We start from the raw sequence: 114,432 nt of genomic DNA, 5'->3' as shown, positions 1-114,432 counted from the left end.
TGCGGCACGCGGCATGACAACGGTCTGGCTGCGCGAAAGCCATGAACACGCCCATCACCATACTTTGCCGGGCATGGAAGAGGTGCCGGATTACGTCGATTGCGTGATCGACGACCTCTCGGACTGGCTTGAAAGCCTGTTTCCCGCCGTCGCGGCAAAAGCGGGCACCGCTTCCGATTGACTTGTGCCGCCGGGCATCCCATGTTGCGCTCGCTAACGGGATTTCCCCGACCCTTCCCATACCCACACGCCCGACTGAAAAGCCGCACGCCATGAGTAAACTGCAGACAATAATCAACAACGCCTGGGACAAGCGCGATCAGGTCAATGCCGATACCACCGGCGAGGTCCGTCAGGCGGTAGAGGAAGCGCTGGCCGCTCTCGATGATGGCAGTCTGCGCGTTGCCGAACCGTCTGGTTCACAGGCAGGTGGCAACTGGCAGGTCAATGAATGGGCGAAGAAGGCGGTACTGCTATCTTTCCGCCTGAACCCGACCAAAACCATCACCGGCGGCCCCGATGGCGCCAACTGGTTCGACAAGGTGCCGTCCAAGTTCATGGGCTGGGAGCAGAAGGATTTCGTACAGGCCGGTTTCCGTGCCGTTCCGGGGGCGATTGTCCGCCATGGTTCCTATATCGCCAAAGACGCAGTGCTGATGCCGAGCTTCGTCAATATCGGTGCCTATGTCGGCAGCGGCGTTATGGTTGATACATGGGCCACCGTCGGCTCCTGTGCCCAGATCGGGCGCAATGTTCACCTCTCCGGTGGTGCCGGTATTGGCGGGGTGCTCGAACCGCTGCAGGCCAATCCGGTGATTATCGAGGATGACTGCTTCATCGGTGCCCGCTCAGAGGTGGTCGAAGGCGTTATCGTCGGTCGCGGCGCGGTTATCTCCATGGGCGTCTATCTCGGTGCCTCGACCAAGATCATCAACCGCGAGACCGGCGAAGTGCATCGCGGTCGCGTGCCGCCATATTCGGTGGTTGTGTCCGGCACCCTGCCCGGTCGCACCCTGCCCGATGGCAGCCCCGGCCCCGGCCTCTACTGCGCCGTTATCGTCAAGACCGTGGATGAGCAGACCCGCTCGAAAGTCGGCATCAACGACCTGCTGCGCGGTATCGAATAATCACCCATGTCCAGCCCTGCCACGACCCATGATCCGATTGCGCTGGCGCAAGCATTGATCCGGTGTCAGTCCGTGACCCCGGTTGATGATGGTGCGCTCGATGTGGTGGCGAAGGCACTGGAACCACTCGGTTTCACCGTAACCCGGCTGACCTTCGGAGAGGGTGCGGAGGCAGTCCACAATCTCTACGCCCGCCGTGGCAGCGACGGCCCGGCCTTCTGCTTTGCCGGACATACCGATGTGGTACCGCCGGGCAATGATGCCGACTGGCAGCATGGACCATTCAGCGCAGAAATCACCGACAACGGTATTCTCTATGGTCGCGGTGCTGTTGATATGAAGGGCAATATCGCGTCCTTCCTCGCAGCCCTCACCCGCGCGGTTGAGGATGGCACGGCAGATAAAGGCTCGATCTCGCTGCTGATTACCGGCGATGAGGAAGGCCCCGGCGTCAACGGTACTGCCAAGGTTCTGGAATGGATGGCCGAACAGGGCGAAGGCTTCGATTTATGCCTCGTCGGTGAGCCGACCAGCATCGAGCATCTGGGCGATGTCATGAAGATCGGGCGACGCGGCTCCATGACCGGCACCCTTACCGTGACCGGCATTCAGGGCCATGCCGCCTATCCACACCGGGCCGATAATCCACTGCATCCACTGGTGCGCCTGCTGAATGCCCTGATTGCCGAGCCACTGGATGACGGCACCGAGCATTTCGAGCCATCAACCCTGCAACTGACCACCATCGATGTGGGCAACCCGGCCTCGAATGTGATTCCGGCCCGTGGCACCGCCGTGTTCAACAGCCGGTTCAATGACCGGCATACCGCAGACAGCCTTGAGGCAGAGTTGCGACGCCGTCTCGACAGCGTCGGGGTTGCCTATGAGTTGTCGCTGAAGGCAACGGCCCATCCGTTCCTCACCGCACCCGGCCCGGTAATCGAGGCAGCCCGCAAGGCGATTGCCGCCAAGACCGGGCGCATGCCGGAGATGACCACTGGTGGCGGTACCTCCGATGCCCGGTTTGTGACCCATTACGGTCCGGTATTCGAGTTCGGTCTGGTCGGCGATACCATGCACCAGGTTGATGAGCGCGTGCCCACTGCCGATCTGCTGCAACTGGCCGATGTGTACCATGCAATCCTGCAGGAATTTTTCGCTGTTTCCGGAGCAGACACCCGATGATTGGTATGGCTGAAAGTTTACGCGGCGCCCTGATGCTGGCCCGGTTCGACAAGCGCGGCCTCGGTGCCTTCGATGGCAGCATTGCCAGCGCGCGCGCCTCGTTCAAGGTGATCTGGCCGCTGATGATCTATTACCTGATCATGTCGATGGTGATCTTCTCCCTGATGAGCGCTACCGGCATGGAGACCGCAGCAACCGAGGGGTCTGAGGGGACAATCGACGATACCGCCGCCCTCAAGGCCGCAGCCCTGCTTGCCATCGGTCAGGTGATCTCATGGCTTGGCCTGCTCGTGCTGATGGAAGCGGTGCTGACACGGGCCGAGCTTGGCCACCGTTTCCATACCGCCCTTGCCGCCTATAACTGGACCATGTTCTGGCGCAAGGCGCTGGAACTGCTGCCACTGCTGCTGGTTGCGGGCGGTGCCGCCGCTGCCGGTGTCGGCATGCTGCAACTGCTGATCCTCGGCTACAGCCTCATCTATCTGTTCTTCACCATGAAGACCGCGCTCGACAATCACGGCTTCGAGGCGGCGCTTATCGTGATGCTCGAGGTCATACTCGCGTTGACCGTACCCCTGCTTGCAGCGCAGACTGATCCCGAGACGTTTCAGGCCCTGATGAACAACGCCCAGCGATAGCGTCGGCCCGATACAGCACCCGAACAAACCGGAAGGTCACTCTTGATGTACCGAGATGCCGAACCGCGCCTGTCCTTACTGGGTGCCCTTCGGCTGGCCGGGTTCAAGGCGGATGGGGTGCAGTTCTTCAAGGGCACGGATGCGGCGGCCCGCCGGTCGTTCCTGCAGGTTCTGCCGCTGATGCTCATGGGCTTCATCGCCCTTGCCATGCTCCGCCCGCTGACCCCGTTCGGGGCCGATCCCGATACCTTCATCATGGCCTTTACCGCGACCGAGGCCGAGCGCGGCAGCCATATGGCGCATTGGATCGGCGTCAACCTGCTGGCCCAGATCGTCAAATGGACCCTGTTCCTCGTCGTGGTACGGGAGATCATGCGGATCATGGAGCATGGCCGCTATTTCAGCCGCTTCGTGCAGGTGTTCAACTGGATGCTGGTGGTGCGGATGATGGTTGTCCTGCTGCCGCTGTTCCTCAACCTGATCGGGCTTGTCACCCTTGATGCCGCCCGGATCGCGGTGATCACCGTCAGTTGGATGCTGCTGGTCTATCAGTGGTTCGGCTATCGCACAGCGCTGCAGATCCACTGGTCGCTGGCGCTTGCCCTGATCGTGCTCGAAACCATTCTGTCGATCATGATCGGCGGCTTCGCCCTCGGCGCCCTGCGCCAGGGTGGCGGGTAACGGCCCACCTTAATCCTCGTAAAACGCCTGCATGAAGTAGAGGCCGTCGGAGGGGGCGGTTTGGCCGGCGGCGGAGCGGTCCTTTGCCTCGAGGATATCCTTCATGTCATCGGCAGTGATCGTACCCCAACCGACATCGCGGAGCGTACCGGTCATGTTGCGCACCTGATGATGCAGGAAGGATCGGGCCGCGACATCAACCCATATCTCGTCACCGACGCGGGTAATATCGAGTTTGTCGAGCGTCTTCATCGGTGACTTCGCCTGACAATGGCTGGCACGGAAGCTGGTGAAGTCATGATGCCCTAGCAGGTGTTTCGCCGCCTTTGCCATCTCTTCGACATTCAGCTCCACCGGGATATGCCAGACCCGCCCGGCATCAAGGCCCGGCCGTGCCCGGCGGTTCAGGATACGGTAGCGATAGGCGCGACCGACCGCCGACAACCGGGCATGGAAATGGTCGTCCACCGCCTCTGCCGTCACGATCGCGACCGGCCATTCTTTCATGTGGAAATTGGTGGCGTCGCGTACTTCCTTGGCGGAATAGCGGATAGGCAGGTTCACATGGGCGACCTGTGCCAACGCATGTACCCCGGCATCGGTCCGGCCACAGACATAGACCGGCGGCGGATGGCCGAGGAATTTCGCCATCGCATCCTCAATCACGCCCTGAACGCTGACGCCGTGCTCCTGTTTCTGCCAGCCGACGAACGGTCCGCCATGATATTCAACCGTCAGCTTCCAGCGCTGCATCGGTGAATTGTCAGGGTTCGGCTGATCCGGCTGATTGTGCAGGGTCATGACAGCACATCACCGACGGCGAGGGTTTTGGCACCGTTCCAGAACGCCGCACCATCAACGGCGGATTTGCCCGGACGCTGCAGCTTCTCCAGCCGCAGCGCGGTGCCCGCAGCACAGGCGATGACCGGGTCTTTTGCCAGAATGGTGCCGGGTTGTGCCGATGCCTGCCCGCCCACAATACCAGCGGCCAGAACCTTGACCACCTGCCCTTCCAGCTCCGCCGTGGTGCCGGGCCATGGACGGAAGGCGCGGATGCGTCGGGCGATCACATCCGCCGGTTGCGTCCAGTCGATACGGCTCTCGGCCTTGTCCAACTTGGCGGCATAGGTAACGCCCGCTTCCGGCTGCGGTGTCGGCGGCAACTGGCCAGCCTCAAGCTTCGTCAGCGCCTCGACAATCAGCGTGCCGCCCATATCCGACAGGCGGTCATGAAGGCTGCCGGCATCGTCGCTGTCGGCAATCGGCGTGCTGCCGATCAGCAGCATATCGCCGGTATCAAGACCGGCATCCATCGCCATGATGGTAACGCCGGTTTCCGCATCCCCGGCCTCGATCGCCCGCTGGATCGGTGCGGCCCCGCGCCAGCGCGGCAGCAGTGAAGCATGAATGTTCAGGCAGCCGTGCTTCGGCGCATCAAGAATGGCCTGCGGCAGAATCAGGCCATAAGCAACAACCACCGCCACATCGAGATCAAGCGCGGCAAACTCGGCCTGCACATCGGCATCGCGCAGGCTTTTCGGCGTGCGTACCTCAATGCCGTGGTCGAGGGCGGCCTGATGCACCGGCGATGGCCGTTCCTTATGGCCGCGTCCGGCGGCGCGTGGTGGCTGGGAATAGACGCAGGCAATCTCGTGCCCCGTCTCGATCAGCGCGGTCAGGGCAGTAACCGAAAAATCCGGTGTCCCCATGAAGGCTAGACGCATAACAGCTCCGGTCCGATCGGGTTAGCCAGCAGCAGATTGTTGTTGCTTGATATATTTCTGCGCCTTCTTGACCAGCATGTTGCGGCGCAGGCTGGAGAGGTAATCCACAAACAGCACGCCATCGAGGTGGTCAATCTCGTGCTGGATCACGGTGGCGAGGAAGCCATCGGCATCGATCTCATGGGCCTTGCCGGTCTCATCGAGATATTTCACCTTCACCGCCACCGGGCGTTCGATATCGGCATATTGCTCGGGGATCGACAGACAGCCCTCGTTATAGCTGCCCAGTTCCTCCGACGACCATGTGATCACCGGGTTGATGATCTTGTATGGCTGCGGTTTCTCGTCCTTTTCTGCCGGATCGAGCACCAGCATCCGCTCCATGATCCCGACCTGTGGGGCGGCGAGGCCAACACCCGGCGCGTCATACATGGTTTCGAGCATGTCATCGAGCTGGCGGCGATGCGCGTCGGTGACTTCCTTCACCGGATCACATTTCACGCGCAGGCGGCGGTCGGGAACGGTCACGATTGGTAGGATGGCCATGGGTTAGTCCGGCTGACAGGTTATCGATATCGGTATTTGCCCTTGGACTTAACCAATCCTGCGACAAGGTCAAGGGCTAGCCGGATTTACACGGGCTTACCCAGCCTGTTTCCCACTCGTTTTGAGGTCAGGTTTCTGGCGCGTCTTCGGTCATTTCCGGTGCGCTCAGCACGCGGCTGGTGCCCTCGACCGGGGACAGGCTGATGGTTTTGTCGCCATCGCTGTCGCTCGGTGCCTGCAGCTCCGCCATTTTGCGCGCGGCGGGCAGGACACGGCTTTCGACCGAGGCAACAAAATCGTTATAGCCACCAATGGCGCTGTTCAGCCCCTTGCCGACCTTGTTCAGATGCCCAGCCATTTTGCCGATACGGTCATAGAGTACCTTGCCCTGCTCGGCTATCTTGCGGGCATTATCGGCAATGCTCTCCTGCCGCCAGCCGAAATGTACGGCGCGGAGCAGCGCCAGCAGCGTGGTCGGTGTCGCGATAATCACATGATTGTCCATGCCTTCCTGTATAAGGTTCGGACGGTGATCGAGGGCGATTGAGAAGTAATGCTCACCGGGCATGAACAGCACGACAAATTCCGGGCTGAAATCGAGTTTTTTCCAATAGCCCTTGCTGCCCAGATCCTTCACATGCTTGGCCACCGCATCGGCATGCTCCTTGTGATAGCGCGCAGCCTCTTCCGGGTGTTCCGCCGCCTTCAGGAACGCCTCCAGCGGCACCTTGGCATCGACGGCAATACGCTGGCCACCCGGCAGTTTAACCACCATGTCCGGGCGCTGCAGGCGACCTTCATCGCTCTCCATGCTGGATTGCTCGCTGAAATCCACATGGGACAGCATACCGGCCATCTCGACCACATTGCGGAGCTGCAATTCGCCCCAGTTGCCGCGATGCTTGGTATTGCGCAGAGCGTTGTTCAGCTTGAGGGTTTCCTCGCGCAGCACCTGATGCTGCTCGCCCATGCTTTTCACCTGTTCCTTCAACTCGGAATAGGCACCGTGGCGGTCCTTTTCGAGCTGGGTCAGCTGCTCACGCATCTGGCCGAGGTTCTCCTGCATCGGCTTGACCAGTGCCGCGATAGCCTCTTGCCGTTTTTCCAGATCACCGCCGCTCACCTCGGTCAAACGCTTGAAGCGTTCCTCGGCGGTTTGCAGGAACTTCTCGGTACTCCCGGCAAGTGCCTTGCCCGCCAGAGCCTCGAAGGTATCGGTCATGTTCTTGCGGGATTCCTCATACGCCTGCTGCCGGGCCTCGGCCTGCGCACGGAGTTCGGCATTGCGGGCCTCAAGCTGGGTATTGGCCGCCTGCAGGCTGTCCACCTCACCTTCGAGACGCTGCCGCTCGGTCTCGGCATAATCCAGCCTGGCCTTGATACCGCCGCTCATCGCCTTTACCAGCGATGCCGCGATAATACTGCCCAGAAGGGCACCGATAGCGATGGAAACCGGATCGATTGCAAAGGCCAAGTTGTCGTCTCCCTGTTGCTATAGCTGTCAGTACGCCACGTGATCGCGGTGAATGATCGTACCCGCACCGCCCTTGGTGAAAATCTCAAGCAGCAGCGAATGCGCCTTGCGGCCATCTAGGATAACCGACGCCTCGACGCCATCCTCGATCGACTGGATACAGGTCTCGATCTTCGGGATCATGCCGCCGGAAATCGTCCCGTCCTTGATCCGGGCACGGGCCTCGCTGACGCTCAGCTCCTCAATCAGCGTGCCGTCGCGATCGAGGACGCCCGGCACGTCGGTCAGCAGCAACAGGCGTGACGCACCGATGGCACCGGCAACCGCACCGGCTGCTGTATCGGCATTGATGTTCAGGGTCTCGCCCTCGGGGCCGATACCGATCGGCGCAATCACCGGGATCAGGTTCGAGCGCTCGAAGATGGCGAGGATTTCAGGATCGACCTGTGCCGGTTCACCGACAAAGCCGAGGTCGAGAATCTTCTCGATATTGCTGTCGGTGTCATGGGTTGTGCGACGCAGGCGGTTGGCACGGATCATGGTGCCATCCTTGCCGCAGATGCCCACGGCCTTGCCACCAGCGGCATTGATTGAGGCGACCACCTGTTTGTTGATCGACCCGGCGAGCACCATCTCGACCACATCAACCGCGTCACGGTCGGTGACACGCAGGCCGTCGACAAACTCCGACTTGATCCGCAGCCGCTCCAGCATCTTGCCGATCTGCGGGCCGCCGCCATGCACCACCACCGGATGAATGCCGACCTGTTTCAGCAGCACGATATCACGGGCAAAGCGATCACCGAGATCGGCATCACCCATGGCGCTGCCGCCGTATTTCACGACAAAGGTGCGTTTGGCATAGCGCCGCATATAGGGCAGCGCCTCGGACAGAACGCGCGCTTTCGACAGGGCATCGAGGTCCGCCGTGGCGGCATCAAAGGGGGTGTTATCAGTCATAATCCGTACCGGCATGGGTTAAGTGCCGATACCCTAAGCATCCCGCAGCCGATACCGCAAGCGACAGCCCCTGCAACCCTGCCATTCCAGACACTTAGCATCCCGCATGGCACGGTCATTTCAGGCTCCGAGACGGGTTTTGAAGGTTTTTCACAGCCGGAGTCTTGAAAAGGGGTAGAAAGCAAAAATGTTATAATATAACAGTTATAACATAACACAATATAACAGTTATAACATAACACATACGTCCCTACCCGTCAGACAAGCGAGCGATCCCATGCCACAAAACCCGACACAGAAACTTCCCGTCACCGTCCTGTCAGGCTTTCTGGGTGCGGGCAAGACCACGCTGATGAACCATATCCTCAACAACCGCGAGGGCCGTCGGGTCGCGGTCATTGTCAATGATATGAGCGAGGTCAATATCGACGCCGAGCTGATCCGCGAGGGCGGCGCCAACCTGTCCCGTACCGAGGAAACGATGGTCGAAATGACCAATGGCTGCATCTGCTGCACCCTGCGCGATGACCTGTTGCAGGAGGTGCGCAAGCTGGCCAGCGAAGGCCGTTTCGACTATTTGCTGATCGAGAGCACGGGCATTTCCGAGCCGCTGCCGGTCGCCACCACCTTCGATTTCCGGGACGAGGACGGCAACAGCCTCGCCGATGTGGCCCGGCTCGACACCATGGTCACCGTGGTCGATGCGGTCAATCTGCTGAAGGATTACAGCTCCACCGACTTCCTCGCGGACCGTGGTGAGAGCCTCGGTGAGGAGGATGAGCGGACGCTGGTTGACCTGCTCGTCGACCAGATCGAATTCGCCGATGTGATCATCCTGAACAAGATCGACATTGCCTCACCGGAACAGCGGGATACGGCGCGCAAGATCATCACCTCGCTCAACCCCTCGGCCGACATTATCGAAACCAGCCACAGTCAGGTCGATCTCGACCGGGTGCTGAATACCGGCCGGTTTGACCTCGACAAGGCACAGGAACACCCGCTCTGGTATCAGGAACTCTACGGCCATGCCGAGCACGTGCCGGAGACCGAAGAATATGGCATCAGCAGCTTCGTCTACCGCAACAAGCGGCCATTCGATCCGCAGAAATTCTATGACTTCCTGCAACAGGACTGGTCCGGCGTGATCCGCGCCAAGGGCTTGTTCTGGCTCGCCACCCGTGCTGCCTTCGTCGGTGATCTGAGCTGGGCCGGTGCCGTGGTCCGGCATGAGCCCATGGGCTTCTGGTGGGCGGCGGTACCGCAGGAACGCTGGCCGGAGGACAAAGGCTGGCTGCAGACGATCAGGAAGTACTGGAACGACACCTATGGCGACCGCCGTCAGGAGCTGGTGTTTATCGGGCATGACATGGACAAACAGGCGATGATTGCCGCCCTTGATGCATGCCTGATCGACCATCCCGACGATGTGCTGTTCAACCCCGATGACTGGCATCACCTGAAGGACCCGTTCCCGCAATGGACGCTCGGCAGCATGGCTGCATGAGTTTTGCGCATCCCTGCCTCACCCCGAAACCCGGTTTCATGAGGGATCGATGATGTTAGCGTAATCACCTGACCTGATTGCGTGAGTATTGACCCCACATGAACCACATGAAAACCATCGGCCTGATCGGCGGCATCAGCTGGGAAAGCACGGTCACCTACTACCAGATGCTCAACCGTGCGGTACGCGCGCGGCTCGGCGGGCTGCATTCGGCCCGGGTCATTCTCAATTCGGTCGAGTTCAAAGAAGTCGCGGATTACCAGAGTGCCGGTGACTGGGACAGTGCCTGCCGGATCATGGTCGAGGCAGCACAATCGATCGAGCGGGGCGGTGCCGACTGCCTGCTGATCGGTGCCAATACCATGCATAAATGCGCCGAGGCGATTACGGCTGCGGTTGATATTCCGCTGATCCATATCGCCGATGTTACCGCTGCGGCGATCAAGGAGGCGGGCTGTAAGAAGCCGCTGTTACTCGCGACCCGCTATACCATGGAGCAGGATTTCTACCGTGGCCATCTGGCGTCCAGACACGGGGTCAATGCCGTGGTGCCGGATGATGACGCACGCACCGTGGTACATGACATCATCTATAACGAGCTGTGTCAGGGCATTGTTACCCCACTCGCAAAAGAGAAGTACCTGAACATTATCGCGGATGCGGTGCAAAACGGCTGTGACGGTGTTATCTTCGGCTGTACCGAAATCGGCCTGTTGCTGACGCCCGATGATGTCAGCATCCCGGCCTTCGACACGGCCCATCTGCACGCAGAAGCCGCCGTGGATTTCGCCCTGTCTTAAGAACAAGATCGCATCATGCAGGCATATCTGAACACGCTCGGTCGCAAGTCACTCAAGACCTTCATCACCCTGATGAAGATCATGCTGCCGGTGATGATACTGGTGCGGCTCGGCGACCAGATTGGCCTGACCGACTGGCTCGGCCAGATGCTGGTGCCGGTAATGTCACTGGTCGGTCTGCCACCGGAAGCGGGGCTGGTCTGGGGCATCTCCCTGCTGATCGGCACCTATGGCGGGCTCGGTGCCTATCTGACCCTGCTGCCGGGTATGGAGATCAGTGTTGCCCAGCACAGCATTCTCTGCGCCATGATGCTGATCGCCCATATGATCCCGGTGGAACAGGCCATCGTATCCCGCGCCGGTGCCAGCTTCTGGATCACCAGTGCCGTGCGGATTGGCGGCGCGCTGCTGTTCGGCGCGATTATCTGGCAAATCTGTCAGGCGACCGGCTGGCTGTCGGAACCGCTCAACCTCACATGGGCACCGGAAATCAGTGCCAAAACCGGCTGGGCTGACTGGGCCATCGGTACCGCAAGCTCCATGCTGTCGATCCTGATGATCATCATCATGCTGTTCATCCTGCTCGACGGGTTGGAGAAGATCGGTGTGATCCGGCACTTCACCCGCCTGCTCGAACCGCTGCTGCGGGTGATCGGCATCGACCCGCGACTGGCACCGCTCACCACCATAGGACTGCTGCTCGGCATCACCTATGGCGGCGGACTGCTGATACAGGCAACGCAGGAACAGGTATTCAGCCCCAAGGCCAAGCTGCTGGCGCTGTCACTGATCTCGCTCTGTCACGCGATTATCGAGGATACGCTGCTGTTCATCGCTTTCGGCGCTGATATCTGGATCGTGCTGGTTGCCCGGATTATCTTCACCCTCGCCTTTATCGCCATCATGGCGCGGCTGCTCAATATCTGGCCAAGCATGGATGAGGTGACGACCGATATGGCGACAGAACCGGTTGAAAATCCCGCAGGCTGATCAGCCTCAGCTGTCGGCCAGCATCGCCAGACTGGCGCGGATTTCCTCGATACCGATGCCTTTTTCCGAACTGCTGGAAATCACCTCGGGGTGCGCCGCCGGGTGTTTGACCAGCTTTTCCACGGTTTCGGCATGGCGGCGTTCGGCATCGCCCTTCTTGATCTTGTCGATCTTGGTCAGGATCACCTGATAGGGCACTGCCGACCCATCGAGCAGCTTCAGGATTTCGGTATCGTTTTCCTTGATCCCGTGGCGGCTGTCGATCAGCACGCAGACCCGGCGCAGCGGCACGCGGCCACGCAGATAGTCCTTGAGCAGACGGGTCCAGGCATCAACCACCGACTTTGACACCTTGGCATAGCCATAGCCCGGCATATCGACGAGCCGCATCTGGCCACCGAGGTCAAAGAAGTTGAGCGCCTGTGTCCGCCCCGGCGTATTGGAGGTGCGGGCGATGGTGCCACGCGCGGTCAGGGCGTTGATCAGGCTCGACTTGCCCACATTGGAGCGTCCGGCAAAGGCAATCTCCGGTACGCCCTCAACCGGCAACTGGTCGAGATTGACCACGCTCAGCATGAAGTCGCAGGGGCCGGTGAACAGCTTGCGCCCGGCCTCGATTGCCTCACCCTCAGGGCCGGTAATCAGGGATGGTGTGATATCCCCCTTCATGGATCAGTCAGCCTTTCCGGCATCGTCATCCTTGCTGAACAGGGATACCTTGACCCCCATGCTGCGCATGATGATCGTCTGCTGGATGATCGAAAGCGTGTTGTTCCATGTCCAGTAGATCACCAGACCAGCCGGGAATGATGCCAGCAGGAAGGTGAAGACGATCGGCATGAACATGAAGACCTTTTGCTGGACCGGGTCCGGCGGGGTCGGGTTCAGGCGCATCTGGATGAACATCGATAAGCCCATGATGATCGGCAGGATACCGACCGCAAGGAAGGTCGGGCCGTCATAGGGCAGCAGGCCGAACAGGTTCCAGAAGCTGGTCGGATCAGGCACCGACAGATCCTTGATCCAGCCATAGAACGGCGCATGGCGCATCTCGATACTGACGAACAGCACCTTGTAGAGCGCAAAGAACACCGGAATCTGGATCACAATGGGCAGACAGCCGGAGAGCGGGTTCACCCCCTCGTCCTTGTAGAGCTTCATCATCTCCTGCTGCAGGCGCATTTTGTCGTCGGCATATTTCTCCCGCAGCTCGGTCATGCGCGGCTGGAGTTTGCGCAGGATGCTCATCGACTTGTACGACTTGTTGGCCAGCGGGAAGAACACCAGCTTGACCACAACGGTAAAGGCGAGGATCGCGAGACCGAAATTTCCGAGGATGCCGTAGAGGAAATCGATGGCGAAGAAGAACGGCTTGGTCAGGAAATAGAACCAGCCGAAATCCACCGCCCGGTCGAAGCGCGGAATACTGTATTCCTCGCTGTAACGGTCGAGCAGCTGCACTTCCTTGGCACCGGCGAAGATATGGGATTTGACCGAGATCGTCTCACCCGCCGGAATTTCCTGCCCGGCACCGAGCATGTCGATCTGATACTGGTCCCGATTGGCGGTGTAGGTAACGCGGCCCGTGATCTTGGCATTGCCGTCAGGGATCAGGCTGACCAGCCAGTATTTGTCGGTGATGCCGATCCAGCCACCCTGGCTGTCATAACGGTTGCTGACGCGACCGCCGTTGTCCTGCGCCTCGTCCTGCAAGGCGCTATAGCCAAGTTCGGTCAGGGTGCCATTGAACACGCCGAGCGGGCCTTCATGCAGGATGAAAAACTCTTTGCCATGGGGCAGATTGCGACGGGATGCGAGCGAGTACGGGAACAGCGTTACTGCCTCATCGGTATTGTTGATGACCCGCTGGTCGACCGAGAACATGAAATCCTTGTCGACCGAAATCCGGCGCTCGAACACGAGACCGGCGCCATTATCCCAGCGCAAAGTCACAGGCGAGTTGATACCAAGTTCGGTATTCTCGCCCGCCAGCTGCCATTGGGTGTCCTTGTCCGGTACCGCAGGCCCACCATTACCGGCGATCCAGCCGACATTGGCGTAATAAGGGGTTTCCGACCCGACCGGCGAGAGCAGTGCCACTTCCTGATCGCGGTCAACGGTGACGTAGTAATCGCCAAGGGTCAGATCATCAATCCGACCACCGGTCAGACTGATCGAGCCGTGCAGGCGCGGCGTGCTGATACGTACGCGCTCACCACTATCAGCCAGCACATCCGCCCGGTCACGGGCCACGGCCAGGCCGTCATCGGCGTTGCTGACCACCGCACCATCGGGCTGCGGCAGGTCATGGCCATCGGCATCTGCTGTAGCTTCACCGGTATTGCCCGCTTCCGCCTGCTCGAGTTCGGCCTGCGCCTTCAGGGCTTCCTGACGGGGACGCTCATAGAAATAATGGAACCCCAATATCACCATGACCGACAGGATGACGGCCATGATCAGATTACGCTGATCCACTTGCTGATCGGGACGAGGGCGCATGATTTCTATCTCTCACAGCCGCATGGCGCTGCGGCATCTTTACGGTTTTTGTCTTTATCTGAATTGGCTGGCGGCACCGGGTCATAGCCATGCCCACCCCACGGGTGACAGCGGCAGATGCGGCGCAGACCGAACCAGCCGCCACGGAATACCCCATGAACCTTGAGTGCATCAATGGCATAAACCGAACAACTGGGCTCAAAGCGACAATTTTGCCCAAGAAACGGGGATATCAGCAGCCGATAGAGCTGGATCAGTGCAACCGGCAGGGCAATCAACAGCCGGTTGAGCCACTTTGCCATCGGCAAATCGCCCTTCCCGTCATCGCATGTTTGCTGATTACCCATGGTCATTGATCGCTTGCCAGCCATTGCCGGAGGTCATTGTCAGCACCGTCCCGGACCATCTTCAGACGCTTCAGCGCCTCGATAAAGTCACGGCGCAGAGCGGCAAAATCGCGGGTCGCCGTCGCATGGCGCCCGATCAGCACGAAATCATGACCCGGCCTCGCCAGCACTGGCAGCATTTCATCGGCCAAGGCGCGCAACCGGCGCTTGACCCGGTTCCGGACAACTGCCGAGCCGAGCTTCTTGGTAGCGGTGAAGCCGACCCGCATTTGGGAGTCATCGCCTTTCCGGTCAAGACCGGCAGGTATGGGATCGACCTGCACAACGAGACCAACCGCCGCAGCACGTTTGCCACGGCGGTTCAATCGAACGAAATCACCACGTTGTTTTAGACGGGGCAGCATTTCACAACCCCTTCAAGGCGCAAATCGCTGGTGTCTGCTTAGGCAGACAGCTTGGCGCGACCTTTTGCACGACGGCGGGCAAGAACCTGACGACCGGCTTTGGTGGCCATGCGCGAACGGAAACCATGACGGCGTTTGCGCACAATACGGCTTGGCTGATATGTGCGTTTCACGGCACGAGCTCCTTCAGATAGCGTATAAAAGCATGATTGGGTTAGCTCAACAGAGCGAAGTCGGGCTTATAAAAGTTTGAATGCCCCCGAGTCAACCGGGAAGCCACTTTCTTCACCGGAAAAACATTCGAGACCCCGATACTCACGAAGCTGTCACCGGATGGTTATTGGCCAGTGATGGCAGAGGGATATACATCAGAATGACGGCAATAACAGTATTTAATGCCGGATTGCACCAGTTCAGGCCCACCCAGTATGATCGATAACGGTAACCAGCCGACAGAAGCAGTGACACCGGACATGGCAGCTACCCATGCACCGAAAGCCTTCTGGCAACGGCTGCTCCCCCTCGGGCTGATCATCATTGCCATTGCCGTTGTCTATCTGACCGGCACCCATGAATATCTGTCCTTCGAGGCGCTGGCGGAAAACCGTGAGGAACTGGCCGAGTTCGTGAGCGAGAACAAGATACTCGCCGTTACCATCTATATGGCTCTCTACGCCATCGCGGTTGCCCTGTCCCTGCCCGGCGGTGCCGTGCTGACCATTACCGGTGGCTTTCTGTTCGGTCTGGTGGTGGGCACCATCAGCACGGTGATCAGCGCCACGATCGGGGCGATTGCCATTTTTCTGGCCGCCAGAACCGCCCTCGGCAACAGCCTGAAACACAAGGTCGGTCCGTGGATGGGCAAGCTGGAGGACGGGTTCAGGGACAATGCCCTGTCCTACATGCTGGTATTGCGGCTCGTGCCGATTTTTCCGTTCTGGCTGGTCAATCTCGTACCTGCCTTTCTGAATGTCCCGCTCCGCACCTATGCGCTCGGCACGTTTTTCGGGATCATTCCAGGCAGTTTCGTGTTCATTTCCATCGGCAATGGCCTCGGTGCCGTTTTTGATCGGGGCGAAGTGCCGGATATGGGCATTATCTTCAATCCGGAGATATTGCTGCCTATTCTCGGGCTGTCGGCCCTCGCGCTGATCCCGGTAATCTATAAGAAATGTCGTAAAGCACAGGAACCAGCCCCATGACCCGGACAATCGAAACAGACATACTGGTGATTGGAGCCGGATCGGGCGGCCTCTCGGTTGCTGCCGGTGCCTCGCAACTAGGCGTCGATGCCACGTTGCTGGAGGGCGGTGAAATGGGCGGCGACTGCCTGAATACCGGCTGCGTGCCGTCCAAGGCGTTCCTGCGCGCCGCCAAGGCCGCCCATGAGGTGCGCCATACCGGCAGATTTGGCGTCAACGGCCATGAACCGGCAATCGACTTCCCGGCGGTCAAGGCCCATGTGCGCAAGGTGGTCGATGGCATCGCGCCCATGGACAGCGTCGAACGGTTTGAAGGGCTCGGCGTCCGGGTGATCCGGGAATATGGCCGCTTTGTCGATGACCACACGGTCGTCGCCGGTGACTATCGCATCACGGCCAGGAAGATCGTCATCGCCACCGGTTCACGCGCCGCGATCCCGCCGATCCCCGGCCTCGATCAAGTGCCCTATCATACCAATGAGACGATCTTTGCGCAGATGGAGCGCCCGGCGCATCTGATCGTGATCGGTGCCGGTCCAATCGGCATTGAAATGGCCCAGGCCCATCGCCGCCTCGGTTCCGCCGTCACCGTGCTCGACATTGGCCGGATGATGCCACGCGACGATCAAGAACTGGTAGACATCCTGCGCAACAAGCTGCGTGCCGAGGGCGTCGATCTGCGTGAGGAGATCAACATTTCACGGGTGGAGCAGAGCGGTAACGGCATCGCGGTGGTACTGGATGACAATGGCACGGAGAACCTTATTGAGGGATCCGATCTGCTGGTTGCCGCCGGGCACAGCCCCAATCTGGAAAAACTCGACCTCGATGCCGCCGGGGTTACCCATAATCGCAAGGGCGTGGTGGTGGATGCCCGTCTGCGCAGCAACAAGCGGCATATTTATGCAGTGGGCGATGTTGCTGGTGGCCCGCAATTCACCCATATCGCCGGTTATCACGCCGGGGTGGTGATCAAGAACCTGCTGTTCAAGCTGCCATCGAAAGTGGATTACAGCGCCCTGCCATGGGTCACCTATACTGACCCGGAACTTGCACAGGTCGGACTGACCGAGGCACAGGCACTGGCAGAGTTCGGCAAAGGCAATTTCGAGATCGCCCGCTGGTCATTCCATGAAAACGACCGGGCGCAGGCCGAGGGCAAGGCCGAAGGGCTGGTCAAAATCATCATCGTCAGGGGCCGGGTGCGCGGTGCCTCGATCATAGGACCGCAGGCCGGGGAGTTGCTGCAACTCTGGTGCCTCGCAGTGCAGGAGCGGACCAAGATCAGCAAGATCGCCTCGATGATCGTACCCTATCCAACGCTGGCGGAAGTCAACAAGCGCGCCGCCGGTTCCTATTTCACACCGAAACTTTTCAGCACCCGCAGCCGAAAAATTGTACAGTTTCTGCAGAAATTCGGCTGACAGGCCGCATTCTGGGGTAATCAGGGGCTGGGGCAATCAAGGGGCAGTATTACCAATGGCATATAGATCATGTTTGTTCTGAGTTTCGTCCGCAGCCTGTCGGCCAAGCTGCTGGTACTGACCATTCTGTTCGTCCTGCTGGCTGAGGTACTGATTTTCGCGCCGTCAGTGGCACGGTTCCGCGTGGTGTACTTTCAGGAGCGTATCGACCAGTCCTATCTGGCGACGCTCGCCATGGATGCCGCCCCAGACCAGATGGTCAGCCAAATGGTACAGACCGAGCTGCTGGCCAGCGTCGGCGCGCACCAGATCAAGCGCATGGTCGAAGGCCAGCCGGATATTCGCCTCGCCAAGCTGGTCTCCGCCGAACCGGATGAGAGCTTCGATCTGCGTGATGCCAGCTTCTTCACCCTGATCGCCGATGCCCTGTCGACCCTGACCCGGACACAGGACCGGATCATTCAGGTGATCGGCACACCGACCAATGCACCGGATATCACCCTGAAAATCCAGCTCGATGAAGGCCCGCTGCACCACCGGATGCTCGATTATTCCTTCCGCATTCTCTGGCTGTCGATCTTCATCTCCACAGTTGCCGCGATCATGGTGTTCTTTGCCCTGCGTCGCTTGCTGGTCAAACCGTTGCAGGAGATGGTGCGCTCGATGATGGCGTTCCGCGATGCACCGGAGAGTGATGCCGGCACCATTGTCCAGAGTGGCCGCCGGGACGAGATGGGTGTCGCCGAACGCGAACTGGCGAACATGCAGGAGGCTGTACGTCAGGCCCTGCGCCACAAGACCCGCCTTGCCCTGCTCGGCACGGCGGTTGCCAAGATCAACCACGATCTGCGCAACATCCTGTCCACCGCTGCCCTGCTCTCCGAACGCCTCAGCCATAGTGATGACGAGCGCGTGGCCAAGGTGGCGCCGCGTCTTGAGGCCTCGATCAACCGGGCGATTGATCTCTGCAGCGAAACCCTGAAATTCTCCCGGGACGGGGCAATGCCGGTCAAGCGCGCGCCCTTCGACCTGCATGATCTTGCAACTGAAATCGGTGAGGAACTGATCGCCCACGCGCCCGAGGGACAGGACTGGTACTTCAACAACCGCATTCGTGAGGGGCTGGAGCTCAATGCGGATCGGGAGCAGCTTTATCGGGTCATTGCCAATATGGCTCGCAATGCCTTCGAGGCCGGTGCCCTGAGCGTATCGGTGACCGAAGTTCAGGCACCGAGCGACAAGGAAGTCGCCTTCGACCTCGAAGATGACGGACCCGGCATGCCGCCGCGGGCAAAAGAGAACCTGTTTGTACCCTTCGCCGGGTCGGTACGGGGCGGCGGCACCGGTCTCGGCCTGACCATCGCGCGGGAAATCGTCCGCGCCCATGGCGGCGATCTGACCCTCGACAAGACCGACAGCAACGGTACCCGCTTCCGTATCGTACTGCCCAATCCGCGCCAGACCATCAACAACCGTGCAACAGCCAGCGCCGAAGGTAGCTGAACCGGCGGGAAGCGCTGGACAGCCATGACCGCTTGCGGGGATTCTGTTCGACAGAAGAACTCTTTCCCGTTGAAGATTGATGGTGGCTGCCATGGCGATACGCCAGATGATTGTCGGAACCGCGCTTGCCGCACTGGGCGTGCTGTCCCTCACCCCGGTTCTGGTGCCCGATGCCGAAGCCGGGCAGAAATCCATGCTGCTCGACGAGCACTGGCTGGCGAGCGATCCCGACAGCAAGGTAACCATTGAGCATGACGACTGGCAGGCCTTCCTCGACACCTATCTGGAAGTGGCACCGCCCTACGATCCGTCACTGGAAGTGACCTATGCCAATGAGCGCTCCAACCGCCGGATTTTTGCCAATTACGAGATCCATGATCAGCGTGAGGTGGTCGGCAAGCATCAGGGGCGCAAGGAGAACCTCTCGCGCTTCGACTATGGTGCCGTGCGTGCGGAAGACCGGGTCCGCCTCAACAATTACCTAACCCGCATGCAGGCGGTCGAGGTCAGCAAACTGAACCGTGATGAGCAGGAAGCCTTCTGGATCAACCTGTACAACGCGCTGGTGACCAAGATTGTCCTCGATAACTATCCAATCGACAGCATTCTAGATGTAGACCTCTCCGATGATCCGCTGCGGCGCGGACCATGGACGGCGCGGCTGGTGACGGTCGAGGGGCGTGAGCTGAGCCTCGACAATATCGCGCACAATATCCTGCGCCCGATCTGGAAGGATGAGCGCCTGATCTATGCGCTGAGTTGTGGAGCCCTTGGCTGTCCAGAGCCGATCCCGACCGTCTTTGCCGCCGATACCACCGAGTTGCTGCTGGAGCAGGCCGCCACGCGCTTCGTCAATCATCCGCGCGGGGCATCGATCCGGGAGATCAACAAGCGTCGGGACAGCATCAATGGCGATGGCCGGTTGTACGTCTCATCACTCTACACCTGGTATCGTGAGGATTTCGGCGGCAAACGCGCCGACATCAATATCATCAGCCATTTGCGCGACTATGCGGATGACCACCTCCTGCCGATGCTTGAGCGGGCCGGAGAGATCGATGATGAAGGCTTTGACTGGGGCCTCAACGATATCGAGGATTAGATCATAAGGCCAAAAGGGTATTTGATACACAAAACCCGAAATGCTCCCGTGTGCGTCAAATTTTGCTTTGACAGCGATACGTCCTCGGTTACTCTTTTATACAGGGATGTATGAGGGGATTTGATTTTTATGTCTGCATTAGCTGCAGGTTCGATGCCAAAAGCTGATATGTCAGTCAGACCACCGGGTCAGGACATTGTTCGATCCGGGGATATTGCACGGTTTCGCATGAACCGCGCAGCCACACTGGAAAATCCCGGTGCCGCCAAGGCCCGCTCTCCGCTCGCCGACGATTTCAGCATTACACCGGACGCTATCGCCAAGGCCAATTCCGGCCTCGGACAGATGAGTGGTGAGAAATCCGCCGCATCCGCAGACCAGAAAATGCCATGGGAAGTACCCGGCTCGGGCGATCAGATTGTCGCCACGGGCAGCCAGAAGGCACCGACCATGAACGCCTTTGCCGCAACCATGCCCGACATGATGCCGAAGGTTGATGCCGTCAAGCCGACCGCGATCCAGCCGAGTTATGTCGGCAATGGTGCCCGCAGCGTCAGTGTTGATGCCTCGGTCGAGCAGGAATCGGCCGCCATGTCGTTCTTCAACAATTCGGGCGATACCAGCAACCGCACCGCCATAGGTACGGTCAATCGCAATGCCCAGAGCGCAAGTGCTGCGGCCAATGCCAATGCGATCAGCGATGAGCCAACCGCACTGGATCCGAAAGCGCTGATGAGCAAGGTGCAGGAGCGCCGAGAGGCAACCGCAGCCGCAGGTGTTACCGCCAAAACGCCGGATACACCGGCCATGACCCAAAAACAGGCACCACAACCGGCACGCATGGCGATGTAAGCCTGTCGGCGTCCTTGGCTGATTTCATAAAACAGGGCTTTCAGCGGGAAATCATCCCGGTGGTGATTGATGGTTGTTTGTGACACAGCGATCAATTCATTCGAGGTACCGCGCTGATTTTTTGCGCTTCGTCCCGAATTTGCCCATACTTGTCATCTTGGATTCCAGAATGGATGGATAATGGCATGTCCATGACACGATTGACGGCTGTCCGCCGACACCAGGCACAGTCTGCAGCACTCAAACCACTGGCACTTGCCCTCGGTGTCGTCATGATGGCGATTGCACCGGGTACGGCGCTGTCACAACCTGCCTCAGTGCCCGCCCCGGCACGCTGGGTACCGGCACCGGATGCCAAGTTCGACCTGCAATTCGCAACCCCGATGCAGTTGCAGCGGCAGGTCGACTTCATGGTGCTCGATCTGGCAGATGCCCTGCCGGATGAGATCACGACGGTCAAGAACAACGGCGCGGCTGCTGTCTGCTATTTCAATGGCGGCTCCATCGATGTCGAGGACGAGGATTTCGACAGCGTGGCACCGCTGGTCATCGGCCGGAAACTGGAAACCGAACCAACTGCACGCTGGCTCGACCTCCGTAACATCGACGAGATTGCGCCGATGATCCGCGGGCGGCTCGACCGCTGCCGCGACAAGGGCTTTGATGCCGCCCTGATCGGCAATCTGGAAAATTACCTGTTCCGCTCCGGCTTCCCGATCGGTGAGCGCCAGCAGATCGCCTTCAACCGCTTCATCGCCGATGAGGCGCACAAGCGCGGCCTGAGCATCGGTTTGTGGAACAGCCGCAGCCAGATTGCACCGCTGGCAGACAGCTATGATTTCATTCTGGTCAGTGGCTGTTTCGAGGATGGCTGGTGCAATGAAACCGGGGCTTTTATCGAGATGGGTAAACCGGCCTTCGTGGTTGAATTCGCCGAATCATCGCGCGGCGACGTCGAGTTTTGCTCGGCAAACCAGACTTTTGGCACAATGGGCATCATAAAACGCAGGATACTGGATGGCTGGTTACGATTGTGTCCGCCACCTGATATCAATTAAGTTGAGATATGAGCCATTGGGCAGGGATAGATAAATGGCACTAGATCCAAATAACCGTGGCGGCGGCGGCTCCGTACCGGAGCCGATGCAGGCGGAAGTACTCCGCCTGATCGAGGATGCCGTGAAGGCAATGGCCTCCGATATCCACATCGCGATCGAGGGTGGTCGGGCCATTGTCCAGTTCCGCGTGCACGGTGTCGTTATCGAGTTCAACCAACTTGAAGCGGGCATGTGTCAGGAGCTGATGCAGGCCATCTTCAACATGTCTGACACCGGTGACAGCAGCTATAACGCGCTCGGTTATTCATCGGGCCGGATCACCTCCGGCATGCTCAAACTGCCCTCGCAGGTTGAAACCATCCGTCTACAGTTCAACCCACTGGCGAATTATGGTCGTTATCTCGTCATGCGGCTGCTCTATCGCAGCCCGCCATTCGGCGCTCGCGATCTGTCCCGGTTCGGTTTCACCAAATTCCAGCAGCGCCAGATGCGCCGCTTGCGGGCCACCCCGACCGGCCTGATCATCCTCGCTGGCCCAACCGGTTCGGGCAAAAGTACCAGCACCCGGATCAATCTCGAGATGCTGTTCGCCGAACGACGCGGCGAGCACACGGTCCTGTCGGTGGAAGATCCGCCGGAAGCCCCCATTCGCGGTGTGCGACAGATCCCGGTCACCAGCGCCCGTGGTTCGGAAGATCGCCGCAGCAAGTTCGATGAGGCGATCATCTCGGCCCTGCGTTCCGACCCCGATGTCATCATGATCGGTGAGATACGGGACAAGGAATCCGGCAGCCTCGCAACTCAGGCGGCGATGACCGGTCACCAGGTCTGGTCAACCCTGCACGCCCTTGACGCCCTGTCGATTCCGAACCGCCTGCGTGACCTCGGTGTCGATCAGTACAAGATTTATGACCCGTCCATCATGACTGGCATGTGGGCGCAACGACTGGTCAAACGTCTCTGTCCACATTGCCGAATACCGTTCAAGAAAGCGGTGGCGGAGGATAAACACGACCCGGATTTCGTGCATTCGGTAACCAATATTCTCAATCCCAATGAATATGAGATGTACAGCCGCGGGCCGGGTTGCGTGAAATGTACCCGTGGTGTCACCGGCCGTATTCCGGTCGCCGAGATCATCATGCCTGACCAGCGCCTGATGAATTACCTCAAGGAAGGTGACAGCGGTACCGCCCGCGCGTACTGGACCCAGAAACTGAGCGGCTTCACCATGCATGACCATGCCCTGACCCATGTGGCCCGCGGCGTGATTGCACCGGAAGAGTATGAAGCGCTGCTCGGCCAGTTGAGACCACCGAGCAACCCTGCCTTTATTGCCAAGCTCAAGAAGTCACCGAGCACCACAACCCAGGGCAGCAAAGCCCCAGCACAGGCAACAGCAGCCGAGAGTGATGATGACGGTGACAGCGACGTGGAAGATGATGCGTCATGAGCAGTAATCGTGCCCCACGCGGTCATGTGGAAGGCCGCTATGATTTTGTTCTGGAGCCCGATGGCCGGTTGTGGCTCGCCATCATGGCGCGCGACACCGATGTCGATCGGCCAATCATGGTAATGAATGACAATGACACCCTGACCCTGAAACGGCGGGCGGGTGATCTGATCCAGCTGACCGATATCCACCCGGAAGCCCTCAAGCGTCTGCCCTCGCTCAACGAGATCGAGATCGTCGAAGTGGATGAGGATGACGGCCCGGTCCGGCAATACAAGACTCAGATACGCCGCCGCTGACCGATTTTCCCCTAGGCGCTTTCAACAAGCGGATTGATAACTTGATACACCACTTCCTTTTTGAAGTTCGTATCGGGGGATCGACATATGCGCACCATTCTGCCAAGTGGCCCACAGGGCCGTGACAACCGCACCAGCCTTGGTCCGGCAGAAGCCCTGTTCGAATTTGCCCAGCGCCATCCACGGACGACTGCCGTCATCGGTGGTGGCATGATTGGTGGCGTTGGTGCCGTGCCCGCCCTGGCCCTGACCCAGATCGCACTCTGGGGTTCCAGCGACTTCCGGATCATGAAGCAGGAAGCAAAAGCGCGTTATCAGGAGCGTAAGGCCAACCGCTTCAGTGCAGCCGGCAATACCCGCCGCGCAACCAAAGCCAACAATAAAGCCAATAACATCCGTCAGCGCATCGCTCGCATGTAAGCGGAACCTTTTAACGCGATACTCGTTAATCACTCAGACAACCAAACAAGAATACCAAGCGCCAGTGCGCTCATGTGTTGAATGAGGAGAGTATCGATGTTTAAGGGTTTGCGTCTTGCCGGGATCAGTGCCATTTGCGTGATCGGCCTCGCCGGTTGCAGCAATATGAGCGATCTTGAACAATCAACCCTGAGCGGCGGTGCAATCGGTGCCGGTGTTGGTGCCGTTGGTACCGCCCTGACCGGTGGTTGTGTATCCTGTGGTGCCGCCATTGGTGGTGCTGTTGGTGCGGGTGCCGGTTACATAAAGGAAAAATCCGAAGACTGATACGTCAGTCGTAGTCTTGGACAGTCATGCAGAAAAGGCTCCGGTGAAGAAATCACCGGAGCCTTTTTCTATGCCCATTCCGAACAGCGGTACGATCAGACAGCCTTTTCCATCACCCGGGCAAAGCGCTGCGCGAAGGCGGCAGCATCACTGACCGGCTCACCCTCGAGAATACGGGCCTGATCGAACAACAGATGGGCGGCATCATCGAGCTGATTGGCGGCATTGTCACCGGCCTCCTTCGCCTGTTCCGCCAGCTTGCGGATCAGACCGTGACCGGGATTGATTTCCAGCACCCGTGGCGCCTCATCCCGCAACTGGTTATTCGCCTTCAGCATCCGGGCAAGGTTGAGGTCAAGATCGCCCTCATCAGCCACCAGACAGACCGCGCTGTCGGTCAGGCGATTGGACGCACGCACATCCTTCACCGTGTCGCCGAGCACGACCTTGATCGTGGCGACCAGCTGGTCAATCGTCTCGTCACCGGATGATTTGTCCTCGGACTGATCCTCGGTTTCCTCGCCCTTGGCCAGCTTCTCGATATTGTCGAGTTCGGCACCGGCGCGGGTAACCGACTTGAATGCCTTGCCATCATGCTGGATGACGGTCGGAATCCAGAACTCATCGATCGGATCGGTCATCAGCAGGACCTCGACGCCACGGGCGTTGAAGCCTTCCAACTGTGGCGAGCGACGCAGAACCGCTTCATCATCGCCAGAGATGTAGAAGATATGCTCCTGCCCCGGCTTCATCGCGTCGATGTAATCCTGAATCGAGATCAGGCCATCGCGGGTCGATGAGCGGAACCGCACCACCTTCATCAGGGCATCGCGCTGCTCGGGGTCTTCATACAACCCCTCTTTCAGCACCGCGCCGAACAGGTCGTGGAATTTCGTGTATTCTTCCGGCTCGCTCTCGGCCTTCTTGGCCAGCTCACTCAGGATACGCTTGGTCAGGCCATTACGGATGCGCTTGACCATCGGGTTGGTCTGCAACATTTCGCGGCTGACATTGAGCGGCAGGTCGGCGCTGTCGACGACACCACGGGTAAAACGCAGATAGGGGGCGACCAGACCGTCGCAATCATCGGTGATGAATACCCGTTTGACGAACAGCTTGACCCGTTGCTGACGGGCCGGATCGAACAGATCATGCGGGCGGGTCGATGGAATGAAGACCAGCGCATCATATTCGATCATGCCTTCGGCATGGTAATGCAGGCGCATCCATGGCTCGTCAAAGGCGTGGGAAACATGGCGGTAGAACTCGGTATAGTCGAAATCGGTGATCTCCGACTTCGGACGGGTCCACAGGGCCGATGCCTTGTTCACCGTCTCGACCTCATCATCCTTCTCCGTGGTACCGAGGCGGATCGGCAGGGCGATATGGTCAGAATATTTCTGGATGATCTCGCGGATACGATGGCTTTCCAGATACTCCCCGGCATCGTCACGCAGGGTCAGGCTAATGCGGGTACCGCGCGGCGCATCGGCCGGGCCGTCACCGATCTGATATTCACCACGGCCATCGGATACCCAGCGGGATACGGCATCACTACCGGCACGGCGGGAGATAACCTCAACTTCGCTTGCCACCATGAAGGCGGAATAGAAGCCGACGCCGAACTGGCCGATCAGGCTGACCGCATCCTGTTTCGCATCATCACCGGACTTGCCGGCCATTTCCTTCATGAAGGCACCGGAACCGGAGCGGGCGATGGTGCCGAGATTGTCGATCAGTTCCTGACGGTCCATGCCGATACCGTTATCGGCAATGATCAGCTTTCCGCCATCCTTGTCCACAGTGACATGGATCTGCAGCTCGGTTTCCTCGCCCAGCAGGGCCGGGTCGGTAATGGCGAGATAGCGCAGGCGATCACAGGCATCGGCGCTGTTGGAGATCAGTTCGCGCAGGAACACCTCGCGCTCGCTATAGAGGGAATGGGCCACAATATCGAGCAGACGGCTGACTTCAGCCTGAAAACTGCGGGTTTCCTGTTGGTTTTTTTCAGCAGTATCGGTCGTCATGGGTCACTACCATTTAAGTTGGACTTCAAGGTCGGGTTGCGCCGGACAAAAGGCGGCAACAGGCATGGTTATGCCGTGATGGTCATATGGGAAAGCATGGGTGAAAGGCAACCACCCTGTCCTATCTGGGCGCGGCGGTCCCATCCGTGGGGCCAAGCTCACCCATGAAGGTGCTGATCAGATTGGTAAAGGACTGGCCATTGAGCGTGATCTTGCCATTGGCCTCAACCCGCAGGCTGTACTCCCGATTGCTGCGCCCACCGATCAACTCGCCCTCGGTACCAAGACTTTGCAGGGTGCGCAGGATCAGCATCGTCGCCGCATTGCCGTTATTGTTCGCCCCCGGCGCCGACAGGTCCCGCAACAGCTCATCCATCCCGATCATCCGGATATTGGCAGCAGCCACCGTTTTATAGGTCGCACCATTGTCGAACAGGGCAGAAGCGGTTACCCGGGAATCCAGCTTCTCCGAATTGATATAGCCCTTCTCAAGGGAGATCGAGGTACCGGCAACGGCCAGTACATGAAACAGCTTTTCCAGGCCGAAATTGGCACCCGGCAGGGCACCATAGAGCGACATGTCATTCGGTATCTGGGTGATGATATCCCAGAGCTGACTGTTCGGAATTCCCTCGACATCGAGCTCGAACGAGATTTCATCCGGCGTCAGGTCCGGGGCTGGCGGGGCTGGCAGCGAGACCAGTCCGGTATGGCCATACTGTGCATTGATCCGGCTGGTTTCCTCATTCATACCACGCACAAGTATGCTGTAGACAATCTCATCCACCGAATAGCCACGGCTGGTTACCGGATCATTGACCACGAGACCGTTGATCGTCACCGCACCACCGGCATCGGACATCAGGCTTGGCAGATCGAGCAATTCCCGACGCAGCTGGTCGAGGAGCAGGTCTGTCGTCTCCCGGTCGGGCAATTCGCCTTCCGGGCTCGGGATAAAAGCCTGGGCCAGTGACTGGAACCGGCGGGCAAACCGGTTCATGTTCACCATATCGAAGCTGCGCACCTCGGTTTCGGAGACCAGATTCTCGATATAGGTCAGGCGATTACCGTCCTCATCCTTGATCTCGATCCGGGCAGCAGTCAGTTTCGACGGGCCGGTCAGGTGCAAATAGTCATCAACATCGAGCGTGCTCTGGATATCAAGCTCGCCCATCGTGAACAGCGCCACCGGATCACCGTCGACGAGGCTGCTCTGGACCACAATATCACTGAACACGGCATCAAGACCGGTCAGGGTCTCGAACCGGGTGTCCCAGACACCGCGCACACGCTGACCGGCCATATCAAAGCGGCCAATCTCCGTCCCCGTATCATCAAGGATCGGAAACGGCAGCGGCAGGCGCATGGCCACCCGATAGGTTACCGGCGTCTGGGGCGTCAGTGACAGGGTAATGGTCCCGATCGGCATCACCATGCCCGAGCCGAGATTGAGAGTAATATCAGGCAGGGTTACCGCATAGCGCTCACCGAACGGCTCGACGATCACCTGTCCCTGCAGGATGACCGCCTGCCCGCCGGGGCTGTCGGGCGGAAAGAAATCGAGCAGCCAGCGTTCAACCGCCTGCCGGATGGCAACGGCACCGGCGTCATTGGGCTCCGGCGCCCGCCCCGGCTCACTCGCGGCACCACCGAGTTGCGCAACGCGGACATCGCCAGCACCGGATTCAGCGGCGGCCAAAGCGTATGGAGCAGCAGCTTGTGATGCAGCAACCAGCAGGGCACACCCGAACAACCGGGGAAACAACCAACCCGGTCGTCCCTGACCGCCATTCCACACAGTGTTCAAACGCGTTTTGCGCACAACCATCTCCATACTCAACCGGATATCCACCGGATATTCCACTGGGCCTTGCGGCCTTAATGCTGGTGCTGATAACCAATATATCGCATTAGCTATCGCATATTTCCTGCCCTACCCCATGTTTATGGCGTGTTTTCGGGTCAGGATATAGCCCTTGCCTAGCAAATTACCCCTTTCCCACCAATCGCAACCGCACCCATGTCCCAGAGTATAGGCCAGCATTTCCGGGACGATCCGCGTATCACGGCGGTTCTGGGTCCGACCAATACCGGCAAGACCCACTTTGCCATCGAGCGGCTTGTGGCCCATGACAGCGGGATGATCGGCTTTCCCCTGCGGCTTCTGGCGCGGGAAAACTACGACCGAGTCTGCGAGATGAAGGGTCGGCACCTGACCGCCCTGATCACCGGTGAGGAACGCATTGTCCCACCGGGCGCCCGGTATTTCCTGTGCACAACCGAATCAATGCCGGTGGAAAAGGCACTGGCCTTTGTCGCGCTGGACGAGGTGCAGCTCTGCGCCGATCCTGATCGCGGCCACATCTTCACCGACCGGTTGCTGCATTGCCGGGGCACGTCCGAGACCATGTTCCTCGGTGCCGCGACCATGACCAACCTGATCCGCTCGCTGGTGCCGGAAGCGGAGATTATCGGACGGCCGCGCTTCTCGACCCTGACCCATACCGGGTTCCAGAAGGTAACGCGCCTGCCGCGCCGCTCGGCAGCGGTCGCCTTCTCCGCCGCCGATGTCTATGCGCTGGCCGAACTCGTAAGGCGGCATCGCGGCGGGACGGCGGTCGTGCTGGGTGCCCTCAGCCCACGTACACGAAATGCGCAGGTCGCCATGTATCAGTCGGGCGAGGTCGATTACCTCGTCGCGACCGATGCCATCGGCATGGGCCTCAACATGGATGTGACCCATGTGGCCTTCGCCGGGCTGACCAAATTCGACGGCCATAACCGCCGCCGCCTCTATAACCACGAAATCGCCCAGATCGCCGGACGGGCCGGACGCCACATCACCGATGGCACCTTCGGCACCACTGCCAATGCCAAGCCGTTCAGCGAGGAACAGGTGGAGGCGATCGAGGAGCATCGCTTTGACCCGGTGCACAAGATTTCATGGCGCAACAACAATCTCGATTTTCGCAGCACAGCCGCCCTGTTGCGCAGCCTCGACCTGCATGCGGAGGCACCGGAACTGATCCGTATCCGCGATGCCGAGGATCATCTGGCGCTGAAATCCCTGTCACAGGACACGACCATCGCCGGGCGTGCCACCACACAGCATCAGGTCAAGCGCCTCTGGGATGTCTGCCAGATACCGGATTTCCGCAATACCCTGTCCGATGCCCATCTGCGCCTGCTGACCCAGATCTATACCCATCTGTCTCAGGGCAGTGAGCGCCTGCCCCATGACTGGGTCGCCGATCACCTGAGCAAGCTGGAACGTACCGACGGCGATATCGATACGCTGATGGCCCGCATTGCCCATGTGCGCACATGGACCTATATTGCCCATCGTGAAAACTGGCTTGATGACCCGATACACTGGCAGGAACGTAGCCGAGCGCTAGAAGATCAGCTATCAGATGCGCTTCATGATCGACTTACGCAGCGTTTTGTTGATAAACGCTCAGCATCTCTATTACGACACCTGCAATCAGGCACGCCCCTTACAGGGGCAGTAAGACAGAACGGTGAGGTTCTTGTGGAAGGTGAATTTGTCGGCGAGCTGAAAGGCTTCCGGTTTGTAGAAGACAGCGAAGCCGCAGTTGGCGACGCACCAGCGATCCAGACCGCTGCCCGCAAGGCACTGGTTGACGAGATACAGCGCCGGGTTCAGGCCTGCTGCAACGATGTGGACGGCATGTTCGACCTCGCTGCCGATGGCTATATCGCATGGCGCAAGGCCCCGGTCGCCAGACTGGCAGCCGGTGAGGACGCCCTGCGACCGAAGATCGAGATACTGCCGACCGAGCTGCTCGATGGCGGCCAGCGCGACCAGATCCAGCAACGGCTGGAAAAGTTCATCCGTGCCCATATCGAGGAAATCCTCGGCCCACTGCTCGCCTGTGAGAAGGTTGAGGCAACCGGTGCCGCCCGTGGCATTGCCTTTCAGGTCTTCGAGGGTCTCGGCAGCCAGCCGCGCTACAAGGTCGAGGACCTGATCAGCAATCTGGAAAAGGATGACCGCCGCGCCTTGCACCGGGTCGGCATCCGCCTTGGTCCGCTCCATGCCTTTATTCCGAAGCTGGGCAAGACCCATGCGGTCAATCTGCGGGCATTGCTCTGGTCTCTGCACCAGGGCCGCAATCTGCCCGCTCCCGTGCCTGCCAATGGCCGGACATCGGTGAAGCCGACCGAGGGTGTGCCGCACCTGTTCTACAACATGATCGGCTATCCTGTGGTTGGCCCGCTGGCCGTCCGCATGGAAATCCTCGATCGGGTGATTTCCAAGCTGCATGACAGCGCCACCGGCAATATTGCCGTGATGGACAATTCATGGGCTGAACTGCTCGGCTGCACGCTCGATGATCTGAAAGCCGTGCTGACCTCGCTCGGCTATCAGGAACTGCCACCGGAACCCGAAGCCGCCCCAACCGTTGTTGAAACAGGCAACGAAACAACGGCTGCAGAGGATATGGCACAACAACAGACAGCAATTACCGGCGACACCATCCCGACCGGCACCCCGCCTGAAATGCCGGTTATTCAGGCATCAGAGGTACCGGGTGGCCAGCCATCCGAGACCCCGGCTATGCCGGACCAGCCAGCGGAAACCCCGCCAGGCCAGCCGAGTGAGGTACCGCCGGAGACCCCATCCAATCCGGTTATCCCCGACCAGCCGACCGAGGCGCCACCGACCGAGCCGAGCGAAGACCCGGCCAAACCGGCCACCGACAGCACTGCGGAGGCTGCGAAGCCGCCACAGGTTCGCTTCCGGCTGACCAAGCCACGGCTTGGCGGTCCGCGCGGCAATCGCCCGCCACAGGATCGTGCACCGAAGGCCAAAAAGCAGCATGGCAGCAGTGGCGGCGGCGATGCCCCGCGTCATGACCGCAAGAAGCCCGGCAAGAAAGCTGAAGGTGGCGGGAAACACGGCCGTTCGGATCGTCGCGGCGGCAGCAAGGGCAAGCAACAGAGCTTTGCCGGTGACAGCAATCCGATGACCTACTCACCATTTGAGAAACTGCGCGCCCTGCAACAGGGCAATGCCGACAGTGACAAGAAAGACTGATCGCGTATGACCAAGGCCGCCGAAGAGCCCGGCAAGATGCGGCTTGATAAATGGCTTTGGCATACCCGGTTTTTCAAAACCCGCAGCCTTGCCGCCAAGATGTGCAATGGCGGCAAGATCAGGGTCAACAGCACCCTGATCAGCAAGGCGCATTATCAGGTCAATATCGGTGATACCCTGACCTTTCCGCAGGGGCACCATATTCGCGTGGTTCGGGTTACCGAACTGCCGGACAAGCGCGGTTCGGCACCGATCGCCCAGTCATGCTATGATGACCTCGCTCCGCCCGATGCGGCGGAGAAACTGCCGCAGGACAGGGTCAGTGCCGAGAAGCCGATCGCCACAGCCAAAACCGGCCCCGATGCCCGCCCCAACCCGCGGGATCGCAAGGCATTGGCGAAATTGCGCGGCAAAGAGTAAAATCGACAAATATTCGTCAAAAACCATGACGTACTTTCATTGTCGCTCCCCATCTCTTGGATATGAGAGATAACAATAAAATCAGGAGTAAACCCCCTATTATGACGAAGTACACGTATTTGGTTGATCGGGTGAAAAGAGCTGCCCTGACCGATGCTCGTGTCAATGATTTTGACGAAACCGAGCTGGCCGCTGCAGTGCTTCTCGTGAATGCCGCCAAGATGGATGGCAAGATGTCAGAAGCCGAGCGGCAATCCGTCCTCGGCAACCTGCGCCGCAAATTCAACCTTCAGGACGAAGGTGCCGAGAAGTTGATGGATGCGGCACAGGACCAGAACGGCAAGGATGCCAGCCTCTACACTGCCGCCCAGACGCTTGAGAACAACATGAGCCTGCGTCAGCGTCAGGAACTGCTCGGCATGGTCCGTGACGTGGTCTACAGCGATGGCCATCTCGACCCGCTGGAGCAGGCCCTGTTGTCACAGATGGCCAGCATGCTCAACGTTCCTGCCGACAACCCGGCAGCGGCACGCGCCCGCGTCGCCTCTGTCCTCGGCGTGGTCCGGGAGCGGCAGAAGCAGCACCAGAGAGAGCTCGATGAAGCTGCCGAGGCACAGAACGCCCCGGCGCCGAAGATGCAGCAGGCACCGACCACAGCAGCCTGATTGCAGGCAGGCAAACCGGTCACCCGGTCAACTTTTCGCAGCACTGGCGATTGACCGGGCCGGGCCTGATGCTTAAACACCTGCATTACATGACATGACCATCATCAGATAACCGCGCTGGCATCAGGTCAGCGCGGTTGTTTTACCAAGAGTACCGATCATGACCTATGTGGTGACCGAGAGCTGCATCCGCTGCAAATACACCGATTGTGTTGAAGTATGCCCCGTAGACTGCTTCTACGAGGGAGAGAACATGCTGGTCATCCACCCGGATGAATGTATCGACTGCGGCGTCTGTGAACCGGAATGCCCGGCGGAAGCAATTCTGCCCGATACCGACCCGGAAGCGGAGAAGTGGCTCGAACTCAATCGCGACTATTCCGAGAAATGGCCGAACATCACCGGCAAACTCGATGCCCCGGCCGATGCCGATGAGATGCAGAACGAATCCGACAAGTACAAGAAGTACTTCAGCGCTAATCCCGGCGAGGGCAATTAAGGATTTCTGCCACCTTCAGGGTAAACCGGCCTGACGAGTTATGCGCCGGTTTCATGACAGGCATGAAACTTTCATCTCGTGTTTCGACTGTATTTTGCACTTTCGCGCTTTTCTGCAATCTTAAGAGTGTGGCGAGGGCAATCAGACATTTGTTTGCGCGCCGCACCATGGATTGTCATTTTTCTGTAAAAAGCGTATATTCGTTCCTGCTTTGGGTGAATAACAGCGCGTACAGTCGATGAACATGATGTTGCATTATCCCGGATTGGCGAAGCCGATCTTACCCTGCGAGAACGCAGTTCACACCTCGGGAAGTCGATGCAAACAGGTGCGCAGCAAAAGATAACGCCCACAGCTACACACGTCAGCCCCGCATGGTGACTGAACCGATCAGATGATGATCGCGTCCAATACCGTGCGGTAAGCCGAATATCAGGATTCATTCATAACCTGACAATGCGCCGTAATGTGCCGGTCGGGTGAAGAAGGTTTTTGGGTTTAACAGCTGGTCATGCGGATGGGTCAAACCGGTGCCGCGACCGACCAACAGAGTGAGAGTGAGCAGGGAATGAGCCAGGAACAAGAATTTAACCAAGGTGATATGGTCGTTTACCCAGCCCATGGTGTCGGCACCGTGGAAGGTATTGAAACCACTGTTATCGGCGGTGAGAACCTCACCCTGTACACCATTACCTTCAAGCAAGAGCGTATGCGCCTCAAGCTGCCGGTCCAGAAAGCCAAAAATTCCGGTCTGCGTCGCCTCAGCTCCAAAGAGCGCCTGAAATCAGCGCTGTCGACCCTGCAGGGCCGTGCACGCGTTCGTCGCACCATGTGGAGCCGTCGGGCACAGGAATACGAAGCCAAGATCAATTCAGGCGACCCTGTATCCATCGCCGAAGTGCTGCGCGATCTGAAGCGTAACACCGAGCAGGGCGAGCAGTCCTACAGCGAACGTCAGATCTATCAGGCTGCCCTTGAGCGTCTGGCCCGTGAAGTTGCCGCCGTTGAGGATATCGACGAGGAAGCAGCAGCAACCAAGCTGGAAAAAGTTCTGTCGAAAGCCGCGTAATCCTGCGCTTCCCCGGTTTTCGGACCGGACAGACATAAGCCAGATCGGCAAAAATTGACCGATTGTGTGAACCTGGGGCGACACCGCCCCGGGTTTTCTTATTTCCGGCTTGCATCCTTTGGTCGCAGGAATCCCCACACGTACAATTACTGTAGGCGTGGGTTATTGAACTGGCAGGCACCGTTCGATAGCCCGATATGGCAGGCAAAACCCGCTATATTACAAACACTTACAGCGTGACGGGCAGAGCATCAATACGATGGCAGGCAGTGAAAGAATCGCACGACTCGGACAACCCGATCGCATATGGGCCATACCGGCCTGTCATGCGGAAATCGGCCCACTCCGGGAACTTCATGAGTATCTGGCAGCGGAATTCCGCGCCGGGGACCGTATCGTCTATCTCGGCAATATGATCGGCCATGGCGGGGCTACCCTGGAGACCGTCGATGAGCTGATCCGCTTCCGCCGCGAAATCATCGCCCGGCGCGAGGTTCTGCACACCGATGTCGTCTATCTGCGCGGCGCACAGGAAGAAATCTGGCATCGCCTGCTGCAACTGCAATTCGCCCCCAATCCCGGTGAAGTCCTGCAATGGATGCTGAGCAATGGCGCGGCTCCAATCGTTCGTGCCTATGGTGGTGATCCACAGGCCGGTATCTGTGCCGCCCGATCCGGCGCCAAGGCAATCACCCGCTGGACCAATGCCCTGCGTCACGGCATTCGCCTGAATGACGGCCATACCCAGTTCTTCTCGGTCATTCGCAGGGCTGCCCTGACCGATTACAGCCAGTCCAACCAGACCAACACCATGCTGGTCAGCGCCGGGGTCTGTCCGGTGACACCGCTGGAAAATCAGGGCGAAACCCTCTGGTTCGGTGGCAAGCGTTTCGACCAGTACAGCCAGCCGGTCCATGGCTGTGGCCGGGTGATCCGTGGTCGTCGTAATGAGCTGAATGCCCCTATGGAGCCATCCATCGGCGCCGTATCAGCAACCCTCGACAGCGGTTGCGGCCCCCATGGCGGCATGCTCAACCTCGCCTGCATTGATCCATCCGGCGAGGTAGAGATTGCCCGTCAGTTCCAGATCGAGCAGGAAGTCATCGATTTCCGTATCATCGCTTGAACCGGTCACGGTCAACGACCGCCCGGTTCTAGTGATCCGCGTGTCGGGTCAGGTTACCGAACAGCGGCGAGTTCCGCACCATGGCGACAAAGCGCTGGCGCAACGCAATCGGCGGTGCCGCACGTACACGCATACGCCAGAGCACGAACAGGATGAAGCCGGTGTGCAGAATGCCGGTATAGACGAAAAACGATTCCGGCCCGAACGCATCCATCATGATCGATGAGACCAGCGGCCCGACCGCGGCACTGGCGCTGTAGATCATCAGGAAACCGGCGCTCAGGCGGACAAAATCCTCCGGCTCAGCAAAATCATAAGCATGGGCAACCGAGAGCGGGTAAAGCGGCAGGGCAAAGCCGCCAAAGAAGAAGGCACCAATCACCGCAGTTTCCGGCCCGGCAAAGGTCAGACCGAAACTCGCCAGCGTCGCCCCGGCAGTTGCCAGCAGCAAGCTGTGCCGCCGATCGGCCCGATCCGAGTACCAGCCGAGCGGATACTGGAACAGCGCCCCCGCCACAACCGAGGCGGCCACGAAGGTCGCGATCCCGGCAGCCTCCAGACCGACACTCGAGGCATAGACCGGCCCAACAGTTCTGAATGCCCCATTGACCGCCGCGAGTACCGCCACCCCGACAAAGGCAACGGGCGAGATGGACCACATCCAGCGGACCGAGACCTTGACCTGTGCCGGTGGTGCGGGATTGGACAGCTTCGACAGGGTCAGCGGGATCAGCGAGGCGCAGAACAGCATCATATTGACGATAAAGATCGCCGTACCGCTGGTGCCGAATACCGGCAACAGGAACTGTACGCCCGTGACCGAACCCAGATCGGCGATCCGATAGACGCTCATCAGGCGTCCCCGGCGGGTCTTGTCGGTCGCGCCCATCATCCAGCTCTCGATGGTCATGGCGATGCCACCGAAGGCAAAGCCGCAAAGCAAGCGGGAGACAAACCAGATATAGGGCGACTGGCTCAGCGCCATGAAGCCGATGGAGATCGCGGCGGTCGAGGCCAGCCCGGCAAAGACCCGGATATGCCCGGCAGGCCGCAGAATCGCTGGCGTCGCCAGTGCTGCGGTTAATTGTCCGACATAATAGGCAGTGCCCAGCATCCCGATCATGCTGGCGTCATACCCGATATCACTGCCGCCAACCGCGGTCAGCGTCAGGGCCAACCCATTGGCACCAATGGTTAATGCAGCGGAAAGAATAATCAGAATGAGGGCGGGAATGCCGGTCATTTGAACAGGGGTACCGAGTTCTGAAAACGGAAAGGCATGGTGCAACGCACCAGTGCGGATCATCTAAAGTGTGGACCAAGCGCGAGATAATGTTAAGAAGCCTTTGCCGATTTTATCCGCCGACCATTGAATGCCTGTTATGCGCCGACCTGTTTTCCCCCGCCTTCTCGCCTCACTTGCCCTTGCAACCACCGCCCTGTTTATCGCCGCCTTGTCTATCGCCGCCCAGCCGGGGACCGCACAGGCCGATGAGCCGGTGACCCTGACACTGCATCACTTCCTGAGCCCGAAATCGGCAACCCATACGAAATTCCTCCAGCCATGGGCCGAGCGGGTCGAAGAACAATCCGGCGGTGCCCTGAAAATCCGCCTGTTCCCGTCCATGTCTCTCGGTGGCAAGCCGCCGGAGCTGTACCGGCAGGCGCGTGACGGTTCGGCGGATATTGTCTGGACCCTGATCGGTTATACCCCTGGCGTCTTCCCGCGCTCGGAAGTCTTCGAGCTGGCGACAGTGCACCGGGGCAGTGCTGCTGCTACCAATGTCGCCATTCAGGAAATGTTCGACGACATTGCCGATGACTACACCGACATTCACCCGATCCTTGTCCATGTCCATGCCGGCAACGCCCTGCATATGAGCGAGAAACTGGTGCGCCAACCGGCTGACCTTACTGGCGTCAAACTGCGCACGCCATCACGTACCGGTGCCTGGATGATCGAGGCCTTCGGTGCCGAGCCGGTCGGTATGCCGGTGCCGGAACTGCCACAGGCCCTTGCCCGCGGCACGGTTGAAGGCGCGCTGCTGCCGTTCGAGGTCATGCCGCCAATGAAACTCGATCAGTTGACAAAACACTCTATTGAGGGTGTGGATGGCCAGCGTTTCGGTACTTCCGTGTTCCTGTTCGCCATGAATAAAGACCGCTACAATGCCCTGCCCGACAATCTGAAGGCCGTCATTGATGCCAATTCCGGCATGGCAATCGCCCGCGATGTCGGCCTCGTCTGGGACGGCAATGAAGCCGATGGCAAGGCAGCACAAGAAGCCTCCGGCGGCACAATCGAAAAGCTGTCCACCGATGAAATGGCCGCCTTTACCGAATTGTCAGAAGGTGTTACTGAGCGCTGGATTGCGGAGATGAAGGATCGTGGCATTGATGGTGCCAACCTCGTCGAAAAAGCCCGCACCGCCATCGCCAAACAACAGAACCTGCATTAAGCCAATCGTGCCTGACGACGCTGTACCCGACCATCCCCCGGCGGCATTGACCGACCGGGCAGCCAACCTCTTTGCCCTTGCTGGTGGCTGTCTGCTGCTTGCCATCATTGGTGTTACTGCAACCAATACCAGCCTGTTCATCGCAGACCGTATCGCTGCGCTGTTTGACAGCAATGTACATGGGCTGAGCGGGTATGAGGATTTTACCGGGCTTGCCACCGGCACGGCGATCCTGTTGATGCTGCCTTACTGTCAGGCCCAGCGCGGGCATCTGGCGGTAGATGTGCTGGCCCAGCGCCTGCCAGCGCGGCTGAACCTGGCACTTGGCGTGTTATGGGCGGTTTTGATGGCGGTGGCCGCCGCCGGTCTCGGCATCGCGCTGGTCTATGGCATGATTGAACTCCGCAGCGACATGGCGGTCAGCCGGGTCTTGGGTTGGCCAATATGGCCATTCCTGTTACCGGGCTGCGCAAGCCTTGCGCTCTGGGCCATCATTTCGGCGCGACAGGCACTTGCCATGATTATGGTGAGGGCCGCCCGATGACCCCGGAATGGATCGGCGTTATTGGCCTTGCCGCCCTGTTCGGCCTCCTGCTGCTGCGGATGCCGGTAGCGCTCGCCATGCTGGCAATCGGTGTCGGCGGCAATTACGCCCTCAGCATCGCCGAGCCTTATCTGCGCTTTGCCCCCTATCTCGCCCAGTTCAAAAGCCTGCTCTGGGGCACGGTATCGAGCTATGAGCTTTCGGTTGTGCCGCTGTTCATCCTGATGGGCTGTGTCGCCGGGCAGGCCGGGTTGAGCCGTGATCTGTTTCGTGGTCTGCACGCACTGTTCGGGCGCATTCGCGGCGGCGTTGCCATGGCTGCCATCGGTGCCTGTGCCGGTTTCGGTGCGGTTTCCGGCTCTTCCATCGCCACCTCATCGACCATGGGACGGGTCGCCCTGCCCGCCCTCGACAGCCTCGGCTATGCCCCACGGCTGGCGACCGGCACGCTGGCGGCGGGCGGAACGCTCGGCATCCTGATCCCCCCATCGGTGGCGCTGGTCATCTATGCCATCATCGTCGAGGCATCAATTATCGAGATGTTTCAGGCTGCGGCCCTGCCCGGCATCCTCGCCGTTGTTTTCTTCCTTGCCACCATCGCCATCGCCGTGCGCCTCCGGCCCGCTGATGCACCGGCAGCCACCCCGCTCGATCCGATTGAGCGCCGCAAGGCCCTGAAACGCCTGATCCCGGTGGCCCTGCTGTTCGGCGGCATCGTCCTCGGTCTGGGCATGGGGCTGTTCACCCCGACCCCGGCGGCGGCCATCGGTGCCTTTGCCGTCATCGCCTATGGTTTCGCACTCCGGTTCATCACCGATGACGGCCTGACCCTGAGCGGCCTGACCACCGCCATCCGGGAAACCGCCGTCACCAGCGGCATGATCTATTTCATCCTGTTCGGTGCGGAAGTGCTCAAGACCTTCTTCAGCCGTGCCGGCCTGCCGCAACTGCTGGCCGACTGGGCGATGAACAGCGGCTATGAGCCGTTCATGATGCTGGCGATCATGCTGGCGCTGTTGATCCTGCTCGGCTGCTTCATGGACAGCCTGTCGATGATCCTTGTGGTGGTGCCGTTCTTCTGGCCGGTGCTGGCGACGCTCAATGGCGGCGACTTCGTACTGGCGCAGGATGCCGCCTTCGGCATGGATACCGAGAGCCTGAAACTGTGGTTCGGCATCCTCGCCCTCGTGGTGGTGGAGCTCGGGCTGATTACACCACCGGTGGGCCTCAACGTCTTCATCATCGCGCAACTGGCCCCGAGAGTGCCGATGGGCGATATATTCAGAGGCGTCTTGCCGTTTTTCTTGGTCGAACTGCTCCGGATCGCGCTATTGGTTGCCCTGCCCGTCCTGACCCTCGGCCTGCCCGGCCTGTTGCGCTGATGACCGAATAGAGTGCCCGATGCTGTTCTATACCGACTTGACCCAGAATGACCTGCCATTGCCACCGGAAACGGTCGCGATCCTGCCGCTGGCTGCGATTGAAACCCACGGGCCGCACCTGCCGCTGGGCACCGACGTCATTATCGCCGAGGCCATCGTGGACAAGGCGGCACAGGCGCTGGAACTGGTCGATCAGGAGAAAATCTCGGTCATGCTGCCGACACTGTGGCTTGGCGCTTCCGATGAGCATGCCGACCGTGCCGGAACCCTGACACAGGATGCCGAGTTGCTGATCGGCCAGATCGTTGCCATCGGCGGACAACTGGCGGCCAGCGGTATCAACAGGCTGGTGCTGCTGAATGCCCATGGCGGCAACAAGGCGGCAGCGGAAATCGCCGCCCTGCGCCTGCGCCGGGATTTCGACATGCTGGTCGCCTATCCGCACTGGGCGCAATTCGGCCTGCCGGAAGCCCTGCCCGCCGATCTGCCGACCCGCGGTGATGTGCATGGTGGCTGGCAGGAGACCGCGATCCTCATGGCCGTACGCGAGGATCTGGTTGCTGATGACGAACGTACCGATTTTGCCGCCACTGGTCCGATAGCGGGCAGCCTGTTTCCCAAGGGCAGGATCGGCTGGGGATGGATGACCAGCGATATGAACCCGGACGGTGCCATCGGTCGCGCCGATCTCGCAACCCCGATGCTGGGAGCGGCACTGCTCGATCACCTCGGCCCGGCGCTTGCCAATCTGATCCTTGAGCTGTCCGCCATGTCATGGCCACCGGGCGACTGATGCAACAGTGGGATGAGGCACAAGTCACCGCCGAGTGGGAAACATGGCAGCAGGAATCGGCTGACCCGGCATCCCTGCCCGCACTTGCCCCCTATCATCCACTGCTGAACGCGATCTGGCAGGACAAACCGCTGGTGATTGCCCAGCTTGGTCAGTCACTCGATGGCCGCATTGCCACGCCGAGCGGACATTCCCATTACATCAACGGGTCGAGCGCCCTCGACCATCTGCACCGGCTGCGCGCACTGGTTGATGCGGTGTTGGTCGGGGCCGGTACGGTTGCCGCCGACAATCCGCAACTCTCGGTCCGGCGGGTCAGCGGCAGAAGCCCGGCGCGCGTGGTGATTGACCCCAGCGGCAGAACCGCTCTTGAGGCCCGCTGGCGCGATAATCCGGCGGAACAGCGCATCCTGATCCACCGCAGCGATGTGACACCCGATACCTGCCCGAAAGACTGCAGCCATATCAGTATTGCCGCCGATGCAAATGGCGACCTGCCGATCGACGCGATCCGTGCGGCGCTGGCGGAACGCGGCCTGACACGGTTGCTGATCGAGGGCGGGGCCAGCACCGTATCCGGCTGGCTCGATGCCGGTGCCATTGACCACCTGCACCTGCTGGTCGGTCCACTGATTATCGGTGCCGGACCGAGCGGCATTACCTCATCCCGTACAATCGAGACGCTGGAACAGGCGATACGCCCGAGCGCTATCAGCCACTATACGCTACCCGGCGGCGATATGCTGATTGATTGCGCCTTTTAGCAATCAACCTGCCGATCAGCGAGCCGGATGGGCGAAGAGATCGGTATGGCCGACCGCCAGCATATCAGCAGCATCCGCATGGGCGCGCAGCCATGCCTGAATGGTATCCTCGTCCACCGCCATTTCCCGCGCGGCACCGGCCCAGCCGTCGATTACCGCCTGTCGCATCTCGGCATGATCGGACCCGAGTTCCCATGTGCTGTCACCGGAGAACAGGCGATACCCGGCATTGGCGAGTGCAGCCTCCAGCCGCAGGGTGGCATTGGGACCGGCAGCTGGGCCGAAGCCCTTGTCGGTCTGCTGATGCGCATCGAACGCCTCATGCATCACCTTGTCTTCCGGCACCTTATTGGCAAATTCCAGTCGTCCGTCATAGGTGAGCAGACCAAGCAGCGGCAACTGCCGTTCCGCCAGCCGTGCCACCAGCGTCTCGATCCATGTGGTCGAGGTCAGATCAAACAACGCCGAGGCGGTAACAAACCCGGCCTCATCATCCCACGGGGCCGGATCATCGGCCAGATCATGCACCTGATAATGGATGGTCAGGGCCTCAGTTTCCGCCACCGGCCCGAGCCGTGCTTCAGCGGCCTGCAGGTTCTCGGCTACATGGTCGATCAACCGCCATGTCTGTGGCCTTGGCAACAAGGGATGCAGTGCGCGGACGGTTGCGCCGGTCCCGGCGCCGAGATCACAGATCGAGATACTGTCCCGATCGGCAAAATAGGTTGCAACCTGCGCCTGCAACGCCTTGCAGCGCGCCTGTCTGTCCGCAGGTTCACGCAGGTCGAGCCAGTCTGGGCTGAAACCGGACATATTAGCTTTCCCGTCCTCTAGTTCGCGGCAGCATCGGTCAGACACCGGCCGATCACCGCTGCCGTGTCGAACCAGTCGGGCATGGTCTGTCCATAATCCCACGCCTTATCGGATAACGCCTGACGCTGCGATGGGTTCGACAACAGGGCGGCCATGGCGGCGCTGAGCGCATTGGCGTCACCATCGGGTACCAGAATGCCGCCCGGCCCCACCGTATCCGGCACGGCACCGGTGGCAAAACCGAGCGCCGGAATACCGCGCCGCACCGCCTCGGCGAAAGCCATGCCATAACCCTCATAATGCGATGGCAGCACAAACAGCGATGCCTGGGCATAGAGCGCGTGCAGGTCGGCCTCCCCGACACTGCCGGTAAAGCTGACCCGATTGGCCAGCGCCGGGACCGAGGCTACCGAGGTGATAAACTGGGCATATTGCGGATCACGACCGGGATCGCCACAGATCACGGCATGCCATGGAACATGAGTGAGACCGAGCAGACAGGCGAGCAGGATATCCGTGCCCTTGCGCTGGGTAATCGTGCCGACGCTGAGGATCATCGGCGGCTGACGGTTATCGGGTGTCGCCCGTTTGGCCGCCGGAATACCGGGTGTCGCCACATGGATGCGCCGGGCCGAGACATTGAAATCGCGGACCAGAACCCGTTTGGTATGCGGGCTGGTGACGATGATCGTATCGGCGACCGAGAGTGCCGCCTGTTCATTATCGATCAGCTGTTTGGCGCGAACCGGATCAAGCCCGGTTTCCAGTCCCAAAGGATGATGCACCAGTGCGATCAGCGGGTTCGGCACATCGGCGAGCAGGGTTGCGGGCAGCGCGCCATAGGCGAGCCCGTCAACCATGACCGGCATGCCCTCGGGCACCGCGTTCAACAACCGAATCGTCTCGTCCACCACCGCCGGGCTCGGATCGGGAAACCCGGCATCAAGCTGGATGATATTGGCATTCCAGCCGGAGCCGGGCAGATGGTCGATAATCTCCCGCGCATAGCCATAGCCACCGGTGCGGGTTCCCAGATCGCCGGGAATGGCGAAGGCGAATTGCCGGATTTTCGAGCGGGCTTCGGCCATATCAGGCAACCGGTGCCTCATACCAGCCACGGGCCACATGGCTTTCATTCAGCAGCACGCGGATCTTCTCGATCCCGGTGGCGGATGGGCCGAGCTTGCCGTCATGGATCGCCGCGACCAGCTTGTCGAAAATCCATTTCGCCAGCTTCTCGGTGGTCGAGCGGCGATCAGTGAAATCGGGATGCTCGTCGAGGTTCTTGTAGTTCAGCTCGCCCAGAATGGCCTTCAGCGTATCGCTCGCCAGACCGATATCGACCACGATGTCGTTCTCATCCAGCTCGGGCCGGAAGAACGCGGCATCGACGACAAAGGTGGCACCATGGGTCTTCTGGGCCGGGCCAAAGGCCTCACCGGCAAGGCTGTGGGCGATCATGATGTGATCGCGTACTTCGAGCGCGTACATGGGCAGAGCGTGTCCTGACTAAAGGCTGAAAAAGGAGAGAAGAATTTACGGATACCGGATGACGGTCATCAGACCATCGGCATCGTCGGCAAAGACGGATGGCATAGCTGCCGCCGCATCGTCAAAAGCAATTTCACCGGTGATAAGGTGATCGAAGCGATCATCGCACAAAAGCTGCATGGCGGTGGCCAGACGGCGGCGATAGGTCCAGCGCCCGCGCCGGTCTGCCGGAATGCCGCCAACCTGTGACGAGACCAGCGACAGGCGCTGGCTGTGGAATGCACCGCCGAGCGGTACCGATACCGGCCTGTCGCCATACCAACTTGCCTCCACCACACGGGCCTCGTACCCGGCAGCGTTGAGCGCGGTTTCCAGACCGGCGGGATTGCCGCTCACATGGATCACCACATCCTGCCCGTCCGGTGCCTGATCCGGGGTGCAGAAGGCCGCGCCAAACAAATCGGCCAGCGCCGCCCGCTCGGCCACAGGATCACAGAGCGTTAACCCCGCACCGGGCAACCCGGCGGCAAGAGCCGTGACCAGCAACCCCAACACCCCGCCGCCGACCACCAGTATCCGGTCCCCTGCACTGGCGTGACTATCCCAGAGGATGTTGAGGGCGGTTTCCATATTGGCGATCAGGCAGGCGCGTTTCGGCGGCAATGCCTCGGGCAGGAGATGCACATCATCGGCGGGCACCGTGAAACCGGTCTGGTGCGGGTGCAGGACGAAGCCGGGACGACCCTGCATCTCCAGCGGGCCATCAATGCATTCGGCAATCATGGCATAGCCGTATTTCACCGGTCCGCCGAACACTCCGTCCTGATGCGGACAGCGCATGCGCTGATGCTCGCTCGCCGGGACTTTGCCTGTAAAGACAAGGCGTTCGGTCCCGCGACTAATGCCGGAAAAAAGTCCGCGCATGACCACAGGATTGTCAAAATTCGCCGCATCGGCGGCCATCATGGGGCCATCTTCGATTGTGATAGTGGCATTCCCGTGATACCAGACCGCGCGAAAGTGACCGGGTTGGGGCTTGGCGAGTGTTTCAGGTAGGGCCATATCGTCTAACGGCTTGATCACTTTTGCTTTATTTTTCCGCGAAGCACTTGCTGCATATGCGAAATACCATCATTTATGGTGGTGTTCATGTTGCGGTGCGCAAGGCATAGCACTCTTACTGCGATAGGAAAATCGTGCGAACCAAGGGTATGTCAGCCGGTATTGCCACAGAAAACGGCACAACGGCAGCTTTTTCGGATATTTCAGAGAATACCGCATCGACCATTGTCAGCGCGCCGGATTACCGGCTGCGCCGTCTCGGCTTTACCCTGCTCAACCTGCTGACCATCAGCGGGTTGCTGATTACCATGGTACAGCTGCTACGCTATGGCGGCTGGCACTGGACCGACACCCTGCTGCTCGTCACCTATGCCGCAACCCCGCCCTGGCTTTCGATCGGCTTCTGGAATGCGGTGATCGGCTTCAGCCTTCATGCCTTCGCCCGTGATCCGATCCGTCAGGTGGCACCGAGCCTGCTGATCGACGAGAGCAAGCCGATCACGGCTAAGACCGCCATCATCATGACCGTGCGCAATGAAGACCCGGCACGCTCCCTGAGCCGGTTCCGCGCGGTTCAGCAGAGCATTAGCGCACTGGCCGAAGCCGACCGCTTCGATTTCCACCTGCTGTCCGATACCAGCCGCCCGGTAATCGCCGCCAATGAGGAAAAGCTTGTCGCCGAATGGCGTCAGCAGGCCGGACCGGGCGTGAATATCCATTACCGTCGCCGCGCCGACAATACCGGTTACAAGGCCGGTAATGTCATGGCGTTCTGTGCCGATCACCGCGATGATTACGACTTCTTCATCCCGCTTGATGCTGACAGCGTCATGTCCGGTGAGGGCATCCGCCGTCTGGTCCGGCGTATGGAGGCCAACCCGCAGATCGGTATCCTGCAGAGCCTCGCCGTCGGCATGCCATCGGACAGTGGCTTTGGCCGGTTGTTCCAGTTCGGTATGCGCCATGGCATGCGGGCCTTCACCCTCGGTTCCGCATGGTGGCAGGGCGATTGCGGCCCGTTCTGGGGCCATAATGCCGTCGTGCGCATGGCCGCTTTCCACGACCATTGCCAACTGCCGACCCTTGGCGGTCGCCCGCCGCTCGGTGGCCACATCCTGAGCCATGATCAGGTCGAGGCCGTGCTAATGCGCCGCGCCGGTTACGAGGTCCGGGTCTGGCCGATCGAGGATGAGAGCTTCGAGGAAAATCCACCGAGCCTGCCCGATTTCGTCAAACGCGAACTGCGCTGGTGTCAGGGCAACCTGCAGTATTTCGGTCTGCTCGGCATGCGTGACATTAAACCGGTCAGCCGGATGCAACTGGTGCTGGCCATCCTGATGTATACCGGTGCCCCGGCATGGATGCTGTTCATCCTGACCGGTACGGCACAGGTCATGCTCGGCCACTACAACCTGCTCGGCAGCGAATATGCAGCAGCCGGTGCCTATCCGGCAGAGCTTGGTCTCGGGCTGTTCATCACCATCATGACCCTCAGCCTGTCGCCGAAATTCATGGGTGTCGCCTGTGTGCTGTTTTCAGCCCGTGAGCGCCAGCGCTATGGCGGCGGCCTGATCGTTGCCATCAATGCCCTGCTCGAGTTCATTACCTCGGCCCTCATGGCCCCGGTCGTCGCCTTTACCGAAGCGATCTTCATTGCCGGACTGCCCTTCGGTCGGCAGATCAAATGGGATGTCCAGCGCCGTGACGGTCGCGCCGTCAGCTGGTACGAGGCCGCCCATGCCTATCTGCCGCATACGCTGTTCGGTGTGGCGCTCACAGCTGTGTTCTGGAATTACAACTCGGTGTTTATCCTCTGGGCCGCACCGTTGCTCGCCGGGTTCATGCTGTCGATCCCGCTGACCGTGCTGACCTCGTCGCACTGGTTCGGTGCCTTTTCGGTCCGGACCGGTCTGTTTGCCATCCCGGAAGACCGCGATATGCCACTGATCCTGCGCCAGATCGCCTGCCGCGGACAATCAACCCCGGCGGTTAGCGGCGACCTGCAAAGCACCCTGCAACCGGTCACCGAGGCCGCCTGACCGGCGATACCGGCAACACCGACCAAGCGGTCGCTTCTGATAGGCAACAGCCTCGGCGGTGTGCTAAACCTGTGGCCAATCATAAAGCCACAGGTTTTGGGAGCCACCAGCAGATGTCAGCCGTGCCAGAAAACAGCGCCGCCACCCCGGTTCAGGACAAAAACATCCGTCCGTCATTTGACTGGCAAGACCCGCTGCTGCTCGACAGCCAGTTGAGCGAGGAAGAGCGCATGGTGCGCGATACCGCCCATGGCTATTGTCAGGACCGGTTGATGCCGCGCGTGCTTGAGGCCAACCGGCACGAAGTGTTCCACCGCGAGATCATGACCGAGATGGGCGAGCTTGGCCTGCTCGGCTGTACCCTGCCGGAAGAGTATGGCGGCGCTGGTCTCAACTATGTCAGCTATGGCCTCGTTGCCCGTGAGGTAGAGCGCGTGGACAGCGGCTACCGTTCGGCAATGTCGGTGCAATCCTCACTGGTCATGTACCCGATCCATGCCTATGCCACCGAAGCGGTGAAACGCCGCCTGCTGCCAAAACTGGCGAGCGGTGAGTATGTCGGCTGCTTTGGCCTTACCGAACCGGATGCCGGTTCCGATCCCGCCTCGATGAAAACCCGCGCGCGCAAGATCGATGGCGGGTACAAACTCACTGGCAGCAAGATGTGGATCACCAATTCACCCATCGCCGATGTGTTTGTGGTCTGGGCCAAGGATGATGAGGACAATATCCGCGGCTTTGTGCTGGAGAAGGGCATGGCCGGTCTCAGCGCGCCGAAGATCGAGGGCAAGTTCTCGCTCCGCGCCTCGATCACCGGCGAGATCGTCATGGACGGCGTCGAGATACCGGAAGAGAACGCATTCCCCGAGGTACGCGGTCTGAAAGGCCCGTTCTCCTGCCTGAACAACGCCCGGTACGGCATTGCCTGGGGTGCCATGGGTGCTGCCGAATTCTGCTGGCACGCAGCCCGGCAATATGCCCTCGACCGGAGCATCTTCGGACGGCCCTTGGCACAAACTCAACTGGTGCAGAAGAAACTCGCCGATATGCAGACCGAAATCACCCTCGGCCTGCAGGGTGCGTTACAGCTCGGTCGGATGAAGGATGCCGGCACCGGCGCACCGGAAGCGATCAGCCTGATGAAGCGCAACAACTGCGGCAAGGCGCTCGAGATCGCCCGCATGGCCCGTGATATCCATGGCGGCAACGGCATCGCCGATGAGTTCCATGTGATCCGCCATGTCATGAACCTCGAGGCGGTCAATACCTATGAGGGCACCCACGACATTCACGCCCTGATCCTAGGTCGCGCCCAGACCGGGCTCCAGGCGTTCGGCTGAGCCATAGGCACAGAAGGCAATCAGGTCGGTTCCTGACCAGACAAGGCCGAATTACCACCAGCACCGGTGCGTTTGGCATCACGCTTCTGCCGTGCCTTTTTGACCTTGGTGCCCATGCCCATCTTGCGCCGTTCCCATGGACCGGGGTGCTTGGCATTCAGCCTCTCCCGGCGGCGGGATGGGTTTTCCAGCTTGTAATCATAGGCCGTGCGGGCCATGCGCTGGAGCAGCCGCACACGGTCATCAATGGTCGGATGGGTGTCGAACAGGCCGAGGAACTGCTGGCTGTTATCGAACATCATCATCCGCACCTCATCATCCACATGCGCAATATGGGACTGCACCGATACCTTGCGCAGCACGCGGATCATCGCCTCCGGGTTCTTGGTCAGTTGCACCGCCCCGGCATCGGCCATGTATTCACGCCGTTTCGACACCGCTGAACGCAGCAACAAAGCGATGAAATAACCGATCCAGAGGATCACCATGATGATCAGCAAACCGCCCAGAATCTTGCCTGAATCCCGGTTTGAACTGCCACCGTAACGAGCACCACGCCCACCAAAGCGCAGCGTGTGCATCACGCCTTCGGCCAGAATGGCCAAAATGCCGGTAAAGATCATGGCAATGACGATCAGCCGACAATCACGGTTGATGATATGGGTCAGCTCATGGGCCATCACGGCCTCAAGCTCATCATCATCCAGCTTTTCCATCACGCCTTTGGTCAGGGTAATGCGAAACGACCCCTTGGTGATACCGCTGGCAAAGGCATTGAGTTTCGGGCTGTCGATCATGCCCAGCTTCGGCATCGGCAAGCCGCGTGAAATGCACAAATTCTCCAGCATGTTGTAAACACGCGGAAATTCCTTGCGCGTCACCGGTCGTGCATTGGCGTAGTAATCGACCATCCGCTCATGAAAAAACAGGGCAATCAGATACCATAACGCAATAACAGCGGCGACGACCACGCCGATCCGTATCGCCCAGAATTCAATATTTTGTGGAATACCGTCTGTCAGTATCTGGCCGGGATGCGTGACCAGCTGCCATATCTGGTCACTGAGCTTTACATCCACCTCCAGCGCCCAGATGCCAACCACTGTCACGCAAACCAGCACGGCAAAGACCAGCACCGGGAACATCAACAGCAGAAACAGGCTTCTGATATTGTTGTTCCAGATTGCCGTGCTGAGACCGACCGCATTGACCGCCATGGGATACCCGCCCGGCCCTAGCTGAAGGACACCTCGGGCGGCTTCTCATACTCGGCCCGGCTCGCCTCAGGCAGTTCGAAGAAGGTGCGTTTGACAAAGCCGAGCGGCCCGGCAATCAGCACTGCCGGGAACTGTTCGATCGCGGTGTTGAACTCTGCGGTGGCGCTGTTGAAGAAACGGCGGGCAGCCGAAATCTTGTTCTCGAGATCGGTCAACTCGTCCTGCAGGCTCTGGAAATTCTGGTCCGCCTTCAGATCGGGATAGGCCTCGACCACAGCATTGAGGTCCATCAGCGCCTGACTGACCCGTGCCTCGGCGGCCATGGTCTTCTCGATACTGCCACCGGCCATGGCGGCGGCCCGGGCGGCAGTGACATTCTCCAGCACCTTGGCCTCATGCCCAGCATAGCCCTGAACCGTACTGACCAGATTGGGGATAAGATCGCGCCGCTGTTTCAGCTGCACATCAATATCGGCGAATGAATTCTCACAGGTCTGCCGCAATGCCACGAGGCGGTTGTAAATGCCGATGACAATAAAGGCGAGCAGCCCGACAACAATCAGTACAATGACCCAGCTTTCCATTTTCCCCCACTCGATATGTTGTGTCTGACAGGCAGCTTATGGATGCTTGTCAGGTAAACAAGATTATTTGGATATAGGGGTTTAATCGGTGTTTGCACGTTTTTTACGTGCAACGGCACTCACACCGACCGTTACGAAATATCCGATCAGCGGTTACAGAACCGGCGCGGGGCTGCTAGAAACGGTTATTGCCATATAAACCATCGCTAATTTTCAAAATCCGGCATGACTTCATCAAACAGCCTTAAAACCCGCCATACCCTGAAATTTTTCGGCATTTACCTGCGCCGGTTCGATTTGGACCCCAAGGAAAACGGGGCCGAGGCCGTGCTGCGCAAGAGCCCGTGGGTGACCCTGATCCTTGGCATCATGATGGCGGCATTCATGTCGTTTCCGGCGATCATGGCCGGGCTGGATGCGGCAGGATCGAATGGCGACAACCGCGGCGCGGAAGAAGCGGCACGGTTTCTGATGCTGCCCGGTCTGGCCATCATGGGCTGCACGATTTTGGTTTGTTTCTGGAACTGGCGCCGCTATGCTCATATCACCGTGACACCGGGCGGGTTTCATGTGGTGCGCGCCGGATTGTTCGGGAGCGAGAACTATACGCTGGACCACCGCGAGTTCCTCGGCGTGCTGCTGCGCGAATATGTGGTCAAGAGCAAGAACTCATCCACCACCTATCAGGTGGTTGAGCTGCTGCACCCGGACCCGGACAAAAGCGTGCCACTCTATATCCATGCCAGCCGCAACCCGGCGCGCGACCGGATGGAGACCCTCGCCAAGGATATGGACCTGCCGGGCCTGCGCCAGAGTGGCAACAGGATCATCGGTCGCGATACCGACGATCTGGACAAATCCATCAAGGAACGGGTTGCCGCCGGTGAGATCAGGGAAAGCTATGACGCCAAATCCACCCCGCCTGCCGGCCTCAGCCTCGAGCATCAGCGGATTGACGGTACACCGACCCTGATCGTGAACATTCTGGCCCGCCGCCTGCCCGCCTTCCTGCCATGGCTGATCGGTATTTTCTCTGCAATGCCGCTGGTGGGCATCATCTCGGATGGCGAATATGACAAGCTGTGGATCGGGGTTCTGGTCTTCTGCCTGTTCGGTGGCGTCATGTTTCTGGCCGCCCGCCATGACCGGAACACGCCGCGCCGTCTGCTGATCACGCCACAGGAAATCCGCGCAGAAGACGCTGCCGCACAGAATTATGGCCACCGCATTGGCCGCAGCAGCCTGCGACTGGATGATATTGAAGAGGTCCACACCGAAAGCAGCGGCATGATGCACCGGGTCATGATATCAAGCGACAAGGGCGAGATGCGGGTCGGCAATGGTATCAGTGCGGACGCCGCCGACTGGCTCAGCCAATTCATCATTTCCGCCATCGCCAATGCCGATACGGCACAGCCCAGGGAACCAGCATAGATGACCGAGAAAACCGGCCTGATCACCGGCGAGGATGGCAAAACCCGGTGCTGGTGGCCCGGCGAGGATGCCGAATATCTCCGCTATCATGACGAGGAATGGGGTCGCCCGGTCGGCGATGACAACCGGCTGTTCGAGAAACTGTGTCTGGAGGGCTTCCAGTCCGGCCTGAGCTGGATCACCATCCTGCGCAAGCGGGAGAATTTCCGCGCTGCCTTCGCCGGTTTCGACCCCGTGAAGGTCTCGAAATTCACCGAGGCGGATGTGGAGCGCCTGCTGCAGGATGCCGGCATCATCCGCCACCGCGGCAAGATCGAAGCGACCATCAACAACGCCAAACGCGCCCTTGAACTGCAGCAGGAGGCAGGCTCGATCGCCGCTTTCATCTGGCGGTTCGAGCCCGATGACGCCGACCGCCCGGCCAGACTGACCTATCAGGCGGCCACCAGCATGGGCAAAACCCCGGCCTCAACTGCCATGTCGAAAGAGCTGAAAAAGCGCGGCTGGAAATTTGTCGGTCCGACCACGTGCTATGCCTTCATGCAATCCATGGGACTGGTCAATGACCATATCGAGGGCTGCAGCTGCCGCGCGGCGCATGAGGCCGAGCGTTCAGCCTTCAAACGCCCGACCTAACCCGGGCCTGCTGTCTCCGCCTGCTGCTTGCGGGCGAAGCGCCATGAGAAGCGGGAGCGGTGGAAGGCCAGCAGGGCAAAGCCACCATAGACCCACCAGAAATGCGCCGCGATCATCAGCGCACCGAAATAGATTTTATAGCGCGCTGGCAAGTGGTTATAGGAAGTCATGTCGACCGCCAGGCGATAACGCTCGCCATCGCGGTGATAGGCAAACTGGTTGCCGCGCAGATCGGCATCAAGCGCACCGGTAATCAGCGCCTCCACATGGGTTGAAACCGGTCGGTCACCATCGGCAATGGCCGCCCAGTGGGTATCCTGTATCCGCTTGCGCATAGCGGGCGGTCCGACCTCCGGCAACTGTCGTATGTCGGCGACAAGACAATCGACACCGGCACGCTGGCACAGGGTCATGAAGCTCGCCTCATCCGGTACATCGATGATCCGGGCGAGATATTCCCGGTTCAGCAGCCGCTCCTGATCCAGCGTGGTGACCAGCGCGTTGTTGACGATCAACTGGTGAAACAGCGTGGTGGTGCCGAGCGTCGCGGTCATGATCAGCAGCACAAAGCTGCGCGGCACGGTCCGCCGGGACGGGATGAGCACGCTGAGCCAGACCAGCGGGTAAACAATGGCGTAACAGAGCAGGATCGCCAGTTGCACATTCACCGGCCCGTCCGGCACACCATGGCGGAAATACGCCGGATAGAGGTCAAGGCGATCCAGCAGGTTATGCAGGTGATAATCGATCAGGTCGATATTGTTGGCGAGGAATGAGGCGATGGTGATCAGCATCAGTACCCGCGCGCCCACCTGCCGCATGAACAGGGCGGCAATGCCGAGGAACAGCGGCACCTGAAACAGGAACTCTTCGGCATAGATGAAGGCCTCGCCGGTCGCGATCAGGTCGCCATTGCGCAGGGCATCGGTGATATAGAGCACATGCACGGCAAGGATATGGCCGAGGCTGGCGGCCAGAAGGGCGAGCAGCCACGGGCTGTTCCAGACCGCACGCAACCGCGCCCGCCATGCCTGACGGTCGAGGGCAGCATCAAATGCCGGGCTGGTTTCGGTGGTGCTGGTCACTGTTTCCGGGGCGTACTGTTTCTGGCGCTTTTTGCCGCAACTCCTGTCTCAACGCCCGAAACTATCATGTTTTTCAGGATTTTGCGCCTGTGACGCGACAAATGGCGATATGCCCGATGATTATTCTGGGGCTGGCGCAACCGGACCGTTTTGGCTTAAAAGACCGTCATTATGACATGGATCGTTGCCGCCCTTTATCAGTTCACCCGTTTCGACGCGCCGGAAGAGCTCCGCGCGCCGCTGCAGGTTGCATGCGTCAAAAACGGTGTACTCGGCACGCTGCTGCTCGCCACCGAGGGGATCAACGGCACCATTGCCGGTACCCGCGAGGGCATTGACGCCGCCATCGACTATATCCGCACCACCCTGCCCGGCTGTGCCGATCTGGAGTGGAAGGAGAGCATGGCCAATGAGCAGCCGTTCCACCGGATGAAGGTCAAGCTGAAGCGCGAAATCGTCACCATGGGCGTGCCCGATGTCGCCCCGGCGGCCAAGGTCGGCCATTACGTCGAGCCGGAGCAGTGGAACGACCTGATCACCCGCAATGATGTGGTGGTGATCGACACCCGCAATGACTACGAATACGCCATTGGCAGCTTCGACAAGGCAATCGACCCGCAGACCACCAATTTCCGGGAGTTTCCCGACTGGTGGCGCGACAATGCTGAGAAGTTCAAGGGCAAGAAGGTCGCCATGTTCTGCACCGGCGGCATCCGCTGTGAGAAGGCGACCTCATGGCTCGTCGATCAGGGGATGGACGATGTCTATCACCTCAAGGGCGGCATCCTGAAATACCTCGAAAATGTACCGGAAGCGGAGAGCCGCTGGCATGGCCAGTGCTTCGTCTTCGATGAGCGGGTATCGGTCGGCCATGGCCTCGAGCCGGGAGATTACGACATGTGCCGCGCCTGTCGCCGCCCGATTGATGCTGAGGACAAACTTTCACCCGCCTATGTCGAGGGTGTCAGCTGCCCCTATTGCATCGACAAGCGCAGCGATGAGGATCGCGCCCGCTTCGCCGAACGCCAGCGCCAGATTGAACTCGCCGAACAGCGCGGCGAAAAACACATCGGCGGCGCACAGGCCAAGCCTGAACCTGCAGATCAGGACTGATCAGGCAGCTCCTACCGCTCCGGCGTTGACCAGTCGGCGGGTTCGATCTTGCGACGACGAAGGCGCAGGGCGAGGCCGATAGCGACACCGACGGCAATCGCCACGGTGAGGTCGGCGAGCACGGTCAGCACCAGCGTCAGGACCAGCAGGAACAGATCCGACCGCGGCAGGGTCAGGTAATTCTTCCACTTGTGCGGTTCGCTCATATTCCAGGCAGTGAGGATCAAGAGCCCGGCCAGTGCCGGCATGGCGAGATACCCCGCCACCGGAGCCGCCACCATCATCACCAGCAGAATGGTCAGCGCATGGATGATCCCGGCAACCGGCGTACGGCCACCGGCCCGGACATTGGTTGCGGTCCGGGCAATCGCCCCGGTCGCTGGCAACCCGCCAAACAGTGAGGACCCGAGATTGGCAAAGCCCTGTGCCAGCACCTCGGCATTGGGCCGGTGATGGCCGTCGATCATCCGGTCGGCAACCATGGCCGAGAGCAGGGATTCAATCCCGGCCAGAAACGCGATGACAAAGGCCGAGGGCAGCAATTCGACAATCCGCTCCATGGTGATAACCGGCAGGGTCGGCAGCGGCGGGGTCGAGGGCAAAGCGCCGAACCGGGAAAAGATGGTATCGACCGGCAGGCTCGCCAGTACCACCAGCGCCGAGGAGACGCCAACCGCCACGATCAGCCCGGGAAATTTCGGTGCCAGACGCCGCAGTCCGACAATCAGCACCATGGTCAGAAGACCGACGCCGAGCGCCGACGGCTCAAGCGTATCCCGCGCCGCCCAGAGGCTCTCCAGCTTGGCAATGAACTCGGCCGGCACCTTCTCCATGCTCAACCCGAACAGATCACGCAGCTGGCTCGCGGCGATGATGATCGCGATGCCGATGGTGAAGCCGTTGACCACCGGTTCCGGTACATAGGAGACGAGGTTTCCGGCGCGCAAGGCACCGGCCACGATCAGGATCAGCCCGGCCATCATGGTGGCGAGCACAAGGCCGTCATAGCCATGCTCGGCGATCACCCCGAACACCACGACGATAAATGCCCCGGTCGGCCCGCCGATCTGAACCCGGCTGCCGCCGAGCAGGGAGATCAGGAACCCGGCGACAATGGCGGTGACCAGCCCCGTCTCCGGTGGTGCGCCGGAGGCGATGGCGATGGCGAGGCTCAAGGGCAGCGCCACCATGGCAACGGTAATACCGGCAAACAGATCCGCCCCGAACCCGGCAAGGGTATAGGACGGCAATGTGGTCAGAATCTTCGGCTTCATGGAACTGGGGCCTGATCGCCCGAAAAACGGAAAAGCTGGAGCGGGTGAAGGGATTCGAACCCTCGACATTCAGCTTGGGAAGCTGACGCTCTACCCCTGAGCTACACCCGCCCGCGACCGGCATTGTTAAACCTCCCGATGGTCGCCGTCAGCAAAAAATCGATTCATTGACGTGCATCAATGTCGCGCTGGCGGGATCGGGCAAGATTGCGGGCATGGAACATTGCCCTACCAGATTGGCCCTGATGTCAGCAGGCAGCGCGCCCGCCATGCCACCGGCCTCGCTCGACCATGCGGGACCGTTGCCAGAGGAATTGCGCACCTATGCCGAAGCACGGGTGCCGCGCTACACCTCCTATCCCACCGCCGTGCAGTTTCATGACGGGGTGACGGCGGCGGATTATGCTGGCTGGCTGGCCGATGTCGGACAGGACACGCCGCTGTCGCTCTATCTGCATGTGCCGTTCTGTCACCAGCTCTGCTGGTACTGCGGCTGTCATACCAACATCACGCGGGATACCTCGCGGATCAGTTCTTACGCCTCTCTACTGATCCGTGAGGTCGCACTGGTTCGGGCTGCCATGATCGGGCAGCAACATGTGGGGGCATGTAAGCCCGGACCAGTGCACCATATCCATCTCGGCGGCGGCTCCCCCAATGCGCTGGCCCCGAACGACCTGCTGGCCGTTATTGGTGCCATCCGCGAGAACTTCATGATCGCAAGCAGTGCCGAGATTGCCTGTGAGCTCGACCCGCGGCACCTGACCGATTGCTTCATGACCGCGCTGGCCGGTGCCGGTATCAACCGGGTCAGCCTCGGCGTGCAGGATCTGAACCCGATCATTCAGGCACGCATCAACCGGATTCAGCCGTTTATCGAGGTGGCACAGGCCGTCTATGGCCTCCGTCGCCGTGGCATTGAGCATATCAACCTTGATCTGATGTACGGCCTGCCCGGCCAGACGGTCGATCATGTGCTGAGCACCATCGATCAGGCCCTGACGCTGAAGCCGAACCGGTTTGCCGTCTTCGGTTATGCCCATGTGCCGTGGTTCAAGAAGCACCAGAAAATGATCGAGACCGATGAGCCGAATGGCGGGTTGCCGGGCACCGAGGAACGGCTGGCACAGGCAGAAGCCGCGCGTGAGGCGATCACCGCCGCCGGGTATGTGGAGATCGGCATGGATCATTATGCCCTGCCCGATGATCCCATGGCCCATGCCTGGGTCAGGGGCAATCGCCAGCGCAATTTCCAGGGCTTCACCACCGATGACGCCGGTACGCTGATCGGGTTTGGTGCCTCCTCGATCTCATGCACCGATTTCGGCTATGCCCAGAACAACCCGCATGTCGGCGACTACCGCAAGGCGGTCGAGGCCGGTCAACTGCCGGTCGTCCGTGGCACGGCACTCAGCGCCGAGGACCGCCTGCGCCGCCGGATCATCAGTGACATCATGTGCGAGAAGATCATCAATCTCGCCAGCATCTGTCGGCAGCACGGCTTCCCCGCCGGGCATTTCAGCAATCTGCGCCCGGTACTGAGCGAACTGGCCGATGACGGGCTGATCCTGTACAGCGGCGCACAACTGACCCTGACCAAACAGGGCCGCCGGTTCAGCCGCAACGTCGCCGCCATCTTCGATGCCTATCTTGATCCGACCGGCACCGGCAAACACAGCACCGCCAGCTAGAGTACCGGCAGTGCCTTGCATGAAAATGCACGTGCATAACTCTGATTACACGGTGGACAAAGCCCGCACCGTTGCTACATTCCTCAACAAAGCAAGATTGTCCGACAATCAGAAAACGGACAAAACAGGCTACCGGCAACGGTGTCAGGGAGGATCAGATGATTGGTTTCGAGCCAACGGCAAAACAACAGGAGCTGTTTGACCGCACGCGCACCTTCATCACCGACCGCATCATCCCGTTTGAAAAGGACATCCGCTGGGGGCCACATGGTCCGAGCGACGAGTTGCGGCTCGAACTCAACGAGTTGGCCCGCGCTGCCGGGCTGTTCGCCCCCCATGTCTCACCTGAATTTGGTGGCCTCGGCCTCGATCATGTCTCGCAGGCGCTGGTTTTCGAGGCGGCGGGTTATTCGCCGCTCGGCCCGACCGCGCTGCATTGCATGGCCCCGGATGAGGGCAATATGGCGATGCTCGAGAAGATCGCCACGCCAGAACAGAAGGAACGCTGGTTACGGCCCTTGGCCAATGGCACCCAGCGATCGATCTTCTGTATGACCGAGCCGGGCGGGGCCGGGGCAGATCCCGGCCTGCTCCACACCATCGCCGAACCCGATGGCGATGACTGGATCATCAATGGCCGCAAATGGTTCATCACCGGGGCCAATGGTGCTGGCATCGGCATCGTCATGGCCGATGTACCGGCGGGCAAATCCGATACACCCGGCGCCACCATGTTTCTGTTCCAGCCGAGCGACCCTGCGTTCGAGATTGTCCGGGTAATGGACACCATGGACCGGAGCTTCACCGGCGGCCATGCCGAGGTTGCCTTCAACAATCTGCGCGTTGGCCCGGACAATGTGCTGGGTGGTGTCGGCGAGGGTTTCCGCTATGCCCAGGCGCGCCTGTCCCCGGCCCGGCTGACCCATTGCATGCGCTGGCTCGGTGCCGCCCGGCGCTGCCATGACATCGCCTGCTATTACGCCGCCAAGCGCAGCGCCTTCGGCCAGAAGCTGCATGAGCACGGCAGTATCGGTGCCATGCTGGCCGACAATGAAATCGACCTGCATCAGGCCCGGCTGACCATCTGGCACACCGCCTGGTGCCTCGATCAGGGCAACAAGGCCCGGCATGAGAGCAGCATGGCCAAGGTTGCCGTCTCCGAAGCGCTGTACCGTGTCGCTGACCGGGCGGTGCAGATACTGGGCGGCACCGGGGTCAGCGATGACACCGTGGTCGCCGGCATCTTTCAGGATATCCGCGCCTTCCGCATCTATGACGGCCCATCGGAAGTACATCGCTGGGCCATCGCCAGACGCATCATGAAACCGTTTTCCGAGCCCGATAACACCGGCAACGACTAACACTCCCCCCCAAAAAAACTCACGACAAGAAACTCAAGAAAAGACCACCATGACCAGTTTTGCAAAAATCAACACCGCCCCCACCTATCGCCGCCTCTATGATGCAATCGAGACCGAAATCGTCCGTGGTCGCCTGAAACCCGGTTCCAAACTGCCGACCGAAACCGATCTGGCCGGACAGTTCGGCGTCAACCGCTCCACCGTACGCGAAGCCATCCGCCTGCTGGAGCAAACCGGTCTGGTCGAGCGCGCCAGCAGCCGCCGCCTGATCGTCAGCAAGCCATCCACCGACCAGCTCGCCAACGGCATCAGCCGCGCCCTGATCATGCATCAGGTAACCTTCCTCGAATTGTGGTCAGCCATGCGCGCGGTCGAACCAGCGGTCGCCGAGGCAGCTGCCGAAAACATCACCGAAGAGCAGCTTGCCCTGCTTGAGGCGAATGTGCAGGAAAGCCGGGAAGTGGTCGGCAATCCAAAGAAGTTCTGTGAGCTGGATTACAGCTTCCACGCCATTCTCGCCGAGGTTGCGGGCAACAAGGTTCTGAACATCGCCCGCGAGCCGTTCAACCTGTTGTTCCACCCGGCGGTGACCAGGGTCATGTCGCAGCTGTCACAGGCCACAACCCGCTCACAGGAAGCGCATGAGCAACTGCTGGAGGCCCTGCGGATGCGTGATCCGGCACAGGCGCGCATGTGGATGTCGAAGCATATTGACGACTTCCGCCGTGGCTATGAACATGCCGGTTTCGACCTCAACGGTCCGATCGACATCAAGCGGTGACATGCCATGACCAGTGCGACAGAGTCCGGCGCTCCGGATTATCAACCGGCCACGCTGCCCGAACCACGCAATGCGGTTGAGGAAGCGATTGTCTCACGGCACTCGATCCGGGCGTTCAAACCGGACCCGGTTGCGCCCGATCTGGTCCGGCATATCCTCGAAATCGCCAGCCGTTCGCCGAGCGGCACCAATACCCAGCCATGGCATGTGCATGTCTGTACCGGCAGTAACCGTGACGCGCTGGTCGCCGAGCAGCATGCCGCCCTGATGAATGGCCAAACGCCCGATGCGCCGGAATATGCCTATTACCCGGATGAACTCGGCGAGCCATGGAAAACCCGCCAGCGCGGGCTGGGCTGGGGTCTCTATGGCCTGCTCGGTATCCAGCGCGGTGAGAAGGAAAAGATGCTGGCCCAGCATGGCCGCAATTTCCTGCTGTTCGATGCCCCGGTCGGGCTGTTCTTCAGCCTGCACAGCAAGCTCGAATACGGCTCATGGATCGACATGGGTGCCTTCATGCAGTCGGTGATGATCGCTGCGCGCAGCCATGGCCTCGACACCTGCCCGCAGCAATCCTGGTGCACCTATCATTCGATTGTGAAAAAGCACCTGCAGATCCCGGCGGAACACACCCTAGCCTTCGGCATGGCCATGGGATACGCCGATATGTCGGCGGTTGAGAACCGGCTGATCAGCGAGCGCGAGCCGCTATCGGCCTTTGCCGCATTTCACGGGTTTGATGACTGACGCACAGAGTTGATGACCAAGCCGCCGAGGAACAGGCAGACGGCAGCCACTACAATGGATGGCCCGGACGGGGTATCGAACATCATCGACGCCCCGATACCGCCCCCCACCGATGCCGCCCCGAACAGGGCAGCCAGCACGGCCATAATCTCCGGTGACCGGGCAAAGGGCCGGGCGGCAGCGGCCGGGATAATCAACAGTGCGGTAATCAGCAGAATGCCGATCAGCTTCATGGCAATGGCAATCAGCACCGCCAGCGCCAGCACATAGGCAAGGCGCGTGCGCTGTGCGGGCAGCCCTTCTGCCGCCGCCAGATCGGGGCTCACCGTCACCGCCAGCAAGGGTCGCCAGAGGCAGAGCAACAAGCCTAGCAACAGCACTGCCCCGCCCCAGATCAGCGCCAGATCGGACCAGCCGACCGCCAGAATATCCCCGAACAGATAGCCGAGCAGGTCAAGCCGCAACCCGGCCATGAGCGAGATTGCCACCAGACCGATGGCGAGCGAACCATGGGACAGAATGCCGAGCAGGGTATCCGTCGCCAGAGCCAACCGGTCCTGCAACAGGAACAGTGCCACCGCAATGGCCGAACCGGTTGCCAACACACCGAGCAGGATATTCACATCCAGAATAATCGCGAGGGCAACACCGAGCAGGGCGGCATGGGCCACCGTATCGCCGAAATAGGCCATGCGCCGCCAGACTACGAAACAACCCATGGGTCCGGCAATCACGGCAATTCCCAATCCGGCCAGCAAGGCACGCAGGATAAAATCGTCCATATGGCTAATCCGTCTTATCCGTTACTGCTTGCGGCACTGCCCACGGCACCGCCGGTATGCTTGTGACCATGCGCATGATCGTGATTGCAGCCCTCATGATGATGACCGTCAATAACCTGACCATCGGCGGTGTGGTGATGATCATGGGCATGCTCATAGACGGCATAGGCGTCCACTGCCCGCTCACCGAACATGCGCCGATATTCGGGATGCACCGTCACCTCACGCGGGGCACCGGAACAGCAGATATGCCCATTCAGGCACAAGACCCGGTTGGTCGAGCGCATGACCACATGTAGATCATGACTGACCATCAGCACGCCGCAGCCCAGTTTCTGACGGGTATCACCGATCAACTGATAGAGCGCAGCCTCACCGGCATAATCGACACCCTGCACCGGTTCATCGAGGATCAGTAGGTCCGGTCTGTGCATCAGGGCACGGGCGAGCAGCACCCGCTGGAACTCACCACCGGACAGGGTCTGCACCGGCTGGTCGAGCAGATGCTCAACCTCGGTTTCCGCCAGACTGGCGCGGATCATGTCGAGGGAGGCCGGTCGCAACAGGGTCATCAGCCGCCGCACGGTAAGCGGCAGCGTGGCATCGATGGCAAGCGACTGGGGCACATAGCCGATGGTGAGTTTATCCCGCCGGGTAATGCGGCCCGCATCGGGCGTGGTGAGGCCGATCAGCGCGCGCACCAGCGTCGTCTTGCCCGCGCCGTTGGGACCAATCACGGTCACCACCTCGCCCGGCGCGATGCTCACATCGATATCGTGGATCAGCCAGCGCTTGCCCGCCCGGATACCGAGGCCGGTCGCCGTAATCAGTGGTTTGTCGGTCATGCAGCACGGCCTGCGGTTCGGCAATCGGGGCAGAGGCCGACCAGCTCCACCGTCGCCCCGGTAATGGCAAATCCGGCGCTGTCAGCAGCCGTTTGCAGGGCCTTGCCCAGCATATCGGCGGACAGTTCCGCCACCCGCCGGCATTTCTCACAGATCAGGAAGGCATCGCCGCCAATGCAATGATCCCCGGCCAGACCAAGGCTGCAGGCAATAAAGGCATTCAGGCGATCAATCCGATGCACCACACCAAGCTGGGTCAGGAAATCGAGCGCGCGATAGGCAATCGGTGGACCGGGCTGGTTGCCGTCATCATCGGTCATTTTCTCGAGGATGTCATAGGCACCCATCGGCCGATGATCGGCGAGCAGAATTTCGAGCACCTGACGCCGGTTATCGGTCATGCGCTGACCGGTCTCTTTCGCCCGGCGTTCAGCCTCGGCGAGACCCGTTTCGATGCAGTGATCATGCCCGTGATCATGGGCGTGAAACAGCGGCGTTTGGTTCAGCGTATCGGTCATGACTGCCTTCTATCCTGACTGGTCGATAAAAACAAATCTTGATTTGTTATAGTATAACACATATGCCCTTAACCCTCAGCCCATGACAGTTCAGTTCAACCCAGCCCCAACTCCAGCCACGGAAATCAGCATGGCCCGCCCGATCATCAGAACCGCCCTTATTACTGCCGCCCTTACCCTTGCCGGACAAGCAGCTTCCGCACGCGCGGAAGGACCGAAACTCGTTGCGACCATCCCGCCACTCGCCGGGATCGCCAGCGACATTCTGTCCGGCGTCGCGAAACCGACACTGCTGATCGACAATGGCGGCTCACCCCATGCCTACAGCCTGCGCCCATCCGATGCCCGGGCACTGGCCAATGCCGATTATGTCCTGTGGGTCGGCGAAGGTCTCGAACTGTTTCTGGCTGACAAGCTCGACACCCTTGCGCCCTCGGCCACCGAGATCGAAGCCATGACCCTGCCGGGCGTAGCCCTGATGCCCTATCGCAAGGCCGAAGAGCACCATGATGAGCATGATGATCACGATCACGACCATGCAGATCATGATGAGGATCATCACGCAGAACACGATCATGATGATCATGACCACGAGGACCATGAGCATGGGGATCATGATGAACATGATCACGATGAGCATGACCATGCCGAACATGATCACGATCATCACGGCCACCACCATACCGGCAATGATGCCCATGTCTGGCTGTCACCCGACAATGCGGTTGCCATTGCCCGTGGTATTGCCGCAGCGGTAAGCAAGGACCTGCACGCCGCCGAAGCCGCCCGTGTCAGCAGCAATCTGGCCAACTTCGAGAGCGATATTGCCGAGCTCAAGCGCGTGATCGCAGCCCAGCTCAAGCCATATGCCGAGCGCCCCTATCTGACCTTCCACGATGCCTATCAGTATTTCGAGACCAATTTCGGCCTCGATTATCATGGGTCGGTCACGGTCAGCCCCGAAATACAGCCCGGCGCTGCCTCACTGCATGAACTGCGTGAAGAGGTGGAAGAGCACGACATCGTCTGTATCTTCAGTGAGCCGCAATTCGAACCACGAGCCATTCGGGTGATTGCCGAAAACCTGCCAGTGCGCACTGGCATCCTCGACCCGCTCGGCGGTAGCGATTTTGCACGGATCGGCGGCTATCAGGCGCTGCTTACCGGACTTGCCGACAGTTACGCCGACTGCCTCGGCCAATAAGCACCAGCACTCACGGCGACGGAATTGACGTGCCCGGATCATTGGGTGACGGACGACGGGCCGCAATCCGCTGCACCATGGCCTGACGGGGGGAGCCGATCTCCCCCTGTTCAAAGGCGACAACCTCAAGTTCATCCATGAACGCCGCCAGCAACTCGTTGGGTTGCAGCAGATAGTCGGGATTGGACGGCTGGCCGAACCGCTCATGCCCCGTCATGAATGTCTCGTACAGCAGGATACCGCCGGGTGCCAGCAGGCCCGGCAGCTTCGGCAGGATCGGGCGATACAGGTAATTGCTGACGATCACCCCGGCGAACTGTCGTCCCTCGAAGGGCCAGTCGCTGCCATCTTGCTGGGCATCTTCCAGATCGCGCTGGATGAACTCCAGCGACGGATCGCCGAGCAGATCGGCAAGGCCAACCATGCGCTTGTCCACCCCGGTCGCCCGATAGGCATTACCGATCAGCAAGCGCAGATGCCGCCCCTCACCACAGGCAAGGTCGAGTACCGGCAATGAGCCACGGGGGATCAACGGCAAAAAGCGCCGGACCCAGGCTGAGGACATATCAAACATCATGGAAACGTAACCGATCTAATCCTTCACCGCAGTGAGGATATAGTTCACATCGAGATCGCGGGGGTTTTCGGAAAACCTGCGGCGCACTGGATCAAAGACCAGCCCGGTCAGTTCCCGCAGGGCAAAGCCACGGTGGCGCAACTGCCCGACCACTTCCGATGGTCGCATGAACTTGCGCCAGTCATGGGTACCGCGCGGCAGCCAGCGCAACAGATATTCCGCCGCGATGATACCGAGGGCAAAGCCCTTGGGTGTGCGGTTCAGCGTGGACATGAAGATAATGCCGCCGGGTTTGGTCAGGCTGGCCAGCGCATCGAAGAACTGGTCGCGGGCATCCACATGCTCAACCACCTCCAGCGCGATCACCACATCGAATTGCGCACCGCTGGCGGCGAGTGCCTCCGCCGTGGTCTGTTGATAGGAGATGGCAAGACCGGATTGACCGGCATGGGCGGCAGCCACCTTCACCGTCTCGGCCTCGGCATCAATGCCGGTGACACTGGCGCCGAGCCGGGTCATCGGTTCGGTAATCAGACCGCCGCCGCAACCGATATCGACAATCGACAGACCGGTCAGCGCATCATAGGCATCGGCATCGCGTCCCAGATGGGCGCAGATGTGACGCTTGAGAAAATTGAGTCGCACAGGGTTCAGCTTGTGCAGCGGGGCGAATTTCCCGTCAGGGTCCCACCATTCCGCCGCCATCGCGCCGAAATGGGCCATTTCATCAGGGTTTACCGTAGTTTCAGTGTCTTTTGGCACCGCGCTCATGGGGCGAACTCGTCTGGTCAATCTTGCTCTTGGCAGAAAAAATGTGATGCCGGGCACCGACAAATGCCAGTGCCTCTTGCATCCTGCGGCATCAAACCGCTAATCATGCGCCGATACAAGTTTTTCCCAGCCCGGATACCGGCATTTTCATGGCTCGCATTGTAATGAAATTCGGTGGCACCTCTGTCGCCGATCTGGATAGAATCAAGGCTGCTGCTGCCAAGGTGCAAGCAGAAGTCGAGCGCGGCAATCAGGTCGCGGTGACGGTTTCGGCCATGGCTGGCGTCACCAACCAGCTGGTCGACTACTGCCGTGGCGTCAGCCCGCTGTTCGATGCGCGCGAATACGATACCGTGGTTTCCACCGGCGAACAGGTGACCAGCGGCCTGCTGGCCATGGCGCTGCAGGCAAATGGCATCGCCGCCCGGTCATGGCTCGGCTGGCAGATACCGATCCTGACCGACGATACCCATACCAAGGCCCGCATCCTCGATATCAAGACCGATGTCATGGAAGAGCGCCTGAATCAGGGCGAGGTCGTCGTCGTGGCCGGGTTCCAGGGCGTATCCCAGCGCAACCGCATCGCCACCCTCGGCCGTGGCGGCACCGATACCTCGGCCGTCGCCCTCGCCGCCGCGCTGAATGCCGAGCGCTGCGATATCTATACCGATGTGGACGGGGTCTATACCACCGATCCGCGCATCGTGCCCAAGGCGCGCAAGATCTCGAAAATCTCGTTCGAGGAAATGCTCGAAATGGCGTCACTCGGTGCCAAGGTATTGCAAACCCGGTCCGTGGAAATGGCCATGAAGCATGGCGTCCGGGTGCAGGTATTATCCAGTTTTGAAGATGCCATCGGCAGCGACCTGCCCGGCACATTGGTTATTGATGAGGATGAACTCGTGGAACAGGAAATCGTTAGCGGCATCGCCTATAGCCGGGATGAAGCAAAAATCACGCTGATCGAAGTACCGGACCAGCCCGGTGTTGCCGCCAGCATCTTCGGGCCGCTGTCCGATGCCGCGGTCAATGTGGACATGATCGTCCAGAACATCTCCGATGACGGCACCCGCACCGATCTGACCTTCACCGTCAACCGCACCGACCTCGACCGTGCCATCGACGTGCTGGATAAAGCCGACCTCGGTTACAAGCGCCTTGATGCTGACAATAAAGTTGTGAAGGTATCTATTATCGGTATGGGTATGCGCAGCCATGCCGGTGTTGCCCAGCGGATGTTCAAGGCTTTAGCGGACAAGGGCATCAATATTCAGGTAATATCGACCTCTGAAATCAAAATCAGCGTGTTGATCGCCGAAGAATATACCGAACTGGCAATCCGCGCCCTACATACCGCCTACAACCTCGACGCGGCATAACCGGGACGGGGTTGCGAAATACGAGACAGACAACGAGACAACAGCCGAGGGAGGGGTCAGAAGCGATGACAGAAATGTCCGATCAAGCCAAAACCCCGCCCCATCTGTCTGACAATAGCGGTACCGGCGAAACCGACAAGATACGCCCCCGTTACCTCACATCCCTCGACGACCTCACCGAAAACAGCGGTTTTGACGGTCACGCCAGCAACGTCAATCACGAGCGGCGGCTGCTGGCCCGGCTGCGCGATATCATGGCGGGCAGCGGCCATGCCCATGCCCGGCTTGGCAAGATCGTACAGGCAATCGCCGCCGAGATGGGTGCTGAGGTCTGTTCCTGCTATCTCCGCCGTGCCGGTGACATTCTGGAGCTGTTCGCCACCGTCGGCCTGAATCCCGATGCAGTCCACCGCACCCGCCTGCGTATCGGCGAGGGTGTGGTCGGTGAAATCGCGCTGTCGGCCAAACCGCTGGCGCTGGCCGATGCCCAGACCCACCCGTCATTTGCCTATCGCCCGGAAACCGGTGAGGACCCCTATCACTCGATGATGGGCGTGCCGGTGCTGCGCGGCGGCCGGGTACGCGGCGTGCTGGTGATCCAGAACGCCAAACGTAAGACCTATTCCGAAGCGGCGGTGGAGCTGCTCGAAACCGTAGCCATGATCGTTGCCGAGCTGATCGAGCTCGGTGCCATGGTCGACCGGATGGAGGTTTCCGCCGGGGTCAGCGATTCGCTGATGCCGATGCGTCTCGCCGGGCAACCGCTGGCACCCGGCATGGGGCTCGGCCTTGCCGTCATGCACAACCCGCGGATCATCCCGCGCGAGGTGGTCGCCGACGACCCGATCCATGAACGCGAGCGCCTCGACGTGGCACTGGCGCGGATGCTGACCGCGCTCGATACCATGATCGCCTGGACCCGCGATATTGCCGGTGGCGGTGAGCCGCTCGATATCATCGAGAGCTATCGCATGTTCGCCAATGACCATGGCTGGCTGCGGCGCATCCGGGAGGCGATTGATGCCGGACTGACGGCGGAAAGCGCGGTCCAGCGGGTACAGAACGACATGCGGGTCCGGCTCAGCAAGGCAACCGACCCGATTTTCCGCGAGCGGCTGTCGGACCTCGACGACCTCGCCAACCGCCTGCTGCAACACCTTGCCGGACGCGACAGCGGCACCACCACCCTGCCGGAATTTGCCGTCCTCGTGGCCAAGAACATGGGACCGGCGGACCTGCTCGATTACGACACCAGCCGTCTGGTCGGCATCGTGGTCGAGGAGGCGACAACCGCCAGCCATGTAGCCATCGTCGCCCGCGCGCTGGGCATCCCGGCCATCGGTCAGTGCCGGGGCATCACCGACAATGTGGAAGCCCTCGACAGCATCATCATCGATTGCCAGAACAATCAGGTGCTGCTCCGCCCGGCGGAAGAGGTACAGGAACAGTTCCTGCGCACGGTCAAGCACCGCGCCCGCGCCCGCGAGGAACTGAAGAAAATCGCCGACCTGCCCTCGATCAGCCAGGACGGCATCGCGATCTCGGTCAACATGAATGCCGGGATGATGATCGACATGCCGCATCTGCATGATTGCGGTGCCGACGGGATCGGGCTGTACCGTACCGAAGTGCCGTTCATGGTGCGCAATGACTATCCGAGCGCCAAGGCACAGGAAGAAATCTACAAATCCGTACTGGATCAGGCGCAGGGCAAACCGGTTGCCTTCCGTACCCTCGATATCGGCGGTGACAAGCTGCTGCCCTATCTGCCGCCGAATGAGGAAGCCAACCCGGCCATGGGCTGGCGTGCCCTGCGTATCGGCCTCGACCGCCCGGCCATGCTCCGCGCCCAGCTGCGCGCCCTGCTGCGCGGTGCCGCCGGGCGCGATCTGAAGGTGATGTTCCCCTTCGTCTCCACGGTTGCCGAGCTGGAACAGGCCAACAGGCTGCTCGATATGGAATGCGCGCGGCTTAAGGCCGATGGCGAGATACTGCCGAGCAGGATCGAACGCGGACTGATGCTTGAGGTGCCGTCAATCCTGTACCAGATACCGGCTCTGGCCGGGCTGGTCGACTTTGTCTCCATCGGATCCAACGACCTGTTGCAGTATTTCTTTGCCGTCGACCGGACCAATCAGCGTCTGGCCCAGCGCTATGACAACCTGAACCCGGCGTTTCTGAAAGCACTGTATCGCCTGCGCGAGGATTGCGACGCCTACAACCTGCCGGTCAGCCTGTGTGGTGAAATGGCGAGCCGTCCGCTGGAAGCCATGGCCCTGCTCGCCCTCGGCTATCGCAGCCTGTCGATCTCGCCGTTCAATGTCGCCGGCATCAAGATGCTGATCCGGGCAGTGGATATTGGCCTGCTCAGCAATTATCTGGTGCCGCAACTGGATGGCCGTGCTGCCACCCTGCGCCCAAGATTGCGGGCCTTCGCTATAGACCACGGCTTGCCGCTCGATGGACAGGCCTGAACCATCACCACACCTACTACACCGGACTTTACGCCGGATTTACATGCTCATATGGTGGGCACCACATCATCCACCCACGCGCAAGACAAGGCTGACCCATGGCTGAAACCGATGCCAGCGCAGAGATCGAACCGGTAGCACCGCCGCCGCCCAGCGTCGGTGAAATACTGCGTCAGGAGCGTATCGCGCGCGGGGAGGAACTGGCCCGGATCGCGGAGAGCATCCGCATCCGCGAGCGTCTGCTGCTGGCGATTGAGGAAAATGACCACGCCAAGCTGCCGGGCGGCATCTATACCATCGGCTTTGTCCGCGCCTATGCCCAGTATCTCGGCCTTGATAGCGCAGTCCTCGAAGCACAGTGGCGACAGGAAGCCGAGGCGCTCACACGCAGTGCCAAATACAGCTTCCCGACCCCGACGCTGGAGCGACGCCTGCCCGGTGCGCTGTCGATCTTCATCGGTCTGATCATTGTCGCGGTGCTGATTGGCGTGATGATCTATGCGAGCCGTCACAGCGACGAGATCATGACCGAGATACCGCCACTGCCCGAGCATCTGCAGGCACTGGTCGGCGACCAGATCGGGCCGGAAGCCGATCTGCCGATCACCGCCGCACCGGGCGATATGACCCAGCCGCTCGACAGTGCCGGGCTGCCGCAAACCGGGCTGCCATCGGGTACTGCGGCCAATCAGCCGCCACAGCCGGGTGTCACCATTCCGGCAACGGCGGAAACCTTCGGGGTTGACGCTGCCGAGGCCGCCCTCACATTGCTGGCAAGCCGCGATGTCTGGGTACAGGTGCGCGATACCGGTGCCGACGAAATCATCCTGACCCGCGTGCTGCATACCGGCGACCGCTATTTCGCGCCGGGCATACCGGGGCTGCTGCTTACCGTCGGCGATGCCGGGGCAATCGAGGCAAGCCTGCCGGGCGGCAGACGTGGTACACTCGGCGAGAACGGTCAGGTCATCCGCGATATTGACCTGTCGGTTGACGGGATTGAGGATGCCTTGCGTTAGCAAAGCAGCATTGTCCCCGTCCGGTCATGTTCCGGTTCCGACTAGACGGTTCCGACTAGACATTGACCTGCCGGGCAGAACGCGCGACAAGTTTCAGGCGTTATTCAGTTGTATTGACACAAACACCGATTACGTAAAGCACCATGCACGATACCATTCGCCCCTGGCGCCATGTAGAACGCCGTAAATCCCGCCAGATCCATGTCGGCAATGTGCCGGTCGGTGGTGATGCACCGATCACGGTGCAATCCATGACCAACACCCTGACCCATGACGTCAAGGCTACCATCGAGCAAATCCGCGCCATGGAAGTTGCCGGTGCCGATATCGTGCGGGTCTCCTGCCCGGATGAAGCCAGTTCCGCAGCACTCAAGGAGATCGTGCCGGAAGTAACCGTGCCAATCGTCGCCGACATTCACTTCCACTACAAACGCGGGATCGAAGCCGCCGAGGCCGGCGCCGCCTGTCTGCGCATCAACCCCGGCAATATCGGTTCGGAAGAACGGGTACGCGAGGTCATCAAGGCTGCGAAGGACAACAACTGCTCCATGCGGATCGGTGTGAATGCCGGATCGCTGGAGAAAGACCTGCTGGAAAAATATGGCGAGCCATGCCCGGAAGCGATGGTCGAAAGCGCTCTCGATCATGCCCGCATCCTGCTCGACAATGATTTCGACCAGTTCAAGATCAGCGTGAAGGCATCCGATGTTTTCCTCGCCGTCGCCGCCTATCAGGCGCTGGCAGATGCCTGCGACCACCCGCTCCATCTCGGCATTACCGAGGCCGGTGGCCTGCGTTCCGGCACCGTCAAGTCGTCGGTCGGCATGGGTATGCTGCTCTGGGCCGGGATCGGTGACACGCTCCGGGTCTCACTGTCGGCCGATCCGGTTGAGGAAGTGAAGGTCGGCTTCGATATTCTGAAGTCCTTGGGCCTGCGTCACCGCGGCGTCAATGTGATTTCCTGCCCGTCCTGTGCCCGTCAGCAGTTTCAGGTGATCGATACGGTCCAGCGGCTGGAAGAGCGCGTCGCCCATATCACCACGCCGATGACCGTCTCGGTTATCGGCTGTGTCGTGAACGGTCCGGGCGAGGCCACCATGACCGATATCGGCCTTACCGGTGGCGGCAAGGGCACCCATCAGGTCTATGTCGCCGGGGTGCAGAACCATCGCCTGAAGGACAAGGATATCGTCGAGCATCTGGCCGAGATGATCGAGAAGAAGGCTGCCGAAATCGAGGCCGAGGAAGCCGAGAAGAAAGCCGCCGAAAAAACCGCGACGGTCGCTGCCGAATAATGAACCACACAGCCGGTATCCCCTCTCACCACTAGCGCATCAACATCCATGCTGGACGAACGTTTCCAGCAGGTCCTCAGCCGCCACCGCGAGCTGCAATCCCTGCTGTCCGCCCCCGATATTACCGGTGATCAGATCGCCAAGCTGTCGCGCGAGCTGTCCGAGCTTGATCCCGTGGTCGAGCGGATCAATGCCCTCGCCGAGGCACGCGCGGAACAGGCCGACCTTGAGGAGATGCTGGCCGAGCCGGGTCTGGATGCCGAGATGAAGGCCATGGCCAATGATGACCTGCAGGCCCTGCGCGAAAAAGTTCCCGACCTGGAACACAACATCCGGCTGGCGCTGCTGCCCAAGGATGCCGCCGATGACCGCAGCGCGATCCTCGAAATCCGTCCCGGTACCGGCGGTGAGGAAGCCGCCCTGTTCGCCGCTGAGCTGTTTCAGATGTATCAGCGTTATGCCCAGATCCATGGCTGGTCGTTCCAGCTTATCGATGTCACCGAGACCGAGATTGGCGGGATCAAGGAAGGCGTGGCCGAGATCAATGGCGTCGGCGTCTTTGCCCGCATGAAATACGAGAGCGGCGTACACCGGGTACAGCGGGTGCCGAAAACCGAAACCGGCGGGCGAATCCATACCTCCGCAGCAACGGTTGCGGTGCTGCCGCAGGCCGAGGAAGTGGATGTGCATATCGATGAAGGCGATTTGCGGATCGATACCTTCCGGTCCTCCGGTGCCGGTGGTCAGCACGTCAATACCACCGACAGTGCGGTACGGATCACCCATGTTCCAACCGGTGTGGTCGTCGCCTGTCAGCAGGAGCGCTCACAGCACAAAAACCGCGATAAAGCGATGAAAATGCTGCGGGCCAGACTCTATGAGGCAGAGCGCGAACGGGCCGCTGCCGAACGAGCCGCCGACCGCAAGAGCCAAGTGGGTTCCGGTGATCGCTCGGAGCGCATCCGCACCTATAACTTTCCGCAGGGACGGGTCACCGATCACCGGATCAATTTGACCCTGTACAAAATAGATCAGATCATGGCCGGAGACGGTCTGGATGAGGCGATCGACGAGTTGATTACCCATGATCAGGCCGAACGCCTCGCAGCATCCGCCTGATGCTCTGAACCGACGACCGACGAACAGGACTTTCCCCGCCCATGGTTGACCAAGCCCCCGATCCGAAGGTTGACCCGCGCACCTTCGCCGAACCGGCCCCGGTCGATGATGACCAGCTGGAAGGTGTCCTGCGTCAGGCAACACAAATGCTGAAGGACGCCGGTATTCCGGCAGCACGCGGCGATGCCCGTGCGCTCATCGCCCATGTGCTCGACCTCAACCGCAGCGACCTGTATCTGCAGGGCGCGCGCCGGTTGAGCGATGCCGAGATCGAAGCAATCTTTCCGCTGGTCGAGCGCCGCGCCGACCGGGAACCGGTCGCCCGAATTATCGGCGAGCGCGAGTTCTGGGGCCTGCCCTTCGGCCTGTCACCGGCCACCCTTGAGCCACGCCCGGACAGCGAGCTGGTGGTCGAAGCGGTACTGGCGGCGATCACGGTTGATGGGGTGCTGCCAGTTGACCGCCCGTTCCGCATCGCCGATTTCGGCACTGGTACCGGCTGCCTGATGCTGGCCCTGCTCAATGAATTGCCTGCCGCCACCGGCGTTGCCCTCGACCTCTCCGAAGACGCCCTGATACAGGCGGAAGAGAATGCCCGGCACCTTGGCCTCGACGACCGGGTGGAGTTTTTGCTCAGTGATTGGGATGAGGCGCTGGATGAGGATGAGGTATTCGACATTATCGTCTCCAACCCGCCCTATATCGCCGGAGACGTGATTGAGCAACTGGCCCCCGAGGTACGCGATCATGATCCCGAACTGGCGCTTGATGGCGGCGAGGACGGACTTGATGCCTATCGCGCGCTGGCCCCGGTTATCCGGGCGCATCTGGCCGATGATGGCCTTGCCGCGCTGGAGATCGGGTTCGATCAGGGCCAAAGCGTACCGGCAATCATGACCGCCGCCGGATTGCGGGCCGATCCGCCATTGACCGATCTTGCGCAACACCCGCGCTGTGTACTGGTCAGACTGCCAAAAACGCCATAAATCACGGATAATTTGCGAAAAAAGGCTTTGCCCCTACCGTTCAACCGTCTAGGCTATTACCCAAGGTAGGGACCGCAATGCAGCAAAAGCTGGCATTTTGCGACCAAAGTGAATAAAAGCGGCATAGCCGTAACCGAACAACCAACCGTTACCGCAATTTCCGCCCGACTTTCCGGGCGCATCGAACAGGTATACGGGCAAGGAACGGATATTCGGGCAACCGGAAAAACGGGTATGAGACGCTTGTCCTGAGGCAAGCCATCCAACTCGATCCAGACGCCCCTGATAATGGCATTATTGAACCAGACAGGACGGTCACCTGAGTGAAAAAACCCGTGAGCAATCACCGTAGTTTTCACCCCAAAACCAAAACGAAACATTTGAACTAGCAAAGAAAGCTGTTTTTGATGAGGCAACATCCACGACGTTCTCGCGGCCGCGGTAATAACAATAACGGTAATAGCAACAATAACCGTCGTCAGGGCGGCGGCAATCGCCAGCAGGTCTTCGACAGCAACGGCCCCGACGGCAAAATCCGCGGTACAGCCCAGCAGGTTTACGAAAAATACATCGCGCAGGCCCGCGACGCATCATCAGCCGGTGACCGTATCGCCGCCGAGGGTTTCTACCAGCACGCCGAGCATTACTACCGCATCTTCTCTGCCGCCAATGAAGAGTCGGAGAAGCGCGCTGCGGAAAACGAACAGCGTCGCAACCGCAATCGTCAGGATCGTGATGATAATGACGACAACAGCAGCAATGATGATGAAACCATCATCGGCAGCAACGACGATGCCGAGACCATCGAGGATGTGACTGGCAAGAGCGACAGTGACGACAGCGATGATGACAGTTCATCACGCGGGCGAGATCGCGGTCGTGGCCGCAATACCCGCAGCAGCACCGGTCGCCGTCGCAAGAGCGACGATGCCGATGACAGCAGCGATGATGCAGCCGCCAAGGCATCCGACAACAGCGATGCGGGCAATGACAGCGATGACGAGACAGCCGAGAAGAAACCGGCCCGTCGCCGCACCACCCGCACCCGCGCACCGAAGGAAGCATCCGCTGTTGCCCAGCTGATGTCCGAGGTCGAGGGCAATGTCAAAGAGCCCGAGGAAGCCTGAGACACCAAGGCCCTGGGGCTTCATCAGCGTTGAGCCAGAATAATAAAGGCCCGCACCATCCGGTTGCGGGCTTTTGTTTGCCCGGCGCATGGCATAAGACGGAGACTAGATAAGTCGCCAACCCTGCCAATACGCCCGGATACCCCGCCATGACCAAGACCATCGCCCTGATCGCCCATGACCAGATGAAGTCCGCACTGGTTGACTGGGTTGCCAAACATGACACCGTGCTGGGGGCCCATCAGATCGTCTGTACCGGCACCACCGGTGGACGGCTCAAGGAGCGCTGCCCCGGCCTGAATATCGAGTTGAAGAAGAGTGGCCCGCTCGGCGGCGACCAGCAGATCGGCTCGATGATCGCCGAAGGCAAGGTCGATGCGCTGATCTTCTTCACCGACCCGCTGTCACCCCACCCGCATGATGTGGATGTGAAGGCCCTGACCCGCCTCGCCACGCTCTATGACATCCCCATGGCCTGCAACCAGTCCACCGCCACCCTGCTCGTCGCCTCAGGCTACCTAGATGGCCGCATCAACCCCGAACGGCTGGTAATCGCAAAATCAGGCTAGGCTGATTGCTTCACCCACCGTCAGTTCACCGCCCTTGGTGATGCGGATGAAGACGCCGCAATCCATGTGGCCGAAGGTGCGGACGATTTTTGGCGGGATGTTCATGTCCTTGACCGCCGTGTCGGGGTCGACATTGATGGCGGCACAGCGGCCGATATGTTCGACCACCTCGGCCTCGATCGTGTCACCGAGGCGGATGGTGCCGCCGACCCATTGCCGTTCGGACCACGGCGTACCGGTATCGACCAGAATATTGCCGCGGAACCGGCGCGGGTCGATTGGTGCGCCCATGACCCGTTCAAGGTCACGGAGACTGGCCTGATTGATGATCGAGACCAGCGGTTCTGCCTGATCGGTCAGGGCCGCATCGGGTACGCGCACGATTTTCACCGGCTTGGGAATTTTGGCATCCAGAAAGGCATTCAGGAACTGTTCGACCACCGCCCGGCCCGCCGGGGTTTTCAGGTCGCCCTGCGTCACCACCTTGCCATGGCGGCTGAGGCTCAGCTGTTCGGTTTCCGGGTCATAATCGCTGGTCAGGGCGGCGAGCTGGTCATGCTTGGCCAGCACCGCGAAATTGCGCTTGGCGACCCATGCCGGATTGGCACTGTCAAACTGTGCCGCGCCATGGGCGATGGCATAGCGGCGATCATGGGGCAGGCAGGCATCAGCCTCGAGCGTCACCGCCTCCAGCGCCTGTGGCGTCAGGGATTTGACCGGATAACGCACCAGACCGGTTATCGTGGCGAGGTTGGCATCGGTGGCGCTGTCGGGTTTTGTATCGGGCATGGTTCGGTCATCGGGGGAGAGCATGGGGCCAGGTGCTTCCTTTTTAACCGGTCGGCAGCTTTTTCGACAGCCAAAAGGCGGAAAAATACTTGCGGCAAATATGGGTCAAACACACATAATATGAGCGATGCTGCATGATGCGGGTCGCATTGACCTCAACTGGCCAGTTCACGCCGCTTCAGGGTGGGCTGCAAGCCGATGATGTTAGAAGGAGAAGCCAACCATGAACTTCGAGAAGTTCACGGACCGAGCCCGCGGGTTTATTCAAAACGCGGAACAGGCAGCCAAAAGCCGCCAACACCAGCGCATTACCACCGAACATCTGCTGAAAGTGCTGCTTGATGACGAGGAAGGTCTCGCCGCGAGCCTGATTGCGGCTGCCGGTGGCAGTCACAAGCGCGCCCTCGAATTCACCGAGAGCGCTCTGCGCAAACAGCCCGAGGTTCAGGGAACCTCACAATTCTATCTCGACCGCCCGCTGGCGGAAGTCTTCGACGAGGCCCAGCAACTGGCTGAAAAGGCCGGTGACAGCTATGTCACCGCCGAACGGCTGCTGCTTGCCCTCGCCCTCGCCGATCGCGGGGAGAGCAGCCGCATCCTGACCCAGGCGGGCGTGAATGCCCAACGGCTGGAGAAGGCGATTGCGGATATGCGCAAAGGCCGCACGGCGGATACCGCCAATGCCGAGGCCGGTTACGATGCCCTCAAGAAATATGCCCGCGACCTGACCGAGGTGGCGAAGAACGGCAAGCTCGACCCGGTTATCGGCCGGGATGAGGAAATCCGTCGTGTCATTCAGGTCCTGTCCCGCCGGACCAAGAACAACCCGGTTCTGATTGGTGAGCCCGGCGTCGGTAAAACCGCGATTGCCGAGGGTCTGGCGCTGCGCATCATCAATGGCGACGTGCCGGAATCCTTACGCGATCGCAAGCTGATGTCGCTCGACATGGGTGCGCTGATCGCTGGGGCAAAGTTCCGGGGTGAGTTTGAGGAACGCCTGAAAGCGGTTCTGGCCGATATTGCCAGCGGTGACGGCGAGGTGATCCTGTTCATCGACGAGCTGCACACCCTTGTCGGGGCTGGCAAAGCCGATGGCGCCATGGATGCCTCCAACATGCTGAAACCCGCACTGGCGCGGGGCGATCTGCATTGTGTCGGTGCCACGACCCTCGACGAATATCGCAAGTATATCGAGAAGGACCCGGCCCTTGCCCGCCGGTTCCAGCCGGTTACCGTGTCCGAGCCGACGGTTCAGGACACGATCTCGATCCTGCGCGGGTTGAAGGAGAAGTACGAAATCCACCATGGCGTGCGGATCACCGATACCGCGATTGTCTCGGCGGCGACCCTGTCGAACCGCTATATCACCGACCGGTTCCTGCCAGACAAGGCCATCGACCTGATCGATGAGGCCAGCGCTCGTCTGCGCATGGCCGTCGACAGCAAGCCCGAGCATATCGACGAGCTGGACCGCCGTATCGTCCAGCTGAAAATCGAGCGCGAAGCACTGCGCAAGGAAACCGATGACGCCTCGAAGGATCGTCTCGAGAAACTCGAGGCCGAACTGGAAGAGATGGAGAAGGAATCTGCCGACCTCACCTCGGTCTGGAAAGCGGAGAAGGAAAAGCTCGCCTCGGCCCAGAAGCTGCGTGAGGAGCTGGATCAGGTTCGCATCGAACTGGAACAGGCCCAGCGCGAAGGTAACTGGACCCGTGCCGGTGAGCTGACCTATGGCCGCATTCCCGAGCTTGAGAAAAAGCTGGCCGATGCTGAAGCTTCAGAAGCCGAGGGCGAAAAACGCCAGATGAGCAAGGAAGAGGTGACGGATGCCGATATCGCTTCCGTGGTCAGCCGCTGGACCGGTATTCCGGTTGATCGGATGATGGAGGGCGAGCGCGAGAAACTGCTCCAGATGGAGGAGAAGCTGAAAACCCGTGTCGTGGGTCAGGATCAAGCGGTTGCCGCCGTATCCAACGCCGTACGCCGGGCGCGTGCCGGCCTGCAGGACCCCAACCGGCCGATCGGTTCCTTCCTGTTCCTCGGCCCTACCGGTGTCGGTAAAACCGAGCTGACCAAGGCGCTGGCTCAGTTCCTGTTCGATGACGATCAGGCCATGGTTCGGCTCGATATGTCCGAATATATGGAAAAGCACGCGGTGAGCCGCATGATCGGTGCCCCACCGGGCTATGTCGGTTATGAGGAGGGCGGTGCCCTGACCGAGGCGGTACGGCGGCGTCCGTATCAGGTGGTGCTGTTCGACGAGATCGAGAAAGCCCATGCCGATGTGTTCAACGTGCTGTTGCAGGTGCTTGATGATGGTCGCCTGACCGATGGCCAGGGCCGGACGGTCGATTTCCGCAACACGCTGATCATCCTGACCTCGAACCTCGGCTCGGACTATCTGGCCAACCAGCCAGATGGTGAGGATGTGGAAGCGGTGCGTGAACAGGTGATGGATGTGGTGCGCGGTGCCTTCCGGCCCGAGTTCCTCAACCGTCTCGATGAAACCCTGCTGTTCCGTCGGCTTGGTCGCGATCACATGGCCGGTATCGTCACAATTCAGCTTGAGCGCCTGCGTGCCCTGCTGGACGACCGGCAGATCACCCTCGATCTGGATCAGGCCGCCATCGACTGGCTGGCCAAGGCCGGGTACGACCCGGTCTATGGCGCACGGCCACTGAAGCGGATCATCCAGAAGAACCTGCAGGATCCGCTCGCGACCCGTATCCTTGAGGGCCGCATCAATGATGGTGAGACGGTCAAGGTAACGGCGAGCGATCTCGGCCTGTTCATCGGCGATCAACCGGCCAGTGCCGAACGCGCCAGCGCCTGATTATCTGGTCAAAACCCCATGAAAAAAGGCTGGTTCCACGGAACCAGCCTTTTCCTTTGGGCGATCCGTCAGATCACCGATCATTGTCGTAGCGGGCGGCAATCCAGCCGACATTACGATACTGGCGCTCGAAGAAATCCTTCGGCAGCTCATAGGCCTCGGTATCGCAGTAATAGGGCTCGTTCCAGTAGCGATCGTCATCATCATAATAATAATCATCACAACGCGAACTCTCATAGGAACGTATAACGATCCCGAGATCATCGCCGAAATACCGGACACCGCTCATGTCATAGCCGTAATGGACCATGTCGTAATACTGGCGGAAGGTGATCAGCCGGTCGCTATAGGCGATCTGCTGGTCTTCGCTCGACATCTCCTGCTGCGGACCGAGCTCCATGCTCTCCTGCAGGAAGAAGTTCTTAGGCATCAGGAACCGGTTGCTGCCGAGCCATTCAAAGTTGCTCGTGTCAAAGCCCCAGACCTTGTATTCGAGGTATTTGTTCCAATCCATGGTCCGCTCTTCCTCGGACTGCATGTACTGGGCCCATGTTATGTCATCGAGATTGATCGGGTCGCCATCGGGGCCATAGGCACCCTCGCCCTGAACATAGGTCGCCGTCAGCGTTTCCTGATTGAACTGGTCTTCATAATCCGCCGGAACATCAAGGGCCGGATCTTCCAGATCGTTCATGGTGGTGGTTACAGGCGGCACTGTGCCACTGCCACCACTGGACACACCGGGATTGGTGATGTCAGTCGACACACCGGACTCAAACGCAGCCTCATAGGCCTCGATATTGGTCGGGCAGGCAGATTCTGTCGATGCCATGTTACATTCGGCATCTTCGGCGAGCATGCCGGTACGATCCTGAAAATCATCGATCTCCTGGACAAAGGCATTGGCCTGATCAACCGATGATTGCGGAATTTTCTCGATATTGCTGTTGATCGAATCTGTGGCGATGGCCCCGGTCGGGGTACCGCCAGCCATCTCCTGATCCACAACCGCCTGCTCAACATCGCTCATGCGCTGCTGGGAGTCTTCCAGACGCTGGTCCTCTTCCTCATCATAGACAAGGCTGTTCTGGACATCCTGTTCGCTCGGCATGCGAGACGAACTCTGGGTCGTGCCAGACGACACCCCACTCATCATCTCCAACCGTCGTTGTTCATATTCCCGGATCCGCTGATCTTCCTCGGCGGAATAATTCACGCCCGATGCCTGCTCACCGGTGTCATAACCGTAAAGGGCGAAGGGGTCGGTGCCCTGATCCTGCGTAGTGCCCGGGGCCGCACCGCCCTGCTGGGCATTGGCGAGAACCGGCCAGGCTGCAATCATCGCCGCCAATGCTGCACCGGCCATCAGGGCCAGATACCAGCTTCGGGTGCTCTGCTGGTCATCGGCAGCAATGGCGATTGCCCGTGCATGACCGCCGGCACCATGCCTTTGCCCGATCTGGCCACGAGTATTCTGCGTGTGATGTACCATCTGCAATCCCCCGATTTCCGGCAACAGGTGCAAACCCTGCCCCCCGCATATGTCGAGCATTATCCCCCGTCGACATAGATATTATGCGGCAGAAACGCAGCTGACCACACAATATATCAGATAGTTTATACCCGAATATGCGCCGATCGTGAACGATTAAGCCGTCCGAAACCGGTTATTTCGGCATTTTTGCTAAAATTTTAGCGGTTTCGGGAAATCAGGCCGCCAGTTGCACCGGTCCGAACCGGTCCCGATCATGGGGTGCCGCAAAATCTATATCAGGCATCGTGGCGACAACGCCTGTGGGATTCACCTGCGGATGGCTCTGGTAATAATGGCGCCGGATATGGTCCATATTCACCGTCTCGGCAATGCCCGGCCATTGGTACAGCTCGCGGGTATAGGCCCAGAGATTGGGGCAATCGACAATCCGCTGTTTCGAGCATTTGAAATGCACGGCATAGACGGCATCGAACCGCAACAGGGTCACGAACAGCCGCCAGTCGGCCTCGGTGATCCGGTTGCCGACCAGAAACCGGCTCTCGGACAGGCGCTGTTCCAGCCAATCGAGCGTGTCGAACAATGGCGCCACCGCCTCGTCATAGGCATCCTGCGTACTGGCAAAACCGGCCTTGTATACGCCGTTGTTGAGGGTGTTGTAGATGCGGTCATTCACCCGGTCGATTTCCGGGCGCAGCGCTTCGGGGTAGTAATCCCCGGCAGTCGCCCCGATACCGTCAAAGGCACTGTTGAGCATACGGATAATGTCAGCACTCTCATTCGAGACGATGGTACCGGTTTCCCGGTCCCACAGGGTCGGCGTTGTTACCCGGCCGGTGAATGACGGATCAGCCTGCTGATAGATCTGATAGAGGTAGTCTGCCTTGAAAATCGGGTCTGGCACGACCCCCGGCCCATCGGCGAAGGTCCAGCCGTGATCGCGCATGTACCAGTGAACGACAGAAACCGGGATGGTACCTTCCAAACCCTTTAGTGCCCGAAAGATCAGGGTGCGATGTGCCCATGGACAGGCCATCGATACATAGAGATGGTAGCGCCCGGCCTCTGCCTTGAAGCCGCCGTCACCTGTAGGACCAGCCGTGCCGTCAGACGTTATCCAGTTGCGGAACGGGGAATCCCAGCGTTTGAACCGGCCCTTGTTTTCCTCGGTCTTGTAGCCTTCGTCCTGCCATTTACCATCGACGAGCATGCCCATGAGTTGCCTCCTGTGCTGTTTCGGTTATCGCGTTGCCACGAGTGTGATGGTGACCGGAATTTCCTGTGATACCCAGGCGGCATCGGGATCTGATTTGGTGCCCATGCCAAGGGCAATACGATCGAGTGTCACCTCTGCCTGCATGGCTGCCCGGTCACCCTCGATAGTCAGCACGAAGGGCAGATCAACCGGCGTTTCCTGCCCCTTGATGGTCAGGGTGCCGGTGGCCTCATACTGGCCATCGCCCAGCGCTGTGATGCTGTCGGTGGCGAAGGTAGCATCCGGGTAATTGGCCACATCGAACCATTCGGTATTGGGCAGGGTCTTGTCATAGAGCGCGGTGCCGGTTTCGGCAGAAGCAGTGGTCACGACCACCACAACCGACGCCTGATCCGGAGCCTCTGGATCAAAATCAATTTCGGCAGTCCAGTCATTGAACTTGCCGCTGAACGGACGAGCCGCATGAGTGCCGGAGAAGGCAATGCTGCTCTCGGCCTTGCTGACCTGCCAGTCAGCCGCATTGGCGACCGGTGCAATCGCCACAATCAGGGCCAGCGCCGGCAGGGTTGAAAGGACAGCACGCAGAAATCTGGTCATGAATTATCTCCGGTCAATGTCGGGGGTTGCAACGCCTCACGCCGCTGAAGCCGTGGCACCATGCGCAGCATCAGATGATCGCGCGCCATGAACTGGTGCTTGAGCGCCGCGCCGACATGCAGGATCAGCAGCGCGATACCCAGCTTGGCGATGATCTCATGGCTCAGCTTGAAGCCGGCCTCAACGCCTTCCTTGGCGCTGTCATCAAGCGTGTAGAGCCAGGGAATATGCGGAATTTCAAATAGCCCGAACCAGATGGTCGGCAAGTCCCAGGGGCTGGTGGAGACCATGGCCCAGCCGGTCAGCGGCACCGCCAGCATGAAGCCGTAAAACGCCCAGTGGGTCAGGTGCGCGGCCCATATCTCCCACCGTTTCATGCCCATGGGCAGGTCCGGCGGCCGATGAAACAGCCGCCAGACCAGACGCAGGATACTGAGCAGGAGAACGGTCAGCCCGAGCGATTTGTGCCACTGATAGGTGTCATAGGCGAGCGCCTGATAATCCGCCTGTTTGATCGCATCAACCATCCACAGGCCGCTGGCCAGTTGCACAATGATGGCAATGGCAATCAGCCAGTGAAGGATGATGGCAATCAGGCTGTAGCGTGCCGTATCGGCAGCTGCTTTATCGGTAATATCAGTGCTCGCGGACATGATCAGGGTACGCGGTTGAACTCGGCTTCGATCAAGACTGTTACGTCATCGCCGACATAGGGCACACCGTAATCCAGACCGAACTCCGAACGTTTCACCGTGGTGGTACCGGAAAAGCCGATGGCGGCATCCTTGGTGAAGGGATGTTCCTCGAGATAACCATTCATGGTGACATCGAGGGTAACCGGCTTGGTCACACCAAGCAGGGTCAGGTCACCGGTAATGGTGCCGGTATTATCGCCGGTAATCTCAATCGAGGTGGATTTGAAAGTAATCGCCGGAAACTCGCCGGTATTGAAGAACTGCTCACCGCGCAGCTCGGCGTTGAAATCCTTCTGCTCGGCATTCGGATAGTCGGTATCGACCGAGGCTGGATCAATCGTGACGTCTACCGAGCTGGCCGCCGGGTCCTCGGCATTGAATTCGAGGGTGGCATCAAGGGTGTTGAAGCGTGCGGTGTAATCCGCCAGTCCCAGATGGCGTACCTTCCAGATCACGCTGGCATGGGTCGGGTCGACGGCATAGGTGCCGCTCGGGATCGGCAGATCGGCTGCGGTGGCAGACTGGCCATAGACCAGACCGCCAACGGTCAGAGCGGTGGTCAGGGCAAGGGCGGTGGTAAAGGTCTTGAGATTGGTTTTGATACCGTGGCTACGGGCAAACATCCGTTATTCTCCTCAATCGGCATGGGTCACGGCGTCATGCCGCAAATCCTTGAACCACAATGAAATGGTATAAGTACCGATTGAAGCAAAGCACTTGTTTGTGAACGTACTGTTCACCCGGAAGAAACAATCCCCGGCGCTATTCTCTTGACGCCGGGGAATGACATTAGGTGCTGCTGTTACGTGCCGTTGTTACGGGCCAGCGACAGGCGCCCGGCAAAGGGCAAACTGAAGAACGGCTTGTCGCTGCCAAGACGGGTCATCAGGAAGAACAGCAGTGACCCGCCGAGGACCGTGACGCCGTTGAAGACAAGCAGAAATGTGGTCTGCTTCAGCAGGATCAGCGCGCCGATATATTGCGCAAGTATCGAGAAATAGAGGATACCAACGACAAACTCACGCGACCGGTTGCGGATGAACCACGCACCGAGCGGCGCACCGAGCACCACCACCGGCACACAGCACAGCCACATGCTCCATGCTTCCGCCGCCAGAGGCTGGGCGGCAAAGCCGAAGCCCTTCCAGAAGAAGGCGGCAACTGAGTTGGATGCCATCAGCACGACCGAGGTCGGGGTGGCAACACGCTCGGAGACCCGCAGGCCAAGCACCAGAAACGAGAAGATGATAATATCGATACCGGAACCGACGATGCCGGTAATAACCCCACCGAGGCCGCCGAGAAACGCCAGCGCAACATAATCAAAGGTGCAGAGTTCCACATCCGCGCCCTTGGTTGGGCGTTGCTTGTCACGGTTCATCAGATAGAGCGAGACACCAAAGCTTAACCAGACAGCGGTGAAGAAGGTCTTGGCCACCGGACCGGGGAACAGCGGCGCCACATAATCGAGACCGATGAAAACGCCACAGGCACCGGACAGAGCGGCGACAATGATCGCCTTACCAACCACCGGAATGCGCAAAGACAGGATGGTGATCGCCGCCGCCGTCATGCCGACAGACTGGATCATTATCGAGAAGTCACGGGCAATCGCGGGCTTGATACCGAGGATCAGCGTGAACACCGGGAACGCAACGGCACCACCGCCCTCACTGGTTGCACCGGCGATGAATGAGCCGAACACCATGGTCAGGCTGGCAACCCAATAGGTGGCAAACAGGTGCCACAGGTCGGACACGGCCATGTAACCGAGCCACGCCAGCCAGACGACAGCTGCGGTGATGAAGGTGGGATGGGTAAGAACTTTGCGTACGGTCGATGGTGCCGCGGATTGTGCCGCAGATTGTACCAGTGACATTGGCTGTGCCCCTCATAGGAATAGCGACGGGCATTTGCATGGAGCAACGCTTTCAATAGCGTTTGCATACGCAACTACCCAATCAATGTCCCTGTTCTACGGCAGCGACAAGAAAGTGGTGCACAAACAATTTCGCATCTGCAGCATTATTTTTTGCAGGGCAGCGAGATAATGAGCCGAACGGCGTCAGGCAGGCTGTTGAAATTGCTCCAGCAATGCATCATCGAGCGCCCGTGCCCGACCAAGCGCCGGACGGGCAGCGTGGTGCTTGACGTAAGCGACAAAGGCCGGACGTTTTTCCACCAGCTCGAATGACATGCCCCATTGCAGCAGCCCGATCATTAACAGATCAGCGGTGGTAAAGCTGTCACCGACCAGATGGGTCGTGCCCTCCAGTTCAGCCTCGGCAAGGCCGAATATCCGCTCAAACGTACCATAGCCGAGCATACCGGTATGTTCCTCACGGACCTCGACACCCATGGCATGATTGACCATCGCCGCCTCAAGCGGGCCTGCGACCATGAACAGCCAGCGATAATAGGCAGCACGCAAGGGGCTATCGGTTGCCGGGGCCAGACCCGCTTGCGGGAACGCATCGGCGAGATAGGCACAGATGGCGGCATTCTCGGTCAGCGTCACATCGCCATGGCGCAGAACCGGCACCTTGCCCATGGGATTGACCGCCAGAAATGCCTCGGTTTTCGGCTCACGTATCGGCACGATTTCGGTCTCATAGGGCTGACCGGTTTCCTCCAGCATCCAGCGGGTTATCCGGCCCCGTGACATGGGATGGGTGTAAAGCATCAGGGTACCGGTCATGATAGCCTCCGTAAAAATGTTTCTGTCTCACTGCTTCGGCGCAGGTTTCCATATGCGACATGCGTGCAAGACAGGTAAGCGAAACTGCGCACAGGCATCACCCATCCGACATGGCGACGGCATGAATAACAGAAAAACACGATTGGTTGTTACCGCAATATTCATGGCCCTGACCGGTCAGCAGGCGCTGGCCGCCGAGCCGGTGACAATCGCCGAGCGCCCGGCAATTCTGCACCGCTCTGCCGCTGCTGGCGGGCAGGCGGCACCGACCCTGATCGCGCTGCATGGCGGTCTCGGCAACGCTGACCAGTTGAAGAGCAGCTTTGATCTGACCGCAGCAGCTGACCGGTATGGCTTCAATCTGATTTATGTAAACGGCACACCCCAGCGCCGGATCGGCAACCGCAATACCTGGAATGCCGGCGACTGCTGCGGCAATGCCGCGAAACGGCAGATCGACGATGTCGGCTATCTCGAACAGGTGATCAGCCACCTGATCTCCGACGGTATCGCCCGGCCGGGCAGCATTTACCTGACCGGTACCTCGAACGGGGCGATGATGTCCTATCGCATGGCCTGTGAGCGCAACGATCTGATCGCCGGTGTCATCGCCTTCTCCGGCCCGTTCGTTACCGGACAATGCCGCAATGCGCGCGGCGTGCGCATCTGGCAGCTGCATGGGCTGCAGGATACGACCGTGCCGATCGATGGCGGTGGCAAGGGTCAGTTTCTGATGGGCAAGCCCTTCCCCTCGGTTGAGGAAACAACCCGGTTTCTGCAATCCGGTGGGGCAGATGTCACGGTCACATTATTGCCAAGCGCCAGCCACCGCATCACCTCCATGGCCGAGGCAATGCAGCAGGACAATCATCAGAATATGGCGGATGCCATCGGCGACTTTATCGACTGATCAGGCGACCAGCTTATTGATCCGGTCAGCGAGTTGATCCGGGGAGACCGGCTTGGTCAGCAGCGCCGAGATTTTTGCCGCCTTGGCTTTTTGAATAACAGTTTCGGACGGGCTGGTTGCCAGCGCGATAATCTTTGCAGTGCCGGCCTTGGCCCGCGCGGTCAGCATGGCGAGCAGGTTGAACGGCGCATCATCCTCACCATCAAGGTCAATGATAACCAGCACCTGAGTAGGTAATTGCGGGATTGTATCAAGCGCAGTCAGCGTCTCCATATGCTGAATATCCGGATAGGCGAATTTGCGCAAAAAGTCATAGAGCGGCACGATTGAAGCGCCGCCAACCGCGATTACAGTGTCCATGGATTGAGTCATCAGAAATACCTTAAATACACATAAGAGTATGTGTCAGACTATATGCAACCTCGCCCGCTATTCTAGCAGTAACGCACGAAGGCGGAAATCTTTTCAGCCCTGTGGCTCATCTCCGCACTCAACCGCGCCCGCGATAGGGCGGCACACCCTGATCCGGCACCCAGACATCGCCCGGTGCCGGACCGGTCTGATAGAACACATCAATCGGAATGCCGCCGCGCGGATACCAGTAGCCACCGATCCGCAGCCAGACCGGTTCCAGCAGATCGACCAGACGCTTGCCGATGGAGACGGTGCAGTCCTCATGGAACGCGCCATGATTGCGGAACGAGCCGAGGAACAGCTTCAGCGACTTGCTCTCGACCAGCCAGTCGCCTGGCACGTAATCAATCATCAGATGGGCGAAATCCGGCGCACCGGTGATCGGGCAGAGCGAGGTGAACTCCGGCGCGGTAAAGCGCACGAGGTAATTCGTTCCGGCCTGCGGGTTCGGTACCTTCTCCAGCACCGCCGCTTCCGGCGAGTGCGGCAACTCGCTCTTGCCACCGAGCTGGGTCAGGTTCTCATAGATACTCTTGTCACTCATCTCACACTCCTCGAAGATTGCCCCAGAGCAGCACATGCAGCTGCGGCAGTACCGTTGCGGCAAACCATTGATCCGCGACCGTTTTGTCAACCAGCCAGCGCATCCGCTCCATGATCCCGGTCATATCGACCGCAGCGTCCTCATCATCGGGCGGTGGCGGTGTATGGTTACCGGGCTGGAGATAGACCGGCAGTGTCGGATAGCGCCCCGCCACCTCGCGGGCAAAGTCATAATCACGGTCGTCGAACACGACGAATTTCAGCACTGTCCGGGCATCCCCCGCCGCCGCGATACAGGCGTCGAGCGCCGCCGGATCACAGACCATATCGCTCGATGGCGGTTTCGGGCTGAGGGTCAGCACCGACAGATCGGCAAACCAGTCGCGGGCGATGCTGCCCTGGGTCTCCAGCCCGAATTGATAGCCCCTGCCCCGCCCCATGCCGATCAGTTCACCAAGCGGCTGGATCGCCGGATTGCCACCGGAGAGCGAGACCATCAGCGGGCTGTCACCGGAAAGTTCGGTAACCCGGTCCATGATCGCCGCCGCCGTCATCAGGGCCCATGTATGGCGATATTCGGAATCAACCGCATGGAGCGTGTCGCACCAGCTGCAGCGATAATCGCAACCGCCGGTCCGCACGAAAACCGTCGGCTGGCCGATCAGCGCCCCCTCACCCTGAATGGTCGGGCCGAATATCTCGCTGACCCGGATCACCTCCGCGCTCATGGCCGATATTCCGCCGTGGTTTTCGGGGTTTCCTTGACCCGCACGGCACAAACCTCGGGCCAGCGCGCATGGCACCAGTCATAGAAGTGTCTGGCCAGTTGTTCGGCGGTGACCATGTGGTCGCCCAGCACCTCGTTCAGATGCCGGTGGTCGAGCGTGTCATCCACATAAGCCTTGAAGGCACCCAATTCGAGATAGTCACGGACGAACCCGGCGCTATCGAGGGTCTCCGACTGCAACTCGACCTCAACCACATAATTATGGCCATGCAGCCGGGCGCAGGGATGCCCCTCGGGCACGCCGGTCAGCTGGTGCGAGGCGGAGAAATGGAATTCCTTCCAGATCCTATACATTGCAGGCCTCTTTCCAGAATTCGGGATCAGCATAGACCGTCGGGTCGATGCCACCGGCAAGATGGAATGCCTCACGCCGCTCGACACAGGTACCGCAGCGTCCGCAATGAATGTCACCGCCCTTGTAGCAGGACCATGTACGAGTGAAATCAACGCCCAGCTTCAGCCCCTCGGCGGCAATATCGCCCTTGGTGCGATGCACAAATGGTGTGTAGAGCCTGATCCGTCCCATGCCCTCGAGGGCGTGGTCCTGCATGGTCTGGAACGCCTCGATAAAATCGGGACGGCAGTCGGGATAGATGAAATGGTCGCCGCCATGAACGGCGGTTGCAACAGCCTCGGCCCCGCGGGCGGAAGCGACACCGAAGGCAATCGACAACATGATCGCATTGCGGTTCGGCACCACGGTAATGCGCATGCTTTCCTCGGCATAATGGCCATCCGGCACCGTGACATCATCGGTCAGGGCCGAGCCGCTTAACTGGCGACCAATGGCTGAAATGTCGATCAGGATATGCTCAACACCGAGGTCGTCGGCATGTTCCTTGGCAAAGCCCAGCTCCTTCTTGTGGCGCTGGCCGTAATCGAATGAAATCAGACCAATCAGGTCATGATCGCGCGCCACCATATGGGCGAGCGTGATGGAATCCAGTCCGCCGGAGCAGACAACGAGCGTCTTCATAATGTGAACCCTTGTTTTCGCTGTAACCGGGTAGGCTGCGACCGGTCCCCGCCCCTATCGGCAGGTGCGCGTCTTGTAACAAGGCCCGAACCAAAAGAAAAGCCGGGAGCAAGCGAAGGCCCGAACATCCAGACATATTGGCCGATTGTCGAAAAATGAGCGCCACTCGCGCGACACGTCTTGCCTCGCGCGCGCCATCGCCTAACCTGCGTCCATGTCTGTTCTGATTGTCGGCCTTATCCTGCTGTTTCTCGTCAGCGCCCTGCTCGCCTGGCTGCGGCGGCGCATGCTCGACCGGCAGGCGATCCGCGCGATCATCTGGGCCTTTGCCTATGCGGTGCTGATCCTGCCGGCGATTTTCGGCTATGCGTCACTGGTCAGCGCCGGATGGAGCGCGGATTATGCCATCACCAAGGCCCGCATTTTTGCCGATGGCCCGTATTGGAGCGGCCTGCCGGTCATGCTCAGCATCGCGCTGACACCGGCGTTCTATCTCTATCTGGCCCTGCGCGCGAAACCCGCCTGGCCGGTACTGCTCACCCTCGGCACAATCATGTCGTGCCTCGTCTTCATCTTCGGCGGCCTTCTCCTGACCGCCGGCCGCCTGGCCGGCGTGCATTTTTGAGGCCGGTTCGCATGAGGGGAACTCCAACCGCCCAACAAAACGCCCTCAGTCATCATTCAAGAGCACAATATGCTGTTCTTCAGGCTTGCGCTCCTTATGACCTTCCAGCAGGCCAAGCCGTTTTTTGACATAGAATGCCAACGCCTTGCGGGGCGTCAGTCGCAAACATCCATCGCTCATGCCGTAATCGATCACGATTGCCTGCCGCTGCGGCTCGGTAAGCCCCGGATGGGGGATGATTGTGAGGGTCTCGTGTTCCATCCATTCGGGATCATCCTCACGACGCATATGGGCAGCGTCACCAAGCTCCGGGCTATCCAATCGTCCCAGAACAAAATCCCGAAATTTTTGTTGCCCTGTATCAAAGCCCCTGACATGCCAGCGAAACCCGTCAAACACCAGAGCAAAGGGTTCGAGAACGCGCGGCTTCAGCTCCATGGTCGAGAAAGAGCGATAGCGGCAATGCACCTGCCGCGACTGCCTGATCGCAGCGATTACTGCTGCCAATGTTGCATCGGGCACCGGGCGAACGGGCGCTTCTGCCACCACGATTTCCGGTGGGCTCGTGAACAAGCCTGCAGCCGCTCCCAGTATACCCTCCCCGATCAACCGCAACTCGCTCAGCAATTCGTTCGAGCCACGATGGGGCACATCGACAAATTTTGGACCGGGGCGATAGGTTTTTTCCTGACGATCATAATCCAGCGCTTCCGGATAATACTCCGCAAAGCGATTGAAATCGCCAGTGGCCTGATTGGGCGAGATACCGAATTGCTCAACCAGATCACGCCGGTTGACACTCCCCTCCCAAGCCAGTCGATCAGCAATGAAGGCAAGGCGTTGCTCAACCGTCCAACGCATCGTTTCAGATTTATCCACAGGTCCGGCAGGGGGCATAAAGCATGTTTTGTTTCATATGTATCAGATCAGGCCTTGACTCTAGAACAATCCTCCCAGAATGTATGCGCACAATTTTTGTGAGTACCTACCATTGCATTCAATCGTAGCGTAAAACCCACACAATATCGGGCTCTCGCGGCTCTCAAAACATGAGGAAACATCGAAATGACCCTTAACTATCAAGAGCTTGATGATTTTGTCAGCCGCCACGCCGCGATCCGCCGCCGTCAGAAGTTGCAACCGGCAGGCGGCCCGGGCGACAAGATTTTTCCGCCAACCTATCCGGGTGATGGCAAGAATGACCCGCCGCGCCACGTCTTTGAGGTCCGTCGAGTCCCGGGACAGAAAGACGGCATTGTCTGCGTCCTGATCGACAGCGTGCAGAGCCAGGCCAACCGCATGGAAGAGGCGCTGGTCAGCCTGATTTATGACGAAGATTTCAAGATACCGCGTGTCACCGTTGATTTCAGTGATACCGGCCTGAATGTCGCCGACAGGATCAGTTCACTCGACGCGCCGCACCGGATATATGATGCAATCCTGCGCGACAGCCTGCTGGATGATGTGCCGTTTCTGAAATCACCGCTCGGTGAAGCTCTGATCAAGGCCAAACCGGCAGAAGCGGCAGCCCTGCTCTCCCACGCTCCGACCGCATTGCTGTTCGGCGCCTGGCACAGTCAGGGACAAGGCGGCGGCTTGGGCGCCAAGTTCCAGCGCTCGCTGACATCGGAAATCATCGGGATCAACGTACCAGCAGAGGAAATGGTCAATCGCCAGACCGGTGAATTTCAGGGTCGAAGTCTTGGAAAGCGTACCGGCAGCCGGATGGACCCGCTCGGTATCCGCAAAGGCGTCGAGATATACAAGACAGCGGATGGCTGGGTCGAAACGGCCCAGAAAGGTGCAAAGAAGTCAAAGCCATCAGAAGCCAACCACGGTAACATTGCCCCATCCATTCAACCGCTCGGCGTCACCTGCGATTATGCCGAACAGGTCGTACTGCTGAGCACGGCCGGGCTGCGGCGTCTGCGTTTCGGCACCCCGGAACAGACCCGCGCCGGACGCAGCCTGCTGGCCAGTCTCGGGCTGGTGGCGTTTCTGGCGCAGGATCGCAACGGCTTCTCACTGCGCTCGCGCTGTGATCTTGTCCCGGATGGCGGGCTGCAGGCACTGGAACTGGTGCATCATGACGGCATGGTAAAACAGATCGACCTCGATCTTGATCAGGCCATCGCACTCTATGACGAGGCAGCGGACAAGCTGCGCACCACAGGTGTCGGTTACGAACCCGACCCGGTCATGCTGAAGCCACAGGACAAGCTGATCTCGATCATCCGGCAAAGTGAGGAAATGGCGCTCAAGGATCTGAGCGACGAGGCGGAGGACGAGTAATGCTGGTTCTCGAAATCGAATATCTGGGCGGGGTGTGCTACGCCGCCCGCGATCAGGTTTCGAGTGAACCCGACTGGCCGCCGCAGCCGGACCGGGTCTACTCGGCACTGGTCGCCACCTGGGGCATGCAGGGCGAGGATGACCGTTTCCGCCCGGCACTTACATGGTTGGAGCAACAAGCCGTCGAGGGCGTCTATGCCAGCGACTACAATGCCCGGCAGATCGGCAATGCCTATGTGCCTGTCAATGATGCCCTGACGCTGGCGGAGCGCCGCAGCCGCCAGCCACGCCAGTTCCCCGCCGCCCTGCCCGATGATCCGCTGGTGGAAATCATCTGGACCGAGGAGCCGGAGCAGGAGATTCTCGACCTGCTCGACGACCTCGCCCGCGACACTGCCAGTGTCGGCCATTCGGCGAGCCTGACCCGTTGCCGGTTCCGGCGCGGTGAATCAGTACGCCCCAACCTCAGACAGGCACCACAGCGCCGCATCGGTGCGGGACGGCTCGCGACGCTCGAGGCCAGCTATCATGCCGGGCGCAGACCGCCCCCCGGCGATATTGTCATCGACCATCCCGCCAATGATGCCACCAGTGCTGGCACCACCAAATTCGGTCGCAACTGGCTGGTACTTGAGCTGCATGCCAATAGTTTTGTGCCCTCAATCACCGCGTTTCCGCTCTATGCCAAGGCCATGCGCGATACCCTTCTCGCTGGCTTCGATGCCATCGGCATGACGGTACCGGAAGTGATCTCCGGACACCAACCGGATGGCAGCCCGACGGCAAAACCGCATATGGCTGTGCTGCCGCTTGCCGATCTTGGCTGGCAACATGCCCGGGGCACGTTGATGGGCTTCGGGTTGGCGCTGCCACCGGCTTTTGACAATCCTCACGACAACCCGGATACATTTCAGTTATTACAAGGCGTGATGGCGGCGCTGAATGCCAAGGCCGTCAACCAGTACGGCACACGATTACTGCAACTATGCCCGCGCGGGGATGATGCAAAACGATTCATGATCGAGCTGCATCTTGCATCAGTGACCGGACGGCAATCGCTCAAGCCAAGTCGCTACAGCAGGCCATCCCGCTACTGGGCCACGGCAACCCCGATTGTGCTGGATCGTCATCTGAAACAGCCACCCGGTGATGCCCGACAGCAGGAGATTGAAGCGATCATTGTTCAGGCCTGCCGCAATATCGGCCTACCGGAACCGGCAAGCATTACGGAAGGGTCCTCTGCAGGGCGTCCGGCAATCCAGCTTGGCAAGCACAGCGGCATAAGCGGTGCCACCCCGGCGCATCCGAGCGTCACCGGCACGCGCCCGCGATGGCGACTGCCACCGGCCCTGCGCAGCCGGGAAATGTGCCATGCGGTGATCAGATTTGACCAGCCGGTATCCGGCCCGGTCATCCTCGGCGCGGGTCGGTTCCATGGCATGGGGCTGTGTCTGCCGTTTACACCCCAGCCCCGCTCCAAAACCCGATCATAACCCCATCATGGAGGATAACGCGCCATGACCAGCACCAGCCTGCCCTCACTATCCACCCATGATTTTGACGGCTATTACAACGAATTGTATGGCTATGCCCCCTTCCCGTGGCAAACGCGGCTGGTCGGGCAATTGGCGACGGGGCAGGGCTGGCCATCCGTCATGGACCTGCCGACCGGCAGTGGCAAGACCGCCAGCCTTGATATTGCGCTGTTCCATCTGGCGCTCTGCGCTGATGATCCGGCGCGACCGGCACCGATGCGGATCGTGCTGGTGGTCGACCGCCGGCTGATCGTCGATGATGCCTTCAGACGGGCAGAGGAGATCGCAGAGAAACTGCAAAATGCAGAAGACGGCATTCTGAAAACCGTCGCCGATCGGCTGCGGCATCTGGCAGGTGGCGATATCCCCGTGATGGCACGTGCGCTGCGTGGTGGCATGCCGCTGGAACATGGCTGGGCCACCAGTCCGCACCAACCGACAATCCTGTGCTCGACCGTCGATCAGGTCGGCTCACGGCTGCTGTTCCGCGGCTATGGCATCAGCGATCGCATGAAGCCGGTGCATGCCGGGCTGTTCGGCAATGACTGCCTGTTCCTGCTTGATGAAGTGCATCTGTCAGAGCCGTTCCGCCAGACCCTGTCCGGTATTGCCCGTTTGCGCAGTGAGAACTGGCGCGAAACCGGTACGGCTGACCGTCCATGGCAGGTTGTCGAGATGAGCGCCACCCCGGGCAACCGGGGCGGGCAAGAGCCCTTCGCGCTGGCAGATGATGACAGGCAGGACAGGACGCTGAAGAGCCGACTGGAAGCCACCAAGCCGGTCCGCCTCGACACAATCAAGGGAACCTACAAAACCGCCTTTCCCACCGCCGCCGCTGCGGAAGTCGGGGAATTACTCAAGGATGACAACACAAAAGCCATCGGCGTTGTGGTCAACCGGGTAGCAACAGCGCGGCAGATATTCGAGCAACTGCGCCTGCAACTTGGTGAGAAGGCTGACATCAAACTGATGATCGGCCCGGCAAGAGCGGTTGACCGTGATATGATTGCAGAGGACCTCGACAATATCCGCACCGGACATAAGCCGCGCCCGGAAAAACCGCTGATCGTGGTTGCCACCCAATGTCTGGAGGCCGGGGTCGATATCGACCTCGACGCGCTGGTGACCGAGGCGGCACCGCTCGATGCCCTGCGTCAACGCTTCGGCCGCGTTAACCGTGCCGGGCGCGATATAGCGGCCAAGGGCAGCATTCTGATCACCGATGAGCAACTCAGGAAGCGTTACGCGGATCCGGTTTACGGCGACGCGGTCAAGGCGTGCTGGGACTGGCTGAATAAGCAGTACAGCGAAAATGATGATGTGCTCGACTTCGGCATTAACGGCATGAACGCGCGGCTGCAGGATATGGACCCGATGGCTCTGGCGCCGATGCTGGCCGAACGGCCCGATGCCCCGATCCTTCGCCCGGTCGATGCCGATACCTGCTTCCAGACCGCGCCGCGTCCGGCGGTGGCAACCGATCTCACCCTGTACCTGCATGGCCCGCAGCGCCAGCCCGCCGGGGTGCAGATCATCTGGCGCGGCGACCTCGAGCGCCGCCATATGGGCGAGAGTGACAAATATCGCCGCCAGACGCTCGACATCCTGAGTCTGCTGCCGCCACGCGCGACCGAGGCGATTGAGGTACCGGTCCCGACGGCCCGGCGCTGGCTGCAATCACTGGGCGATCGGCTGCCAGCCGATACCGACGCCAGCGATGTGCCGCTGTTGATCGAGACCGATGATGCCAGTGAGCGCAAATCGGGTGGCTATCGCGCATTTCGCTGGCGCGGTCGGGATGACGAGAACAGCCGGTCGGTCTGGCCGAATGAAATCCGCCCCGGTGACGTGATTGTCGTTCCTGCCAGCGCCAACTACGGCGGGGCCGATCAGTTCGGCTGGAACCCGGACAGCATGGAAACAGTGCCCGATGTGGCCGACCGGGCTGCCCGGCCTTATGCGCGAAGCAAGGCCGCCTTCCGCCTGCATGCAGCGTTACTGGTGCGCGCGATCACGGATGAGGAAAAGACTTCGGAAGAGGGCTTGAAAGCTCACGAAAAGCTTGTGAAAAAGTGGTCAGACCGGCTGGAAAAATGGCTGGCAGAATACCGTGAGGAGACAGACGGACCGGCCCGCATTGTCGATAGCATTCTGTCGAACACAGCCGAGGAGCTGGATCCCGATGCCCACAAATGGCTGGAGGATGCGAATGCCATACTGAATGGCACAGGACCAAAACCAAAAATAGAGCTGGTGTTTCCCTATGGCGATGAAGCCACCGATGACGTGCTGCCAACCGCTGCTATTCTGGCATTCCCGGGCGGAATCAAACTGCCGGATACCCTCAATGCCATCGCCGATAATCCACCCACCGCAGATAATCCACCCAGCACCGAGGACGATCAGGCGAGCCAAACGAGGGCCAATATCAACGATGCAACAGCAACAGATACTGGCGAGAACGCAGACATTGAACCAAGCGACCGCGAATATCTGAACCGGCATAGCCGACGTGTTGTCGCCGCCATCATGCGTGCTGCCAAACATCTGGGTCTGTCGGATGCACTGACCGATGCCTTATGCCGCGCTGCCTGGGCACATGACTGGGGCAAGGCCGATCCACGCTTTCAGTCACTGCTCTATTCCGTACTTGGTCAGACCTTTGCCAATCCTGAAGAACTGCTAGCCAAGGCTGTTGGCAACACATCCGGCAACCCGGTCTCGATGCTGCCAAAGGGTTGGCGGCACGAGGCGTTGTCGGTGCGCATGCTGTTGGCCGAGCAGGATGTGCTGGCCGGTGCCCATGACCCGGAACTTGTGCTGTGGCTGGTCGGCACCCATCACGGCTATGGTCGACCATTCTATGGCTTTGCCGATGAATGGGAGCAACACACGCTGTACCAGCTCCACACCGATGGCATGAGCGACCGGGAACCCTTTGATCTGACAGCCGACATACCGGCACCAAACCGGCTCGGCTTCGACTGGCAGGGCGATGACTGGGGCGGCCTGATGGCCCGGCTGATCCGGCGCTATGGCTGGTGGCAACTGGCCTGGCTGGAGAGCCTGCTGCGGCTCGCCGATCACCATGCCTCGGCCAATCCGGATATGGCCATAAGCGACTGGCAGCCATCCCACCTGACAGGTGCGGCCTTACCGGCTTCGCTGCCCATCCACCGACACCGGCTGGAGGGGCTGGAGCCTGACAATCTGCTGGCGTTCCTCGCCCTGCTTGGCCTGCTCCGCGTGCTGGAAGCTGTACGGCCCGACTGGCACCCACAGGCGTATTGGGATGATGACATGGGCAGGAAGACCCTGCGCCCGGTGCTGCAACTCCGCGCCGAAGTTACAGAGGACGATATCGCCGCTGCCGCTGCCGAGGGCAGCACCAGGCTGGCCGGTGCCCATGATTTCGCGGGCGAGAAGAACCTGAACCATAGCGCAGAAGCGGCACACCGGCTGCTCGGGGATACCGTCAGGGAGGCCTCGCTGGCCGACCGGTACCGGTCTGACATGATGGCGGCCCTGATGAATGATGGCGCAATCAACCGCAAGGGCAGCATCGACCCGACGCCGCTCTGCCTGATGTTCGGTCAGGGGCACCAGCATTTTCTCACCCGGTTTGCCGGTGTCGTGGAGCAGGGCTCACCCGGCAAACGGGGACGCGGCAAGAAGGCCGTGGAGATCAGTGCCGAACAGGCCATGACCGAGGCACTGTTCACACCATGGCAGCGCATCGACCCCACCGATGGCTTCCGCTGGGATGTGGAGGAGGACCGACGCTATGCCCTGCGCGCAGTGAACCCGTCGGGCGATGCCGCCACCACCCAGCATGGTGCAAACCGGCTGGCCGCCTTTGGCCTGTCGAGCCTGCCGGTGATGGCGACACCTTATAGCGACCGCCATATATCGGCGATCCCCGGCGGGCAGGGCGCACGCGACTTCCGCTTCCGCTGGCCGCTCTGGCGGCAACCGGCAAGCATGCCGACCATCACCGCCCTGTTGGCACAGGCCTGGCGTGAGGGTGAAACCATGCCGCCCAAAGCCTGGGACGCTCAGGAAACCGTCGAGCGCTTCAGTCAGGGCAAGTTCCTCAATGTCACCCGTGCAGCCTTCTCAAGGCGACAACCGGCGACAGATGAACCGAACACCAAAACCGGGAGAAAAAGCGCATGATCGAACGCGCATGGATGGTCAGAACCTCGCGGGGCAGCGTGGCAATCCGCGACAGCATCTACGCCGCGCTCGGCGGCAATCAGGGCGGCTGGCTGCGGCAAGGCTGGGGCTGGCATGACGGGCTTGATCTGCGGCTGATCAAGGCAAAGCGCGAGCGTGGCGAACCGCTCGGCACCGATGAGCAGGATGCCTGGCGCAATTCACCGATGCTGGGCAAGGACGCCGGACGCGGCAATGATGCGATCATGGTGGGCGATTTGGTACTGTTGCCCAATATCCCGGTAAACGGCCAGTTCAGCATCTGCGAAGTCACCGGTGACTACCAATATGGCGAACCGCTGGCTGATCATGGCGATTTCCGCCACATGCTGCCGGTCATGCGCCTCGGTTTTCCGGTCGCCAATTCCCATGCGATGGTGCCGGATACCCTGCGCACCCGCCTGAAGGCACGCAACCGCATCGTTCGCTTGCATGAGTTTCATGGTAACTTGATGGCGCTGTCCAAGCTGTCCGCAAAGGATGCTGGCACCGCCTCCTCCGGGGTTGAGCGGGTGTTAAGCATCGCCCAGAGCGAATTGCAGGACACCGCTACCGAATTTGCCGACAAACTCAGAGCCGTCTTCAACAACTCCCTGCAGGCTGCCGAGTGGGAGAAGGCAATCGCCGTCGGCCTTGAACCACTGTTGCGCGAGGCGGAGGTAATCCATACCGGCGGCCCCAAGGAACGCGGCGCCGATCTGGAACTGCGTTTCCCCAACCCCTTCGATTCCGAGCGCGGCTGGGTGGTCCTGATTCAGGTCAAGGATTATAAAGATAAGGTCGAGGTCGAAAAGGCGGAACAACTGGAACAGGCCTTCACCAGCCGGCAACAGGATGACAACTATACTGATCAAATTGTCGAAGTGATGATGGTTGTAACCAACGCCAAGCCTTCCGAGGCGATGAAGGAGAAGTTGGTCGCACTATCAAAAGATTACCATATCCCCTTCACCTTCGTCGAAGGCGAGGCCCTGATGCGCGCCATGGCCCAGGGCTATCTGCACAACCTCAACCTGTTCGGCTCCTCACCGACAACGTGACCCTGTCGAATTGATATACCGCCGATAAACAGCAATCACCCCGGCAGGCACACCACAAGCCGAACAACACGTTGTTGGACCAGTTCACTTCCCCAAGAGCCTCAGGCCGAAAAGCCTGAGGCTAATTGAAGTCGCACCGGTGGCAAGGGTCAGGAATATCAAGAGAAGACAATTGCCAGAGCCGTATTTAAGCTATGAAACCGGCAATGGTCATCTCATCTGGAAACGCCAACACCCCCACTTCAAAAGCATAAATCCGATCACTACCGCCCGGCAATGTCAGCCGGGCGGCAGGATTGTTCACGGGGCATCAGTCCAGATCGACCGGACCGCCCTGTGCCAGTTTTCTGGCCTCCGGAAACCGCTTGCCGGTCAGAATTTCACTGACCCGCCCCTGATTGACCCGAAAAGCCGCCGCGATATCATGCTGGAACTCACCCAACCAGGACCGCCGCCAGATCTCAATCGCATCCTCAAGGGTCAGTCGCGGACTCACCCGCCGCCGCGCCATTACAGACACTCCGGCAGGGAGAGCAGGTTGTTGGGTTCGTAGCCATCAGCCTCGGTTTTCAGATACTTGCGCCCTGAACGGCTGACAGCAACCACGACATAGGCCTTCTGGCCGCCCTGCTGGACAAAGAAGCGCCAACGCCCGCTCTCTGCTCCTGCTATTGCTTGATCAAGCAATAGATTCCACCATCTGCCATCGGCATTCCTGCCGCCGACCCGCTCAATACGTTCGGTTGGGTCATGACGGTCGTTTTTGTTTATGCAGTCTATTCGAATTTCTTGGGTCATTATTAACCTCTTTGGTTAGAAAAAATGACCCTCCAATTTGTTTTCGGCTCAAAAACTGCTACATCTATCAATGCTTGCAAAGCAGCCAAGAACCTTCAGCAGACACTGGAGGGCCTAGGTTTCGCCGGGCGGAGTGTCACCTCCGCCCGGCATTTTTAATTATGGTGCGCCGACCTCATGATTACAAGACATCATTACTCCTTTAAAATCCTCTAATTGACTATAAGACTTTTTTCTGAGACCGTCATGTCGCTGCTCGAGCCTCATTGAAGATAGTCGATTAGTGGATCCCTTAATCGAATGTCCCAAACCTCTCGAGCAGCCCCCTAACACATTCCCGATCGCATCAGTTTGTGCTAATATGTCTGCATGTCCGGGGAGACATTGCCGGGCGGGGCGGCCGCCGACCATCACATGCAGGAACAGTTCACGCTGGCGCTGCCCGCGCCGCCGGTGGCGAGCGATGACCTGCTGGTTCCGGCACGCATGGTCAATGAATGGGTGTATTGCCCGCGCCTCGCCTATCTCGAATGGGTCGAGGGGCAATGGGCCGAGAGCGCGGACACCGCCGACGGCACCCGCCGTCACCGCCGGGTCGATCAAGGCAAGGGCAAGCTGCCGCCCGCCGCCGACCTAGACCCCGCCAACGCTGACACCGGAGCCAATGCGGATAACGGGAAAGACACCACCGGCACGCCGGACCGGATGCAGACCCGTTCGGTCGAGCTGGGCAGCCACAGCCTCGGGCTGGTGGCGAAGATCGACCTGCTGGAAATCGAGGACGGCATGGTCGCGCCGGTTGATTACAAGCGCGGCAAGCGTCCGCACCGGGAGAAAGGCGCGCATGAGCCGGAACGGGTACAGCTCTGCGCCCAGGCCCTGATCCTCGACCTCGGCCCCGCCGACCGGATCGACATTGCTGTCGAATCCCTCGGCAAACCCTTTCAGCCGATCGAGCGAAAACCCGTCGTTATCTGAATTATTATCTGAATTTTTCTGCCCGTCAGACAGCAGGACAGGCTATAATTTCCGTCACCGATCCGGATGAACGGCACCACCCGGACACCGCATTGACGACACGCTGTCCAACTGCCCCCACAAATGCGGGCGATCCGATGGTGAGATTTCCCCCGGGACCGCTCGCATGACCCCAAACATCTGTTCGACAAGGCATTTCATGCTATGATCGGAAGTATTCGTTGTTGGACTGGTTTAATGACACACGCCTTCGGGACAGCGCTCGCACCGAGCGGCCTTTTCGCCGCCCGCCCAGCGACATACCCCCGGGGCAGAGCCTCAGGCCCAAAAGCCTGAGCCCAATTGAAGCTCGTTTGCACAGGCAGATAGAACTGCTGGTGATGGACTAGAGCCTCAGGCCCAAAAGCCTGAGCCCAATTGAAGCCTGCAAGGCTCGCTGCCGTCTGGTGTGAATTTCACTCGAGCCTCAGGCCCAAAAGCCTGAGCCCAATTGAAGCACTATCGAGCATCTCCCGAGCGGCAGTCTCGAAGTCTCGAGCCTCAGGCCCAAAAGCCTGAGCCCAATTGAAGCCTACTCATATCCAGCAGTTAGATCAGAGCATTCCACTAGAGCCTCAGGCCCAAAAGCCTGAGCCCAATTGAAGCGAGTACTTTTCAGTTCTTCAATCATTTCTTTTCGTAGGAGAGCCTCAGGCCCAAAAGCCTGAGCCCAATTGAAGCCGTGCAAGCAAAGCACTTCAGGCGGGAAAAGGTGACGACGAGCCTCAGGCCCAAAAGCCTGAGCCCAATTGAAGCCCAAGCTTTGCTGTTATCGACGGAGGTTCTTGCGGTGGAGCCTCAGGCCCAAAAGCCTGAGCCCAATTGAAGCCATGTGGCAGCGCAGATGGAGATGGTGCGGGCCGTGCGAGCCTCAGGCCCAAAAGCCTGAGCCCAATTGAAGCTTAGGTGTTATGGGCAAACAAGCTCACGAACAGCCTCATGAGCCTCAGGCCCAAAAGCCTGAGCCCAATTGAAGCATAACAGAAAGACACCAACCACAATGCTAAGCCTCATGAGCCTCAGGCCCAAAAGCCTGAGCCCAATTGAAGCCTTTCTGATCCTTTTTAAGGGAGGTTATTATGTAGTATCGAGCCTCAGGCCCAAAAGCCTGAGCCCAATTGAAGCTGCAGCCGCTTCCAGATATTCGTGTCTCTCCTTTGTCGGCGAGCCTCAGGCCCAAAAGCCTGAGCCCAATTGAAGCTACGAAGCCTGCAATGGCAAGCTCATGTGGAAACGCCCCGAGCCTCAGGCCCAAAAGCCTGAGCCCAATTGAAGCCGTGTTAACTTCTCGATCTCCTGTTGAGAAGCACCAAGGAGCCTCAGGCCCAAAAGCCTGAGCCCAATTGAAGCAAGTTGTCTTCACAATATCCAGCATAAGTCGCATTGGCAGAGCCTCAGGCCCAAAAGCCTGAGCCCAATTGAAGCTGCGACACACCGGCAGTTTATCACCTCGCTAGCCGAGAGCCTCAGGCCCAAAAGCCTGAGCCCAATTGAAGCGCTGGCTGCATCATCAGTGCTTGGCAACAAGCGTGCAGGGAGCCTCAGGCCCAAAAGCCTGAGCCCAATTGAAGCGGCGCGAACGATGCCAGAGCCAAATGCCTGTGATAGCGAGCCTCAGGCCCAAAAGCCTGAGCCCAATTGAAGCTGTGTCATCCGGCCAGTGCCGTGGCTGTGTGGAGCGCCGGAGCCTCAGGCCCAAAAGCCTGAGCCCAATTGAAGCCGTGATGTATGTGGATCGGTAAGGATCAGGATGGCGGCGAGCCTCAGGCCCAAAAGCCTGAGCCCAATTGAAGCGATGCAATAAGGTCGCCGCCACTGTCGCATAGCATAGAGCCTCAGGCCCAAAAGCCTGAGCCCAATTGAAGCCACTCATCGGTTCAACCAAGCCTTGCTAGGACGGCCACGAGCCTCAGGCCCAAAAGCCTGAGCCCAATTGAAGCTCGGATCATGAAATTTGGTGGACTGGCCGCTGGGCGTGCGGGAGCCTCAGGCCCAAAAGCCTGAGCCCAATTGAAGCTGTCCATGCTTGCGATAATGCTCGACGGCATTGCCGATGAGCCTCAGGCCCAAAAGCCTGAGCCCAATTGAAGCGCGGAATAAATGGAAAATACAGCCATTTTGTGCAAAGAGCCTCAGGCCCAAAAGCCTGAGCCCAATTGAAGCCACTGATGGCAAGCCTAGTGCATTATCCGTGCAGGACCGAGCCTCAGGCCCAAAAGCCTGAGCCCAATTGAAGCGAGTTGATGAACCAGCACGATACGGTGATCCCGTTCCTGGCGGAGCCTCAGGCCCAAAAGCCTGAGCCCAATTGAAGCGCACGGTAAAATTGCCCTATGTGATCCCAAGCGACGCCGAGCCTCAGGCCCAAAAGCCTGAGCCCAATTGAAGCAAAGCCATGGACACCGACACCCGCCGCCGCGTTGAGCAAGAGCCTCAGGCCCAAAAGCCTGAGCCCAATTGAAGCATAATCACATCTCCTGTTGTTCTGGCTGCGTGTCCCAGGAGCCTCAGGCCCAAAAACCTGAGCCCAATTGAAGCGATGTTGTCTATCAGGGTGACCAGGCGCGGGTGCGCAGAGCCTCAGGCCCAAAAGCCTGAGCCCAATTGAAGCCCCGGTGTCCGGGCGGTGCAATGGGATCGTGAAGCCGGGGAGCCTCAGGCCCAAAAGCCTGAGCCCAATTGAAGCTCCAGTGACGCCAGCCGCGCGGACAGTGAAAGCCCCAGAGCCTCAGGCCCAAAAGCCTGAGCCCAATTGAAGCGCTGGGTTGATGAGGCCGAGACGGTCAGCGAAAAGGCAGAGCCTCAGGCCCAAAAGCCTGAGCCTAATTGAAGCTGCACATCGACGCCAGCCGTCAAAAACAGCACGCCGAGAGCCTCAGGCTGAAAAGTCTCAGCCCGAATTACAATCCGATCCAGTAACCTTGGTGAAACCAGATTGCGGAGAAACTCAAGTGCACCAATTGAAATAATGGCGCGCTTGGAGGCGAATGCTTCGAACCGCGTTTTCGAAATCCTAGCCGATTGGAGCGTTGAATTAGAAGCACTTTCAAAGTCAGAAGACGACTTTGACGATGATGATATCGAAGATGACGACCCCGACGATCTGACGCGCCGCAGCAAACGGCCCTCTCCCAAAATGGGAGGTCCGTCATGAGCAAGCGCGAACCACCATTCTCTCTCCGCCTAACCTTTGAAGAAAAACAACGCCTGATCCGGGATGCTGGCGGACAATCGCTTTCTGCCTATGTGAAGGACCGGCTGTTCGGCGATGATGTGCCACGCAAGCGGCGGCGCAAGTCACCGGTTCAGGATACGGTGCTGCTGGGTAAACTGCTGGCCCAGCTCGGCGCATCCCGATTGAAGGCCAATCTGGATCATCTGGCGCAAGCGGCTGATAGCGGCATTTTGCATCTGATGCCCGATACCGAGCGGCAAATCACCCGTGCCTGTGATGATGTGACGGCCATGCGGCTCATGCTGTTGCAGGCTTTGGGGCACCGCATACCGGATAATGCAGCCCAGCCATCGCAAAGCCTGTCGCAGACCTTTGCCGGGGAAGCTAGCAATAGCCTGAGGCTCACACCATGATCCTCAAAGGCTCCCAACGGGGCGGTGCCCGAAACCTCGCGTCTCATCTTCTGAAACAGGAGAATGAGCATATTGATCTGGTCGAGCTGCGCGGCTTTATCGCCAATGACCTGACCGGGGCATTTGATGAGGCTCGCGCCATTGCCCAGGGCACGCAGTGCAGGCAATTCCTGTTCTCGCTTAGCCTCAGCCCGCCAGAAGATCAAATCGTTCCAGCAGAAGGCTTTCAAGAAGCCACAAACGCTATTGAAAAGCGCCTCGGCCTTGAGGGGCAACCGCGCGCCATTGTCATCCATGAGAAGGAAGGCCGTCGCCATGCCCATGCGGTTTGGTCGCGCATTGATGCCGAGACCATGACGGCAAGGCCGCTGCCCTTCTTCAAGAACCGTTTGCAGGAAGCCGCGCGCGAGCTGTATCTGGAGCATGGCTGGCAGATACCCGATGGTCTGCGCGATCCGGCCTTGCGCAACCCTGACAGCTTCACCCGCGCCGAATGGCAGCAAGCCAGACGCAATGATCGTGACCCCAGAGAAATCAAGCAGCTATTCCGACAATGCTGGGAGCAAGCCGATGGCGGTAAGGCGTTTGAGGCGGCGCTACGGGATAGTGGCTTTGTCGTGGCGCGGGGTGATCGGCGTGGCTATGTCGCGGTCGATCATGACGGCGAGATTTATTCCCTGTCTCGCTGGTCCGGGCAGAAGACCAAGGCGCTCAAGGAGCGGATAGGCAATCCAGACAACCTGCCAAGCGTCGATGAGGCCAAGCATGAGATCATCGCGGCGATGACACCGCGCCTTAACCGTTACCGACAAGAGCTAAAGCAAGAGCATCAGGAAGAGCGCTCGGTATGGCGGGCTAAGGCCGATGAGATGGCCCAACGGCAACGGCGCGAGCGGGAACGACAAAAACGAGCCCATGAGGCACGAGAACGCAAAGCGCGGCAGGCCCGCGCCCAGCATATTCGCAAGGGGCTAAGCGGCCTGTGGGACCGCGTCACCGGCAAAGCCGCCCGTCTGCAAAAGCAGCATGAGTTTGCGGCCTGGCAGGCTCTCAAGCGCGACCGGGCGGAACGTGATGAGCTGATCTGGGATCAGATGCANGAGCGGCAATATCTGCAACGCGATGTTAAAACCCTGCGTAAGCGTCATCGCCGTGAACGCGAACAACTCGGTCGTGAAATTGGCCGTGCGCTGCGCTTTGATCGCGAACCACGTCAAGAGCGATTACGTAACGAACGCGAGGCTTTAGAGCGGCAACATGAGCTCAAACGAGGTCGATCAGGACCGGATCGAGGCCGGTAATCCCCACAATATAATACAATCGTATGCGTGCCTATGATGGACTCCAGTGCGGTTTGCGCTGACCATCTCATCGGGTTGGATATCAGGCTATGGGGGAAGTCATGGCAGTCAAAGAGCGCATCTCAGAATTCACACAAACCTACCGAAAGCCACTGATCCTGTATGCCATCAGCTTCGTGCTGATTTATGCGGCTTTGCATGTGCAATTCGAGGCTTGGGGCCAACTTAACTTCTTGGTCTGGTCGCAACTAGGGCTGAACATTGCGGTCGGGGTATTGGCGTTTATGGGCGCTTTTCTGCCATTCGTCTTCTTCAAGCGCTTCTGGCCATACATAGTGCTAATCGGTGCAATCATCTATACCGCGATGGTGATCTATCCGATGGCTGGTTACACCATGGCGGTCGTCACGGGCATCCTCGCAGGCGTGCTTGGCGCTGCCTATGCGATGTACAAGCTCTGGCCCGCCATTGAAGGGTTGATGCCAACAACCTTTGGCTCATCCCGCTGGGCCAAGAAGGCTGATCTTGAAGCCAAAGATCTTCTGTCATCGGAAGGCATAAAGCTTGGGTCATGGAATGATCCAAAAGATGATTATGCCACGCATAAGCTCGCCTATAGCGGNCCNCGNCATNTNCTNACNGTNGCNCCNACCCGTGCNGGNAANGGNGTNAGCGCCATCATCCCNAANTTGCTNACNTATCCNGGNTCNGCNCTNGTCATNGATCCNAANGGTGAGAACGCCCTGATTACCGCCAAAGCCCGTAAAGCCATGGGCCAGGAAGTGATGATCGTCGATCCTTGGGGCATCACTGATAAGGCCTTGGACATGCCCAAAGCCCGCTTCAATCCAATGGATTGGCTGGTTGAGGGTGATCCGGACCTATCAGAAAACGCGATGCTTTTGGCGGATGCTCTTGTGATGCCCAATGAGCGGGGTGATCCGTATTGGGATAATGAGGCCCGCGCCTTGATTTATGGGCTGCTGATGCACCTCGCCACCGAACAAGAGGAGGTTGGAAACCGCAACCTCGGGCGTCTACGCGAAATNCTCACACTGCCACCGCGNGACAGGAATAATCCACGCGAAACGAATGAGGATGATTTTGATGAGGTCTTGGCGAACATGGTGAGCAATGTTCACAACAAGCAAGTCCAATCAGCGGCGCATCGTATCAAGCAGAAAGCCGATAAAGAGCGCTCAGGCGTCTTCTCAACCGCCCAGTCGCACACGCATTTCTTGGAAAGCCCACGCATCATTGATGCGCTTTCAAAGACCGACTTCAGCTTCGATGCGATGAAGAATGGTCATTTAACCATCTATCTCATTTTACCGGCAGATCGTTTGAACACTTTTGGCCGGTGGTTACGCCTGATGATCCAGCAAGCCATCACGCAGACCGCTCGGAACATCACGACGCAACCCAAATACCCTGTTTTGTTCCTGCTGGATGAAATGCCCGCCCTTGGCCATCTCAAGATGGTCGAGCAAGCCTATGGCTTAATGGCTGGATTCGGGATGCAGTTGTGGGGAATTACCCAGGACCTATCCCAGCTCAAGCGCATCTATGGCGATGGCTGGGAAACATTCGTCAGTAATTCTGGCGTGCTGCAATATTTTGGCAGCCGGGATCAGATGACGGCTGAGTACTTCTCTAAGCTCTGCGGCGTCACCACCGTTTGGAATGTCAGCACGGCTATCTCCACGGTTTTTGGTGGCAATAACTCGAATAGCGAGACCAAGGCTCAAGGCCAACGCTCATTGGCCTTTGCTGATGAGCTCATGACCCTACGCAGCGATCAACAAATCCTGCTGGTTGAAAACGCTTACCCCATCAAAGGCATCAAAACGCCATGGTTCAATGACCCTGCATTGAAAGCCAAGGGCGTCAATCTGCATGAGGAGAAATGATAATGGTTAATCCCGCTGATTATGAAGAACCCGGCAAAGGCCGCGCAGCCAAAGAGTTCAAAGCCGTGAAGGACAAATCGCGTGACCCGAATGATTACAGTTATCCCGAAAAGTTTCGAAACAATGCTCCACAACTTGTGCTGAAGCCAGGCGGGTCTCTTCAACGGATCGTCGATGAACAAGTAGAGCTAGAGCAAACAGCGATTGCACTAAAACAAGAGATGGAGGAAAAACTTGAAAAAGAACATCAAGATAAAGTAAACTCAAATAATAATGATAAAGACAATGAGCGATAAAAAATACCCATTACCTGAAGAAGGCAATCGAGAAGCGTGGTGGAAAGAGATGGACACCAATGTGATCCGTCACCCTGACGGTCGTGAATTTTTGGTCACCATGACCAATTGGCATTGGGAATCGCTCAATTGGATGCTCACCCTCCCGAAATCAAAAATACACATCATGCTCGATGCGGTTGAAGCCGATACCGAGATGGACTGCACCTTTGATGAGAAAGTGATGACCTATATCCATCTTTATGTTCACCGATGGATGGAAAAAGTCGGCTAGAAGTCGTTCTGACTAAGAGAAGACTTGGCTGTATCGGAACACTCACGTGATCTCACAGGCACCAAATCTGTCAAACGCAGACTATTATGTTCACCTCTATAATTCTTAAATGGGAACAGCTGATTTTTTCCATGCGGCATGTCCGCTTCTAAAAGCCTTTTAAATTCAATTGCATCAATAGCTTACATATTATTATGCGCCCGTGATGTCCGCTTTAATGTCCGGATGACACATCATGCCCCCCCCCCCTCCATTCACCCACAGGCCATCAGGTCTTGAGCCAGTCACTAAAATCGCACGGGGGATAGCCCCTTGATCAGACAAGGGATAGTCGCACACAAGAGCGCCTCCCTGCTTCTCTGACGTTACGCCCCTGTGGGTGTCTGTGGGCCTGATCCCATGCGTCTCCGCTTCCTATCAAGACCTGGATTGGCCGGGTCTTACAGGACAAAGGAGAACCGCATGATTTGCTTTATCACCATCCATGAATTGCAGACCAAAAGCCTGCACGAGCTTTGGCATTTGCATCAACGCTATAGCCGATTGCTCATGGGCACAGCCCATGGCAGCGCTCAGCGCCGCAATATTCTGGCGACGTTGGAGAATATCGAAACCGTGCTGCACGCCCATTGGCAATTGCCGCATTTCGATCCCTAAATGCCAATCACCCCGGCCTAAGCCGGGGTGATTTGTTCTGCCTTACGATCACAATTTGGGTGCAACAGACGGCGTGGCGGCTTGCCGCTTTTCTGTTTCTTCTTTACGCAACCTCACATCTTGGATTGTAGCGTTGGCCTCAAGTTTAAAGTCACGCAAGACCGTTCCGTATTGCTGGAGACGGCCTTTATGAGAGAAGTTGCGCGCAAAATGGTAGATCAAGACACCATCACACCAGCCCTCGTCGATATGGGTCAGCGCTCTTTCAGCTATCCTTTCCACTGGGCCTGACCGTGCGGTCCAGTCAACATGCGGATGCCAGCAGGGTACATTCGTGATTTGGCCATCCTTAATGGGATAGATCAGTGAGTTGAATCGCAAATCTTGCCGTGAACCGAAGATTTGGGCCTTGCTGTCATCATCCACCGGGCTTTCACCATGGCGTTCGATCACCGCCCCGATAAAATCGCCTTCCGTGGGCATTCGATCCGTCAGGCGATAATCGATCGTCACCTTCCTATCAAGTTTACTGATAAGGCTGCCTGCGTGCCAAGGGGTGACGCGGATTTCCATGGTGTCGCGGACATCCATAATGTTGCCGCTGTTGATAGATTGATCAGCATAGTCTTCACGCACCTTCACATTCTGGCTGTCAGTCCAGTTTATGACCTTTAAGCGCGCTGTCGGGAATGCCGACAACACGGCTCGGTCAATCCGTTGATCCACCTGAATGCCGTTTACCTCCAGCTCCATCCCGGCAAAGGATGAGTGGGCAAAATCAGGCAAAGCAATACCATCCAGATCAAGCGGCGCTTTGGACGGCTTGCTCTCCGCCGCAGAACCGGGGAACGGCTTGATCCCAAAGCCCCGGATCACTGGCTTGTCGGCCTTGGCCGGGATTGCATGGAGAGTGCCGCCCCCAAGGACAGACAGGCACATCGCCAGTGCCACCCTTATGCTTGTCATGACGCACCCGCCTTGGCGCGTTGGTCGGCCTCCCGTGAAGCGGCCATCAGGATGTTAACCAGATCGACGACCCACCAGATACCGACGCCGATCAGAATGAAAATGCCGATCACGATGAATGCTGTGAGCCATCCAACGATGGTCAATATCGCCATGGCAACGGCACTCTTGTACTTGCCGAGATAGAAGCGATGCGCTCCCAGATAGCCAAGGAAGAACCAGAGAAGCAGTGTGATCAACAAGGACCGACCGTTAAGACCAGCTTGCATTACCTTGGTCAGTTCACTGACGGTCAAATTGGGTTGCTGTTCGGACATGATCAGGCCCCGCATTGACGTTTTTCGATCTGGTCCATGACCATATCGGCGGCCTTGTTCAAGCCCCGCTGCTGGCTATAGCTGAGGCCCGTTGTGGCAGAGGTTGATTTGCCGGTGAGATCGGAGACAACGGACAGAATGTCGGAAACCATGCCGCTATCTTCCTGGAAAGCGGCCTGCATTTTCAGCAGTTCCTCACAGGACATGCTGTCCAGTTCGGCTTCCGATAGTTGCTGGCCGTTCTGACTGGCCTCCATTGTGGCGCATCCGGTAACAGTTAAAATAGCCGCAGATAGCATCACGGCACGCAGTGGAAAAGACATGAACAAGACTCCTTGAAATACGAATCATGCCAACTCCAACCACCACGGAAGAACAAAGATAGACACCCCTTAGAAACCGTAATAACAAAAGGGGTCCCTTTTGTTATTATTTGCATAAACACTGTTTTGTGCCTGTTTTTACCTTGATCTTGCCGATTGTTGTCTCCAGAATCCTTGCTTGAAGCCATTTTCATCCACCATTCATAAGGGACCCCTTTTGACCGGTCCCTCAAACGGCCCATAATTGCCGTTAAGATATTGTTGTGGATAGGCTTTCTGGCACCTTGCCTTGGGCGAGATCGCTGCTGACACTCATCTCATGAAAATTGGCTATGTCCGGGTTTCGGACCACGATCAGACAGAAAACCTGCAACTTGATGCGCTCAAACAGGCGGGCTGCGATGTGATCTACAGCGATCACGGGGTCAGCGGATCGATTACCGAGCGCAAGGGATTGAATGACGTTCTGAGCCTGCTGCAGGATGGCGATACGTTGCTTGTCTGGAAGATTGACCGGTTGGGCCGGTCAACGGCGCATCTGCTGTTGCTGCTGGATGATCTGAGGCAACGCGGCGTGGATTTTGTGGCCGTCACCCAGGGCATCGACACCACCACGGCCATAGGCCGAATGATCTTTGCCCAGCTCGCGGTATTTGCCGAGTTCGAGCGCGAACAAATCCGCGAGCGTACCAAGGCAGGCATGGCCGCCGCCAAGGCCAGAGGCATTCACATCGGCCGCCCGCGCAAACTGACCGATCAGCAAATCGCCTATGCCAGGGCGCTCATCGCCGCCAAAGAAAGCACCATCACCGCCATGGCAAAGAAGTATGGTGTCGCTCCGCAAACCCTCTCGCGGTGGGTGTGCTTGCCAGACAAAATATAGGCTGAAAGTTATATAGCTCCTGTGCTATATTAAACTATGAGGTGAGATACTTATTTGACGAGCATCTGGCCAAGCAGGAAAGGACGAAGCGATGACAACGACATTGAATGAGAAACTGAACAAGCTGCCGAAAGCACGCCGTGAGCGCATCATGGCCGAAGCTGACCGTTTGCACGCTGAGTACCTGACCTTGCAGGAAATTCGGAAAGCAAAAGAGCTGACCCAGACACAGCTTGCGGAGATGTTGGGCATTCGCCAGGCGACTGTGGCTCAAATGGAAAAGCGTAGCGATCTGATGCTATCCACTTTACGCAGCTATATTGAGGCCATGGGCGGCAAGCTCAACCTGATGGTTGAGTTTCCAGATCGCCCTCCGGTTAGCCTCGATGGCCTTAGCAACCCTGATAAGCCATCCCACACGCATCGTTGATACCTCACGGGATGTGAGTCATGTGATCGCTATGTGGGAATGTTGGCTAGACGCTCATAGCGTCTAGCGCTCCCATTCATTATCATGACTGCGCCGCGTCACTGATAAACTTCTTCCCTTCGACGCAAAACGCACCTGTTGCAGTGCCTTGCGATTGAGCTGGGCTGGCATCTCGCCGTAAGTCCATTCACCATCCCTTACTGGTGTCACACCAAAAGGCAGACGATCATCCGGCCATATCACTTGGTTAATCTGATCTGTCTTGATCCAGGACGTTTTCTCATCAAGTCCCAGATGCGCGCAAACGCGCGGTGGGATCTCTACAGATTGGACAGGGTTACTTGGGGGCGAATGAGTAATCGGGCAAAGAAGCACCGTATGGCTGTTATCGGCCTCGTTGCGCCTTGCGACCACAATAGTGCATGGGCGGTCTTTGCCGTGCTCGAGACCTTTCGCGGCATCATCCCGCCAGAGGAAGTCATATCGAATCACCAGGCCGACTTTGGGATCAAACATGCCTTAGTCTAGGAGGTGATCCAGATAGGGCGTTTCTGCGCCTTGATAGCCTTTGGTCAACTCATCCTTCATCGTATCATCAAGCTCATGGGGATAGAGCGCCTGACGAGTATCCAGAGCTTCAAGTTCCCGATAGCGCTTTGCTGGGACAAGCACATAGCGCTCCCGCCCGTGATTGGTGATGACGACCGGCTCGGTCATCGCCACGTCGCTATATTTGCCAAAATTGCGCTGGAATTCGCTTGCTGTAATTTCAGTCATATTGCTCTCCATTGTCTAAATACAGAATATCATAAAAATACGTATTTTGCAAATTTTCACACTGGGCAGCCCTCTAAGACCCACAAAATTCGATCTGTTAAAGCAGATCATGGTTGTTCTTGATCTGTATAAGCAGATCATTTCTTGAAATTTCCGTAGCAATTTGATATGCTAAAGCATATTGGAATTAGACATGATGCAAAAAAATATATCAATGAGCTACGCCACCGAGCATATCGCCAGCCTGTTGCGCGCCGCGCGCGAGGCGAAGGGGCTGAACCAGCGGGAGCTGAGCGCCCGATCAGGCCTGCCGCAAAGCCATATCTCGAAAATCGAGAATGGCGCGGTCGATCTCCGGCTTTCCAGCCTGATCGAGCTGGCCCGCATCCTTGATCTGGAATTGACCCTGGTGCCACGTAAGGCGTTGCCCGCAGTTCAGGCGATCATGCGCAGTGCTGGGGGGACTGGCCAAGACGATGAGGCCATACGGCCCGCCTATAGCCTGGACGAGGATGATCATGACTGATGTTTCCGTCCTTGATGTCCTGCTGTATGACCGCCCCATCGGCACCCTGACGCGGGTTGGCGGGGACAGGGTTCTGTTTGCCTTCAACGATGCCTATATCGTCGATCAGAACCGGCCAACGCTGGGGCTGGGCTTCAAGGATCAGTTCGGCGAGCTGATTACCGAATTCAGACCGACGCAAACGCGGGTTACGCCCTTCTTCGCCAATCTGCTGCCCGAAGGGCATATGCGCGATTATCTGGCCGCGCGCGCCGGGATCAACCCTGCCCGTGAGTTTTTCCTGCTATGGGTTTTGGGACGCGATCTGCCGGGTGCCATCACAATCCGGCCCGCCGGTGGTGAAGCCTGGCCGGACGGGGCCAATGATCCGGATCATGATGGCGATGATCGGCGCGAGAATGCCTTGCGCTTCTCGCTTGCCGGGGTGCAGCTCAAATTCTCGGCTGTGCATGAGGCGCGCGGCGGCCTGACCATTCCGGCCAAGGGGGTTGGTGGGTCGTGGATCGTCAAGCTGCCATCCCGCGAGTTTGCGGGCGTGCCCGAGAATGAATTCTCGATGATGACGCTGGCCCGGCTCATCGGCATCAATGTGCCGCAGATCCAACTGGTCGATCTGGCGGCGATCCGTAATCTGCCCGAAGGCATCGGCGCGCTGTCTGGGCAGGCACTCGCTATCGAACGCTTTGACCGACTGCCGGATGGACAGGCCGTGCATATCGAGGATTTTGCCCAGGTCTTCGGCGTCTATCCGCAGGAGAAATATCAGAAGGCTAGTGCGCGCAATATCGCCACCGTCCTTGGCGTGGAAGGCGATGAGGCCGACATTGCCGAGTTCATCCGCCGCCTGACCTTCAACATGCTGATCGGCAATGCCGATATGCACCTGAAAAACTGGTCGCTGATCTATCCGGACCGGCGGCGGGCAGCACTGGCGCCTGCCTATGATTTCGTATCGACTGTGCCCTATATCCCGGACCGCAATGCGGCGCTGAATGTCAGCCGCACCAAGCGGTTCGATGAGTTTTCCGAGGATGAGCTGTCCCACCTTGCGGCCAAGGCCCGTCTACCGGAAAAGCTGCTGCTGGATAGCGCGCGGGAAGCGGTTGAGCGCTTCCATGAGGTATGGAGCCGGGAGAAAACCAATCTGCCGCTGAGTGCGAAGATCGTTGAGGTCATCGACCGGCAGTTGCAGATCGTGCCGATTGCCGGGGCGAGAGCCTAGGACCGCGCCCGATCACAAGCCATGTGCTTGCATATATATAGATTATCAAAATGGCCTGGCCTGAATATCTATAGATATTCAGTCGGGAGGGATTGGGCTTCCCCCGTATGCCGTTTATGATCTTAAAATCATAAAGCGCAGAAACCAGCGGATTACGGGCAGTGATAGGCCCACCGCTCCCCGGCGATCTCGATCATGGTGTAATCAAAGGCCAGATCGCGGGCCATGGCGGCATAGTCGATATAGAAACTCAGATGCTCGGGGATGTCCCCATAGAAGCCCTCATCGACAAACTGCATGGCCAGCTCGGCCAACGTGTCGACCTCGTACAAGGTCACGTCATAATCCGATGGCTCAACCGTCGCAGGATCGAAGCTGTAGCCGCATTCGCCAACGGCAATGATGAAGCTCCGCTTTTCGTCATCGTCCCACTCGTCCGTCGCGTCCATGAAGCGCAGGATATTTGCCTGATTCAGGCCCCAGGCTTTGGCAAAGGCGCAGTCCATCGCATCGCCATCAATGAACTGGATTTCAAATTCCTCGACCGGCTGGCCATAGTCGTTGCGGATCGTGCCGATCTTCGCCAAATAGCTTTCCTCGCTGTCGAAATAGAAGCCACTGGCTGAGATGTCATAGGGTTGGGCATAGAAGGTTGTTGTCATGTGCTTTGCTCCTCTTTGGTTAGGTTTGGGTTGCTCATGCAACCTTGGCCTTCGCCGAGAAGCAGGTGTGCAAACGGCACGAGAAATCGACGGCGGGCGCAGGGCTACGCCCCGAGCCTCGGGAGACCGTCTATTTCTGCGTGAAGTGCGCTGAGGGCGGCAG

The 114,432-nt window shown here is 59.3% G+C and carries 113 protein-coding genes, 1 tRNA gene, 1 pseudogene and 1 CRISPR repeat array (1 of these 116 only partly in view); of the genes and pseudogenes, 66 read left to right on the top strand and 49 right to left on the bottom strand.

The window, feature by feature from the left end; all coding sequences use genetic code 11:
* The 5 genes from CBB62_12275 to CBB62_12255 all read left to right on the top strand — a co-directional run.
* Positions 1–181: the 3' end of a pyrimidine 5'-nucleotidase gene (locus CBB62_12275; protein OUT39181.1), read on the top strand. The gene continues 539 nt to the left of window position 1, outside the view; 181 of the gene's 720 nt are visible here — the last part of the coding sequence; its start codon lies off the left edge, out of view; the stop codon is at positions 179–181.
* A gap of 91 nt (positions 182–272) precedes the next feature.
* Positions 273–1,127 (top strand): 2,3,4,5-tetrahydropyridine-2,6-dicarboxylate N-succinyltransferase, encoded by an 855-nt coding sequence (locus CBB62_12270; GenBank protein OUT39180.1) that lies wholly within the window; start codon positions 273–275, stop codon positions 1,125–1,127.
* Positions 1,128–1,133: 6 nt separating this feature from the next.
* Positions 1,134–2,312 carry a succinyl-diaminopimelate desuccinylase gene (locus CBB62_12265; protein OUT39179.1) on the top strand — a complete coding sequence of 393 codons (1,179 nt, stop codon included), beginning with the start codon at positions 1,134–1,136 and terminating at the stop codon, positions 2,310–2,312.
* Positions 2,309–2,950 carry a hypothetical protein gene (locus tag CBB62_12260; GenBank protein ID OUT39178.1) on the top strand — a complete coding sequence of 214 codons (642 nt, stop codon included), beginning with the start codon at positions 2,309–2,311 and terminating at the stop codon, positions 2,948–2,950. Before CBB62_12265 ends, CBB62_12260 begins: the two co-directional genes overlap by 4 nt.
* Positions 2,951–2,995: 45 nt before the next feature.
* Positions 2,996–3,631 carry a hypothetical protein gene (locus tag CBB62_12255; GenBank protein OUT39177.1) on the top strand — a complete coding sequence of 212 codons (636 nt, stop codon included), beginning with the start codon at positions 2,996–2,998 and terminating at the stop codon, positions 3,629–3,631.
* Between the two features lie 9 nt (positions 3,632–3,640).
* Here CBB62_12255 and CBB62_12250 read toward each other — a convergent pair whose 3' ends face one another.
* The 5 genes from CBB62_12250 to CBB62_12230 all read right to left on the bottom strand — a co-directional run bounded on the left by CBB62_12250 (position 3,641) and on the right by CBB62_12230 (position 8,335).
* Positions 3,641–4,384 (bottom strand): tRNA pseudouridine(38-40) synthase TruA, encoded by a 744-nt coding sequence (locus tag CBB62_12250; protein ID OUT39795.1) that lies wholly within the window; start codon positions 4,382–4,384, stop codon positions 3,641–3,643.
* Between the two features lie 44 nt (positions 4,385–4,428).
* On the bottom strand, positions 4,429–5,355 hold the full coding sequence (locus CBB62_12245) for a methionyl-tRNA formyltransferase (protein OUT39176.1): 927 nt from the start codon (positions 5,353–5,355) through the stop codon (positions 4,429–4,431).
* Between the two features lie 21 nt (positions 5,356–5,376).
* Positions 5,377–5,901 carry a peptide deformylase gene (locus CBB62_12240; GenBank protein ID OUT39175.1) on the bottom strand — a complete coding sequence of 175 codons (525 nt, stop codon included), beginning with the start codon at positions 5,899–5,901 and terminating at the stop codon, positions 5,377–5,379.
* A gap of 127 nt (positions 5,902–6,028) precedes the next feature.
* The gene (locus CBB62_12235; protein ID OUT39174.1) at positions 6,029–7,375 is read right to left on the bottom strand and encodes a hypothetical protein; all 1,347 of its coding nucleotides are present in this window, start codon (positions 7,373–7,375) and stop codon (positions 6,029–6,031) included.
* 27 nt (positions 7,376–7,402) lie between these two features.
* Positions 7,403–8,335: an acetylglutamate kinase gene (locus CBB62_12230; protein OUT39794.1), complete on the bottom strand. Its 933-nt coding sequence runs from the start codon at positions 8,333–8,335 to the stop codon at positions 7,403–7,405.
* 277 nt (positions 8,336–8,612) lie between these two features.
* Between CBB62_12230 and CBB62_12225 the strand changes: the two genes are divergently transcribed.
* The 3 genes from CBB62_12225 (at position 8,613) to CBB62_12215 (ending at position 11,632) form a co-directional block, all read left to right on the top strand.
* Positions 8,613–9,842, top strand: coding sequence for a 4-hydroxytetrahydrobiopterin dehydratase (locus CBB62_12225; protein OUT39173.1), 1,230 nt, complete (start codon positions 8,613–8,615; stop codon positions 9,840–9,842).
* Positions 9,843–9,949: 107 nt separating this feature from the next.
* Positions 9,950–10,642 carry an aspartate/glutamate racemase gene (locus tag CBB62_12220; protein OUT39793.1) on the top strand — a complete coding sequence of 231 codons (693 nt, stop codon included), beginning with the start codon at positions 9,950–9,952 and terminating at the stop codon, positions 10,640–10,642.
* Positions 10,643–10,657: 15 nt separating this feature from the next.
* Positions 10,658–11,632, top strand: coding sequence for a hypothetical protein (locus tag CBB62_12215; GenBank protein ID OUT39172.1), 975 nt, complete (start codon positions 10,658–10,660; stop codon positions 11,630–11,632).
* Between the two features lie 6 nt (positions 11,633–11,638).
* On the opposite strand, the gene CBB62_12210 is transcribed toward CBB62_12215, so the two are convergent.
* Genes CBB62_12210 through CBB62_12190 form a run of 5 tightly spaced genes read right to left on the bottom strand, consistent with a single transcriptional unit; the run spans position 11,639 to position 15,055 of the window.
* On the bottom strand, positions 11,639–12,301 hold the full coding sequence (locus tag CBB62_12210) for a YihA family ribosome biogenesis GTP-binding protein (protein ID OUT39171.1): 663 nt from the start codon (positions 12,299–12,301) through the stop codon (positions 11,639–11,641).
* Positions 12,302–12,304: 3 nt separating this feature from the next.
* Positions 12,305–14,131, bottom strand: a complete 1,827-nt coding sequence (locus CBB62_12205) for a membrane protein insertase YidC (GenBank protein OUT39170.1) — start codon at positions 14,129–14,131, stop codon at positions 12,305–12,307.
* A gap of 5 nt (positions 14,132–14,136) precedes the next feature.
* Positions 14,137–14,433, bottom strand: a complete 297-nt coding sequence (locus CBB62_12200; GenBank protein ID OUT39792.1) for a membrane protein insertion efficiency factor YidD — start codon at positions 14,431–14,433, stop codon at positions 14,137–14,139.
* A gap of 47 nt (positions 14,434–14,480) precedes the next feature.
* Positions 14,481–14,882, bottom strand: coding sequence for a ribonuclease P protein component (locus CBB62_12195; protein OUT39169.1), 402 nt, complete (start codon positions 14,880–14,882; stop codon positions 14,481–14,483).
* Between the two features lie 38 nt (positions 14,883–14,920).
* The gene (locus CBB62_12190; GenBank protein ID OUT39168.1) at positions 14,921–15,055 is read right to left on the bottom strand and encodes a 50S ribosomal protein L34; all 135 of its coding nucleotides are present in this window, start codon (positions 15,053–15,055) and stop codon (positions 14,921–14,923) included.
* Positions 15,056–15,355: 300 nt separating this feature from the next.
* Here CBB62_12190 and CBB62_12185 point away from each other — a divergent pair, with 300 nt between their 5' ends.
* The 10 genes from CBB62_12185 (at position 15,356) to CBB62_12140 (ending at position 24,522) form a co-directional block, all read left to right on the top strand.
* Positions 15,356–16,084 (top strand): hypothetical protein, encoded by a 729-nt coding sequence (locus CBB62_12185; protein OUT39791.1) that lies wholly within the window; start codon positions 15,356–15,358, stop codon positions 16,082–16,084.
* The gene (locus tag CBB62_12180; GenBank protein ID OUT39167.1) at positions 16,081–17,508 is read left to right on the top strand and encodes a dihydrolipoamide dehydrogenase; all 1,428 of its coding nucleotides are present in this window, start codon (positions 16,081–16,083) and stop codon (positions 17,506–17,508) included. The genes CBB62_12185 and CBB62_12180 overlap by 4 nt, the downstream gene beginning before the upstream one ends.
* Positions 17,509–17,577: 69 nt before the next feature.
* Positions 17,578–19,011 (top strand): hypothetical protein, encoded by a 1,434-nt coding sequence (locus CBB62_12175; GenBank protein ID OUT39166.1) that lies wholly within the window; start codon positions 17,578–17,580, stop codon positions 19,009–19,011.
* A gap of 79 nt (positions 19,012–19,090) precedes the next feature.
* The gene (locus CBB62_12170; GenBank protein ID OUT39165.1) at positions 19,091–20,113 is read left to right on the top strand and encodes a hypothetical protein; all 1,023 of its coding nucleotides are present in this window, start codon (positions 19,091–19,093) and stop codon (positions 20,111–20,113) included.
* A 228-nt stretch (positions 20,114–20,341) separates the two neighbouring features.
* Entirely contained in the window at positions 20,342–20,965 is a 624-nt protein-coding gene (locus CBB62_12165) for a hypothetical protein (GenBank protein OUT39164.1), read from the top strand.
* 173 nt (positions 20,966–21,138) lie between these two features.
* Positions 21,139–22,023: a hypothetical protein gene (locus tag CBB62_12160; GenBank protein OUT39163.1), complete on the top strand. Its 885-nt coding sequence runs from the start codon at positions 21,139–21,141 to the stop codon at positions 22,021–22,023.
* Positions 22,024–22,057: 34 nt separating this feature from the next.
* Positions 22,058–23,476 (top strand): hypothetical protein, encoded by a 1,419-nt coding sequence (locus CBB62_12155; protein ID OUT39162.1) that lies wholly within the window; start codon positions 22,058–22,060, stop codon positions 23,474–23,476.
* Positions 23,473–23,775 (top strand): hypothetical protein, encoded by a 303-nt coding sequence (locus tag CBB62_12150; GenBank protein OUT39161.1) that lies wholly within the window; start codon positions 23,473–23,475, stop codon positions 23,773–23,775. The genes CBB62_12155 and CBB62_12150 overlap by 4 nt, the downstream gene beginning before the upstream one ends.
* 87 nt (positions 23,776–23,862) lie before the next feature.
* Positions 23,863–24,195, top strand: a complete 333-nt coding sequence (locus CBB62_12145) for a hypothetical protein (protein OUT39160.1) — start codon at positions 23,863–23,865, stop codon at positions 24,193–24,195.
* A gap of 96 nt (positions 24,196–24,291) precedes the next feature.
* The gene (locus CBB62_12140; protein ID OUT39159.1) at positions 24,292–24,522 is read left to right on the top strand and encodes a hypothetical protein; all 231 of its coding nucleotides are present in this window, start codon (positions 24,292–24,294) and stop codon (positions 24,520–24,522) included.
* Between the two features lie 95 nt (positions 24,523–24,617).
* On the opposite strand, the gene CBB62_12135 is transcribed toward CBB62_12140, so the two are convergent.
* Both CBB62_12135 and CBB62_12130 read right to left on the bottom strand, forming a co-directional pair.
* Entirely contained in the window at positions 24,618–26,549 is a 1,932-nt protein-coding gene (locus CBB62_12135) for a molecular chaperone HtpG (protein OUT39158.1), read from the bottom strand.
* A 121-nt stretch (positions 26,550–26,670) separates the two neighbouring features.
* The gene (locus tag CBB62_12130) at positions 26,671–28,383 is read right to left on the bottom strand and encodes a hypothetical protein (protein OUT39157.1); all 1,713 of its coding nucleotides are present in this window, start codon (positions 28,381–28,383) and stop codon (positions 26,671–26,673) included.
* 186 nt (positions 28,384–28,569) lie between these two features.
* Between CBB62_12130 and CBB62_12125 the strand changes: the two genes are divergently transcribed.
* The 6 genes from CBB62_12125 (at position 28,570) to CBB62_12100 (ending at position 35,390) form a co-directional block, all read left to right on the top strand.
* On the top strand, positions 28,570–31,611 hold the full coding sequence (locus CBB62_12125) for a hypothetical protein (GenBank protein OUT39156.1): 3,042 nt from the start codon (positions 28,570–28,572) through the stop codon (positions 31,609–31,611).
* A 6-nt stretch (positions 31,612–31,617) separates the two neighbouring features.
* Complete coding sequence (locus CBB62_12120) at positions 31,618–32,031, top strand: hypothetical protein (protein ID OUT39155.1); 414 nt, start codon at positions 31,618–31,620, stop codon at positions 32,029–32,031.
* 62 nt (positions 32,032–32,093) lie between these two features.
* Entirely contained in the window at positions 32,094–32,696 is a 603-nt protein-coding gene (locus CBB62_12115; GenBank protein OUT39154.1) for a hypothetical protein, read from the top strand.
* A 160-nt stretch (positions 32,697–32,856) separates the two neighbouring features.
* Entirely contained in the window at positions 32,857–33,195 is a 339-nt protein-coding gene (locus CBB62_12110) for a ferredoxin (GenBank protein ID OUT39153.1), read from the top strand.
* A 568-nt stretch (positions 33,196–33,763) separates the two neighbouring features.
* On the top strand, positions 33,764–34,264 hold the full coding sequence (locus tag CBB62_12105) for a CarD family transcriptional regulator (protein OUT39790.1): 501 nt from the start codon (positions 33,764–33,766) through the stop codon (positions 34,262–34,264).
* 259 nt (positions 34,265–34,523) lie between these two features.
* On the top strand, positions 34,524–35,390 hold the full coding sequence (locus CBB62_12100) for a hypothetical protein (GenBank protein OUT39152.1): 867 nt from the start codon (positions 34,524–34,526) through the stop codon (positions 35,388–35,390).
* Positions 35,391–35,418: 28 nt separating this feature from the next.
* On the opposite strand, the gene CBB62_12095 is transcribed toward CBB62_12100, so the two are convergent.
* A complete protein-coding gene (locus CBB62_12095; GenBank protein OUT39151.1) occupies positions 35,419–36,696 on the bottom strand; it encodes a hypothetical protein in 1,278 nt (425 codons plus the stop codon).
* Positions 36,697–36,772: 76 nt separating this feature from the next.
* Here CBB62_12095 and CBB62_12090 point away from each other — a divergent pair, with 76 nt between their 5' ends.
* From CBB62_12090 to CBB62_12070, 5 genes are read left to right on the top strand one after another with little or no spacing between them, the layout of a single operon-like run.
* Positions 36,773–37,849 carry a C4-dicarboxylate ABC transporter substrate-binding protein gene (locus CBB62_12090; protein OUT39150.1) on the top strand — a complete coding sequence of 359 codons (1,077 nt, stop codon included), beginning with the start codon at positions 36,773–36,775 and terminating at the stop codon, positions 37,847–37,849.
* Positions 37,788–38,393, top strand: a complete 606-nt coding sequence (locus CBB62_12085) for a hypothetical protein (GenBank protein ID OUT39149.1) — start codon at positions 37,788–37,790, stop codon at positions 38,391–38,393. Before CBB62_12090 ends, CBB62_12085 begins: the two co-directional genes overlap by 62 nt.
* Positions 38,390–39,775, top strand: coding sequence for a C4-dicarboxylate ABC transporter permease (locus CBB62_12080; GenBank protein ID OUT39148.1), 1,386 nt, complete (start codon positions 38,390–38,392; stop codon positions 39,773–39,775). The genes CBB62_12085 and CBB62_12080 overlap by 4 nt, the downstream gene beginning before the upstream one ends.
* 19 nt (positions 39,776–39,794) lie before the next feature.
* A complete protein-coding gene (locus tag CBB62_12075; GenBank protein ID OUT39147.1) occupies positions 39,795–40,568 on the top strand; it encodes a hypothetical protein in 774 nt (257 codons plus the stop codon).
* Entirely contained in the window at positions 40,568–41,332 is a 765-nt protein-coding gene (locus tag CBB62_12070; GenBank protein ID OUT39789.1) for a hypothetical protein, read from the top strand. The genes CBB62_12075 and CBB62_12070 overlap by 1 nt, the downstream gene beginning before the upstream one ends.
* A 15-nt stretch (positions 41,333–41,347) precedes the next feature.
* On the opposite strand, the gene CBB62_12065 is transcribed toward CBB62_12070, so the two are convergent.
* Genes CBB62_12065 through CBB62_12050 form a run of 4 tightly spaced genes read right to left on the bottom strand, consistent with a single transcriptional unit; the run spans position 41,348 to position 44,602 of the window.
* The gene (locus tag CBB62_12065) at positions 41,348–42,145 is read right to left on the bottom strand and encodes a hypothetical protein (GenBank protein OUT39146.1); all 798 of its coding nucleotides are present in this window, start codon (positions 42,143–42,145) and stop codon (positions 41,348–41,350) included.
* A 17-nt stretch (positions 42,146–42,162) separates the two neighbouring features.
* Positions 42,163–43,281: a hypothetical protein gene (locus CBB62_12060; protein OUT39145.1), complete on the bottom strand. Its 1,119-nt coding sequence runs from the start codon at positions 43,279–43,281 to the stop codon at positions 42,163–42,165.
* Complete coding sequence (locus tag CBB62_12055; protein OUT39144.1) at positions 43,235–43,636, bottom strand: hypothetical protein; 402 nt, start codon at positions 43,634–43,636, stop codon at positions 43,235–43,237. Before CBB62_12055 ends, CBB62_12060 begins: the two co-directional genes overlap by 47 nt.
* Positions 43,637–43,681: 45 nt before the next feature.
* The gene (locus tag CBB62_12050) at positions 43,682–44,602 is read right to left on the bottom strand and encodes a dehydrogenase (protein OUT39788.1); all 921 of its coding nucleotides are present in this window, start codon (positions 44,600–44,602) and stop codon (positions 43,682–43,684) included.
* 245 nt (positions 44,603–44,847) lie between these two features.
* Here CBB62_12050 and CBB62_12045 point away from each other — a divergent pair, with 245 nt between their 5' ends.
* The gene (locus tag CBB62_12045) at positions 44,848–46,737 is read left to right on the top strand and encodes a glucan biosynthesis glucosyltransferase H (GenBank protein ID OUT39143.1); all 1,890 of its coding nucleotides are present in this window, start codon (positions 44,848–44,850) and stop codon (positions 46,735–46,737) included.
* A 113-nt stretch (positions 46,738–46,850) separates the two neighbouring features.
* Positions 46,851–48,077, top strand: a complete 1,227-nt coding sequence (locus CBB62_12040) for an acyl-CoA dehydrogenase (GenBank protein OUT39142.1) — start codon at positions 46,851–46,853, stop codon at positions 48,075–48,077.
* A 20-nt stretch (positions 48,078–48,097) separates the two neighbouring features.
* On the opposite strand, the gene CBB62_12035 is transcribed toward CBB62_12040, so the two are convergent.
* Both CBB62_12035 and CBB62_12030 read right to left on the bottom strand, forming a co-directional pair.
* Complete coding sequence (locus CBB62_12035; protein OUT39141.1) at positions 48,098–49,294, bottom strand: hypothetical protein; 1,197 nt, start codon at positions 49,292–49,294, stop codon at positions 48,098–48,100.
* A 17-nt stretch (positions 49,295–49,311) separates the two neighbouring features.
* Entirely contained in the window at positions 49,312–49,878 is a 567-nt protein-coding gene (locus tag CBB62_12030) for a hypothetical protein (GenBank protein OUT39140.1), read from the bottom strand.
* Between the two features lie 225 nt (positions 49,879–50,103).
* Here CBB62_12030 and CBB62_12025 point away from each other — a divergent pair, with 225 nt between their 5' ends.
* The gene (locus CBB62_12025; GenBank protein OUT39139.1) at positions 50,104–51,312 is read left to right on the top strand and encodes a hypothetical protein; all 1,209 of its coding nucleotides are present in this window, start codon (positions 50,104–50,106) and stop codon (positions 51,310–51,312) included.
* Positions 51,313–51,948 carry a 3-methyladenine DNA glycosylase gene (locus CBB62_12020; protein OUT39138.1) on the top strand — a complete coding sequence of 212 codons (636 nt, stop codon included), beginning with the start codon at positions 51,313–51,315 and terminating at the stop codon, positions 51,946–51,948.
* Here CBB62_12020 and CBB62_12015 read toward each other — a convergent pair.
* A complete protein-coding gene (locus CBB62_12015) occupies positions 51,945–53,033 on the bottom strand; it encodes a hypothetical protein (GenBank protein ID OUT39137.1) in 1,089 nt (362 codons plus the stop codon). The genes CBB62_12020 and CBB62_12015 overlap by 4 nt on opposite strands.
* A gap of 171 nt (positions 53,034–53,204) precedes the next feature.
* Between CBB62_12015 and CBB62_12010 the strand changes: the two genes are divergently transcribed.
* Entirely contained in the window at positions 53,205–54,146 is a 942-nt protein-coding gene (locus CBB62_12010; GenBank protein ID OUT39136.1) for a hypothetical protein, read from the top strand.
* Between the two features lie 11 nt (positions 54,147–54,157).
* On the opposite strand, the gene CBB62_12005 is transcribed toward CBB62_12010, so the two are convergent.
* On the bottom strand, positions 54,158–55,420 hold the full coding sequence (locus CBB62_12005; GenBank protein ID OUT39135.1) for a sulfate permease: 1,263 nt from the start codon (positions 55,418–55,420) through the stop codon (positions 54,158–54,160).
* A gap of 36 nt (positions 55,421–55,456) precedes the next feature.
* Positions 55,457–55,531 (bottom strand) — tRNA-Gly (locus CBB62_12000).
* A gap of 104 nt (positions 55,532–55,635) precedes the next feature.
* Between CBB62_12000 and CBB62_11995 the strand changes: the two genes are divergently transcribed.
* The 4 genes from CBB62_11995 (at position 55,636) to CBB62_11980 (ending at position 60,000) form a co-directional block, all read left to right on the top strand.
* Positions 55,636–57,111, top strand: coding sequence for an oxygen-independent coproporphyrinogen III oxidase (locus CBB62_11995; protein OUT39134.1), 1,476 nt, complete (start codon positions 55,636–55,638; stop codon positions 57,109–57,111).
* Positions 57,112–57,272: 161 nt separating this feature from the next.
* Positions 57,273–58,472 carry an acyl-CoA dehydrogenase gene (locus CBB62_11990; protein ID OUT39787.1) on the top strand — a complete coding sequence of 400 codons (1,200 nt, stop codon included), beginning with the start codon at positions 57,273–57,275 and terminating at the stop codon, positions 58,470–58,472.
* A 49-nt stretch (positions 58,473–58,521) separates the two neighbouring features.
* Positions 58,522–59,253 carry a hypothetical protein gene (locus CBB62_11985; GenBank protein OUT39133.1) on the top strand — a complete coding sequence of 244 codons (732 nt, stop codon included), beginning with the start codon at positions 58,522–58,524 and terminating at the stop codon, positions 59,251–59,253.
* A 6-nt stretch (positions 59,254–59,259) separates the two neighbouring features.
* Positions 59,260–60,000 carry a hypothetical protein gene (locus CBB62_11980; GenBank protein OUT39132.1) on the top strand — a complete coding sequence of 247 codons (741 nt, stop codon included), beginning with the start codon at positions 59,260–59,262 and terminating at the stop codon, positions 59,998–60,000.
* Here the strand turns inward: CBB62_11980 and CBB62_11975 are convergent.
* Genes CBB62_11975 through CBB62_11965 form a run of 3 tightly spaced genes read right to left on the bottom strand, consistent with a single transcriptional unit; the run spans position 59,982 to position 62,145 of the window.
* The gene (locus CBB62_11975; GenBank protein ID OUT39131.1) at positions 59,982–60,782 is read right to left on the bottom strand and encodes a hypothetical protein; all 801 of its coding nucleotides are present in this window, start codon (positions 60,780–60,782) and stop codon (positions 59,982–59,984) included. The genes CBB62_11980 and CBB62_11975 overlap by 19 nt on opposite strands.
* Before the next feature lie 14 nt (positions 60,783–60,796).
* A complete protein-coding gene (locus CBB62_11970) occupies positions 60,797–61,627 on the bottom strand; it encodes a zinc ABC transporter ATP-binding protein ZnuC (GenBank protein OUT39130.1) in 831 nt (276 codons plus the stop codon).
* The gene (locus CBB62_11965) at positions 61,624–62,145 is read right to left on the bottom strand and encodes a hypothetical protein (protein ID OUT39129.1); all 522 of its coding nucleotides are present in this window, start codon (positions 62,143–62,145) and stop codon (positions 61,624–61,626) included. The genes CBB62_11970 and CBB62_11965 overlap by 4 nt, the downstream gene beginning before the upstream one ends.
* 82 nt (positions 62,146–62,227) lie before the next feature.
* Here CBB62_11965 and CBB62_11960 point away from each other — a divergent pair, with 82 nt between their 5' ends.
* On the top strand, positions 62,228–63,349 hold the full coding sequence (locus tag CBB62_11960; GenBank protein OUT39128.1) for a hypothetical protein: 1,122 nt from the start codon (positions 62,228–62,230) through the stop codon (positions 63,347–63,349).
* A gap of 10 nt (positions 63,350–63,359) precedes the next feature.
* Here the strand turns inward: CBB62_11960 and CBB62_11955 are convergent, their stop codons facing one another.
* Both CBB62_11955 and CBB62_11950 read right to left on the bottom strand, forming a co-directional pair.
* The gene (locus CBB62_11955; GenBank protein OUT39127.1) at positions 63,360–63,926 is read right to left on the bottom strand and encodes a hypothetical protein; all 567 of its coding nucleotides are present in this window, start codon (positions 63,924–63,926) and stop codon (positions 63,360–63,362) included.
* 15 nt (positions 63,927–63,941) lie between these two features.
* Positions 63,942–64,697 (bottom strand): bifunctional 3-demethylubiquinol 3-O-methyltransferase/2-polyprenyl-6-hydroxyphenol methylase, encoded by a 756-nt coding sequence (locus CBB62_11950; protein ID OUT39126.1) that lies wholly within the window; start codon positions 64,695–64,697, stop codon positions 63,942–63,944.
* Positions 64,698–64,846: 149 nt separating this feature from the next.
* Here CBB62_11950 and CBB62_11945 point away from each other — a divergent pair, with 149 nt between their 5' ends.
* The 8 genes from CBB62_11945 to CBB62_11910 all read left to right on the top strand — a co-directional run bounded on the left by CBB62_11945 (position 64,847) and on the right by CBB62_11910 (position 74,665).
* Positions 64,847–66,076 carry an aspartate kinase gene (locus CBB62_11945; protein ID OUT39125.1) on the top strand — a complete coding sequence of 410 codons (1,230 nt, stop codon included), beginning with the start codon at positions 64,847–64,849 and terminating at the stop codon, positions 66,074–66,076.
* A 254-nt stretch (positions 66,077–66,330) separates the two neighbouring features.
* A complete protein-coding gene (locus tag CBB62_11940; GenBank protein OUT39786.1) occupies positions 66,331–68,550 on the top strand; it encodes a phosphoenolpyruvate--protein phosphotransferase in 2,220 nt (739 codons plus the stop codon).
* Positions 68,551–68,648: 98 nt separating this feature from the next.
* Complete coding sequence (locus tag CBB62_11935) at positions 68,649–69,569, top strand: hypothetical protein (GenBank protein ID OUT39124.1); 921 nt, start codon at positions 68,649–68,651, stop codon at positions 69,567–69,569.
* A gap of 143 nt (positions 69,570–69,712) precedes the next feature.
* Positions 69,713–70,864 (top strand): 4-hydroxy-3-methylbut-2-en-1-yl diphosphate synthase, encoded by a 1,152-nt coding sequence (locus CBB62_11930; protein ID OUT39123.1) that lies wholly within the window; start codon positions 69,713–69,715, stop codon positions 70,862–70,864.
* 48 nt (positions 70,865–70,912) lie between these two features.
* A complete protein-coding gene (locus tag CBB62_11925; protein ID OUT39122.1) occupies positions 70,913–71,983 on the top strand; it encodes a peptide chain release factor 1 in 1,071 nt (356 codons plus the stop codon).
* A 41-nt stretch (positions 71,984–72,024) separates the two neighbouring features.
* Positions 72,025–72,969: a protein-(glutamine-N5) methyltransferase, release factor-specific gene (locus CBB62_11920; GenBank protein ID OUT39121.1), complete on the top strand. Its 945-nt coding sequence runs from the start codon at positions 72,025–72,027 to the stop codon at positions 72,967–72,969.
* A 407-nt stretch (positions 72,970–73,376) separates the two neighbouring features.
* The gene (locus CBB62_11915; GenBank protein ID OUT39120.1) at positions 73,377–74,096 is read left to right on the top strand and encodes a hypothetical protein; all 720 of its coding nucleotides are present in this window, start codon (positions 73,377–73,379) and stop codon (positions 74,094–74,096) included.
* 149 nt (positions 74,097–74,245) lie between these two features.
* Positions 74,246–74,665, top strand: coding sequence for a methylglyoxal synthase (locus tag CBB62_11910; protein ID OUT39119.1), 420 nt, complete (start codon positions 74,246–74,248; stop codon positions 74,663–74,665).
* Here CBB62_11910 and CBB62_11905 read toward each other — a convergent pair.
* Complete coding sequence (locus CBB62_11905; protein OUT39118.1) at positions 74,657–75,478, bottom strand: hypothetical protein; 822 nt, start codon at positions 75,476–75,478, stop codon at positions 74,657–74,659. The two genes, CBB62_11910 and CBB62_11905, sit on opposite strands and share 9 nt — an antisense overlap.
* Positions 75,479–75,677: 199 nt before the next feature.
* Here CBB62_11905 and CBB62_11900 point away from each other — a divergent pair, with 199 nt between their 5' ends.
* The gene (locus CBB62_11900) at positions 75,678–78,287 is read left to right on the top strand and encodes an ATP-dependent chaperone ClpB (GenBank protein ID OUT39117.1); all 2,610 of its coding nucleotides are present in this window, start codon (positions 75,678–75,680) and stop codon (positions 78,285–78,287) included.
* A gap of 73 nt (positions 78,288–78,360) precedes the next feature.
* On the opposite strand, the gene CBB62_11895 is transcribed toward CBB62_11900, so the two are convergent.
* The 7 genes from CBB62_11895 to CBB62_11865 form a co-directional block, all read right to left on the bottom strand.
* Positions 78,361–79,779, bottom strand: coding sequence for a hypothetical protein (locus CBB62_11895; protein ID OUT39116.1), 1,419 nt, complete (start codon positions 79,777–79,779; stop codon positions 78,361–78,363).
* 217 nt (positions 79,780–79,996) lie between these two features.
* A complete protein-coding gene (locus CBB62_11890; GenBank protein OUT39115.1) occupies positions 79,997–80,995 on the bottom strand; it encodes a glutathione-dependent reductase in 999 nt (332 codons plus the stop codon).
* A 24-nt stretch (positions 80,996–81,019) separates the two neighbouring features.
* Positions 81,020–81,592, bottom strand: coding sequence for a hypothetical protein (locus CBB62_11885; GenBank protein ID OUT39114.1), 573 nt, complete (start codon positions 81,590–81,592; stop codon positions 81,020–81,022).
* On the bottom strand, positions 81,589–82,245 hold the full coding sequence (locus CBB62_11880; protein OUT39113.1) for a hypothetical protein: 657 nt from the start codon (positions 82,243–82,245) through the stop codon (positions 81,589–81,591). Before CBB62_11880 ends, CBB62_11885 begins: the two co-directional genes overlap by 4 nt.
* A gap of 2 nt (positions 82,246–82,247) precedes the next feature.
* A complete protein-coding gene (locus CBB62_11875; GenBank protein OUT39112.1) occupies positions 82,248–82,910 on the bottom strand; it encodes a hypothetical protein in 663 nt (220 codons plus the stop codon).
* Positions 82,911–83,089: 179 nt separating this feature from the next.
* Positions 83,090–84,052 (bottom strand): hypothetical protein, encoded by a 963-nt coding sequence (locus CBB62_11870; GenBank protein ID OUT39785.1) that lies wholly within the window; start codon positions 84,050–84,052, stop codon positions 83,090–83,092.
* 300 nt (positions 84,053–84,352) lie between these two features.
* Positions 84,353–84,985: a glutathione S-transferase gene (locus CBB62_11865; protein OUT39111.1), complete on the bottom strand. Its 633-nt coding sequence runs from the start codon at positions 84,983–84,985 to the stop codon at positions 84,353–84,355.
* Between CBB62_11865 and CBB62_11860 the strand changes: the two genes are divergently transcribed.
* Entirely contained in the window at positions 84,984–85,895 is a 912-nt protein-coding gene (locus CBB62_11860; GenBank protein ID OUT39110.1) for a hypothetical protein, read from the top strand. The genes CBB62_11865 and CBB62_11860 overlap by 2 nt on opposite strands.
* Here the strand turns inward: CBB62_11860 and CBB62_11855 are convergent, their stop codons facing one another.
* The 5 genes from CBB62_11855 to CBB62_11835 form a co-directional block, all read right to left on the bottom strand.
* Positions 85,896–86,255 carry a hypothetical protein gene (locus CBB62_11855; protein OUT39109.1) on the bottom strand — a complete coding sequence of 120 codons (360 nt, stop codon included), beginning with the start codon at positions 86,253–86,255 and terminating at the stop codon, positions 85,896–85,898.
* Positions 86,256–86,385: 130 nt separating this feature from the next.
* Positions 86,386–86,853: an NADPH-dependent 7-cyano-7-deazaguanine reductase QueF gene (locus tag CBB62_11850; GenBank protein OUT39108.1), complete on the bottom strand. Its 468-nt coding sequence runs from the start codon at positions 86,851–86,853 to the stop codon at positions 86,386–86,388.
* A gap of 1 nt (position 86,854) precedes the next feature.
* A complete protein-coding gene (locus CBB62_11845; protein OUT39107.1) occupies positions 86,855–87,580 on the bottom strand; it encodes a 7-carboxy-7-deazaguanine synthase QueE in 726 nt (241 codons plus the stop codon).
* Positions 87,577–87,933: a 6-carboxytetrahydropterin synthase QueD gene (locus CBB62_11840; protein ID OUT39106.1), complete on the bottom strand. Its 357-nt coding sequence runs from the start codon at positions 87,931–87,933 to the stop codon at positions 87,577–87,579. Before CBB62_11840 ends, CBB62_11845 begins: the two co-directional genes overlap by 4 nt.
* The gene (locus CBB62_11835) at positions 87,926–88,615 is read right to left on the bottom strand and encodes a 7-cyano-7-deazaguanine synthase QueC (GenBank protein OUT39105.1); all 690 of its coding nucleotides are present in this window, start codon (positions 88,613–88,615) and stop codon (positions 87,926–87,928) included. The genes CBB62_11840 and CBB62_11835 overlap by 8 nt, the downstream gene beginning before the upstream one ends.
* Before the next feature lie 214 nt (positions 88,616–88,829).
* Here CBB62_11835 and CBB62_11830 point away from each other — a divergent pair, with 214 nt between their 5' ends.
* Positions 88,830–89,240: a hypothetical protein gene (locus CBB62_11830; protein ID OUT39104.1), complete on the top strand. Its 411-nt coding sequence runs from the start codon at positions 88,830–88,832 to the stop codon at positions 89,238–89,240.
* Between the two features lie 45 nt (positions 89,241–89,285).
* Here CBB62_11830 and CBB62_11825 read toward each other — a convergent pair whose 3' ends face one another.
* Positions 89,286–90,137: a hypothetical protein gene (locus tag CBB62_11825; GenBank protein OUT39103.1), complete on the bottom strand. Its 852-nt coding sequence runs from the start codon at positions 90,135–90,137 to the stop codon at positions 89,286–89,288.
* 168 nt (positions 90,138–90,305) lie between these two features.
* On the opposite strand from CBB62_11825, the gene CBB62_11820 reads away from it, so the two are divergent.
* Genes CBB62_11820 through CBB62_11805 form a run of 4 tightly spaced genes read left to right on the top strand, consistent with a single transcriptional unit; the run spans position 90,306 to position 98,322 of the window.
* The gene (locus CBB62_11820; protein OUT39102.1) at positions 90,306–91,532 is read left to right on the top strand and encodes a type I-U CRISPR-associated protein Cas7; all 1,227 of its coding nucleotides are present in this window, start codon (positions 90,306–90,308) and stop codon (positions 91,530–91,532) included.
* Positions 91,532–93,025, top strand: coding sequence for a type I-U CRISPR-associated protein Cas5/Cas6 (locus CBB62_11815; GenBank protein OUT39101.1), 1,494 nt, complete (start codon positions 91,532–91,534; stop codon positions 93,023–93,025). The genes CBB62_11820 and CBB62_11815 overlap by 1 nt, the downstream gene beginning before the upstream one ends.
* 24 nt (positions 93,026–93,049) lie before the next feature.
* Positions 93,050–97,243, top strand: a complete 4,194-nt coding sequence (locus tag CBB62_11810) for a type I-U CRISPR-associated helicase/endonuclease Cas3 (GenBank protein ID OUT39100.1) — start codon at positions 93,050–93,052, stop codon at positions 97,241–97,243.
* Positions 97,240–98,322, top strand: a complete 1,083-nt coding sequence (locus CBB62_11805; GenBank protein ID OUT39099.1) for a hypothetical protein — start codon at positions 97,240–97,242, stop codon at positions 98,320–98,322. The genes CBB62_11810 and CBB62_11805 overlap by 4 nt, the downstream gene beginning before the upstream one ends.
* Positions 98,323–98,632: 310 nt before the next feature.
* Here the strand turns inward: CBB62_11805 and CBB62_11800 are convergent, their stop codons facing one another.
* The gene (locus CBB62_11800) at positions 98,633–98,833 is read right to left on the bottom strand and encodes a hypothetical protein (GenBank protein ID OUT39098.1); all 201 of its coding nucleotides are present in this window, start codon (positions 98,831–98,833) and stop codon (positions 98,633–98,635) included.
* Positions 98,833–99,120, bottom strand: coding sequence for a hypothetical protein (locus CBB62_11795; protein OUT39097.1), 288 nt, complete (start codon positions 99,118–99,120; stop codon positions 98,833–98,835). Before CBB62_11795 ends, CBB62_11800 begins: the two co-directional genes overlap by 1 nt.
* A 414-nt stretch (positions 99,121–99,534) precedes the next feature.
* Between CBB62_11795 and CBB62_11790 the strand changes: the two genes are divergently transcribed.
* From CBB62_11790 to CBB62_11755, 8 genes and pseudogenes are all read left to right on the top strand, one after another.
* Positions 99,535–100,098 (top strand): hypothetical protein, encoded by a 564-nt coding sequence (locus CBB62_11790; protein OUT39784.1) that lies wholly within the window; start codon positions 99,535–99,537, stop codon positions 100,096–100,098.
* Between the two features lie 313 nt (positions 100,099–100,411).
* A CRISPR array of direct repeats spans positions 100,412–103,043; the repeat unit is 36 nt; unit sequence GAGCCTCAGGCCCAAAAGCCTGAGCCCAATTGAAGC.
* Positions 103,044–103,105: 62 nt separating this feature from the next.
* Entirely contained in the window at positions 103,106–103,291 is a 186-nt protein-coding gene (locus tag CBB62_11785; GenBank protein OUT39096.1) for a hypothetical protein, read from the top strand.
* Positions 103,288–103,638 (top strand): annotated as a pseudogene (locus CBB62_11780) (hypothetical protein). The gene CBB62_11785 and the pseudogene CBB62_11780 overlap by 4 nt, the downstream one beginning before the upstream one ends.
* A gap of 83 nt (positions 103,639–103,721) precedes the next feature.
* Positions 103,722–105,026, top strand: coding sequence for a hypothetical protein (locus tag CBB62_11775; protein OUT39095.1), 1,305 nt, complete (start codon positions 103,722–103,724; stop codon positions 105,024–105,026).
* 89 nt (positions 105,027–105,115) lie between these two features.
* Positions 105,116–106,936, top strand: coding sequence for a hypothetical protein (locus tag CBB62_11770; GenBank protein ID OUT39094.1), 1,821 nt, complete (start codon positions 105,116–105,118; stop codon positions 106,934–106,936).
* 2 nt (positions 106,937–106,938) lie between these two features.
* On the top strand, positions 106,939–107,232 hold the full coding sequence (locus tag CBB62_11765) for a hypothetical protein (GenBank protein ID OUT39093.1): 294 nt from the start codon (positions 106,939–106,941) through the stop codon (positions 107,230–107,232).
* Positions 107,233–107,281: 49 nt separating this feature from the next.
* Entirely contained in the window at positions 107,282–107,506 is a 225-nt protein-coding gene (locus CBB62_11760; GenBank protein ID OUT39092.1) for a hypothetical protein, read from the top strand.
* 462 nt (positions 107,507–107,968) lie between these two features.
* Complete coding sequence (locus CBB62_11755) at positions 107,969–108,163, top strand: hypothetical protein (protein ID OUT39091.1); 195 nt, start codon at positions 107,969–107,971, stop codon at positions 108,161–108,163.
* 48 nt (positions 108,164–108,211) lie between these two features.
* Here CBB62_11755 and CBB62_11750 read toward each other — a convergent pair whose 3' ends face one another.
* Genes CBB62_11750 through CBB62_11740 form a run of 3 tightly spaced genes read right to left on the bottom strand, consistent with a single transcriptional unit; the run spans position 108,212 to position 109,703 of the window.
* A complete protein-coding gene (locus CBB62_11750) occupies positions 108,212–109,129 on the bottom strand; it encodes a hypothetical protein (protein ID OUT39090.1) in 918 nt (305 codons plus the stop codon).
* Complete coding sequence (locus CBB62_11745; protein ID OUT39783.1) at positions 109,126–109,398, bottom strand: hypothetical protein; 273 nt, start codon at positions 109,396–109,398, stop codon at positions 109,126–109,128. Before CBB62_11745 ends, CBB62_11750 begins: the two co-directional genes overlap by 4 nt.
* 50 nt (positions 109,399–109,448) lie before the next feature.
* Positions 109,449–109,703 (bottom strand): hypothetical protein, encoded by a 255-nt coding sequence (locus tag CBB62_11740; protein ID OUT39089.1) that lies wholly within the window; start codon positions 109,701–109,703, stop codon positions 109,449–109,451.
* 385 nt (positions 109,704–110,088) lie between these two features.
* Here CBB62_11740 and CBB62_11735 point away from each other — a divergent pair, with 385 nt between their 5' ends.
* Together CBB62_11735 and CBB62_11730 are read left to right on the top strand one after the other, a co-directional pair.
* A complete protein-coding gene (locus CBB62_11735; protein OUT39782.1) occupies positions 110,089–110,652 on the top strand; it encodes a DNA resolvase in 564 nt (187 codons plus the stop codon).
* Between the two features lie 91 nt (positions 110,653–110,743).
* Positions 110,744–111,082, top strand: coding sequence for a transcriptional regulator (locus CBB62_11730; GenBank protein OUT39088.1), 339 nt, complete (start codon positions 110,744–110,746; stop codon positions 111,080–111,082).
* Between the two features lie 63 nt (positions 111,083–111,145).
* Here CBB62_11730 and CBB62_11725 read toward each other — a convergent pair whose 3' ends face one another.
* Both CBB62_11725 and CBB62_11720 read right to left on the bottom strand, forming a co-directional pair.
* Entirely contained in the window at positions 111,146–111,598 is a 453-nt protein-coding gene (locus CBB62_11725) for a hypothetical protein (protein OUT39087.1), read from the bottom strand.
* 3 nt (positions 111,599–111,601) lie between these two features.
* Positions 111,602–111,871, bottom strand: a complete 270-nt coding sequence (locus tag CBB62_11720; protein ID OUT39086.1) for a hypothetical protein — start codon at positions 111,869–111,871, stop codon at positions 111,602–111,604.
* Positions 111,872–112,073: 202 nt separating this feature from the next.
* On the opposite strand from CBB62_11720, the gene CBB62_11715 reads away from it, so the two are divergent.
* A complete protein-coding gene (locus CBB62_11715; GenBank protein OUT39085.1) occupies positions 112,074–112,385 on the top strand; it encodes a transcriptional regulator in 312 nt (103 codons plus the stop codon).
* Positions 112,378–113,607, top strand: a complete 1,230-nt coding sequence (locus tag CBB62_11710; GenBank protein OUT39781.1) for a kinase — start codon at positions 112,378–112,380, stop codon at positions 113,605–113,607. Before CBB62_11715 ends, CBB62_11710 begins: the two co-directional genes overlap by 8 nt.
* 152 nt (positions 113,608–113,759) lie before the next feature.
* Here CBB62_11710 and CBB62_11705 read toward each other — a convergent pair whose 3' ends face one another.
* On the bottom strand, positions 113,760–114,269 hold the full coding sequence (locus CBB62_11705; protein OUT39084.1) for an antirestriction protein ArdA: 510 nt from the start codon (positions 114,267–114,269) through the stop codon (positions 113,760–113,762).
* Positions 114,270–114,432: the final 163 nt, after the last annotated feature.

The sequence above is a fragment of the Micavibrio sp. TMED2 genome, assembly GCA_002168225.1.
Lineage (GTDB): Bacteria > Pseudomonadota > Alphaproteobacteria > TMED2 > TMED2 > TMED2.
This window is presented reverse-complemented; position numbering and strand designations above follow the sequence as displayed.

Excerpts from the sequence above, each read along its gene's own strand:
- CBB62_12175 (OUT39166.1), top strand. The coding sequence starts at position 17,578 with ATGTTTGTTCTGAGTTTCGTCCGCAGCCTGTCGGCCAAGCTGCTGGTA.
- CBB62_12135 (OUT39158.1), bottom strand. The coding sequence starts at position 26,549 with ATGACGACCGATACTGCTGAAAAAAACCAACAGGAAACCCGCAGTTTT.
- CBB62_12210 (OUT39171.1), bottom strand. The coding sequence starts at position 12,301 with ATGAAGGGGGATATCACACCATCCCTGATTACCGGCCCTGAGGGTGAG.
- CBB62_11750 (OUT39090.1), bottom strand. The coding sequence starts at position 109,129 with ATGACAAGCATAAGGGTGGCACTGGCGATGTGCCTGTCTGTCCTTGGG.
- CBB62_12150 (OUT39161.1), top strand. The coding sequence starts at position 23,473 with ATGAGCAGTAATCGTGCCCCACGCGGTCATGTGGAAGGCCGCTATGAT.
- CBB62_11760 (OUT39092.1), top strand. The coding sequence starts at position 107,282 with ATGGACACCAATGTGATCCGTCACCCTGACGGTCGTGAATTTTTGGTC.
- CBB62_11915 (OUT39120.1), top strand. The coding sequence starts at position 73,377 with ATGAGGCAACATCCACGACGTTCTCGCGGCCGCGGTAATAACAATAAC.
- CBB62_11725 (OUT39087.1), bottom strand. The coding sequence starts at position 111,598 with ATGTTTGATCCCAAAGTCGGCCTGGTGATTCGATATGACTTCCTCTGG.
- CBB62_11930 (OUT39123.1), top strand. The coding sequence starts at position 69,713 with ATGCACGATACCATTCGCCCCTGGCGCCATGTAGAACGCCGTAAATCC.
- CBB62_11995 (OUT39134.1), top strand. The coding sequence starts at position 55,636 with ATGGAACATTGCCCTACCAGATTGGCCCTGATGTCAGCAGGCAGCGCG.
- CBB62_11945 (OUT39125.1), top strand. The coding sequence starts at position 64,847 with ATGGCTCGCATTGTAATGAAATTCGGTGGCACCTCTGTCGCCGATCTG.
- CBB62_12125 (OUT39156.1), top strand. The coding sequence starts at position 28,570 with ATGTCCCAGAGTATAGGCCAGCATTTCCGGGACGATCCGCGTATCACG.
- CBB62_12140 (OUT39159.1), top strand. The coding sequence starts at position 24,292 with ATGTTTAAGGGTTTGCGTCTTGCCGGGATCAGTGCCATTTGCGTGATC.
- CBB62_12080 (OUT39148.1), top strand. The coding sequence starts at position 38,390 with ATGACCCCGGAATGGATCGGCGTTATTGGCCTTGCCGCCCTGTTCGGC.
- CBB62_11935 (OUT39124.1), top strand. The coding sequence starts at position 68,649 with ATGGCTGAAACCGATGCCAGCGCAGAGATCGAACCGGTAGCACCGCCG.
- CBB62_12260 (OUT39178.1), top strand. The coding sequence starts at position 2,309 with ATGATTGGTATGGCTGAAAGTTTACGCGGCGCCCTGATGCTGGCCCGG.
- CBB62_12225 (OUT39173.1), top strand. The coding sequence starts at position 8,613 with ATGCCACAAAACCCGACACAGAAACTTCCCGTCACCGTCCTGTCAGGC.
- CBB62_12070 (OUT39789.1), top strand. The coding sequence starts at position 40,568 with ATGCAACAGTGGGATGAGGCACAAGTCACCGCCGAGTGGGAAACATGG.
- CBB62_12005 (OUT39135.1), bottom strand. The coding sequence starts at position 55,420 with ATGAAGCCGAAGATTCTGACCACATTGCCGTCCTATACCCTTGCCGGG.
- CBB62_11905 (OUT39118.1), bottom strand. The coding sequence starts at position 75,478 with ATGCTCTCCCCCGATGACCGAACCATGCCCGATACAAAACCCGACAGC.
- CBB62_12040 (OUT39142.1), top strand. The coding sequence starts at position 46,851 with ATGTCAGCCGTGCCAGAAAACAGCGCCGCCACCCCGGTTCAGGACAAA.
- CBB62_11960 (OUT39128.1), top strand. The coding sequence starts at position 62,228 with ATGACAGTTCAGTTCAACCCAGCCCCAACTCCAGCCACGGAAATCAGC.
- CBB62_11855 (OUT39109.1), bottom strand. The coding sequence starts at position 86,255 with ATGGACACTGTAATCGCGGTTGGCGGCGCTTCAATCGTGCCGCTCTAT.
- CBB62_11720 (OUT39086.1), bottom strand. The coding sequence starts at position 111,871 with ATGGAGAGCAATATGACTGAAATTACAGCAAGCGAATTCCAGCGCAAT.
- CBB62_12160 (OUT39163.1), top strand. The coding sequence starts at position 21,139 with ATGGATAATGGCATGTCCATGACACGATTGACGGCTGTCCGCCGACAC.
- CBB62_12110 (OUT39153.1), top strand. The coding sequence starts at position 32,857 with ATGACCTATGTGGTGACCGAGAGCTGCATCCGCTGCAAATACACCGAT.
- CBB62_12205 (OUT39170.1), bottom strand. The coding sequence starts at position 14,131 with ATGCGCCCTCGTCCCGATCAGCAAGTGGATCAGCGTAATCTGATCATG.
- CBB62_11880 (OUT39113.1), bottom strand. The coding sequence starts at position 82,245 with ATGTCCGCGAGCACTGATATTACCGATAAAGCAGCTGCCGATACGGCA.
- CBB62_11895 (OUT39116.1), bottom strand. The coding sequence starts at position 79,779 with ATGGTACATCACACGCAGAATACTCGTGGCCAGATCGGGCAAAGGCAT.
- CBB62_12105 (OUT39790.1), top strand. The coding sequence starts at position 33,764 with ATGAGCCAGGAACAAGAATTTAACCAAGGTGATATGGTCGTTTACCCA.
- CBB62_11755 (OUT39091.1), top strand. The coding sequence starts at position 107,969 with ATGATTTGCTTTATCACCATCCATGAATTGCAGACCAAAAGCCTGCAC.
- CBB62_12115 (OUT39154.1), top strand. The coding sequence starts at position 32,094 with ATGAGAGATAACAATAAAATCAGGAGTAAACCCCCTATTATGACGAAG.
- CBB62_11795 (OUT39097.1), bottom strand. The coding sequence starts at position 99,120 with ATGACCCAAGAAATTCGAATAGACTGCATAAACAAAAACGACCGTCAT.
- CBB62_11875 (OUT39112.1), bottom strand. The coding sequence starts at position 82,910 with ATGTTTGCCCGTAGCCACGGTATCAAAACCAATCTCAAGACCTTTACC.
- CBB62_12185 (OUT39791.1), top strand. The coding sequence starts at position 15,356 with ATGGCAGCTACCCATGCACCGAAAGCCTTCTGGCAACGGCTGCTCCCC.
- CBB62_11925 (OUT39122.1), top strand. The coding sequence starts at position 70,913 with ATGCTGGACGAACGTTTCCAGCAGGTCCTCAGCCGCCACCGCGAGCTG.
- CBB62_11810 (OUT39100.1), top strand. The coding sequence starts at position 93,050 with ATGACCAGCACCAGCCTGCCCTCACTATCCACCCATGATTTTGACGGC.
- CBB62_12250 (OUT39795.1), bottom strand. The coding sequence starts at position 4,384 with ATGCAGCGCTGGAAGCTGACGGTTGAATATCATGGCGGACCGTTCGTC.
- CBB62_11850 (OUT39108.1), bottom strand. The coding sequence starts at position 86,853 with ATGAGTGACAAGAGTATCTATGAGAACCTGACCCAGCTCGGTGGCAAG.
- CBB62_11900 (OUT39117.1), top strand. The coding sequence starts at position 75,678 with ATGAACTTCGAGAAGTTCACGGACCGAGCCCGCGGGTTTATTCAAAAC.
- CBB62_11970 (OUT39130.1), bottom strand. The coding sequence starts at position 61,627 with ATGACCGACAAACCACTGATTACGGCGACCGGCCTCGGTATCCGGGCG.
- CBB62_12090 (OUT39150.1), top strand. The coding sequence starts at position 36,773 with ATGCGCCGACCTGTTTTCCCCCGCCTTCTCGCCTCACTTGCCCTTGCA.
- CBB62_12075 (OUT39147.1), top strand. The coding sequence starts at position 39,795 with ATGCTGTTCTATACCGACTTGACCCAGAATGACCTGCCATTGCCACCG.
- CBB62_12165 (OUT39164.1), top strand. The coding sequence starts at position 20,342 with ATGAACCGCGCAGCCACACTGGAAAATCCCGGTGCCGCCAAGGCCCGC.
- CBB62_11790 (OUT39784.1), top strand. The coding sequence starts at position 99,535 with ATGCAGGAACAGTTCACGCTGGCGCTGCCCGCGCCGCCGGTGGCGAGC.
- CBB62_12120 (OUT39155.1), top strand. The coding sequence starts at position 31,618 with ATGACCAAGGCCGCCGAAGAGCCCGGCAAGATGCGGCTTGATAAATGG.
- CBB62_12230 (OUT39794.1), bottom strand. The coding sequence starts at position 8,335 with ATGACTGATAACACCCCCTTTGATGCCGCCACGGCGGACCTCGATGCC.
- CBB62_11840 (OUT39106.1), bottom strand. The coding sequence starts at position 87,933 with ATGTATAGGATCTGGAAGGAATTCCATTTCTCCGCCTCGCACCAGCTG.
- CBB62_11715 (OUT39085.1), top strand. The coding sequence starts at position 112,074 with ATGAGCTACGCCACCGAGCATATCGCCAGCCTGTTGCGCGCCGCGCGC.
- CBB62_11965 (OUT39129.1), bottom strand. The coding sequence starts at position 62,145 with ATGACCGATACGCTGAACCAAACGCCGCTGTTTCACGCCCATGATCAC.
- CBB62_12240 (OUT39175.1), bottom strand. The coding sequence starts at position 5,901 with ATGGCCATCCTACCAATCGTGACCGTTCCCGACCGCCGCCTGCGCGTG.
- CBB62_12215 (OUT39172.1), top strand. The coding sequence starts at position 10,658 with ATGCAGGCATATCTGAACACGCTCGGTCGCAAGTCACTCAAGACCTTC.
- CBB62_12010 (OUT39136.1), top strand. The coding sequence starts at position 53,205 with ATGACATGGATCGTTGCCGCCCTTTATCAGTTCACCCGTTTCGACGCG.
- CBB62_12030 (OUT39140.1), bottom strand. The coding sequence starts at position 49,878 with ATGGAAAGCTGGGTCATTGTACTGATTGTTGTCGGGCTGCTCGCCTTT.
- CBB62_11705 (OUT39084.1), bottom strand. The coding sequence starts at position 114,269 with ATGACAACAACCTTCTATGCCCAACCCTATGACATCTCAGCCAGTGGC.
- CBB62_11710 (OUT39781.1), top strand. The coding sequence starts at position 112,378 with ATGACTGATGTTTCCGTCCTTGATGTCCTGCTGTATGACCGCCCCATC.
- CBB62_11975 (OUT39131.1), bottom strand. The coding sequence starts at position 60,782 with ATGGACGATTTTATCCTGCGTGCCTTGCTGGCCGGATTGGGAATTGCC.
- CBB62_12265 (OUT39179.1), top strand. The coding sequence starts at position 1,134 with ATGTCCAGCCCTGCCACGACCCATGATCCGATTGCGCTGGCGCAAGCA.
- CBB62_12180 (OUT39167.1), top strand. The coding sequence starts at position 16,081 with ATGACCCGGACAATCGAAACAGACATACTGGTGATTGGAGCCGGATCG.
- CBB62_11830 (OUT39104.1), top strand. The coding sequence starts at position 88,830 with ATGTCTGTTCTGATTGTCGGCCTTATCCTGCTGTTTCTCGTCAGCGCC.
- CBB62_12035 (OUT39141.1), bottom strand. The coding sequence starts at position 49,294 with ATGGCGGTCAATGCGGTCGGTCTCAGCACGGCAATCTGGAACAACAAT.
- CBB62_12085 (OUT39149.1), top strand. The coding sequence starts at position 37,788 with ATGGTGCCAACCTCGTCGAAAAAGCCCGCACCGCCATCGCCAAACAAC.
- CBB62_11800 (OUT39098.1), bottom strand. The coding sequence starts at position 98,833 with ATGGCGCGGCGGCGGGTGAGTCCGCGACTGACCCTTGAGGATGCGATT.
- CBB62_11765 (OUT39093.1), top strand. The coding sequence starts at position 106,939 with ATGGTTAATCCCGCTGATTATGAAGAACCCGGCAAAGGCCGCGCAGCC.
- CBB62_12130 (OUT39157.1), bottom strand. The coding sequence starts at position 28,383 with ATGGAGATGGTTGTGCGCAAAACGCGTTTGAACACTGTGTGGAATGGC.
- CBB62_11865 (OUT39111.1), bottom strand. The coding sequence starts at position 84,985 with ATGACCGGTACCCTGATGCTTTACACCCATCCCATGTCACGGGGCCGG.
- CBB62_11950 (OUT39126.1), bottom strand. The coding sequence starts at position 64,697 with ATGAGCGCGGTGCCAAAAGACACTGAAACTACGGTAAACCCTGATGAA.
- CBB62_11920 (OUT39121.1), top strand. The coding sequence starts at position 72,025 with ATGGTTGACCAAGCCCCCGATCCGAAGGTTGACCCGCGCACCTTCGCC.
- CBB62_11860 (OUT39110.1), top strand. The coding sequence starts at position 84,984 with ATGATAGCCTCCGTAAAAATGTTTCTGTCTCACTGCTTCGGCGCAGGT.
- CBB62_12050 (OUT39788.1), bottom strand. The coding sequence starts at position 44,602 with ATGATGGCCGCCGATGCGGCGAATTTTGACAATCCTGTGGTCATGCGC.
- CBB62_11785 (OUT39096.1), top strand. The coding sequence starts at position 103,106 with ATGGCGCGCTTGGAGGCGAATGCTTCGAACCGCGTTTTCGAAATCCTA.
- CBB62_11940 (OUT39786.1), top strand. The coding sequence starts at position 66,331 with ATGGCGGGCAGCGGCCATGCCCATGCCCGGCTTGGCAAGATCGTACAG.
- CBB62_12055 (OUT39144.1), bottom strand. The coding sequence starts at position 43,636 with ATGTACGCGCTCGAAGTACGCGATCACATCATGATCGCCCACAGCCTT.
- CBB62_12145 (OUT39160.1), top strand. The coding sequence starts at position 23,863 with ATGCGCACCATTCTGCCAAGTGGCCCACAGGGCCGTGACAACCGCACC.
- CBB62_12170 (OUT39165.1), top strand. The coding sequence starts at position 19,091 with ATGGTGGCTGCCATGGCGATACGCCAGATGATTGTCGGAACCGCGCTT.
- CBB62_11985 (OUT39133.1), top strand. The coding sequence starts at position 58,522 with ATGACCAGTTTTGCAAAAATCAACACCGCCCCCACCTATCGCCGCCTC.
- CBB62_11980 (OUT39132.1), top strand. The coding sequence starts at position 59,260 with ATGACCAGTGCGACAGAGTCCGGCGCTCCGGATTATCAACCGGCCACG.
- CBB62_12020 (OUT39138.1), top strand. The coding sequence starts at position 51,313 with ATGACCGAGAAAACCGGCCTGATCACCGGCGAGGATGGCAAAACCCGG.
- CBB62_12270 (OUT39180.1), top strand. The coding sequence starts at position 273 with ATGAGTAAACTGCAGACAATAATCAACAACGCCTGGGACAAGCGCGAT.
- CBB62_11730 (OUT39088.1), top strand. The coding sequence starts at position 110,744 with ATGACAACGACATTGAATGAGAAACTGAACAAGCTGCCGAAAGCACGC.
- CBB62_11740 (OUT39089.1), bottom strand. The coding sequence starts at position 109,703 with ATGGAGGCCAGTCAGAACGGCCAGCAACTATCGGAAGCCGAACTGGAC.
- CBB62_12045 (OUT39143.1), top strand. The coding sequence starts at position 44,848 with ATGTCAGCCGGTATTGCCACAGAAAACGGCACAACGGCAGCTTTTTCG.
- CBB62_12100 (OUT39152.1), top strand. The coding sequence starts at position 34,524 with ATGGCAGGCAGTGAAAGAATCGCACGACTCGGACAACCCGATCGCATA.
- CBB62_11735 (OUT39782.1), top strand. The coding sequence starts at position 110,089 with ATGAAAATTGGCTATGTCCGGGTTTCGGACCACGATCAGACAGAAAAC.
- CBB62_11910 (OUT39119.1), top strand. The coding sequence starts at position 74,246 with ATGACCAAGACCATCGCCCTGATCGCCCATGACCAGATGAAGTCCGCA.
- CBB62_11745 (OUT39783.1), bottom strand. The coding sequence starts at position 109,398 with ATGCAAGCTGGTCTTAACGGTCGGTCCTTGTTGATCACACTGCTTCTC.
- CBB62_11820 (OUT39102.1), top strand. The coding sequence starts at position 90,306 with ATGACCCTTAACTATCAAGAGCTTGATGATTTTGTCAGCCGCCACGCC.
- CBB62_11835 (OUT39105.1), bottom strand. The coding sequence starts at position 88,615 with ATGAAGACGCTCGTTGTCTGCTCCGGCGGACTGGATTCCATCACGCTC.
- CBB62_11890 (OUT39115.1), bottom strand. The coding sequence starts at position 80,995 with ATGGGCATGCTCGTCGATGGTAAATGGCAGGACGAAGGCTACAAGACC.
- CBB62_12255 (OUT39177.1), top strand. The coding sequence starts at position 2,996 with ATGTACCGAGATGCCGAACCGCGCCTGTCCTTACTGGGTGCCCTTCGG.
- CBB62_12065 (OUT39146.1), bottom strand. The coding sequence starts at position 42,145 with ATGTCCGGTTTCAGCCCAGACTGGCTCGACCTGCGTGAACCTGCGGAC.
- CBB62_12025 (OUT39139.1), top strand. The coding sequence starts at position 50,104 with ATGACTTCATCAAACAGCCTTAAAACCCGCCATACCCTGAAATTTTTC.
- CBB62_12200 (OUT39792.1), bottom strand. The coding sequence starts at position 14,433 with ATGGCAAAGTGGCTCAACCGGCTGTTGATTGCCCTGCCGGTTGCACTG.
- CBB62_12155 (OUT39162.1), top strand. The coding sequence starts at position 22,058 with ATGGCACTAGATCCAAATAACCGTGGCGGCGGCGGCTCCGTACCGGAG.
- CBB62_12195 (OUT39169.1), bottom strand. The coding sequence starts at position 14,882 with ATGCTGCCCCGTCTAAAACAACGTGGTGATTTCGTTCGATTGAACCGC.
- CBB62_11870 (OUT39785.1), bottom strand. The coding sequence starts at position 84,052 with ATGGCCGTGTCCGACCTGTGGCACCTGTTTGCCACCTATTGGGTTGCC.
- CBB62_11815 (OUT39101.1), top strand. The coding sequence starts at position 91,532 with ATGCTGGTTCTCGAAATCGAATATCTGGGCGGGGTGTGCTACGCCGCC.
- CBB62_11805 (OUT39099.1), top strand. The coding sequence starts at position 97,240 with ATGATCGAACGCGCATGGATGGTCAGAACCTCGCGGGGCAGCGTGGCA.
- CBB62_12245 (OUT39176.1), bottom strand. The coding sequence starts at position 5,355 with ATGCGTCTAGCCTTCATGGGGACACCGGATTTTTCGGTTACTGCCCTG.
- CBB62_12220 (OUT39793.1), top strand. The coding sequence starts at position 9,950 with ATGAAAACCATCGGCCTGATCGGCGGCATCAGCTGGGAAAGCACGGTC.
- CBB62_12060 (OUT39145.1), bottom strand. The coding sequence starts at position 43,281 with ATGAAAGCCATGTGGCCCGTGGCTGGTATGAGGCACCGGTTGCCTGAT.
- CBB62_12095 (OUT39151.1), bottom strand. The coding sequence starts at position 36,696 with ATGATCCGCACTGGTGCGTTGCACCATGCCTTTCCGTTTTCAGAACTC.
- CBB62_11885 (OUT39114.1), bottom strand. The coding sequence starts at position 81,592 with ATGACCAGATTTCTGCGTGCTGTCCTTTCAACCCTGCCGGCGCTGGCC.
- CBB62_11845 (OUT39107.1), bottom strand. The coding sequence starts at position 87,580 with ATGAGCGCGGAGGTGATCCGGGTCAGCGAGATATTCGGCCCGACCATT.
- CBB62_11825 (OUT39103.1), bottom strand. The coding sequence starts at position 90,137 with ATGCCCCCTGCCGGACCTGTGGATAAATCTGAAACGATGCGTTGGACG.
- CBB62_11955 (OUT39127.1), bottom strand. The coding sequence starts at position 63,926 with ATGATGTTTGATATGTCCTCAGCCTGGGTCCGGCGCTTTTTGCCGTTG.